Raw genomic sequence first — 112,951 nt, 5'->3', positions numbered from 1 at the left:
GGGTGGCCGGGTCGCCGGAGTCGTCGAGCGCCGGGACCACGAGGTGGGCGGTCATGATCGCGTCGATGCCGGCGTCGATGGCCGCGCGGAAGGGCGGGGCGTCCAGCTCCGCCCACTGCTCGCGGCTGTGCGTGATCACCGGGAGGCCGGTGTGGCTGTCGGTGGCGGTGTCGCCGTGCCCGGGGAAGTGCTTGGCGCACGCGGCGACACCGGACCGCTGATACCCCGTCACCTCGGCGGCCACCAGCTCCGCCACCGCCTGCGGATCGGCGCCGAAGGACCGTACGCCGATCACGGGGTTGGCGGGGTTGACGTTCACGTCGGCGACGGGGGAGTAGTCCTGGCGGATGCCCATCGCGTGCAGTTCGGCGCCCGCGATCCGCCCGAGGGTGCGGGCGTCGGAGCGTGATCCGCCCGCCCCGACGGCCATCGCGCCCGGGAAGAGGGTCGCCGGCTCGCCCACGCGGGCCACTATCCCGTACTCCTGGTCGGTGGAGACGAGCACCGGAAGGCCGCGCGGCAGTTCGAGCGACGCCTTCTGGATGCCGTTGGACAGGTCGGCGATCTGGTGCGGGTCGCGGGTGTTGTGCGCCCAGGCGAAGTAGATGACGCCGCCGACCCGGTACTTGGCGACCAGTTCGGCCGCGGTGCGGACGCCGATCTCCTTGAGGTTGGCGTCGATGTCGGCCTGGTCGGGGTCCGTGGCGGAGTGGCCGTAGACCCGCATGACGAAGAGCTGGCCGACCTTCTCCTCCAGCGTCATGCGGGAGATGAGGGCCCGGAGCTTGTCGTCGTCGGGCCTGCGGGCATCGGCGTACGCGGTGCCGCCGCCGGCCGCCAGGGTCGCGGTGACGACCGCGGTGGCGGAGAGGACGGTACGTCTGGAGGGGTGTGCGGTGCTTCCCGTGCCGGCCGTGCTGCTGTGGTGCACGTGCGCTCCTTCCGGAGTGATCCGCTGGGGAATCGCTGGAGAGGTGCTGAAGGAAACTTCCAAGGAGTCACCAATATCCGGGAAGTTTCTGCCAGTCAAGGGAGCGCACAGGAGTCACCCGAAGCCGCGGAGAGCGAGCCGGAGGGGGCCGCCGTCGGCGTCAGGGAGGGGCGCGCCGACGGCGGCGCGCTGCCGGCCGCGGTACGGCGGAGAGGGTGGTCAGCGATCGCAGCCAGCAGCGAGGCCGACACCGCACCGCGCAGACTCGTCCGGCAGCGTGCGGATTGGACGACGCGGGTCGGGGAGGGGTTCCCGGTCGGGCCGGTTTTCCCAAGTCGGTGCGCGCGGGGCCCGTGGGGCGGGAGGCGGGTCGAGCCGGGGCGAGGCGCGGAGAGCACCGATGGACGACGAACGCCCACGCCCGAGCCACCCGGCGGAACCACCGACCCGCACGGACGCCCCGACACCGCGCCTCCGCCTCCGGCCCCGGCCCCGACACCGCCTACGGCACTGGCGCCGCCTCCGGCCCCGACACCGCCTCCGGCCCGGTCTCGGCCTCCGGCACCGGCATTGGCGCCGTCTCCGCCCCGGTCTCCGGCACCGTCTCGGCCTCCGGCACCGGCACCGGCACTGGCGCCGCCTCGGCCACCGCCTCCGCCTGGACCTCCGCATCGGTCGCCGTCTCCGCCTCCGGCTCCGGCCCCGACACCGCCTCTGGCACTGGCGCCGCCTCCGTCCCGGTCTCGGCCTCCGGCACTGGCACGGGCGCCGTCTCCGCCCCGGTCTCCGGCCCCGGCCCCGGTGCCGACACCGGCGCTGGCGCCGTCTCCGCCCCGGTCTCCGGCACCGTCTCGGCCTCCGGCACCGGCACCGGCACCGGCACTGGCGCCGCCTCCGCCTCCGTCTCCGCCTGGGCCTCCGCCTCGGTCGCCGTCTCCGCCTCCGGCCCCGGCCCCGGCCCCGACACCGCCTCTGGCACGGGCGCCTCTCCGCCCCGGTCTCCGGCACCGTCTCGGCCTCCGGCACCGTCTCGGCCTCCGGCACCGGCACCGGCACTGGCGCCGCCTCCGCCTCCGTCTCCGCCTGGGCCTCCGCCTCCGGCACCGGCGCCTCCTCCGCCTCCCGTCAGTCGGCTCGTGCGGGCGAGACGGTGTGGGTCGAGGCGTCCGGCCAGTGGGCGCGTAGCGTGCGTACCGTCTCCGCGATCGCCGGACGGCGAGCCGCGCCCGCGCGCCACAGTGCGTACAACCGCCGTACGGGCGTCGGGACGAGCGGCACCTCCACCACCCCGGCGGGCAGCGGGCCGCGCCCCAGGCGGGGGATCAGGGCGATGCCCAGCCCGGCCGCGACCAGCGCGACGAGTGTCGGGTTCTCGTCGGCCTGGTGGACGATGTCCGGCTCGTGCCCCGCGCCCCGCAGGGTCCGCAGCAGCCAGTCGTGGCAGACCCGACCGGGCGGCTGGCAGATCCACCGCTCCCCACCCAGCTCCTCCCGCCGCACACCGGCCCGCCCCGCGAACCGGTGCCCCTCGGGCACGAGCAGATCGCACAGGTCCTCCCCGACGGACGCCTGCTCCACCCCGGCCGGGGCGGGCAGCGGCGCGATGTCCCAGTCGTGCGCCACGACCAGGTCGACGGCGCCCTTCGCCACCAGGTCCACGGACAGATGCGGGTCCACCTCGGTGAGCCGGGCGTCGAGAGCGGGATGCCGTGCCGCCAGGTCGGCCAGCACGGACGGCATCAGACCGCGCGCCGCCGACGCGAACGCGGCCACGGTCAGCCGCCCCGCCGGCACCCCGCGCCGCTCCTCCAGCCGGGTCTCCGCCCGCTCCACGACGGCCAGCAACTCGACCGCGGTGGCGGCCAGTTGCCAGGCCTCGTCGGTGAGCCGCACCCCGCGCCCCTCCCGCTCCAGGAGCACGGTCCTGGTCTCCCGCTCCAGCTTGGCGATCTGCTGGGACACGGCGGACGGTGTGAAGCCGAGCGCGGCGGCGGCCGCGCCGACGGTGCCGTGCACGGACACGGCGTGCAGGGCACGCAGACGCTGAAGATCGAGCACGAGGCAGCTCCCTGATGCGAGTCCCTGATGTCCCTGATGCGAACAGTTAGCAGTGCTTCATCCAACCATGCAGAAATCATCGCTGGTGCTTCATGGTCGATGGACGTGATCCTCGACGCATGCGACCTTCCCACCTGCTCCTCGCCGTGCTCGTCGCCGCCGTCTGGGGCGTGAACTTCACGGTCATCGAGATCGGCCTCGACCACTTCCCGCCGCTGCTCTTCTCCGCCCTGCGCTTCCTCGTGGCGGCGCTGCCCGCCGTCTTCTTCGTGGGCCGGCCGAAGGTGGCCTGGAAGTGGATCGTGGCCGTGGGACTGGTGCTGGGAGTCGCGAAGTTCGGGCTGGTCTTCGTGGGCATGGACACGGGCATGCCGGCCGGCCTGTCCTCCCTCGTCCTGCAGATCCAGGCGGTGTTCACGGCGGTGATCGCGGCGGCGGTACTGGGCGAACGCCCCACCGGCACAAGGGTGCTGGGCATGGTGGTGGCGCTGGCCGGCATAGGCGTGGCGGCCCTCGACGAGGGCGCCTCCGGACCGCTGGGCGCTTTCGTGCTGGTCGTCGGGGCGGCGGCCGCGTGGGGCCTGTCCAACGTCCTGACCCGCAAGGCCTCCCCGCCCGACGCGCTGAACTTCATGGTGTGGGTGTCCACCGTCCCGGTGCTCCCGCTGCTGGCCCTCTCCCTCGTGACGGAGGGCCCGTCCCAGGACCTCGCGGCCCTGCGGGGGCTCGACCGGCAGGGCGCCGGCACGATCCTCTTCGTCGCCTGGATCTCGACCGTCTTCGGCTTCGGTGCCTGGGGCTGGCTCCTGCACCGTCACCCCGCCTCCACGGTCGCGCCGTTCTCCCTCCTGGTCCCCGTCTTCGGCATGTCGTCGGCGGCGCTCTTCCTCGGCGAGTCGGTGACCCCGCTGCGGTGGTGCGCGGCGGCGCTGCTGGTGGGCGGGGTGGCACTGACGACGCTCACGCCCGCCCGGCGCGGCCGGGGCCCGCTGCCGGACGCGGCCGCGGCCCGCCCGAAACGCGTTGGACGGCCGACCGCGCGGGCGGAAGAATCCGTCCGGTGACATTCACCCTGAAGGGCCCGGCCCTCGAAGGCACGCTGGTACGACTGGAACCGCTGGGCCCGCACCACGCGGCAGACCTGGCCGTGGCCGCCGAGGAGGACCGCGGCACCTACGCGTTCACGTGGGTGCCCAGGGCCGACGAGGTCGGCGCCTACATCGACGCCCAGTTGGCCCGGGCGGCCACGGGGCGGCTGGCGCCCTACGCGCAGGTCTCCCTCGCCACCGGCCGGGCGGTCGGCGCCACTTCCTACTGGGAACCCCGCTCCTGGCTGACGGACGACGCCCTCGACGCGATCGAGGTCGGTTTCACCTGGCTGGCCCGGTCGGCACAGGGAACGGGCGTCAACGCCGAGGCCAAGCTGCTGCTGTTCCGCCACGCCTTCGAGGTCTGGCGGGTCTCCCGGGTCGACCTGAAGACCGACGCCCGCAACGCTCGGTCCCGCGCCGCGATCGAGTCGGCCGGCGCCCGCTTCGAGGGCGTGCTGCGCAACTGGTCCCGCTCCTGGGCGCCGGGTGAGGAGGGCCGGTTGCGCGACTCCGCGATCTACTCGATCACGGCGGCTCAGTGGCCGGAGTGCCGCGAGCGGCTGGAGCGCCGGGTGCGGCCCGCGGAGCCCACGCTCACGCCGCGTCGCTGAGCAGCCGGGCGAGGTGTTCACGCCCTGCGACCAGCAGCTCCGGCAACGGTGCGGCCGACTCGTACCACCGCTTCTCGTACTCCCAGCACAGCCAGCCGTCCCAGCCGTGGCGGGAGAGGACGTCCACCACCTCGGTGAGCGGCAGCACGCCGGCGCCGAGCGGCAGCGGGGTGGTGTCCTCGGCGGACGCGATGTCCTTGACCTGGACGTAGCCGAGGTGCGGGGCGAGGGCCAGGTAGCTCTCCGAGGGCTGCTCGCCGCCCAGCCAGGTGTGCATCACGTCCCACAGGGCACCGACCTGGCGGTGCCCGACCAGACCGAGGACGCGCATCGCGTCGGTGCCGGTGCGGTGCGAGTCGTGGGTCTCCAGGAGGATGCGTACGTCCAGTTCGGCGGCGTACTCGGCGGCCGTGCCCAGCCGCCGGGCCGCCGTCGCGTCGGCCTCCTCGGGGCTCTGGTCGGCGCCGCCGGGGAAGACCCGGATGTACGGGGCGCCCAGGTCGCGGGCCAGGTCGAGCAGGGCGCGGATCTCGGCGATCACGGCGGCGTCGTCACCCGGTGCGGCGACCCGCGGGTACCCCGCGAGGCTCAGCAGCTCCACGCCCGACTCCTTGAACCCGGCCGCCACCGCGGCCCGTTCGCCGGGGGCCAGGCCGGGGTGCACCGGTTCCTCCGGGTGGGCGCGCAACTCGACACCGTGGTAGCCGTGCGCGGTCGCGAGCCCCAGCACGTCGGTCAGGGGCAGGCCGGGGACACCGAGGGTGGAGAACGCCAGCTTCATGACCACGGAGCGTACCCGCACCTGCCGTCCGTACTCCTCCCCGTCAGTTGGGTGTCGCCGCCCGGTAGACGCACAGCTGCACGCCCTTGGGCGAGGTGGTCGTGGACACCGGCTCGAAGGCGTGCCGCGCACCGTCCGTGGGGAAGACCGACTTGCCGCCGCCCAGGATCACCGGCATCACCATGAGCCGCAGTTCGTCGACCAGCCCCTCGTGCACCAGCGTGCGGGCGAGCGAGGGGCTGCCCATGACCAGCAGCCCGCGGCCACTTCGCTCGCGCAGCTCGCGGATGCGGGCGACGGCCTCGTCCCCGGGGACGAGGGTGGTGTTGTTCCAGGTCAGGTCGGACTCGCCGAGGGTGCGGGAGACCACGTACTTCGGGAGGGCGTTGATCCGGTCCGCGAAGGGGTCCCCCGCCCGCTCGGGCCAGGCCCCCGCCATCGCCTGCCACGTACGCCGTCCGAACAGCAGCGCGTCATTGTCGGCGATGGCCGCGTCGAACGCCCCGCCGACCACCTCGTCGTCGAAGTACGCCTGCGTCCACCCACCGTGCGCGAAACCGCCGTCGGTGTCCTCCTGGGGACCGCCGGGGGCCTGCACGACGCCGTCGAGGCTGATGAACTCTGTGATGACGATACGCATGGGAGGCGCTCTCCTGGTTTCGTTACGGCACGACGCCGATACAGACCGATGCCGACCCGAAAACTAATCGCCGTGCCGCCATACCGGCGCGGGGCGCCGGGAGACCAACGGCACGCTCACTTCCGCGGCCCTCCGGAGGATCCCCGCACCATCAATTCCCCCCGCACCGTGGCGATCCCCCCGGGCGGCGCCTCCTCCCGCCCCATCGCGATGCGTCCCGCCCGCGCCCCCGCCTCCGCGAGCGGCAGCCGGACCGTCGTCAGCGCGGGTACCGCGTCGATGCTGAAGGGCAGGTCGTCGAAGCCGGCCACGGACACGTCGTCCGGGATGCGCAGCCCCGAGTCGCGCAGCGCCGCGCACGCGCCCAGCGCGACGGAGTCGTTCGCGGCGACGACGGCCGTCAGAGAGGGGTCCCTGCGCAGGAGTTCGAGCGTGGCCTCGTAGCCGGACTGCCGGTCGTAGCTGCCGTGGATGGCCCAGCGGGGGTCCTCCTCGATGCCGTGCGCGGCGAGCGCGGCGCGGTGGCCCTCCAGCCGGTGCCGGGTCGTGGTGCGCTCCTCCGGGCCCGCGATGTAGCCGAGCCGCCGGTGCCCGAGCCCGATCAGGTGGTCGGTCAGCTCCCGGCCGCCCCCGCGGTTGTCGAAGGTCAGTGCGATCGCCCCGGTGTCCGGCGCCGGCGGCCGCCCGCACAGCACCACCCGCGTGCCGGCCTCCGCCAGCTTGCGCAGCTTCGCCGCCACGGCCGCCTGGTGCGCCGCGTCCTCCATCGCCCCGCCGGTCAGCACGACGGCCGCCGCCCGCTGCCGCTGCAGCAGGGTGAGGTAGGTCAGTTCGCGCTCCGGGGAGCCGCCGGTGTTGCAGACCACGGCGAGTCTCTCGCCGCCCGCTCTGCCGCCCGGCCCGCCGATCTCGGACTGGATCGCGCCGGCCATGATGCCGAAGAAGGGGTCGGCGATGTCGTTGACCAGGATGCCCACCAGGTCGGACGTCGCCGCCGCCAGCGCGCTCGCGGGGCCGTTGAGCACGTAGTCCAGGTCGTCGACCGCCTTCAGCACCCGTTCCCGGGTGGAGGCGGCCACGGGATAGTTCCCGTTCAGCACGCGCGACACCGTCGCGGGGGAGACCTGGGCGCGGGCCGCCACGTCCGCCAGTGTCACCGTCATGTCCTCGTCCTCCGCATCGCGCGTGTGCCGAACGCCGTCGTCCCGTCCCAGGTGACCTTACGGCCACGGCCCGCCGCTGTTCGTCCCCTCGAACAACTCGCCCGTGCCCCGGTCTTGTCCAGACCACCGTCCACAGGCTAGCTTCGTATGGCATAGAAAGCGCTTGCTGTACCGCACTACCTCCACCTCACCGCCCGTACGAAGGGAACGACGTGACACGCAAGACGGTGCGAATCGCCATGAACGGTGTGACCGGGCGCATGGGCTACCGCCAGCACCTCGTCCGCTCCATCCTGGCCCTCCGCGAACAGGGCGGCCTCGACCTCGGCGACGGCACCGTGCTGTGGCCGGAACCGATCCTGGTCGGCCGCCGTGAGCACGCGCTGCGGACGCTCGCCGAACGGCACGGCCTGGAGCACGTCTCGACGGACGTGGACGCGGTCCTCGCCGACCCGTCCGTGGACATCTACTTCGACGCGCAGGTCACCTCCGCCCGCGAGGAGGCGATCAGGAAGGCGATCGCCGCGGGCAAGCACGTCTACACCGAGAAGCCCACCGCCACCGGCCTCGACGGCGCCCTGGAGCTGGCCCGCCTGGCGAACGCCGCCGGCATCAAGCACGGCGTCGTGCAGGACAAGCTCTTCCTCCCCGGCCTGCTCAAGCTCAAGCGCCTCATCGACGGCGGCTTCTTCGGCCGCGTCCTGTCCGTGCGCGGCGAGTTCGGCTACTGGGTCTTCGAGGGTGACTGGCAGGACGCCCAGCGGCCCTCCTGGAACTACCGCGCCGAGGACGGCGGCGGCATCGTCGTCGACATGTTCCCGCACTGGGAGTACGTCCTGCACGAGCTGTTCGGCCGCGTGAAGTCCGTCCAGGCCCTGGCCACCACCCACATCCCGCAGCGCTGGGACGAGAACGGCAAGCCCTACGACGCCACCGCCGACGACGCCGCCTACGGCGTCTTCGAACTCGACGGCGGCACGATCGCCCAGATCAACTCCTCCTGGGCGGTGCGCGTCAACCGCGACGAACTCGTCGAGTTCCAGGTCGACGGCACCGAGGGCTCCGCGGTCGCCGGACTGCGGAACTGCCGGGTCCAGCACCGCTCCGCCACCCCCAAGCCGGTCTGGAACCCGGACATCCCCGCCACCGAGGCCTTCCGCGACCAGTGGCAGGAGGTCCCGGACAACGGCGACTTCGACAACGGCTTCAAGGCCCAGTGGGAACTGTTCCTGCGCCACGTCTACGCCGACGCCCCCTACCACTGGGACCTGCTGGCCGGTGCCCGCGGCGTCCAGCTCGCCGAGCTGGGCCTGAAGTCCTCGGCCGAGGGCCGCCGCCTGGACGTACCGGAGATCGCGCTGTGACCCTCCACCTGCCGGGCGCGGACGGCACCCTGCGCGCCCACGAGCCGCGCACCGAGCCCCTGACGCTCTCCCCGGGAAGCGCTTTCTCCTCCCGTACGGTCTTCTCCGCCGCCCACGTCGTCGCCGACCCGTACGCCGACACCACCCCCGACTCGCCCGCCGCCGTCGACTGGGACGCCACCCTCGCCTTCCGCCGCCATCTGTGGTCCCACGGACTCGGCGTCGCCGAGGCCATGGACACCGCCCAGCGCGGCATGGGCCTGGACTGGGCCGGCGCCGCCGAGCTGATCCGCCGCTCCGCCGCCGAGGCGAAGGCGTGCGGCGGACGGATCGCCTGCGGCGTCGGCACCGACCAGATCACCGGCGGCACTCTCGCCGAGGTCCGGGCGGCCTACGAGGAACAGCTCGCCGTCGTCGAGGAGTCGGGCGCCCAGGCCATCCTGATGGCCTCCCGCGCCCTGGCCGCGTCGGCGCGGAGCCCCGAGGACTACCTGGAGGTCTACGGCCACCTGCTCCGACAGGCCGCCGAACCGGTGATCCTGCACTGGCTCGGGCCGATGTTCGACCCGGCCCTGGAGGGCTACTGGGGGTCGGAGGACCTCGACGCGGCCACCGACACCTTCCTGGACGTCATCGCCGCCCACCCCGACAAGGTCGACGGCATCAAGGTCTCCCTGCTGGACGCCCAGCGCGAGGTCGACCTGCGCCGCCGCCTCCCGCAGGGCGTTCGCTGCTACACCGGCGACGACTTCAACTACCCCGAACTGATCGCCGGCGACGACCAGGGCTTCAGCCACGCCCTGCTCGGCATCTTCGACCCGCTGGGCCCGCTGGCCGCCGAGGCGGTCCGCGTCCTCGACACCGGGAACACGGAAGGCTTCCGCGCCCTCCTCGACCCCACCGTCGAACTCTCCCGCCACCTCTTCCGGGCCCCCACCCGCTACTACAAGACGGGCGTGGTGTTCCTGGCCTGGCTGGCCGGCCACCAGAGCCACTTCACCATGGTGGGCGGCCTCCAGTCGGCCCGCTCCCTGCCCCACCTCGCGCGCGCCTACGAACTCGCCGACGGCCTCGGCCTGTTCCCGGACCCGAAACTGGCCGAGGAGCGCATGCGGAACCTGCTGAGCCTGTACGGAGTGAACCAGTGAGCGACACCGATCCCGGTCCCGGCCTGAGCCGCTTCAGCATCAACCAGATGACGGTCAAGCAGCTCTCCCTGCCCGAACTGACCGCCGCCTGCCGAGAACTGGGCGTCGCAAACGTCGGCCTGTGGCGCGAACCGGTCCAGGCGTACGGCGTCGAGGCGGCGGCCAAGCTGGTCCGCGACGCGGGCCTGACCGTCAGCACCCTGTGCCGCGGCGGCTTCCTCACGGCGACCGACGCGGACGAAGGCGCGAAGGCCCTGGCCGACAACCGCCGTGCCGTCGACGAGGCCGCCACCCTCGGCACCGACACCCTCGTCCTGGTCTCGGGTGGTCTCCCGGCCGGCGACAAGGACCTGCGCGCCGCCCGGGAACGCATCGCCGACGCCCTGGCGGAGCTGGCCCCGTACGCCGAGCGGCACGGCGTACGGCTCGCCATCGAGCCCCTGCACCCCATGTACGCCTCCGACCGCTGCGTGGTCTCCACCCTCACCCAGGCCCTGGACCTCGCCGAACGCTTCCCGGCCCACCAGGTCGGCGTCACCGTCGACACGTACCACATCTGGTGGGACGACCGGGCGCCCGAGCAGATCGCCCGGGCCGGGGCGGGCGGACGCATCCACACCTTCCAGCTCGCCGACTGGACCACTCCGCTGCCCGAGGGCGTCCTCAACGGCCGTGGGCAGATCGGGGACGGCGCGATCGACATGCGGGAGTGGAAGGGGTACGTGGAGGCGGCCGGGTACACCGGTGCCATCGAGGTCGAGCTGTTCAACGAGGAGCTGTGGGCGCGGGACGGGCGGGAGGTGCTCGCCGAGACGGCGGCGCGGTTCGCCGCGCACGCGGGGGCCGAAAAATAAACTCCGGCGGCCCGTGCAACCGTTTCGTCGCTCAGCGGGTCGTACTTGGCATCAGAACCCCAGTGGGGGGACCCGGGGGGGATCACGGGGTTCTGAAGGGGAGGGAAACCCGAGGGGGCCCGGTCGACCGGGCCCCCTCGAAGCCCTTCGTTCTTCGCCCCTCGACCGTCAGAAGAAGACCCCGCACCGCAACAGCACGTTCGCGTAGGGGCGGGCCTCCCCGGTCCGCACCACCAGCCGTGCCCCCGCCGAGAGTTCCTTCAACCGCTCGTGCGGGACGAGGACGAGGGCGGGGAAGTGCCCGTCGAGCAGCGCGGCGGCCTCCGCATTGGCCTTCCGTACCTCCGTCGCCGCCGTGGCGCCCTCGACCACCAGCTCGTCGAGCAGTCCGTCCACCACTTCCGCGAAGGACGGCACTCCGGCGCGGAAGGCCAGGTCGACGACGCGTGGACCGGCCGGGATCGGCATGCCGACGTCGCACACCAGGACGCCGTCGCCGTGGCCGAGTTCGGCGAGGGCGCCCGCGAGGTGGCGATTGAGTATGCCGGCCCGCTTCACAATGCCTCCGCCTCCGCCGCCGTCGGGTACGACGCCTGCGCGCCCGCCTTCGTGACGGCCGCCGCGCCGACCCGGGCCGCGTACGCCGCCGCCTCGGCGAGCGACTCGCCCGTGCCGAGCCGCCAGGCCAGCGCCGCGGTGAACGCGTCGCCCGCGCCCGTCGTGTCCACGGCGTCCACCTTCACCGACGGGACACGGGAGACGCCCGCGCCCGAGGCCACCAGCGCGCCCTCGGCACCCAGGGTCACGACCACCGAACGCGGCCCCTTGGCCAGCAGGATGCGGGCCCAGTCCTCGGGGCGCTCGCTCACGCGGGCGTCGCCGAGGATCACCTTCGCCTCGTGCTCGTTGACGATCAGCGGGTCGCAGGCCGCCAGCACCTCCTGCGGGAGCGGGCGCGGCGGCGACGGGTTCAGCACGAAGCGGCTGTCCGGCGCCAGACTCCGGACCACCTCGACGACCGTCTCCAGCGGGATCTCCAACTGCGCGGAGACGACCCGGGACGCGTGGAAGAGGCTCGCGGCGGCCCGGACGTCCCCCGGGGCCAGACGGCCGTTCGCGCCCGGCGACACCACGATGCTGTTGTCCCCGGACGGGTCGACGGTGATCAGTGCGACGCCGGTCGGCGCCCCGCCCACCAGCACGCCGACCGTGTCGACGCCGGCCGCCCGCTGCGAGTCCAGCAGCAGCCGGCCGTAGTCGTCGTCGCCGACCCGGGCCAGCAGCGCCGTACGGGCGCCGAGCCGGGCGGCGGCGACCGCCTGGTTCGCGCCCTTGCCGCCCGGGTGGACGGCCAGGTCGGTGCCGAGCACCGTCTCGCCGGCACCCGGCCGCCGCTCGACGCCGATCACGAGGTCGGCGTTGGCCGACCCCACGACCAGGAGGTCGTAGTCGTACATGAATCGCTCCCCGAGCCGAATGAATCCGAAATGAATCCGAGTGAATGCGAGTGAGTTCGAGTGAGGCGGGCGGACGGTCCTCATGACCGCCCGCCCGTGCGCTGCCGTGCGCCCTGTCAGCCCTCGAAGCCGGCCACGTTCTCCTTGGTGACCACCTTCACCGGGACCTTCACCATCTTCTCCACCTTCTTGCCGTCGGCGGCGCGCAACGCGTTCTCGACCGCGATCCTGCCCAGTTCCTTCGGCTGCTGCGCGACGGACGCGAACAACGTGCCCTCCCGCACCGCCTTCAGCCCGTCCGGGGTGCCGTCGAAGCCGACGACCTGGACCGACTTGCCGGCCTTGGAACCCAGCGCCTTGATCGCGCCGAGCGCCATCTCGTCGTTCTCCGCGAAGACGCCGTCGATGTCGGGGTGCGCCTGGAGCAGGTTGGTCATCACGTCCAGGCCCTTGGTGCGGTCGAAGTCCGCGGGCTGCTTGGCGACGACCTTGATGCCCGGGTACTCCTTGAGACCGGCCGCGAAGCCCGCCCCGCGCTCCCGGCTGGCGGAGGTGCCGGCCTGGCCCTGGAGGATGACGATCGTGCCCTTGCCGCCGAGCTTCTCGGCGAGCGCCCTGGCGCCCAGCTCACCGCCCTCGACGTTGTCGGAGGCGACCAGTGCGGCCGTCTTCGCGTCGTTGACGCCGCGGTCCACGGCGATGACGGGGATGTCGTCCTTGTTCGCCGAGCGCACCGAGGGGCTCGCGGCGTCGGAGTCCACCGGGTTGACGATGATCGAGGACAGGCCCTCGCTGGTGAAGTTCTGCAACTGGTTGGCCTGCTGGGAGGCGTCGTTCTGCGCGTCCGTGACCGTCAGGTCCACGCCCAGCTTCTTCGCCTGTTCCTCCGCTCCGTCCCTGATCTGCACGAAGAACGGGTTGTTGAGCGTGGACAGCGACAGACCGACCTTGCGCGTCTTGCCGGCCGAGGAGTCGTTGTGCAGCAGCGAGGTCGCACCCACGACGGCCACGGCCACGACCGCCGCGATCACGTAGGTCAGTGCCTGCTTGCCCTTGCCGCCCCCGCCGGCCCCGGCCGCCGGCGTGGTCGCCCCGGCCTTGCGCCGCAGGGTGTCCAGCAGCACCGCCAGTGCGATGACGACACCGATGACGACCTGCTGCCAGAACGCGGAGACGGACAGCAGGTTGAGGCCGTTGCGCAGCACCGCGAGGATCAGCGCGCCGATCAGCGTGCCCGACGCCTTGCCGGTGCCGCCCGCGAGCGAGGCACCGCCGATGACGACGGCCGCGATGGCGTCCAGCTCGTAGCCCTGCGCGGCCTGCGGCTGCGCGGAGGAGAGCCGGGAGGCGAGCACGATGCCCGCGGCGGCGGCGAACAGACCGGAGAAGGCGTAGACGGCGAGCTTCTGCCGCTTCACCCGCAGGCCGGACAGCCGCGCGGCCTCCTCGTTGCCGCCGATGGCGTACATGGAGCGGCCGATGTAGGTCCGCCCGAGGACGAACGCCGTGACGAGCCCCATCACGATCATCACGAGCACCGGCACCGGCAGCCACCCGCCGAGCGTGTCGCCGAGGTGGGAGACGGAGTCGGGGAAGGCGATCGGCGAGCCCTGCGAGATGACGAGCGACAGACCGCGCCCCACCGACAGCATGGCGAGCGTCGCGATGAACGGCGGCAGCTTCCCGTACGAGATGAGGAAGCCGTTCACCAGGCCGCAGGCGATGCCCGTCGCGACGGACAGCAGCACCGCGAGCACGACCGGTATCCCGGCCTCGGTGGCGCTCCAGGCCAGCACGGTGGCCGACAGCGCGGCGACCGAGCCGACCGACAGGTCGATGCCGGCGGAGACGATGACGAAGGTGACGCCGAAGGCGAGGATCGCGGTGACGGCGGCCTGGACGCCGACGTTCAGCAGGTTGTCGGCGGTCAGGAAGTCCCCGGACAGTGCCGACATGGCGACGACGAGGACGATCAGCGCGGTCAGCGCGCCGTTGTCGAGCAGCAGGCGGCGCAGACCGCCCGAGGCGCCCTGCGCGCCCGGCCTGCCCTTGAGCGTGTCAGTGGCCACGGGAGGCCTCCGTTCCGTTGCTGTGGGGGGTGTCGCTGTGGGGGGTGCTGACGGCGAGTGCCATCACGGCGTCCTGGGTGGCCTGGCCGGCGGGGAGTTCACCCGCGATCCGGCCCTGCGCCATCACCAGCACCCGGTCGCTCATGCCGAGCACTTCGGGCAGGTCGCTGGAGATCATCAGCACGGCGGCACCGGCGGCGGTGAGTTCGTTGACCAACTGGTAGATCTCGACCTTGGCGCCGACGTCGATGCCGCGCGTCGGCTCGTCGAGGATCAGCACCTTGGTGTTCGCCAGCAGCCACTTGCCGATGACGACCTTCTGCTGGTTGCCGCCGGAGAGCGTGCGCACGTGCTGACCGAGACCGGCCATCCGCACACCGAGCTGCCCGGCGATCCGCTCGGCCGCCGCGTGCTGCCCCTTGAGGTCGACGAGCCCGGCGCGGGAGGTGGAACGGAGGGTGACCAGCCCCAGGTTCTCCTCGACGGAGGCGTCCAGGACGAGCCCCTGACCCTTCCGGTCCTCGGGCACGAGCCCGATCCCGGCCGCCATGGCGGCGTTCACGTCGTGGCGGGGGAGCCGGGCGCCCGCGACGTGCACGGTCCCCGCGTCGTACGGATCGGCGCCGAACACGGCCCGGACGACCTCGGTCCGCCCGGCGCCGACGAGACCCGCGATGCCGACGACCTCACCGGCGCGCACCTCGAAGCCGACGTCGTGGAAGACGCCGTCCCGCGTCAGTCCCTCCACCTTGAGCAACGCCTCACCGGCGGCGGCGCGTTCGCGCGGGTACTGCTGCTCGATCGACCGCCCGACCATGAGGCGTACCAGCTCGTCCTCGGGCGTGGCGGCGGGCACCTGCCCGACACTGCGTCCGTCCCGGATGACGGTGACCCGGTCGCCGAGGGCGGCGATCTCCTCCAGGTGGTGGGTGATGAAGACGATCCCGACGCCGTCCTCGCGCAGCCGCCGCACGATGGCGAACAGCTTGTCGACCTCCTCGGAGGTCAGCACGGCGGTCGGCTCGTCCATGATGAGCACGCGCGCGTTCAGGCTGAGCGCCTTGGCGATCTCGACCATCTGGAGCCGGGCGATGCCGAGTTCACGCACACGCGCGCGCGGCGACACGCTCAGACCGACCCGCTCCAGCAGCACTTCCGCGTCCGCGTCCATCTTCTTCCGGTCGATCATCCCCAGGCGGCGCGGCTGGCGTCCCAGGAAGATGTTCTCGGCGACCGTCAGATCGGGGACGAGGTTGAACTCCTGGTAGATGGTGGCGATCCCGAGGCGCTCGGAGTCCTGCGCACCGTGGATGCGCACCTCCTCGCCACCGGCCAGGATCCGCCCGGCGTCGGGCGTGTAGGCGCCGGAGAGCATCTTGATGAGGGTGCTCTTGCCCGCGCCGTTCTCACCGAGGAGCACGTGCACCTCGCCCCGGCGCAGGTCGAAGTCGACGCTGTCGAGCGCGACCACGCCGGGGAAGGTCTTGCGGATGCCCTCGATGCGCAGCAACTCGTCCGGACTGCGGCTGCTCACGGCGTACTCCTTCGTACGGGGGACGGGGACGGGGTTTCTCGGAGGGCCGGTTCACCGCACGACCGGCGCACGACGAGCCGCGCCGGGAGGGTGACGGACTCGCCGGGCCGCCCCTCGATCCGGTCGACCAGCGCGCGCACGGCGGCCCGCCCGAGGTCGCCCGTGGGCTGGGCGATCGCGGTGACGGGCGGATCGGTGTGCACGAACCAGCGGATGTCGTCGAACGCGGCGAGCGCGATGTCCTCGGGGACCCGCAGCCCGCGCGCGCGTACGGCGTCCAGGGCGCCGAGCGCCATCAGGTTGTCGGCGGCGAAGACGACCTCGGGCGGTTCGGGCAGGTCGAGGAAGCCCTCGGTGACCCGGCGTCCGCTGTCGGCCTGGAAGTCGCCCTGGCCGATGTAGGCGACGGGCAGGGGGAGCCCGTACGCGCCGAGCGCCTCGCGGAAGGCGTCGACGCGCTCGCGTCCGGTCGTGGTGGCGGCGGGCCCGGCGATGATGGCGAGCCGCCGGTGCCCGAGGCCGTACAGATGCGCCACGAGGTCCCGTACGGCGGCCCGCCCGTCCGACCGGACGACGGGCACGTCGACACCCGGAATCCACCGGTCGACGAAGACCATCGGCGTCCCGGCCCGCGCGGCGTCCAGCATCCGCGGGGAGCCGCCGTCGGTCGGGGAGACGAGCAGCCCGTCGATACGCCGGTCCAGCAGCGTCGTGACGTGGTGGTCCTGGAGGTCCGGCCGCTCGTCGGCGTTGCCGATGATGACGCTGTAGCCGAGCGCGCGGGCCTCCTCCTCGACGGACCGGGCCAGTTCGGTGAAGTACGGGTTCATGACGTCGCTGATGACCAGGCCGAGGGTGCGGGTCTGGTCGGTGCGCAACGACCGGGCGACGGCGTTCGGGCGGTAGCCCAGCGTCTCGACGGCGGCCAGCACACGCTCGCGTGCGGCGGGACTGACCGACGGGTGGCCGTTGAGCGCGCGCGAGACCGTCGCGACGGACACGCCGGCTTCAGCGGCGACGTCCTTGATGCCGATACTCGCCATCGCCGTTCCACCTCCTCGTGGAATCGATTACACGGAGGATTGGAAACGATTACACGGGCGGCTGGCAAGAGGGTGAGAGGGTGCCGAGACCCAATCGTGACCCGGCGGGTTTCGCGCGTCCGCCGGACATGCGGCGGCCCGGCCCCGGAACGAAGGTCCCCGGGCCGGGCCGGACGCGACGGCCGGTCGGCTCAGTCGCCGAGCGCGGCGGCGAACATGCCCGCCTCGTACGAGCCGCCCCGCTGGTGCGTGATCACGGCGAGCCGGTTGGCCGCGTTGATGAGGGCGACCAGGGAGACCAGCGCGGCGGTCTGGTCGTCGTCGTAGTGCCCCCGCACCTGGGCCCAGGTCTCGTCGGACACGCCCTGGTGGGCGTCGGCGAGCCGGGTGCCCTCCTCGGCGAGTGCCAGCGCGGCCCGCTCGGCCTCGGTGAACACGGTCGACTCGCGCCAGGCGGCGACCAGGTGGAGCCGGACCGCGCTCTCACCGGCGGCCGCGGCCTCCTTGACGTGCATGTCGATGCAGTGGCCGCAGCCGTTGATCTGGCTGGCGCGCAGCGACACCAGCTCCTGCGTGGACTTCGGCAGCGACGACTGGTGAACCACCATGCCGGTGCCCGCGAACCGCTTGGCGAACTTGCCGCCGATCTCGTTCTCGAACAGGTTGAATCGGGTGTCCATGACCTCGTCCTCACTCTCGGTGCCGCGTTGACGAACACAAGACGCCGGCGACCCGATCCCTGTGACGGGGCGCCGATGTGACGTGAGCCACCGCGTACGGGTGTCACAAAGCGGCGGCGACCGGCGTCCTGTGCGCATGACACCGTCCGAGGCGAACAAGCGGGAGCAGCTGGTGGCGAGCGAGAACAGTGGACGCGAGCCGGACGACACGACCGGGCGGACCGCCGGCGGCGGCGGGCGCGCGGACCCCGCCACCGAGGCCTTCGTCGCCCACCGCAACCTGCTCTTCACCGTCGCGTACGAGATGCTCGGCTCGGCCGCCGACGCCGAGGACGTCCTCCAGGAGACCTGGCTGCGGTGGGCGGGAGTCGATCTCGCGACGGTGCGCGACCGGCGCTCTTACCTGGTCCGGATCACCACCCGCCAGGCACTGGGCCGGCTGCGCACGCTCGGCCGCCGCAAGGAGTCCTACGTCGGCTCCTGGCTGCCCGAGCCGCTGCTCACCACGCCCGACGTGGCCGAGGACGTCGAGCTGGCCGACAGCGTCTCGATGGCGATGATGCTGGTCCTGGAGACGCTCACGCCGACCGAACGGGCGGTGTTCGTACTGCGCGAGGTGTTCGACCTCGGCTACGACGAGATCGCCGAGGCCGTCGACAAGAGCCCGGCCGCCGTCCGCCAGACCGCGCACCGGGCACGCGCGCACGTCGCGGCGCGCCGGCCGCGCGGGGCCGTTTCCCCCGACGAGAGCCGGGACGCGCTCGCCGCGTTCCAGCGGGCGGTCGAGACGGGCGACTTGCAGGGCCTGCTCGACATCCTCGCGCCGGACGTCGTCCTGCTGGGCGACGGCGGCGGCATCAAGCGGGCCGTCCTGCGGCCCGTCATGGGGGCCCTCAAGGTGGCCCGCCTCATGGTCGGGGGGCTGCTCAAGCAGGCCACCGCGGTCTCGTTCGCACCGGCTGAGGTGAACGGCTACCCGGCCCTGATCCTCCGGCTCGACGGCGCGCTCGACACCGTGATGACGCTGCGTTTCGACGACGGCCTGATCACCGGGCTCTACGCCGTGCGCAACCCCGAGAAGCTGTCGCGCATGCGACGGGAGACCGCCCTGCGCCGCTGAGCGAGCGGCCCCGCCGTCGCCTACGCGGGGTCCGGAAGGGCGTCGCCGGTCTCCAGCAGTGTCTTGAGGCTGGAGACGAGGGCCGGCCAGCCGTGCTGGATCATCTCGCGGGCGGTGCTGCCGGGCTCGAAGCCGTCGTGGACGATGGTCAGTTTCACCGAACCGCCGAGGTCCTCGATCTCGAAGGTGACCTTCGACCGCTGTTCGGCGGCGAGCTCGGCGAGCGTCTCGTCGTCGATCCCGTTGGCCTTCGCCCACCCAGGCGTGAAGGTGTGCCAGGTGTACGACAGGCGCCGGAACGGGTCGGCTTCGAGTACGACCTGTCCGGGGTCGGCGGTCTCGGCGTCCCGCTCCCGCCAGACCATGGGTGATCCGACCCTCCAGTCGGTGGCGAACTCCACGCCCCAGTAGCGCCGGGTGAAGGCGGGATCGGTCAGGCCCTGCCACAGCTTCTCCGGCGTGGTCTTGATGTAGGTCGTGTAGACGAACGCGTTGCTGTCCATGGCGGTGTTCTCCAGCGCGTGCTTGAGGTCGGCGAGTGCGCGCACCCGCTCGCGGTCGTAGCGGCTGATCCAGCGTTCGGCGATGGCGTTGACCGGTTCGGCGTTGAGGTAGTGCAGCTTCTCGCGGCCCCGCCGGACGGTGGTGACCAGGTTGGCCGCCTCCAGCAGTGCCAGGTGTTTGCTGACCGACTGCCGGGCCATGTCCAGCCCGGAACACAGCTCGCGCAGGCTCTGCCCGTTGCGTTCGTTCAGGCTGTCCAGCAGCCGCCGTCGGCTGCTGTCGGCCAGCGCCTTGAAGACCTCGTCCATCTCCGCCCCTCTGACATGCAGCCCATTGGCTGCCTTTCACGTTAGGCAGCCACAAGGGTGCATGTCAATCGGAGGTGTGGGGCGGCGTCGCCGACGAGCCGGCCGGGCTCTGCCGAAAACCACTACCGGCGCGGCCGCCCAGGGCGGAGACTCGTGCCATGGCGGACATGGGGGCGTTCCGGGTTTCGGTCACCGCGTGGGCGGCCGGTGGCCCCGGCGGCCCCGCGCGCGAGTTGGCGACGCGACTGTCAGTACGTACCGCTGTCCTCCTGGAGGGGCCGAGCGACTCGGCGGCGGTCGACGCGCTGGCCGCGCGTCACGGCCGCGACCTCGCGGCGGAGGGGGTCTGCGTCCTCCCGATGGGCGGCGCGATGAGCGTGGGCCGCTTCGCCGACCTCCTCGGACCGTCCGGCCTGGACCTCCGCCTCACGGGACTGTGCGACGAGCGGGAGCGGGGCTACTACGTCCGTGCCCTGGCGCGGGCGAACGCGGCGCCCGACGGTCTCTTCGTCTGCGCGGCCGACCTGGAGGACGAGCTGATCCGCGCGCTGGGTGTGACGCGGGTGAAGGAACTGGTCGAGGCGGAGGGTGACCTGCGCCCCCTCCGGACCTTCCTTCGCCAGCCCGCCCAGCAGGACCGCACCGCGCAGCAGCAGCTCCGCCGGTTCTTCGGCACCAAGAAGGGCCGGAAGATCCACTACGGCCGTGTCCTCGTCGAGGCCCTGGACCTCGCGCGCACCCCGGCCCCCCTCGCGGGGCTGTTCGCGGGTCTCTGAGGGTGCCCGGCGTCGGCTCTGTCGCTCAACCGTGAGCAGTTGGGCTGATGTTGTACTTGGGGCGCTCGGATGAGCACTTGGCCAACAGGTGGCCGGTGAGTGTCCTCGTGTTGCCGGGGTGCTGGTTGCTGCGGGTGCGGTCAGGCGGCGGTCAGCTCGCACCACACGTACTTGCCCCGGTCGCCGTGCCTGGCCAGCGGATGCCACCCCCACACGTCGGCGCAGGCCCGCACCAGCGCCAGCCCCCGCCCTTCCTCCAGCTCCTCCACCCGCCCGAACGGCGCGGGCGGTTCCGGAGGTTCCGGGTCCGCATCCCACGCCCCGATCCGCAGGATCCCGGGCGGCGCCCAGCGCACACGCAGGGCGGCCGGACCCTTGGTGTGCCGCACGGCATTGGAGACCAGCTCCGTCGCGAGCAACTCGGCGACGTCCACGAGTCGGATCAGCCCGTGCATGGTGAGGATCAGGCGAAGGGTGCGACGGCTGACGGTGACGGCTCGGAGGTCGTTGGGGATGTACAGGGAGTACTCCCACGGTTCGTTCTCAGGCATGCGGACTCCGTTTCGGAGGAGCAGAGGGGAATGCGGGGCCGGTGTCATCGCCGCAACCATCCCGACAGGGCGGAGCGGTGCGCTTCCGGCGCGCACTGTGTGCGTCACGTCACTGACAGTAGGGCTAACATGTCATACGGAGCAAGTGGATCGCCTAATGTGACCCCGAACGGGTCGTGCCGATAAGCGCGTTGAACCGAGGAGCCGTCCATGGTCTTGAGGCGCGAACCGAGCGCGCGGCAATTGCGGTTGGCGACCGAACTCCGCAGACTTCGCGACGCTGCGGGGCTCACCGCGGCCGAGGCGGCGGCGCTGCTCGGGACGAGCCGAGTGCAGATCAGCCACATCGAGTCCGGGATCGCAGGCGTGAGCGAGGAGCGGCTGCGTCGTCTCGCGGCTCACTATTCGTGCACGGACGAGGCGTTCGTCGATGCCCTAGTCGTCATGGCGGCCGACCGTTCGCGTGGCTGGTGGGAGGAGTATCGAGGGCGGCTGCCCACGGCGTTCCTCGATCTCGCAGAGCTGGAGCACCACTCCACGTACCGATGTGACGTGGAGTTCCTGTTCGTCCCCGGCCTGCTTCAGACGGCGGACTACGCTCACGCCGCCTTCTCGTCAAGGATCCCCGAACTTCCGCGCGAGGAGCTGGAGCTGCGCGTCGGCCACCGGATGCAGCGCAAGGCGATCTTCGAACGGCCCACCCCCGTACCGTACGAGGCCGTTGTTCACGAAGCGGCGTTGCGCATCCGGGTCGGCAATCGCACCACCGCGCGAGCCCAACTCGCCCGTGCCCTGGAGCTCTCCGAAGCGGACCACATCACCCTGCGTGTCATCCCCTTCGACCTGGACGGCTTCGGTGGGGCTTGGAGCCCCATGATGCTGGCGGGTGGGGCCGTGCCCCAGCTGGACACGGCTGTCCGCGACGCACCTCACGGCACCGGTTTCATCGACTCTGAGGCCCAACTCGGCGTCTTTCGAACAGTCTTCCGTAAGGTAGAGGGCGTGTCACTCGACCCGAGCCGGTCGCGTGACTTCATCCAGCGACTGGCCAAGGAACTGTGAGGCTCCGTGACCACCCTTGCCCACTGGCGCAAGTCCTCGTACTCCGGCGGCGGCGATGGCAACAACTGCGTGGAGATCGCGAACTCACCCACGCACGTAGCCGTCCGCGACACCAAGGCCCCCGCCCGAGCCACCCTCACCTTCCCGCCGGAGGCCTTCGCCCCCTTCCTCGAAGCCCTCAAGACCCGGTCGCCCCGTCCTTAACCCTCCCGGCCGTACCGGCGGAACTCCGACGTCTCGACCGTCCATGGCCCGAACGCCACCGAGTCGCCGAAGATGTACGGCTCCTTGCTGCTGTAGCGGCCCTTGCACGGCTCGGAGTGCACCTGGATCGTGCCGCTGCGCGGGTCCACGATCATGCAGTACGGGATGTCCATGGCCGGATACTCGGTCAGCTTCTCGTCGTAGTCGTTGCTCGGGTTGGAAGGCGGGACGATCTCGACGACAGCCACCACCTGCGTCGCGTCGACGGCGAGGCCTTCTTCGTCGAGGGTGGCTTCGGGGATCACGACGGCATCGGGGCGGCGCATGCGGCCGATCGCCGGATGCTCGATCTCGGGGCCGTTCGCGCAGATGTGGCCTGGGTGGGTGTCGGGCAGTTGCGCGTCCAACTGCTTGCAGATGCGGCGGACAGTCCCCTCGTGGCGTTTCGACGGGCACATCATCGCCAGTATTGGACCGGACGGCCCGATCTCGACGCTCCACGACCCCTCAAGCCGCTCCGAGTAGGCCCCGAGCTCCGCGGCGATGGCGCGCATCCTGGCGTAGTCCATGTCCCCAGAGTATTGAGAAGCCCTCTCCCGGGCCGCCCGTGTCAGTCCCCACCGGTACCGTCGGATCATGCCGAACCAGTCCGATGCCGCTCCCGGTGAACGGCGACTCGCCACCCTCGAAGGCGTCCTGGAACGCATCACGTACGCCAATGAGGAGAACGGCTACACGGTCGCCCGCGTCGACACCGGCAGAGGCGCCGGCGACCTCCTCACGGTCGTCGGCGCGCTGCTCGGCGCGCAGGCCGGGGAGTCGCTGCGGATGGAGGGCCGCTGGGGCTCGCACCCCCAGTACGGCAAGCAGTTCCACGTGGAGAACTACACGACCGTGCTCCCGGCCACGGTCCAGGGCATCCGGCGCTACCTCGGATCCGGCCTCGTCAAGGGCATCGGCCCGGTCTTCGCCGACCGCATCACGCAACACTTCGGCGTGGACACCCTCCAGATCATCGAGGAGGAGCCCAAGCGGCTCATCGAGGTGCCCGGCCTCGGCCCCAAGCGGACCAAGAAGATCGCCGACGCGTGGGACGAGCAGAAGGCGATCAAGGAGGTCATGCTCTTCCTCCAGACCGTCGAGGTGTCGACGTCGATCGCGGTGCGGATCTACAAGAAGTACGGCGACGCGTCGATCTCCGTCGTGAAGAACCAGCCCTACCGGCTGGCGTCCGATGTCTGGGGCATCGGCTTCCTCACCGCCGACAGGATCGCCCAGTCCGTCGGCATCCCGCACGACAGCCCGGACCGGGTGAAGGCGGGCCTGCAGTACGCCCTGTCGCAGGCCACCGACCAGGGGCACTGCTATCTCCCCGAGGAGAAGCTGATCGCCGACGCGGTGAAGCTGCTCCAGGTGGACACCGGCCTGGTCATCGAGTGCCTGGCCGAGCTGGCCGCCGACCCCGAGGACGGCGAGGACCCCGGCGTCGTACGCGAGAAGGTCCCCGACCCGGAGGGCGGCGACCCCGTCACCGCCGTCTACCTCGTCCCCTTCCACCGTGCCGAGCTGGCCCTCTCCGCCCAGCTGCTGCGCCTGCTGCGCACCGGTGAGGACCGGATGCCGGGGTTCGGGGACGTCGCCTGGGACAAGGCCCTCACCTGGCTCAAGAGCCGCACCGGCGCCGACCTGGCCCCCGAGCAGGAGGCCGCCGTGAAACTCGCCCTCACCGAGAAGGTCGCCGTCCTCACCGGCGGGCCGGGCTGCGGCAAGTCCTTCACCGTCCGCTCCATCGTGGAGCTGGCCCGCGCGAAGAAGGCCAAGGTGGTCCTCGCCGCGCCCACCGGCCGTGCCGCCAAGCGCCTCGCCGAGCTGACCGGCGCCGAGGCGTCCACCGTGCACCGCCTGCTGGAGCTGAAGCCCGGCGGCGACGCCGCCTACGACCGGGACCGGCCGCTGGACGCCGACCTGGTGGTGGTCGACGAGGCCTCCATGCTCGACCTCCTCCTCGCCAACAAGCTGGTCAAGGCCGTGCCCCCGGGCGCCCACCTGCTCTTCGTCGGGGACGTCGACCAGCTGCCCAGCGTGGGCGCGGGGGAAGTGCTCCAGGATCTGCTCGCCCCCGGCAGCCCCGTCCCCGCCGTCCGCCTCACCCGCGTCTTCCGCCAGGCCCAGCAGTCGGGAGTCGTGACGAACGCGCACCGGATCAACGCCGGGCAGCACCCGCTCACCGACGGGATGAAGGACTTCTTCCTCTTCGTCGAGGACGACACGGAGGAGGCCGGGCGGCTCACCGTGGACGTCGCCGCGCGCCGCATCCCCGCCAAGTTCGGGCTCGACCCGCGCCGGGACGTGCAGGTGCTCGCCCCCATGCACCGGGGGCCCGCCGGCGCGGGCGCGCTCAACGGACTGCTCCAGCAGGCCGTCACCCCGGGGCGCCCGGACGTGCCGGAGAAGCGGCTCGGCGGCCGTGTCTTCCGGGTCGGCGACAAGGTCACCCAGATTCGCAACAATTACGAGAAGGGTGAGAACGGCGTCTTCAACGGCACCGTCGGCGTGGTCACCTCGCTCGACCCGGTGGACCAGCGCCTCACCGTGCTGACGGACGAGGACGAGGAGGTTCCGTACGAGTTCGACGAACTGGACGAGCTGGCCCACGCCTACGCGGTGACCATCCACCGGTCCCAGGGGAGTGAGTACCCGGCGGTCGTGATCCCCGTGACGACCGGCGCGTGGATGATGCTCCAACGGAACCTGCTGTACACGGCGGTCACCCGGGCCAAGAAGCTGGTCGTCCTCGTCGGCTCCCGCAAGGCGATCGGACAGGCGGTCCGCACGGTGTCGGCCGGCCGGCGCTGCACGGCGCTCGACTTCCGGCTGGCGGGCTCCTGACCCTGAACACCCTCCGGCAAACCTCTCGACCCGTGTGAAAAAAATGATCGATCAAACGAGTCGCAAAGGTCACAGAGCACTTCCGGAAGGGAAAGAGAGGGGGCAGGATGAACAAGTTGGCGGCACTGAGTGCCGCCAATAGGCCCGATGGTCGACCCCGAGTGCACTCTCCTGAGCCAAGTGGGGGATGGTAGAGACAGTCAGGGCACCTCGAAGATGAGGCACTACGTCGGTGAGGGAAGACGTGAGCGACAACTCTGTAGTACTGCGGTACGGCGATGGCGAGTACACCTACCCGGTGATCGACAGCACCGTCGGCGACAAGGGCTTCGACATCGGGAAGCTCCGCGCCCAGACCGGTCTGGTGACGCTGGACAGCGGTTACGGCAACACCGCCGCCTACAAATCCGCCATTACCTATCTGGACGGCGAAGCCGGCATCCTCCGGTACCGCGGCTACCCGATCGAGCAGCTGGCCGAGCGCTCCTCCTTCGTGGAGGTCGCCTACCTGCTGATCAACGGCGAGCTGCCGACCGTCGACGAGCTCACCGCGTTCAAGAACGAGATCACGCAGCACACCCTGCTGCACGAGGACGTCAAGAACTTCTACAAGGGCTTCCCGCGCGACGCCCACCCGATGGCCATGCTGTCGTCGGTCGTCTCGGCGCTGTCGACGTTCTACCAGGACAGCCACAACCCGTTCGACGAGCGCCAGCGCAACCTCTCCACGATCCGGCTGCTCGCGAAGCTTCCGACGATCGCGGCCTACGCGTACAAGAAGTCGATCGGCCACCCGTTCGTCTACCCGCGCAACGACCTCGGCTACGTCGAGAACTTCCTGCGCATGACGTTCTCGGTGCCGGCGCAGGAGTACGAGCTGGACCCGACGGTCGTCGCCGCGCTGGACAAGCTGCTGATCCTGCACGCGGACCACGAGCAGAACTGCTCGACCTCCACGGTCCGCCTGGTCGGCTCCTCGCAGGCGAACATGTTCGCCTCGATCTCCGCCGGCATCAACGCGCTCTGGGGCCCGCTGCACGGCGGCGCCAACCAGTCGGTGCTGGAGATGCTGGAGGGCATCCGCGACTCCGGCGGCGACGTCGACACCTTCATCCGCAAGGTGAAGAACAAGGAGGACGGCGTCCGCCTGATGGGCTTCGGCCACCGGGTCTACAAGAACTTCGACCCGCGCGCCAAGATCATCAAGGCCGCCGCGCACGACGTGCTCTCCGCCCTCGGCAAGTCCGACGAGCTGCTGGACATCGCCCTGAAGCTGGAGGAGCACGCGCTCTCCGACGACTACTTCGTCTCGCGCAGCCTCTACCCGAACGTCGACTTCTACACCGGTCTGATCTACCGGGCCATGGGCTTCCCGACCGAGATGTTCACGGTCCTGTTCGCCCTCGGCCGGCTGCCGGGCTGGATCGCCCAGTGGCACGAGATGATCAAGGAGCCGGGCTCCCGCATCGGCCGCCCGCGCCAGATCTACACCGGCGTCGTCGAGCGCGACTTCGTGCCCGTCGAGGAGCGCTGAGCCGCCAGGCACCCCCGCAGCGCGTACAGAGAGTCCCGTGCCGCCCCGAGCGGTACGGGATTTTTCTGTGGGCGGCGGCGTCCCGGACAGCAGAAGGCGCCCTGGCGCCGGTCCCCCCACGGGCCGACGAACCAGGGCGCCTTCCCATGTCCCGGTGCGGATTCCCCCCACGGGATCCGGCCGGGCGTATGTGAGGACAGCGCCTGAATCGCTGTTCTGAGCGCAACGAGCAAAACCCGTCGCGCCTGTTGTGCTTGGTCGTACCTGTTGTGCGGTCGTGCTCGTCGTGCGGTCGTGCTCGTGCGGTCTGCCGGGACAGCGCACGCCCGGGAGGGCCGCTCAAAGCTTCCCGGTGTACGTGTCCCGGCAACGCAGCTCTGGGAAAGTCCCCCAAGACATCCCCAGATGCCAGGTGGCGCCCCCCAAGACGCTGCCTGACATCGCCAACTTAGACCTTCGAACCCCTTCGATGGTTACGTTCGCATCACTGTGATCTGCGTCTCTTGCATATGTCCGTTAGGTACGCAAGAGCCCCGTACGTCGAACGGGACCCAAGCGTAAGGAAGATGCGCGAGCCTTGTGAAGAGCTTATGTGAGGCGAGTGCCGGACTCCAGAGGCGCTGCCCCTTGACCTGCGGGAAATGCGCGCTCAGTGAAAGGCCCGGAGCCGGAGGCTGTTGGTGACCACGAACACCGAGGAGAAGGCCATCGCCGCCCCCGCGATCATCGGGTTCAGCATCCCGGCGGCGGCCAGTGGCAGGGCGGCCACGTTGTAGCCGAAGGCCCACACGAGGTTGCCCTTGATCGTGGAGAGGGTGCGCCGGGACAGCCGGATCGCGTCCGCGGCCACCCGCAGGTCCCCGCGCACCAGCGTCAGGTCGCCCGCCTCGATCGCCGCGTCCGTCCCCGTGCCCATCGCCAGACCCAGATCGGCGACGGCGAGCGCGGCCGCGTCGTTGACGCCGTCCCCGACCATGGCGACCGTACGGCCCTCGGCCCGCAGCCGTTCCACCACGGCGACCTTGTCCTCGGGCAGCACCTCGGCGATCACCTCGTCGATGCCGACCGCTACGGCGACCGCCTCGGCGACGCGCCTGTTGTCGCCGGTCAGCAACACGGGGGCGAGGCCCAGCCGGCGCAGCTCGGCCACCGCCTCGGCGCTGGTCTCCTTGACCGCGTCCGCCACGGAGACGACCCCGCGCGCCGCGCCGTCCCAGCCGACCACGACGGCCGTACGACCGTCCCTCTCGGCCTCTTCCCTGGCACGGGCGACCCCGGGTGGGAGAGCGTCGTAGAGGCGCCCCACGGCCACCTCGCGGCCCTCCACGCGTGCGCGTACGCCGCGCCCGGGGATGTTCTCGAAGTTCTCGGCGTTCGGCAGCGCGCCGACCCGCTCCTCGGCACCGGCCGCGATCGCGCGGGCCACGGGGTGCTCGGAGGCGTGCTCGACGGCGCCCGCGAGCCGCAGCACCTCCGCCTCGTCGGTGCCCTCGGCGGCGTAGACCTCGTGCAGGGTCATGCGGCCGGTGGTGACGGTGCCGGTCTTGTCCAGGACGACCGTGTCGACGCGCCGCGTGGACTCCAGCACCTCGGGTCCCTTGATGAGGATGCCGAGCTGGGCGCCGCGGCCCGTGCCGACCATCAGCGCGGTCGGTGTGGCCAGGCCCAGCGCGCACGGGCAGGCGATGATCAGTACGGCCACGGCGGCCGTGAACGCGGTGACCGTGTCTCCGGTGGCGCCCAGCCACCCGCCGAAGGTGGCGACCGCGATCAGCAGCACGACGGGCACGAAGACGCCGGAGATCCGGTCGGCGAGCCGCTGCACCTCGGCCTTGCCGCTCTGCGCGTCCTCGACCAGCTTCGCCATCCGCGCCAGCTGGGTGTCCGCGCCGACCCGGGTGGCCTCGACGACCAGCCGGCCGCCGGCGTTGACCGTGGCGCCGGTGACGGCGTCACCGGCCGTCACGTCCACCGGCACCGACTCGCCGGTCAGCATCGAGGCGTCCACGGCGGAGGCCCCCTCGGTCACCGTCCCGTCGGTGGCGATCTTCTCGCCGGGCCGTACGGCGAACCGGTCGCCGACCGCCAGCCGGGCCACCGGAATCCGCACCTCGCGCCCGTCCCGCAGAACGGCGACGTCCTTGGCGCCCAGCTCCATCAGCGCCCGCAGCGCGGCGCCGGCGCGGCGCTTGGAGCGGGCCTCCAGCCAGCGGCCGAGGAGGAGGAAGGCGGTGACCCCGGCGGCGGCCTCCAGGTAGATCGCGGAGGCGCCGTCGGTGCGGGAGACGGTGAGGTCGAAGCCGTGCCGCATGCCCGGCATGCCCGCGTCCCCGAAGAAAAGCGCCCACAGCGACCAGCCGAACGCCGCGAGGGTGCCGAGCGAGACCAGCGTGTCCATGGTGGCCGCGCCGTGCCGGACGTTCGTCCAGGCGGCGCGGTGGAAGGGCAGACCGCCCCAGACGACGACGGGCGCGGCCAGGGTGAGCGAGAGCCACTGCCAGTTGTCGAACTGGAGCGCCGGGACCATCGCGAGCAGCACGACGGGGGCGGCGAGGAGGACGGAGACGACGAGGCGCTCGCGGAGGGCGGTCAGCTCGGGGTCGGCGCCGGTGCCTTCCGGGGGCTCCGCCTCGTCGGTGGGCTCCGGCGGCGGCGCGGGCTCCTCGGCGGTGTACCCGGTCCTGACGACGGTGGCGATCAGGTCGGCGACCCCGGTGGCCGCCGGGTAGGAGATCCGGGCCTTCTCCGTCGCGTAGTTCACCGTGGCGGTGACGCCGTCCATGCGGTTGAGCTTCTTCTCCACGCGGGCCGCGCAGGAGGCGCAGGTCATCCCGCCGATGAGCAGCTCGACCTCGGCGAGGTCCGGCTCGGCGGCCGGGGCGGTCTCCGGGGTGGTGGTGGAGGCCGTGGTGCTGGACGCGGTGGTGCTGGTCATGGTCCGGACTCCAGACGGCCGGCCGGACCGCGCGGCCCGGCCGGAGGGGCTGTGGGTGCTGCTGGGAGCGCTGGGAGCGCTGGGAGCGCTGGGACGGTAGCGGTGGGCGCTTGTGGCGCCGTGGCTCAGACCCGGCCGACGAGCTCGAAGCCCGCCTCGTCCACGGCGGCGCGCACGGCCGCGTCGTCCAGGGGCGCCTCGGAGACGACGGTGACCTCGCCGGTCGAGGCGACGGCCTGCACCGAGCCGACGCCGGCGATCTCGGAGATCTCGCCGGAGACGGCGCCCTCGCAGTGTCCGCAGCTCATTCCGCTCACCTTGTAGACGGTGGTGACGGAGCCCTGGGTGTCGGTCTGGGCGGTCATGTCGTTACTCCTCGTCGGGGCGTTCATGGGCGGGTACCCGTGATCCAGCGTGGACCACTCGCCTCCCACTGTACCCCTAGGGGGTATGAGCACCGCACGGTCTGCCGTGAGATGGGGGACCGGAAGCGGGAACGCCGGTACGGAAGTGAGGGTGACGGATGCGCGCGGTCGTGTTCGAGCGGTTCGGGGAGCCTGCCGGGGTACGGGAGGTGCCCGACCCGGCGCCCGCGCCGCACGGCGTCGTGGTCCGCGTCGAGGCGACCGGGCTGTGCCGCAGCGACTGGCACGGGTGGCAGGGCCACGACCCGGACATCGAGCTGCCGCACGTGCCCGGTCACGAACTCGCCGGTGTCGTGGAGGCGGTCGGCGACCGGGTGGCCGGGTGGCGGCCCGGCGACCGGGTCACCGTGCCCTTCGTCTGCGCCTGCGGGAGCTGCGGGGCGTGTGCGGCGGGCGACCAGCAGGTGTGCGAACGGCAGACCCAGCCCGGCTTCACCCACTGGGGCTCCTTCGCCGAGTACGTGGCCCTCGACCACGCGGACGTCAACCTCGTCGCCGTACCCGAGGGCATGTCGTACGCGACGGCCGCCTCCCTCGGCTGCCGGTTCGCCACGGCGTTCCGGGCCGTGGTGCGGCAGGGGCGCCTCGCGGCGGGGGAGTGGGTCGCGGTGCACGGCTGCGGCGGCGTCGGCCTGTCGGCCGTGATGATCGCGGCGGCCGCGGGCGCGCGGGTCGTCGCCGTGGACGTGTCGCCCCGGGCGCTGGAGCTGGCGCGTGCGTTCGGCGCGGCGGAGTGCGTGGACGCGGCCCGGACGCCGGACCCGGCGGCGGCGGTCCGCGACCTCACCGGCGGCGGCGCCCACCTCTCCCTCGACGCCCTCGGCTCGCCCGTCACCTGCGCCGCGTCCGTGAACGGCCTGCGCCGCCGCGGCCGGCACGTCCAGGTCGGGCTGCTGCCCTCGCCGGACGGCACCGCGCCGGTGCCGATGGCCCGAGCCGTCGCCCTGGAGCTCGAACTCCTCGGCAGCCACGGGATGGCCGCGCACACCTACCCGCCGATGCTGGAGCTGGTCCGCACGGGAGCACTCCGGCCCGACCTGCTGGTGACGTCCACCATCGGGCTGGACGAGGCCCCGGCCGCACTGGCCGCGATGGGGACGGCGCCCGGCGCGGGGGTGACGGTCATCGAGCCGTGACGCCGGCCCCGGGGCGTGAGCTGTCGGTCCGGGGGTGCCCGCGGTGGGCGGCCCACTCGTGGTCGAGGACGGCCATCAGCACCTCGTCCGCCCACGCGCCGTCGCGCCACTCCACCTCGCGCCGGACCCCCTCCACCACGAACCCGGCCTTCTCGTAGACCCGCAGGGCCCGGTGGTTGTAGGCGTAGGCGTCCAACTGGATCCGGTGCAGACCGAGTTCCTCGAAGCCGTACCCGACGATCAGCCGGGTCGCCTCGGTGCCGACGCCCCGGCCGCGGCCCCGCGGGCCGATCAGTGTGCGGAAGGTGCAGGTACGGCTCGCGGGCTCCCATTCGTGGAGTACGACCTCGCCGAGGAGTCCGCCGTCGGCGGGATCGGTGACCGCCAGGTCGAGCCGGTCGGGCCGCGCGCCGCGGGAGCCGTACCAGGCGCGTAGCAGCTCCGGGGTGAGCTGGTGTCCCGGTGAGCCGGTGAAGCGTTCGACCTCGGGGTCGTTGATGATCTCCCACATCTGCTCGGCGTCGGCCTCGGTGAACGGTCGCAGTACGGTCCTGTCGCCGGTCAGGACGGGTTTCACGGAGAAGTCCATGCACGGCACTGTGCCCCACGAGACCGTGGGGCACAGAACGGATTTCCGGTCCGCCGGCTTCTTCGAGCGGCTTCGTCCGCCGGCTTCGTCTACCGGTTCCGGTTGCGGGGGCGGGACGCCACCCACGCCCGGACCGTGTCCGCGTACCAGTACGGCTTCCCGCCCTCCACGTGGTCGGGCGGGGGCAGCAGCCCGTGCTTGCGGTAAGACCGCACGGTGTCCGGTTGGACCCGGATGTGGGCCGCGATGTCCTTGTAGGACCAGAGCCTTCGGTCGGTCACTAGTCGCACCTCCCTGCGCGCACCGCGGCGGCGACCGGGGACGGCCGCCGGGGGGAGCCGGGCGCTGCGCTGACGATCACCAAGCCTGTGCGGGGTGAACGACGTGGAGCGGGGGACGGTCAGGGGCCGTTCCCGGGTGTGACGGAAGGCCCGCCTGCGCGTGACATGTGTGACACGAAGGGCGTCTTTGTGACAGGAGTGCCGCAAACGGATACGCCGGATCCCGGGCGCGGCACGTTGACTTCGAGGGTCTGGGGAGTCCGGTGCGCGCGGGCGGGCCGCCACTCGGACCATGCCGTCCGCCATGTCGTCCGAATGTCCGGACAAAACATTGACAGGCCGCACGCGCGGGGCTAGAAACCGGGGGGAGACGCAACGGCGGGCAGGCAACGACGGGCACGAAGGGGAACGCGATGGCGCACGACCCGATCGCCGGAGGCCCAAGTCCCGTCCCGCCGTCGCCGGTTCTCCCACCCAACGCCTCCGGCGCGGGAAGGCCGCTTCGCCCTGGCAGGAGCGAAGTCCGAGCGCCGACTCCCCGCTCGCACCGGCCCCGCGCCGGAGGTTTCCGCGTCCCGTCGCCGAGCGGGCCGTCGACACTGCCCCACGTGTCTACGCGGACACCCAAACCGCATACAGAGTGTCGGGCGCGCCCGGAGCGCCCGGCTGCTGGGATGGACCCATGGCCGTAACCGCGACCCGATCGTCGCCGGTCACGGCCCGTGAGCTGGACCAACGGCACGTCTCGACCCGTCGCCGCCATCTGTGAAGGAGTTCTCGGTCATGACGAACATCGTCAACCACTGGATCGGCGGCAAGACCGCCGAAGGCGCCTCGGGCACGTACGGGCCGGTGACCAACCCGGCGACCGGCGCGGTCACCACGAAGGTCGCCTTCGCCTCCGTCGACGAGGTGGACGCCGCGGTCGCCGCCGCCAAGGACGCGTACCTGGCCTGGGGGCAGTCCTCGCTGGCGCAGCGCACCTCGATCCTCTTCAAGTTCCGGGCGCTGCTGGACGCGCACCGCGACGAGATCGCCGAGCTGATCACCGCCGAGCACGGCAAGGTGCACTCCGACGCGCTCGGCGAGGTCGCGCGCGGCCTGGAGATCGTCGACCTGGCCTGCGGCATCACCGTGCAGCTCAAGGGCGAGCTGTCGACGCAGGTCGCCACCCGCGTCGACGTGTCCTCGATCCGGCAGCCGCTCGGCGTGGTCGCCGGCATCACGCCGTTCAACTTCCCGGCGATGGTGCCGATGTGGATGTTCCCCATCGCCATCGCCTGCGGCAACACCTTCGTGCTCAAGCCGAGCGAGAAGGACCCGTCGGCCGCGATGAAGATCGCCGAGCTGCTCTCCGAGGCCGGTCTGCCGGACGGCGTCTTCAACGTCGTGCACGGTGACAAGGTGGCCGTGGACCGCCTGCTGGAGCACCCGGACGTCAAGGCGGTCTCGTTCGTCGGCTCGACCCCGATCGCCCGCTACATCCACACCACCGCCTCCGCGAACGGCAAGCGCGTGCAGGCGCTCGGCGGCGCCAAGAACCACATGCTGGTGCTGCCGGACGCCGACCTCGACGCGGCGGCCGACGCGGCGGTGAGCGCGGCCTACGGCTCGGCCGGCGAGCGCTGCATGGCGATCTCCGCGGTCGTCGCGGTCGGCGCCGTCGGCGACGAGTTGGTCGAGAAGATCCGCGAGCGTGCCGAGAAGATCAAGATCGGTCCGGGCGACGACCCGGCGTCGGAGATGGGCCCCCTCATCACCGCGGCGCACCGCGACAAGGTGGCGTCCTACGTCGAGGGCGCGGCGGCCGAGGGCTGCGAGGTCGTCCTGGACGGCACCGGACACACGGTCGGCGGCCACGAGGACGGTCACTGGATCGGCATCTCCCTGCTGGACCGGGTGCCGACCACGGCGAAGGCCTACCAGGACGAGATCTTCGGCCCGGTCCTGTGCGTGCTGCGCGCCGAGACCTACGAGGAGGGCGTGGCGCTCATCAACGCCTCCCCCTTCGGCAACGGCACCGCGATCTTCACCCGGGACGGCGGCGCGGCCCGCCGCTTCCAGCTGGAGGTCGAGGCCGGCATGGTCGGCGTGAACGTGCCGATCCCGGTCCCCGTGGGCTACCACTCCTTCGGTGGCTGGAAGGACTCGCTCTTCGGCGACCACCACATCTACGGCAACGACGGCACGCACTTCTACACCCGCGGCAAGGTCGTCACCACCCGCTGGCCGGACCCGGCCGACGGCCCGGCGGGCGTGGACCTGGGCTTCCCGCGCAACCACTGAGACGCGGCCGTCCGAGACGCACGGTGCCTCCGTCCCACCCGGTGGGACGGAGGCACCGGAACGCGTCTCAGCCCTGCTGCGCTCCGGAGTTCTTCACTTCCTCCGTGAGGTCGCCGGTCTGCTCGGCGGGCGGGGCCACGATCTCCTTGGTGGCGCCGAACTTGTCGAAGTCCATGGTGACCTCCATGGCGCCGAACTCCTGCTTCAGGCGCACCGGCAGGTCCTTGTCGCCCACCCATATGTCCATGGTGATCGAGTCGGAGCCGGTGGAGTTGAGCATGCTGTCGGCGCCGCTGAAGGCCTCCTTGAACTTGCCCATGTCCTCCTGGTCGAGCACGGCCCGGTAGTGGGTCGTGGACTTGCCGTTGACGGTCTCCTTGCCGAGGTCCTCGACGTCGCTCGCGTACTTGAGGCCCTTCATGGAGTCCGCCGGGCTGGCACCGCCGCCGCCCCCGCTCATCGCGGCGGCACCCGACTCGCCGAACACGGCCGACCCGTCGATCTTCATCCACTCCTTGCCCGCGAGCGGGCCGGCGGGCTGGGGGTCGATGTCGTAGTAGTAGGCGCCGTCCACGAACAGGGTGCGCACGGTCGGGGAGTCCGTGAGTTCCTGCATCTGCGCGGCCTCGGTGTCCATCTCGACGTCGAGCGCGTAGCCGTCGCCCCAGGAGTACGTGCCGTCCATGGCGATCGGCTCGCCGGTGCCCAGGTCGGTCGTCGTCCTGACCTCGGCGGAGCCCAGCTCCTCGGTCCGGTCGGTGGCCCGGGAGAGCGCGGCCATGATCGTGTCGGCCTTGCTCACGGCCTTGTCGGCCGCCTGGTCGGCGGTCTCGGCGGCCGTCTTGGCGCCCTCCGAGCCGCACGCGGTCGCCGCGACCATCGCCGCCGCCGTCAGTCCCACCCAGGCGGCGGTGTATGTCAGCTTCATGAGTCCCCACCCGTTGCTGTGTCCCTGTGATTCACCTGTGCCCAGGACTCTACCGGCCCCCACCGACAGCGTCCGGATACCGGACGGCGGAACGTTTTTTTGCCCCGTTCCCTACGGTTCCCGTACGCCTCAAGGGGCCCTGGCGGGAAGGGGGCTGATGCTGTTTTCAAGCGTACCGGCGACCTCGGTCAACGAATTCCGTAGATAAACAGCCATTGACGCACCGGTTTTCGTCGGGATTCCATCTGGCGTCGGGAGCGGCCGAGAAACGACGTACGACCCAGCCTCCGGAGGCGATAGCGCTCCCGCCCGAATCACGTCGCACGAGTCGATCGGAACCGCTCCATGACCGACACGCTCCGCCCCGTCGAGACCGCCGCCGCGGCGCCCCCGGACCTCCCGGCCCCGCCGGAGCCCGGGACGCTCAAGCGCTCCATCGGGGTCGTCGGCGGCACGCTGCTGACCCTCTCGTGCGTGACCCCCGCCTCCACGCTCTTCGTGGTCGTCCCCGACCTGTTCGGCTCGCTCGGCACCGCCACCGCCCTGACCATCGCCATCGGCTCCCTGATCTGCGTCGCCGTGGCGTTCTGCTACTCGGAGCTGGGCACCCTCATCCCCAGCGCGGGCGGCGAGTACGCCATGGTCTCGACGATGGCCGGGCGACTGGCGGGGTGGCTGGTCTTCGTGCTCTCGCTTCTCGTTGTCATGATCGTGCCGCCGGTGATCGCCATGGGCACGGCCGACTACCTCGAACCGGTCGTGCACCTCGACCCCTCCCTGGCGGGCGCCGGGGTCATGGTGCTCGCCACCCTCGCAGGCCTGCTCGACCTGCGCGCCAACGCCTGGATCACCGGTGTCTTCCTGGTCCTGGAGGTCATCGCCGCGGCCGTCGTCGCGGTGCTGGGCTTCGCCCACGGCGAGCGGGGACTGGGCAGCCTCACCTCCATGGAGGTGGCCGGCGCGGACAGCGGCACGGACCCCGTGACCGCCATGTTGGTCGTCTCCGGCCTTGCCATCGCCCTGTTCGTCACCCAGGGCTTCTCCACCGCCGTCTACCTCTCCGAGGAACTGGAGAACCCGCGCCGCAACGTCGCCCGCACGGTGCTCGCCACCCTCGGCATCTCCGCCGTGATCATCCTGGTCCCGGTCGTCGCCATCACCCTCGGCGCCTCCGACCTCGCGGAGCTGACCGGCGGCGACATCGGCGCCATGGTCACCGCCTGGTCCAACTCCGCCGTCGGCACCTTCGTCAGCCTCTGCGTGGCCCTCGCCATCATCAACGCCGGCATCGTGATGGTCATCCAGAACTCGCGCGTCCTGTTCGCCTCGGCCCGCGACAAGGCCTGGCCCGCGCCGGTGAACACCCTCTTCGCCAAGCTCGGCCGGTTCGGCTCCCCATGGGTCGCCACCCTCGTCGTCGGCGTGCCCGGCGCCGTGCTGTGCTTCGTCGACCTGGACACCCTGTACGGCGTCACGGGCGTCTCCGTCACCGGCATGTACCTGCTCGTCGCGGTCGCCGCCCTGCTCGCCCGCCGGGGTTCCCACCGGCACGCCCACGCGTGGCGCATGCCGCTGTGGCCCGTGCTGCCGGTCCTGCTGATCGCGGTCCTCGCCTACGTCCTGACCCAGCAGGAGACGAGCCACCTGCTGTGGACCGGCGGCATCACCGCCGCCGCCACCCTGTACTGGGCCCTGTACCTGCGCCCGCGCCGTGACACGCGCTGGCTGGTGACCGTCCCGGAGGACGTCCGGGAGGACGTCCGGGAGCCCGCCCGGCCGTGACCGGCGGTCCGGGGCCCGCCCGGCGGTGACCGGCCGTCCGGGAGCCCGCCCGCGTGCCCGTGACCGGCGTCCCGGAAGCCCGTTCGGCGCGCGGCCCGCCCTACCGCGCCCGTGGTACGCGGCACCGGCGCCGTACTTCCGTGGGAGGGGCGGCGGTTCGGCCCCCGGACTGCCCCCGTTGTCGGCGGCGGCCCGTACCGTTGACGCATGGATCTTCGACTGCCCCGCGTGCGAGGGCTGCTACGGGGGCCGCGGCGGATGCTCGCCGCCGCGGCCGCCGTCGTCGTACTCGCCGGCGCCGGGACATGGACGGCCGTCGCCGGCGACGACGCGCCGCCGGTGCGACGCGCCGACCGGGTCATGGCCGTGGGCGACGGGGTGCGCCTGGACACCTCCTACTTCACCGCGGGCTCCGGCGGTGACCGCCCGGCCGTTCTGCTCGCGCACGGCTTCGGCGGCAGCAAGGCCGACGTGCGGAAGCAGGCGGAGAGCCTCGCGCAGGACGGGTACGCGGTCCTGACCTGGTCGGCGCGCGGCTTCGGGAAGTCCACGGGGAAGATCGGGCTGAACTCCCCGGACGGCGAGGTCGCCGACGTGTCCCGGCTGATCGACTGGCTGGCGAAGCAGCCGCAGGTCCGGCTGGACGAGAAGGGCGACCCGCGGGTGGGCGTCGCCGGCGGCTCCTACGGCGGCGCGGTCGCGCTGCTGGCCGCCGGCCACGACAAGCGGGTCGACGCGATCGCCCCCGCCATAACGTACTGGAACCTCTCGGACGCCCTCTTCCCGAACGGCGTCTTCAAGAAGCTGTGGGCCGGCCTCTTCGTCAACCTGGGCGGCGGCTGCGACCGGTTCGAGGACCAGCTCTGCCGCATGTACCAGCGGGTCGCCGAGTCCGGGCAGCCGGACCCGGAGGCCGTGGAACTCCTCGGCGAGCGCAGCCCGCAGGCCGTCGGCGACCGCATCGACGTACCCACGCTGCTGATGCAGGGCCAGGCCGACTCCCTCTTCCCGCTCGGCCAGGCCGACCGGGCCGCGCAGGCGATCCGTGCCAACGGCGCCCCGGTGGCCGTCGACTGGATCTCGGGCGGCCACGACGGCGGCGACCTGGAGACGGACCGGGTCCAGGCCCGGGTCGGCGCGTGGTTCGACCGCTATCTGAAGGGCGACGAGTCGGCCGGCACCGGCCCCGCCTTCCGCGTCAGCCGCACCCTCGGCTCCGGCAGCGGCGACGGCGAACCCCGCCTGGAGGGCGTGAGCGCCGACTCCTACCCCGGCCTGGGCAGTGAGTTCCGCCCGGTCGAACTGCGCGGGCGCGAGCAGAGCTTCGACAACCCGGCCGGCGCCAGCCCGCCCGCCGTCTCCGCCCTGCCCGGAATCGGCGGCTCCGGCGGACTCTCCCAGCTCTCCTCGCTCGGACTCGGCGTCTCCCTGGACTTCCCCGGCCAGTTCGCCGCCTTCGAGTCGGCGCCCGTCCGGGAGGACCTTCAGATCACCGGCTCCCCGACCGCGACCGTCCATGTGAAGTCCACCCGCGACGAGGCCGTGCTCTTCGCCAAGGTGTACGACGTCGCCCCCGGCGGCGCCCAGCAGGTGCTCCCCTCCCAACTGGTCACACCCATCAGGGTGGCGGACGCCGGGGCCGGCCGGGACGTGAAGATCACCCTGCCGGCCGTCGACCACGAGATCGAGAGCGGCCACCGGCTGCGCCTGGTCCTGTCCTCCACCGACCTCGGCTACGCCTCCCCGGCCGCCCCCGCCACGTACACCGTCTCCCTGAAGGGCGACCTGATGGTGCCGACGGCGCTCGGCGGGACCGGACAGGTGGCCGGGCTGCCCGCCTGGGTCTGGTGGGCGCCCCTCGCGGGAGCCGCGGTCGCCGCGGCCCTGCTGCTGACCGCCCGCCGCCGCACCACGGCCCCGCCGCCCGACCCCGCGCTGGCCGGCGTACCGCTCCAGATCACGGACCTGAGCAAGCGGTACGCCAAGTCCACCGACCGGTACGCCGTCCGGGACCTGTCGTTCCGGGTGGAGAAGGGCCAGGTGCTGGGCCTGCTCGGGCCCAACGGCGCGGGCAAGACGACGACCCTGCGCATGCTGATGGGCCTGATCGCCCCGGACGGCGGCGAGGTCCGCGTCTTCGGCCACGCCATCGCGCCCGGCGCCCCCGTGCTCTCCCGCGTCGGCGCCTTCGTGGAGGGCGCGGGCTTCCTGCCGCACCTGTCCGGCCGCGAGAACCTGGAGCTGTACTGGCGGGCCACCGGCCGCCCGCCCGAGGACGCCCACCTCGACGAGGCCCTGGAGATCGCCGGCCTCGGCGACGCGCTCGCCCGCGCGGTGCGCACCTACTCCCAGGGCATGCGCCAGCGCCTCGCCATCGCCCAGGCCATGCTGGGCCTGCCCGACCTGCTCATCCTGGACGAGCCGACCAACGGCCTGGACCCGCCGCAGATCCGCGAGATGCGCGAGGTGATGATCCGCTACGCGGCCGCCGGGCGCACGGTGATCGTCTCCAGCCACCTGCTGGCCGAGGTCGAGCAGACCTGCACCCACCTGGTGGTCATGGACCACGGCAGGCTCGTCCAGGCCGGCCCGGTCGGCGAGATCGTCGGCTCCGGCGACACGCTGCTCGTGGGCACCTCCGCGCGCGTGGACACGCCGCTCGTCGAGAAGGTCGCCGCCCTGCCGGGCGTGGCCTCGGCGGCCGCCACCGACGGCGGCCTCCTGGTCCGGCTCGACACCGGGGGCACGGCCAGGGGCCTGATCGCCGAACTCGTACGCCTGGACGTGCCCGTGGAGTCGGTGGGCCCCCACCGGCGCCTCGAGGACGCCTTCCTCACCCTGATCGGAGACCCGGCATGAGCACGCTCGCCGAAGGCGCCGCGCCCGCCGGCCCCCAGGAGGTCGCCGAGGGCTACCGCGCGGGCCGTACGCTGCCCGTGCGGGTCGAGCTGGTCCGGCAGCTGAAGCGGCGCCGCACGCTGGTCATGGGCGGCATCCTGTTCGCCCTGCCGTTCGTCCTGCTCGTCGCCTTCCGGATCGGCGGCGAGCCGGGCGGCGCGAACAACCAGATCAGCCTGATGGACTCGGCCACCGCGTCCGGAGCCAACTTCGCCGCGGTGAACCTCTTCGCCTCCGCGGGCTTCCTCCTCGTCGTGCCCGTCGCCCTGTTCTTCGGGGACACGGTCGCCTCGGAGGCCGGCTGGTCGTCCCTGCGCTATCTGCTCGCGGCACCGGTGCCCCGAGCCCGCCTGCTCTGGTCCAAGCTGGTCGTCGCCCTCACGCTCAGCCTCGCCGCGATCGTCCTGCTGCCGCTGGTCGCGCTCGCCGTCGGCTCGGTCGCCTACGGCTGGGGGCCGCTGGAGCTGCCCACCGGCGGCAGCCTGCCCACCGGCACCGCGGCCGAGCGGCTGGCCATCACGGTGGCGTACGTCTTCGTCTCGCAACTGGTCACCGCCGCCCTGGCGTTCTGGCTCTCCACCAAGACGGACGCGCCGCTCGGCGCGGTCGGCGGCGCGGTCGGCCTGACCATCATCGGCAACGTCCTGGACGAGGTGACCGCCCTCGGCGACTGGCGCGACTTCCTGCCCGCGCACTGGCAGTACGCCTGGCTCGACACGGTCCGGCCCGAGCTGGACTGGACCCGCCTGATCCAGGGCACGTCGCTGTCGGTGACGTACGCGCTCGTGCTGTTCGCCCTGGCCTTCCGGGGGTTCGCCCGCAAGGACATCGTGTCCTAGGCCTGCCCGGCGGATCATGCCGCAGACGCGGTGGCCGGCACGCCCCCGCTCACCTGCGCTGACGAGGCGCCGTCGCTTTCCTGCGACCTGATCCCCCGGACAGGCCCTGGGAAGCGAGGTCCGGGCAGGTCGTCGAGGGGACCGGTGCCCGGCCCCCTCGGCCCTCCCATCGGTCCCGTCCCGTCGCGGAGACTTCGCCCGGGTCACCGGAGGATCACCCACCGGTCTCGACGGCCCGCCGCCGTGCCCACTTCGAGACGCACCCGTAACGCCCCGTGCCGCACGTTCCGCCCCGCCGCGCCGTCACAGTCACGTACACCGGCGTCAACGGAACCAGGGGGCACGGAAGATGAAGCGGTACCGGACACGAAGGCCGATCGGCGCGCTGCTCGCGCTCACGGCGGCGGGCGGCCTGCTGCTCACCGGCTGCGGGGGCGGGGGCGACGCGGAACACGGGACGAAGGAGTCCGCGACCGACTCCCGGGGCGGCTCGGCCCCGATGCCCGCGCCCGACCGCCCCAGGGGCGAGGGCGAACAGCGCTACGACGGCGGCACGGCGACCGGGGAAGCCGGGGAGACCGAGGACTCCCGCGAGATCGCCCCGGATCCCGACTACCTCTCCACCTTCGCCCTCGACGTCGACACCGCCTCCTACGGCTACGCCCGCCGCACCCTCTCCGAGGGCCGGCTGCCCGACCCGTCGACGGTCCGGCCCGAGGAATTCGTCAACAGCTTCCGCCAGGACTACGACCGCCCCGACGGCGACGGTTTCACGGTCACCGTGGACGGCGCCCGCACCGACGAGGAGGACTGGTCGCTGGTCCGCGTCGGCCTGGCCACGCGGGGCGCCGAGCAGGAGGGCGAACGCCCGCCCGCCGCCCTGACGTTCGTCATCGACATCTCCGGCTCCATGGCCGAGCCCGGCCGGCTCGACCTCGCCAAGGAGTCCCTCGGCACGATGACCGACCGCCTGCGCGACGACGACTCGGTCGCGCTCGTCACCTTCAGCGACGAGGCCGAGACCGTCCTGCCGATGACCCGGCTCGGCGACCGCCGCGGCCGGGTCCACGACGCCATCGACAGCCTGGAGCCGACCGACTCCACCAACCTCGGCGCGGGCGTCGAGACCGGCTACGACACCGCCGTCGAAGGCCGCCGCGAAGACGCCACCAACCGCGTCGTCCTCGTCTCCGACGCCCTCGCCAACACCGGAGACACCGACGCGGACGCCATCCTCGAACGCATCGCGGACGCCCGCCGCGAGCACGGCATCACCCTCTTCGGCGTCGGTGTCGGCAGCGACTACGGCGACGCCCTGATGGAACGCCTCGCCGACAAGGGCGACGGCCACACCGCGTACGTGTCGGACACCGAGGACGCCCGCGAGGTCTTCTGCGAGCAACTCCCGCGCCACATCGAGCTGACCGCCCGCGACGCCAAGGCCCAGGTCGCCTTCGACCCCGAGACGGTCGCCGAGTTCCGTCTCGTCGGCTACGACAACCGCCAGGTCGCCGACGACGACTTCCGCGACGACCGCGTCGACGGCGGCGAGGTCGGCCCCGGCCACACGGTCACCGCCCTGTACGCCGTCCGCACCCGGCCCGGCGCCGACGGCCACCTCGCCACGGCCACCGTCCGCTGGCTCGACCCCCGCACCCGCGCCCCGCACGAGGAGACCGGCGACGTGGAGACCGGCGCCCTCGCCGACTCGGTCTGGGGCGCGGACCGCGGCCTGCGGGTCACGGCGACGGCCGCCTACCTCGCCGACGCGCTGCGCGCCCCGTACGACGGCGACGGCGCCCTGCCCGGCGCACCGCGCCTCGGCGAACTCGCCGAACGTGCCGACGCGCTGGCCGACCGCACGGAGGACCCGGCCGTCGGGCAGCTCGCCGCGGCGGTCCGGCAGGCCGACCGGCTGACCTGAGCCGCACCCCGTTGACCCTTTACGCGCCAGTAAGTTTACTCTCAAGTAAGTAACGGGAAGAGGCAGCGCAACACCACTCCGATCCGCGACCGGGAGCCGACATGGGCGTACGCAGGGACCTGAAACGGGCGAAACAGCGCGGCGACCTGGCGTCCCGCACCCGGACCGAGACCGTCCGGGACGCGGACGGCACCGTCCGCGAGGCCCGCACCGCGCCCCTCGCGCCCCGCCCCACCACCGGCAGCACCGCCGACATCCCGTTCACCAACGCGGCCGAGGCCCCCGACGCGGTGGTCCTGCGCCGCGAGGTGAACGGCGTCTGGCGGCCCGTCACGGCGGCGGAGTTCGCCCGCGAGGTGACCGCCGTGGCCAAGGGCCTGATCGCCGCCGGCCTGGAACCCGGCGGCCGGGTCGCCGTCATGTCCCGCACCCGCTACGAGTGGACGGTCCTGGACTTCGCGATCTGGGCGGCCGGCGGCCAGACCGTCCCCGTCTACGCCACCTCCTCCGCCGACCAGGTCGAATGGATCGTCCGCGACTCCGGCGCCCGGCACGTGGTCACCGAGACCGCCGCGAACACCGCCACCGTCGTCTCCGGCACCGCCGGCCACCCCGAGGGCCCGCGCGCCTGGGAACTCGACGCCGGCGCGCTCGCCGACCTCACCGCCCTCGGCAGGGGCGTGAGCGACGAGGAGGTCACCAAGCGCCGCACCGCTCTGACCCCGGACACGGTGGCGACGGTCTGCTACACCTCCGGCACCACCGGACGCCCCAAGGGCTGCGTCCTCACCCACGCCAACCTGCACGCCGAGGCCGCCAACACGGTCGAGCTGCTGCACCCGATCTTCAAGGAGGTCACCGGCCAGACCGCCTCGACCCTCCTCTTCCTGCCCCTCGCCCACATCCTCGGCCGCACCATCCAGATCGCCTGCCTGCTGGCCCGCATCGAGATCGGCCACTTCCCGAGCATCAAGCCCGACGAGCTGCGCCCCGCGCTGAAGACGTTCCGCCCGACCTTCCTGGTCGGTGTCCCGTACCTCTTCGAGAAGATCCACGACACGGGCCGCGCGACCGCCGAGAAGATCGGCCGCGGCGCCTCCTTCGACCGCGCCCACCACCTCGCCGTCCGCTTCGGCGCCGCCCACCTGGGGCGTTTCCTCGGCCGTGGCAAGGGCCCCGGGCCCGCCCTGTGGGCCGGCTGGGCCCTGTACGACCTGCTGGTCTACCGCAGGGTCCGGGCGGAACTGGGCGGCCGGATGCGCTACGCCATCAGCGGCGGCTCTCCGCTCGACCACGACCTCAACCTGTTCTTCTACGCCGCCGGAATCATGGTCTACGAGGGCTACGGCCTGACCGAGACCACCGCCGCCGCCGCCATCGTCCCGCCCCTGGGACCCCGCCCCGGCACCGTCGGCCCCCCGGTCCCCGGCACGGCCGTGCGCATCGCCGACGACGGCGAGGTGCTCATCAAGGGCGGGATCGTCTTCGGGGCCTACCGGAACAACCCGGAGGCCACCGACGCCGTCCTCACCGACGGCTGGTTCGCCACCGGCGACCTCGGCTCCCTGGACGCCGACGGCTACCTCACCATCACCGGCCGCAAGAAGGACCTCCTGGTCACCTCCGGCGGCAAGAACGTCTCCCCGGCCGTCCTGGAGGACCGCCTGCGCAGCCGCCCGCCCGTCGCCCAGTGCCTCGTCGTCGGCGACAACCGCCCCTTCGTCGCCGCCCTGGTCACCCTCGACCCGGACGCCGTCGCCCACTGGCTGTCGGTCCGGGGGCTGCCCGCCGACACCCCGATGTCCGAGGTCGTACGGGACGAGCGGATCCGCGCCGACGTCCAGAAGGCGGTCGACCACGCCAACGCGGCCGTCTCCCGGGCCGAGTCCATCCGCGCCTTCCGGCTCGTCGAGGGCGAGTTCACCGAGGAGAACGGGCTGCTGACCCCGTCGCTGAAGGTGAAACGGCACGCGGCGGTGGCGGCGTACGCGGACGAGATCGAGGCGCTGTACGCGGCCGGGCGCTGACGGCGCGGCGGCACAGCAAAAGGGGCGGTCCGCCGATGCGCTCGGGCGGACCGCCCCTTCGCCGTCGTCAGCCCTCGCCGTTGGCCGACAGGATCGACACGTCCTCCAGGAGGTGTGCCAGCGCGCCGTCGCGCTTGGCCTGGGTCGAGTTCTCCGCACACTGCTGGGTCAGGTCGTCCGACAGGATCGGCACGTCCTGGATGGCGAGCAGGCCGATCGGAATGTCATCCACCGCGATGCAGGGCTTGTTGAACGAGCCCTGGATGAGCGCCATCTGAGGACTCATGCTGCCGTGGGTCGCAGAGTTGCCGAAGTACTGCGACGCGCCGTTTCCGTTCGCGGAGACGGGCCCGCTGTCGTCGCCGATCGCCATCGCCTGGGGGGCCGCGGCAGCGGAGGCGCCCATGACGGAGGCGGCGATCGCCGCGTAGGCAACTACCTTCTTGATCACTGGCAAGTCCTTTCTGAGGAAACCCCGTCCACCGGAGCGGTCTGGTCAACTCTGCGGGCGCAGTCTGGTTTCTCCCGTTCACCCGGTCGGCCCACGACGGGAAATGTGTGCGGGTCCGCGGCACCGGACGATTTCCCGTGGATTCTCCTGGGCTTTTGAGTTCCCTTGCGGGCCAACCGGGTGAACGCCCGCAACCAATCATGTCGTACCGGGTTGATGAGGCCGTAGGACAGTGCGTCGCTACGACGAAAGGAACGCGAAGTGCTCAAGAAGGCAATGGTCGCCGCGGCGGCTGCCGCTTCTGTGATCGGCATGTCGGCTGCCGCCGCTCCCCAGGCGCTTGCCATCGGGGACGACAACGGGCCGGCCGTGGCCAACGGCAACGGCGCCTCGTCGTCGTTCGGCAACTCGGCGACCGACGGCGACATGAGCCCGCAGCTGTCGCTGGTCCAGGGCACGCTGAACAAGCCGTGCCTCGGTTTGGAGGACATCAACATCGGTGTCATCGCCATCCAGGACGTGCCGATCCTCTCGGACGACCTGGCTCAGCAGTGCGCGGACAACTCCACGCAGGCCAAGCGGGACGGTGCGATCTCGCACGTCCTGGAGGACCTGGCGGTGCTGTCGGCGAACGGCGAGGGCTGAGCCCCATCCCGCCCAGCCCGGGCGGCCCGCTGACTTCCCCGTGGGCCGCCCGGTCACATCCGGTCCGGGTTTTTCGCCGGGCGAGCGGAATGACGTCGTCGCTCTCCTGGAGGTACGGCCGTACCAGATCGTGAGGCATACGAGTGAATTTCTCGGGCTCCCACGTTCGGGAGTTTCCCCGGCCGTCAATTCCTCGTTTGCAGGCTGCAGGTCATGGTGCGAGCCGTCAAGGCTGTGCTCGCGCGGTTTCGGCCGTCATTCAGGCATGACCGCAGAGAAGGGAAACTTCATGAAGAAGAGCGCTGCTGTCGTCGCGGGCGCCATCCTGGCCCTCGGCATGGCCACCCCGGCTTTCGCCGACGCGGACGCCAAGGGTGCCGCCGTCGGCTCCCCGGGGGTCCTGTCGGGGAACGTCACCCAGGTTCCCGTGCACGTTCCTATCAACGTGTGCGGCAACACCGTGAACGTCGTTGGTCTGCTGAACCCGGCGTTCGGCAACGTGTGCGTGAACGACTGACGTCGTTCCGCACCAGCCGTCCGGCTGCGTCACCGGCCGGCCTTGGCCAACTCGTTTGGTTCAGGGCCGGCTTTTCCCCTTTCCGCAGCCGTTCTCCAGCCATCTCTACCAGCAGGAAGACAACCAGAGTGCGACAGACCTTGAGCAGGGGGATGGTCGCGGCAGCCGCCGCGTCGGGCATCCTTTCCCTGTGCGGCAGCCCCGCCCTTGCCGATTCGCATGCGGACGGAGCCGCCAAGAACTCGCCGGGCGTCGCGTCCGGCAACGCCGTCCAGGTGCCGGTCGACGTGCCGGTGAACGCCTGCGGCAACACCGTCGACGTGGTCGCCGCGCTGAACCCCGCCTTCGGCAACGAGTGCGAGAACAGCTCCGACGAGCAGACCGGCGGCTCCGTGAAGCACGGCGCGCCCCACGGCGACGCCGGTACGGACCAGGACGGCGGGTACGGCGGAGAGTACGGCGAGGACGTCCGCGTCCCGTCCGGTGCCTCCGCGGACGGCGCGGCCGTGGGCTCGCCCGGTGTCGGCTCCGGCAACGACGCGCAGGTGCCGATCGACGTGCCGGTGAACCTCTGCGGCAACACCGTCGACGTGATCGCCGCGCTCAACCCGGTCTTCGGCAACTCCTGCGACAACCAGGCGGAGGAGCCCCCGGGCTACGGCGAGGAGGAGCCGCCGCCGCCCACGACGCCGCCGACCGACGAGGAGGAGCCGCCGCCCGGCGAGGAAGAGGAGCCCCCGCCGTCCGGCGAGGAGGAGACCCCGCCGCCCGCCGGCGAGAAGGAGACCCCGCCGACCCCGCACGTGGAGCAGCCTCCAGTCCTCGCGGAGACGGGCAGCGAGGCCACGTCCGCCGCCGTCGCGGCCGCCGGTGCCGCGCTGATCGCCGGCGGCGCGATCCTGTACCGCCGAGGCCGCGCCGCCTCCCGCCGCTGACCCCGGCCCCCGCCCGCCCCCGACGCCCCCGGTCGACCCCGCACGGTCGCCGGGGGCGTTGTGTTGCCCGGCGCCCGGGACGGTCGCTGCGCCAGGCGGAGGCGCCGGGCCTCGGGCGAGTGGCCCGCGGAGGCGTCGCGCCTCGGTGGGAGCGGCACATGGAGGCGTCGCGCCTCGGCCGAGTGGCCCGCGGAGGCGCCGGGCCTCGGCACGAGCGGCCCACCGAGGCGCCGAGCCCCGGTACGCGTTTCCCGCCGAGGCGTCGCGCTCTCCGCCGGGGCCGGGCGTGCTGCCGCTGCCGCCCCGAGCGGCCTGCGCGCCGATGTTCCGGCGCCCCGTCGGCCATCGCCCCGCGGGGTGCCGCCCTCCCGGCACCCCGCGCAGGCGCCGGGAGGGCGGCGCGTCAGTGGCTGCCCGCCCTGTCGTCGTCCGGGCGGTCGGAGCGGTCGGGGGAGGGGGCGGTCGCCTGGCGTACCACGCGGGCGCGGGCCGGTGCCCCGGCGCGCGGGCGGCCGTCCTTCCGGCGCAGGCGGTCCAGCAGCCGTGCGGTCACGTGGCGCCCCCACAGCGTCCACAGGGCCCGGCCGGGCGCCCGGTCGTCCGGGGCGTGCCAGGCCAGCTCGCGTCCGCCGGGCGCCGGACGCAGGGCGCTCAGCGGCGCGTAGTTCTCCACCACGAACGCCCGCCCCGGCTGCGGCGCCCCGTCCGGCAGCGTGCGGTGGGTCAGGTCCAGGTGCAGGGCGCGTACGACGTCCAGCCCGGCGGTGTCGGTGAACAGCCGGAACTGGGCGCCGGGACGCGGGTTGAAGTCGAGCAGGTGATAGCGGCCCGTCGTACCGCAGCGACGGAAGTCGAGGTCGAGGATGCCCCGGTAGCCCAGCTCGCCGGTGATCCGCTCGGCCAGGGCCTGCACCTGCGGGTTCGGCGTCCAGCGGCCGACCGCCGTCAGACCGGCGCCGCGCGGCCTGGCGCGCGTCTTGCGGCCGGGACCGCCCGCCCGCACCGCGCCCGAGCGGTCGGCGTACCCGTGGAAGAACCAGTCGCGGTCCGGTCCCGGCGGCAGGAACGCCTGGAGCAGCAGCCGGCTGCCCGCCTCCTCGGCCCGCCGGTACAGCTCACCGGCCTCCCGCGCCGAGCGCACCAGCACGGTGCTGCGCAGTCCGCCGCCCGGCGGCACCAGCCAGGGCCGGCTCCACTTCGCCACCACCGGCAGTCCCAGCCGCCAGGCGGCACGGGCGGCCTCGGCCGGGCCGTCCGGGACCAGGGTCTCGGGGTGCGGGACGCCCAGGGACGCGCACACGCCGGCCAGCTCCGCCTTGTCCGCCACGCGTTCGGGCAGCGCGCCCGGCAGGTCGGGCAGCAGGTACGCGGGCGCCAGTTCCGCCCGCATCCGCCCCACCGCGACGGCACACGCGTCGTCCATCGGGATCAGTACGGCGGGACGCGCGATCCGCGCGGCGACACGGCGCAGGACCACCGCGATGTCGGCGGGCGACGCCCCGGGCGGCGGCGGCGTGTGCAGCCGGCTCACGTAACGGGAGGCGCGGACCGGGCTCTGCGCGCAGTCGGCGACCACGTGTACGTCCACGCCCGCGCGGCCGAGCGAACGCACGGCACCCAGCGTTCCGTGGTGAAAGGGATTCCGGTCGGTCCGCAGCAGAACGGCGGGGACGCGGGTGTCGAACAGCGACACGGGAAACTTCCTTCGTATTCGATTCGGGTCACCGGTGCGGGCGATCGGCGCACTCGAAAGCCGTAGCGGCGGTGGCGTGATGGCATTTCATATGACTGAGTGTCAGTAAGCAGTAAAAAATTCAGGGCTAGGAAAGGAGCCGGTAATGGCCGTACGGCAGTCACGGGCCCGGTCCAGGCGGCCGGCTTGCGGCATCGCGGCGGTGGTCGCGGCGGCGGCGCTGCTGGCCGCGGGCCCCCAGGTCGCCGCCGGCGAACCGGTCCCGCCCGCACCGGCACCGCCCGCGCCGGCCTCCGCGGTCCCCGACCGGAAGCCCGGCGCCGCCCCCGCGTTCGGCGCGTACCTGGACTACGGCCCGCGCGGCGTGGCCCGGATGGCGCAGCTCAGCCACTGGCTGGGCGGCGCCGAACTGCGCGTCGGCCACACCTACCTGCCCGGCGACCTCTGGAGCAACATCGAGGGCGCCCCCGGCTTCCTCGACGTGTGGGCCGACTGGCGCACCCGCGAGGCCGACCGGATGTTCGTCCTCAACGTGCCCATGATGGAGCGCAACGAGGAGGGCGTCGACGACGACGAGGTCCGGAAACTGCTGCGCCAGGGCGCCGCCGGACGCTTCGACCACCACTACCGGGCCCTCGCCGAACGGCTGGTCGAACTGAACGTCCCGGACACGGTCCTCGTGCTCGGCTGGGAGATGAACGGCACCACGTACACCCATCGGTGCGGACCGGACCCGGAGGCCTGGAAGACGTACTGGAACAGGATCGTCACCACCATGCGCTCGGTGCCGGGCCAGAAGTTCCGGTTCGACTTCACCCCGAGCCGCGGCCGGGACGCGATTCCCTGGACCCAGTGCTATCCGGGGGACGCCACGGTCGACATCATCGGCATGGATTCGTACGACCAGCCACGCGGAATGGCGTTCGACGAACAGGTGAAGGAGCCGTACGGACTTCAGGCGCACGTGGATTTCGCCAAGGCCCACGGAAAGCCCATCTCCTATCCCGAATGGGGGCTCTTCCGCAACGGCGACAACGCCGAGTACATGCGGCGCATGCTCGCGTGGATGGACGAGCACGAACCCGTGTACAACACGCTCACCGACTACTGCCCGCACGGGGTGTGGCAGTGCGACGACAACCCCCGGTCCACCGCGGTCTACCGGTCCGTGCTCTTCGGCCGCACCGACGAGCCGGACCCCACGGTCCCGGAGCCGGCCACACCCACCGCGCCCACCGCACCGCCCGTGCCCGCGGTGCCGCCCACCGCGCCCCAGCCGTCGGCCGACTGCTCGCCGCTGGAGCTCGGCGACTGGGTCGAGTACTGGCTCGGCGGGAAGCTCTGCATGCGCCTCGACTGGTACTCGCGCGACAAGTAGCCGTCGGCGGGGGCGATGACGGAGGTGTCGGGGGTGACGGAGGTGGCGGCGGGGGCGGTCAGGTCCTGCCGCCACCGTCGCGCTCCTTCCGCTCCTTGCGCACTTGCCGGTGGTGCAGCAGTTCCTTGCCCCGCCGGCGTGCGGCGACGCCGCACAGGGTCGCCGACAGCAGCGGGGCCGTGTGCCGGCGGGCCAGCAGCAGCCGCTGGTTCGGCACCGGTTCCGGGCGCCAGTGGTGTTTGTACGCCTCGTCGCCCCGCAGCAGGCTCAGCGTGCCGCGCCCCGGGGCGCGGGCGTGCTCGGCGCACGCGTCCAGCAGCATCACCGCCACGTCCGCCTTCCGCTCCCGCAGCCGGGGGTGGGCGCCGTACAGATAGCCGCCCGCCAGCCGCCGCGACAGCAGCGTCACGTCCACGGCCACCACCTCGTCGTCCATCCGGAACTCGGTGACCACCGCGTCCCCGGAACGCACCATCGGGCCCACCGCCCGCACCAGGTGGTCGCGGAACCGCGTCCGCAGATGCTCGCCGGTCACCTTCCGCCCCTGCCACTGGAGCCGGTGCAGCTCCAGCAGCCGCCGCAGCGCGGCGTCCACCTCGTCCGGGAGGACGGTCCGGCTCTTGACGCCGAGCGCGTCCAGCCTGCGCAGCTGGGCGCGCACCCGCTGGCGGCCCTTGGCCGAGGGCAGCCGGGCGGCCAGTCCGTCCATGGGGAGGGCGGGCAGCTCCAGGCAGAGCGAGTCGGCCACCCGGCGCCGGGGGCCGCGCCAGCGGTCGTAGACCCGTTCGGCGGCGGCGCCCGGCCGTACCTCGCGCAGGTCGATCAGCGCGGTACGGGCCACCGCGGACAGGCCCTCGGTGAGCGCGGCGACCGCGTCCTCCCCGCGCTCGTCGTCCAGCAGGACGTCCCCGTAGTCGGAGATCGCCCCGCCCAGCGGCACCAGCGACGGCACCGGACGCCGTACGAGCGTCAGCGGCGCGGCGGCGACCAGTTCGCGGCCGTCGCGGGCCAGCAGCAGCCGCAGCCGGCCGCGCCCGCCGTACGACCGCCACCACGAGTGCAGCCAGGCGTGGCTCTGGAACGGGGTCGCGGCGGCGCACCGGCCGTACAGCCGCCCCCAGTCCGTGGTCAGCTCCGCGAAGGCGCGCTCGTCGGTGACCAGTTCGATCGTGTACGACGTCGGGTACGTCACAGCTGACCGCGGACGTCCGCCGCCGAGGCCGGTCCGGGCACGGCCGCCGTCGTGCGGCCGGGCTCCCGCGCGGCCAGGCGCGGACGGACCAGCAGCGCGAGACCGCCGAGCAGGCCGCCCGCGCTCGCGCCCACCAGCCCCGTCACGGCGGCCGAGGCCGAGGACGCCTCGGTGGGCTCGGTGGCGCGCGCGAACCGCCGCAGCTCTACGTGGGTGTCGTCGGCGGCGGCGTCCGCGTGCTGGGTGAGCGCGCGGGCGACCGCGTTGGCCATGTCGGCGGCCTGGTCCGGGTGCGCGGAGGTGGCCGTCACCGAGACCATCGGCGCGTCCGGCGAGGTCGCCGTGCGGACGCTCTCCTCCAGCGTCGCCACCGGCACGCCCGCCAGCATCTGCGCGTCCCCGAGTACCGCGAGCTGGGTGGCGACCCGGCCGTAGGCCTGCGCGAAGCCCAGCGCGGACGCCGGGTCGGACTTGTCGGCGGGGACGGCGACGACGTAACTGGTGGCCGTGTACTGCGGGGTGGCGACCAGGCCGTAGCCGGCGCCGAGCAGTCCGCCGGCGAGAACGCCGGCCGCGAGCGGGGACCAGGGCGGCAGGGAGCGGAGACGGCGCGGGACGCGGCGCAGGGCGTCGAGCGCGCGGCGGGGGCGGGCGGGCTGCTCGGTCTCGTTCGGCGCCGCGGGCTCGGCCGGGGACTGGGTGAGGGGCTCGGTCATGCGGAACTGACTCCCTGGGGTGCCGGGGGCAACGGGTGCGTGAGGGTGGTCGCGTACACGTCCATCAGCTGGGCGGCGCTGCGGGTGACGCAGTAGTGGCGGGCGGCCTCGGGGGCGATGCGCGGGCCGGGGCCCGGGCCCGCGGACGCGCGGACCTCGGCGAGGGCGCGGGCGAATTCCTCCTCGCCACCGGTGACCTGCCGGGCGGTGAGCGCGGCGGCCGGGGGCAGGTCCTCGATCGCCGGGCAGGAGGCGTAGAGCACCGGCAGCCCGGACGCGAGGCCCTCCACCACCGCCAGGCCGAAGGCCTCCTCCGGCGACGGCGAGGCGAGCACGTCCATCGCGGAGGCCAGGGACGGCAGGTCGGGACCGGGGGAACCGTCGGTCACGTAGGGGCGTTCGCCGGTGAGCAGGACGCGGTCGGCGACCCCGGCCTCGTGGGCGGTGCGGCGCAGGACGTGCACCTCGGGGCCGCCGCCGACCAGCAGCAGCCAGCAGTCCTCCGGGAGCCGGGCCAGGGCGCGGACCAGGACGTCGAACCGCTTGGCCGTGGTCAGCCGGCCCACGCCGCCGACGACGTACGCGCCCTGGGGCAGGCCGAGACGGCGGCGGGTGCGCAGTCGCGCGACGGGGTCGAAGCGGAAGCGGGCCAGGTCGACGCCGTTGGGGACGACCTCGATGCGGGGCGCGGGCACGCCCCAGCGCCGCAGCCGGTCGGCGACGGTGGGGGAGACGGCGACCGTGGCGCTGCCCAGCCGCTCCCCGGCGAGGTAGAGGGCGCGGACGCCGGGGGTGAGCGGGCGGCCCTCCATCTGGGAGTCGCCGAGGGAGTGTTCGGTGGCGACGACGGCGCGGACGCCGGCCAGGCGGGCGGCGATGCGGCCGTAGAGGCAGGCGCGGTAGAGGTGGGTGTGCACGAGGTCGTAGCCGCCGGTGCGGATGAGGCGGGTCAGGCGGGGCAGGGCGGCCAGGTCGCGGTTGCCGGTCATGCCGAGGTGGACGACGTTCACGCCGTCGGCCAGCAGTCCGTCGGCGACCGCGCCCGGGTTGGTGAGCGTCACGACGTCGCAGTCGACGGGGAGGTGGCGCAGGAGCAGCCGCAGTTGCTGTTCGGCGCCGCCGACGCCGAGGCCGGTGATGATGTGCAGGGCCTTCATGTCCTTCGTGCCCTTCCTGTCAGACCCCCGCCGCGGCACGGCGGCGCAGGCGGTGCAGCCGGGTCTTCAGCAGCAGGCGTACGGCCGTGTCCCGCTGCCCGACGTGCACGCGGGGCAGGGCGTGCGGGCCGGTCAGCGGGCCGGGGTCGATGGCGCAGGCGTAGCTGTAACCGGCGGCGCGTACTGCGTCGGCGGCGCGGGCGTCGACCGTGCCGTACGGGTAGCAGAACCCGGTCACCGGAGCACTGATCAACTCCGAGAGCAGTGCTCTGCTTTCGGCGGTCTCGGCCTTCAGCGCGACGTCGTCGGCCTTGGTCAGGTCAACGTGGGTGAGACCGTGCGAGCCGATCTCGACGCCCTCGGCGGCGGCGTGCCGGATGCCGTCGGCCGTGAGCAGCGGCTTGCGCGGGCCCAGCGGGTCCCACGCGTTGTCGCCGCCGAGCCGACCCGGCAGCACGAAGAGGGTGGCCCCGCAGTCCCAGCGGCGCAGGCACGGCAGCGCGTGCTCCACGAAGTCGGCGTACCCGTCGTCGAACGTCAGCCCCACCAGGTCGCGGCCAGCGCCCCGGGCCCGGGCGGCCAGCAGCTCGGCGACCGGCACACCGCGCAGCCCGCGCCGCCGCAGCCAGCCGAGCTGCGCGTCCAGCCGGTCGGGCGTGACCGTGATGCGGTACGGGTCGTCCGAGCGGTCGCCGACGGAGTGGTACATCGCCACCCAGGGGACGGTGCCGGGGCGCGTGCGGACGCCGGGGTGCGTGCGGACGTCAACGGGGTCTACGGGGCCTACGGGGTCGGGGTCCACGGAAGGGGAAACGGTCACGGAAGCGGATGCGGGAACGGAAGCCGAAGCGGCCATGCGGGAGCCTTCGTGTGACGGAGCGGACGAAATCGAGGGCCGGCGCGACGCCTTGGACGCGCAGGACCCGGCCGAGCAGGACGAAGACGCCGACGACGGTCACCACGCCGGCGGCGAGGGACACGGCCGGCACGGTGAACCGGGCCGCGACCGGCGCGCCCGCGACGGTCGCCCCGGCCGCCGCCAGCACCGGCCTGCCCAGGTCGCCCAGGACGCGCCGGACGCGGACCGGGACGCTGCGCGGACCCATCCCGGCGAGCAGCAGGGCGGCGGTGACGGTGATGCCGGCCGCGTTGGCGGCCGCGATGCCGGTCACTCCCCACGGGCCGACCGCCCACGCGCCGATACCGGCCGTGGCGGCGATGCCGACGGCCATCGCGGCGAGCGGGTACCAGCTGGCGCGGCCCGCCGAGAAGTAGGAGCGGGCCAGCGCGCCCACCACGGTCTGGCCGAGCAGTCCGAGCGCGTACACGCGCATGACGTCCGCGGTCGCCGCCGTGTCGGCCGCCGTGAAAGCGCCGCGCTGGAAGAGGAGTTCGATCATCCGCGGCGCACAGGCGACGACCGTGGCCGCGCCCAACAGCACCACACAGGCCGCCAGCGCCACGTCCCGCTCGACCCGGTCGCGGGCCCGTTCGATGTCGCCGTCGGCCATCGCCCGGGCCATCACCGGGAAGGTGACCGTGCACAGCATCAGCGACAGCGTCATCGGGATCTGGGCCACCTTCTGCGCGTAGTTCAGGTGCGAGATGGCGCCGGAGGGGAGCCCGGAGGCGAGGAACCGTTCGATGAGGACCTGCGACTGACGGCACAGGGCGAAGAGCAGCACGGTGCCGAACAGGGCGAGGGCCAGCGGACGCGCCTGGTCCCCGGTGCCCGCCGGCCGCTCGCCGCCGTCCCGGCGCCGCAACTGCCGCAGCAGCGAGGGCAGCTGCGCCGCCACCATCAGGAAGCCGCCCGCCGCGACCCCGACCGCCGCCGAGCGCACCCCCCAGCGCCCGCCGAGCACGAACATCGCGGTGATGATGCCGGTGTTGTAGGCGACGTAGATCGCCGCCGGCGCCAGGAACCGGCGGTGCGCCCGCAGGGCGGCGCTGCAGTACCCGGCGAGTCCGAAGCTGACGACGCAGGTGGCGGTGAGCCGGGTGCAGTCCACGGCGAGGGCGTGGTCGGCCAGCCCCGGCGCCAGGGCCCGGACCAACTGCGGGGCGCATACGACGACGAGCGCGCCGACCGCGACGAAGGCCGGCGCCAGCCGGGGCAGGGTCGAGGCGACCAGTGCCCGGACCGGGTCGCCGGGGGCGCCCTGCGCGCGGCGGGCCAGGGCCAGGCTGAACATCGGGACCAGCGCGAAGGCCAGCCCGTCCTCGATCAGCAGCGTCGCCGCGAACTCCGGCACGGTCCACGCCACCAGGAAGGCGTCCGTCTCGCTGCCGGCCCCGAACAGCCGGGCGAGCGCCTGGTCCCGGGCCAGCCCGAGCACCGACCCGGCCACCGACAGCACGGCCGTGAGCAGCGCGGCCCGGGCGAGGAAGCCCCCGGAGGACCGGCCCTCGGCCGCCGCCCGGGTGTCCGCGTCCGGCGCGGCGGTCCGGGCCGACGGGACGGACGGGGACACCCGGGCGGCCCGGAAGGGCGTCACCTTCATCGCACCGGCACCTCCTCCGCACCGGGCCCGGGTCTGGGACCCGCCCCGTTCCCTGCCCCGGTGCCGTTCCCTGCCCCGGACCCGGACCCGGACCCGGACCCGGACCAGGCACCAGGCCCGGACCCGAGCCCGGACCCGGACCCGGACCAGGCACCAGGCCCGGACCCGAGCCCGGACCCAGGCCGGGACCAGGACCCAGACCTGGCCCCGCCCCCGCCCCCGCCCCGGTCCCCGCCCCCGAGCGCCCACCAGGCCGCCAGCCCGAAGCACACCGCCGTCAGCACGGTCGAGGGCCCGCCGATGTCGGCGTACGCGAAGTCGGTCAGCTGCCACACCAGCAGCCCGCAGGCGACCAGCGCGCAGTCCGTCCCGGACGCCGCACCGGAGCGCCGTACCGCCCGGAGCCTGCGCAGCCCCAGGACGAGCAGCGCCAGCCAGCTCCCCGCCAGCGCGATCAGCCCGATCAGCCCCTGCTCGGCCAGGATCAGCAGGTACATGTTGTGCGGGGACAGCAGCGGCTGCTTGCGGTACCCCGCGCCCGCGCCGTCGGTCTCGCTGCCCGACGACAGGGCCAGCGAGGCGTGCCCGTCCCGGTGTTCGGGAAAGCCCTTCAGGCCCACGCCGGTCAGCGGCCGCTCGCGCCACATGCCGGCCGCCGCCGCCCACATCGTGTAACGGTCGGTCACCGACTGGTCGGGCGAGCCGGTGACCCGCGTGATGCTGCCCACCCGCTCCTGGAGCATCGCCGTACCGGCCCCGAACCCGCCGACCAGCACCACGCCCGCCGCGACCACGGCCGCCCCCACCGTCAGCGCCCTGCGCGCCCCGGCGAGCAGCAGCTGGGCCGCGCACGTCACCGCCGTGGCGATCCACGCGCCACGGCTGAACGACAGGGCGAGCGGCAGCAGCAGGGCGATCGCGCACCCGGCCGCGAGAGCGCGCTGCCGGGCAGGGGCATGGCCCAGCGCCAGCCCGACCGCGCAGACCAGTCCGAGGGAGACGACGGTCGCCATCCCCATCACGTCCTGCGGCCCGAAGGTGCCCACGGCCCGGATCTGCTCGCCCTGGTAGGAGGCACCGGTCCCGGTGACGTACTGGTGCACGCCGACCGCCCCCTGCCACACCGCCAGCCCCGCCATCGACCAGGTGAGCAGCCGTACGTCGTCCCGGCCGCGGATCAGCAGCAGCACGGCGGCGGGGACGAGGACGAAGACCTGGAGGTAGCGGCCGAGCCCGGTGAGCCCGGCCCCCGGCGAGACCGCGCCCATGGCGGCGACGGCCAGTGGGAGCACGGGCAGGCCCAGCACCACGGCCGCCGTACGGGTCAGGGGGCGCCGCCGGTCCCGCACCAGGCGCAGGGCGCAGTACAGCACCACCAGCGCGGAGGCCGCGTCCGCCGGATGCGCCCCGCCCTCGCCGTCCCCCGCGGCCGGCAGGGCGAGCAGCGCGACGACCGCGACCACGGCCAGCACGGGCGGCAGGCGCCGTACGCGCGCGGTGGACCACAGGGGCGGGGTCTGGGCCACCTCGCTCAGCTCCCGGTGGGGCGCACGAGCGCGACGGCCGTGCGCAGCAGGATGCAGACGTCCTGCCACAGCGACCAGTCGTCGATGTAGGCGTTGTCGAAGCGGGCCCGGTCCTCGATGGAGGTGTCGCCGCGCAGCCCGTTGATCTGGGCCAGGCCGGTGATGCCGGCCGGCACCCGGTGGCGGGCGGCGTAACCGGGGTAGGTCTGGCTGAACCGCGCCACGAAGTAAGGGCGTTCGGGGCGCGGCCCGACCAGGCTCATGTCGCCCCGGAAGACGTTCCACAGCTGGAGCAGCTCGTCGAGCGACGTACGGCGCAGGAAGCGGCAGAACCACGGCATCCGGCGCTCGTCCGCCACACTCCACCGGGTCGCCGACTCGTGCTCGTCGGCCGGGCGGTGGGTGCGGAACTTCAGCATCGTGAACGGCCTGCCGTCCTGGCCGACGCGCTCCTGCCGGAACAGCACGCCGGGCCCGCCGATGACCCGCAGCAGCGTCGCGCAGGTCAGCAGCAACGGGCTCAGCAGGAGCAGCAGCGCCCCGGACACCGTCACGTCCAGCACCCGCTTGCCGGCGCCGCCCGGCCGCCGTTCCCCCGCCTCCAGACGCCGGCAGGAGAACCCGGCGAGCCGGTCCCGGCCCGCGTACGCGGGGGCGTCCGCGTCGACCTCCCACACCGCGCAGCCGGACTCGGCCAGCGCCCGCAGCAGCGGCCCCTGCCGCGTCCGTACGGAAGGGTGCACGGCCAGTACGTCCCGTACGCCGTTCTGCACGACCGCCCGCTGCACCTCCTCGCCCGTGGTCAGCACGGGCAGGCCCGTGCCGCCGCCCGGCTCGTCGGCGACGATCCCGACCGGGCGCACCCCGCAGCGCGGGTGGCGCAGCACCGCCGAGGCCACGCGCTGCGCGGTCGCGGCGGGACCGACGACCAGGGCCGCGCGCGGGCGGTTCAGCAGCGCGGTGCGGCGCCACCGGTGCACGACGCCCCGGCCGACGCAGCCCGTCGCCGTGTGCAGCAGGAAGCCGAGGAGCAGCGTGCGGGCGGACAGGGCGTGCGCCGGGGCGTACGCCGCGACGAGCGCCGCCAGCGCCAGCCAGACCACCGCGATCCGGCCGCACAGGGCGGGCAACTCGTCCAGCACGGCCGGCAGCCGCCGGGGAGCGCGCGGGCGCAGCAGCAGCGAGGCGGCGACCAGCAGCGCCGCGAGCAGCGGTTGGTGCGGGGTGCCGGTGAGGACCAGCGACCCCGGCACCGCCGCCGCCGTGCCGTCCGCGACGAGCAGCGGCAGCGGGGACTCCCGCCGCGGTGCGGGACGCCCGGCGGGGAACCGGAAACCCGCGGCGCCGGCCCGCTGCGGCAGCACCGAGACGGGTGCGGAGGAGCCGAGGTCGCGGGGCTGGCCGGCGGGGGTGGGGACGGTGCTTTCCGCGGTCACGGGTGCGTGGACTCCCTGTACTCGATGGGCACGACGGCCGACCGCCCCACGAGCGCGGGCCTGCCGCCGGGGACCGTGTGCGTCCCGGTCGTCCGCCCGTCGCCGAGGAGGTCGTCGTACACCGCAGTGATCGCCGCGGCCGTGTGCCGTACGTCGTGCGTGGACAGGACGTGCGCGCGCCCTCGGCGGCCGAGCGACGCACGCAGCGGAGCGTCGAGCAGCAGCCCGGTGACCGCGTCGGCCAGCGCCTCCGGGTCCATGGGCGGCACCAGGCAGTGCGGCACGAGAGCGGGCGGCAGGCCCTCGCGGGCGCCGTCCACGTCGGTCACCACCACGGCCCGCCCGCAGGCCATCGCCTCCAGCGGGGCCAGCGCCATGCCCTCCCACCGGGACGGCAGGACGACCAGGTCGGCGGCCCGGTACCAGGGCCTGGCGTCGGCGACGGCGCCCGCGAACAGCACCGACGCGGGGCCGCGTTCGCCGGGACGGGCCGGGGCCGGTACGCCGTCGGCCGAACCGGCTACCGCGGCGTACCCGGTGAGCCCGGTGAGCCCGGCCCGGGCCGGCCCGTATGCCGGGTGGTGGCCTCCGGGCCGGCCCGGGTTCGTCGCGTGGGCGCGGGGTTGGGCCGGGCCGTCGCAGGCGGGCTCGGATGCCGGGTGGTGGCCTCCGGGGCGGGCCGGGTTCGTCGCGTGGCCGTGGGGCCGGGCCGGGTCCGTCGCGTGGCCACCCGCTTCGGGGGCCGGGTGGTGGCCACCGGGCCGAGTCCGGGCCGGGCCGTCGCCGAGGAATCCGTACGCCGAGGCGCGATCGGCGAGCCGCGCGTGGTCCGGGCCGTCGCCGACCAGCACCAGCCGGGCCCCCGGGACCCGCGCGAGGACCGACTGCCACGCGGTCAGCAGGACGTCCTGCCCCTTCTGCCGGCACAGCCGCCCCACACAGACCACCAGCGGGCCGTGCACGCCGGCGCCGAGCCGGAGCCGTACGTCGTCGACGGCCTCCACGCCGCCCACGCCACCGCCGCCGACGCCGCCCACGCCGCCCACACCCTCCACGGCATCCGCGTCGAAGCGGTCCAGGTCGATGCCGTTCGGGATCACCGTCCACCGCCCGCGGACTCGGCTCCGCACCCCCCGCAGCCGCTCCGCCTCGCTCACGCACACCGTCCGAGCCGCCCACCGAGCCGCCCACCGCTCCCAGCCGAGGGCGAGGACCGCGGCGGCCCCGCCGACCGCCTCGAACGACCAGGCGTGCGGCTGGAAAACGGTCGGGACACGCCCGCGCACGGCGAGCCGGGCCGCGAGACCGGCCTTCGCGCTGTGCGCGTGCACCAGGTCGGGCCGTACCTCCTCGATCACGCGGGCGAGCCGCCGTACCTCCGACACCAGCGCCGGACCCGGCGACCGCGTCGCCGGCCAGTGCCGCACATCGGCGCCCAGCGCCCGGAGTCCGGCCGTGAGACCCCCGTCGGGGCAGGCGACCGCGACGCGCAGCCCGGCGGCGAGCTGAGCCCGCGTCAGGTCCGACACGACACGGGCGACCCCGCCGTCCACCGGCTGGGTGACGTGCAGAACCCGTGGCCGGGAGTCGGTCGGTGGCAGGTGCATACGCGTTTCCTCGCTCACGGAAAATGCTCGGGACGGGCGTGAACGCGTCTCACCGCAGGGCGTCGGCCGCGACGCGGCGTACGCCGGCGCACGCCGCGTCCTGCTGGGAAACGAGCCGGGAGGCCGGCTGGTCACCGCCACGTTCGGAGCTCTCGGAGAGTGCCCTCGGCCGATGTCCCGCAGTCGTGCAACGGGGATGCGTCGGATGGTGTGGGACTCTAGCCGCTATCCGTACTAATACGGTGAAACCGGGTAAGTGTGTTGGATTCGTGAACGCCGCTCTCCGGGGAGATCACTCCTTTGGCGGCACAACTCACGTGTGCGCCACGCGTTGACACTGCGCCGGGCACCCGCCCGGATGTTTGTGTCAACCCCAAGGAGCACTTCTCCATGTCGCGTATCGCGAAGGGCCTGGCCCTGACCTCCGTCGCCGCCGCCGCGGTGGCGGGCACCGCCGGTGTCGCCGCTGCCGACGCCGGCGCGCAGGCCGCCGCCGCTCACTCCCCGGGTGTCCTGTCCGGCAACGTGCTGCAGGTTCCGGTCCACATCCCGGTCAACGTCTGCGGCAACACCATCGACATCATCGGCCTGCTGAACCCGGCGTTCGGCAATGAGTGCGAGAACGACTGATCGTCGGCTCGAAACCCTTGCGCCGGCCGTCCGTACCGCGGTTCCTCCGCGAGCGGGCGGCCGGTTCGCGTTGCCGCTCGGACGGCGGTGTGCTGCCCCGAATGGGGGGTGCGGGCGCCGACACGACCGGAAGACCTTGACAGGGCGTCTCACCAGGCAGGACGCCGGGACGGGGAAAGACGGCCGAGTGCGTACGGTCGCCGATCGGTTGCAGAGTGCCACGGGCGCTTCCACGGTGGGCACAAGATCCGACGCACCACCGAAAGGAACCCCTCATGCGTCTGCCCGCACGGCGAATCGCCACCACCGCTCTCACCGCAGGCCTCCTGATCGGTCTCTCCGGGCCGGCGGTGATGGCGGCCGATGGCGAATCGGTCCGGGAACGCACCCACGCGGCGTCCCACGCACCCCTCCCCGACGTGGCCGAACTGCAGAGCCAGGTCGGCAGCCTGGCCGGCCTGGGCGGAGTGCTCACGCCGGTCACCGACCTGCTCAACGCCGTCCTCAAGGCCGACAACGGCCAGCTCTCCGCCACGGACGCGGACCAGCTCGCCGCCGCCGTCAAGGACGCCCTCGCCAAGGCCGACGCGGCGGACGCCGACACCGACGACGTGGCGACCACCCCGGGCACGACCACGCCCGGTACCACCACCCCCGGCACGAGCACCCCGGCCCAGCCGCCGGTCGTGACCGCGCCGGAGGCCGAGACGCCGGTCACGCTGCCGGCACCCGTCGTGGCACCGGGCAGCGACGAGACCGCGGCGGCGGCCGACCTGACCGCCCAGTCGTACGCCGCTCTGCAGAAGCAGATCGACGCCCTGGTCAAGGCCACCACCTCCGGCACCGCCGAACAGGTGAGCCCGGCCGTCGAGGACGTGGTGACCGGCGTGGTCAACGTCGTCGCCGCCACCCTGGTCGGCAGCGGGCTGCCCGCCGCCGACCTGGCCGGCCTGCCCGCACTGCCGGCCGCGCCGGAGGCCACCACGCCGGAAGTCGCCGCTCCGGAAGCCGCGGTACCGGCGAACCCGCTGCCGGCCAACCCCTCCTGACGCCCACGGCGTTCCGGGCCGTCGCGCCATCCCTCACGGGGTGACGCGACGGCCCTTCGCCATTCTCCATTCCCTTTCCTTTCCATTCGGCCCTCCGGAGATCTCATATGTCTTCCGGACGCGGGGTTTCCGTGCCCGGTGCAGGTCGTTAGGCACGGCGTCAGCATTTCGTCCGGTGACACGAGTTGCCGAAGAAAGGAACACGATGAAGTCCCTCAAGGCCGCCGCTGTCGTCGCCGGGTCCCTGGTCGCCGCCGGCTCCGCCGCGCCCGCGTTCGCCTACGACGCCGCCGACATCACGCCCACCAGCCTCAACGGCGCCGTGAACGCGCTCACCGCGGAGCCCATCGACGTGATGCCGCTCAAGCACCAGTCGGAAGCGCTCGACACCGAGAACAAGGACTCCGTGCTGCACACCGTGAAGGGCGCGACCACCGACCTGAACTCCGAGGGCGGGCTGCTCGGCGGCCTTCCGCTGGGTGGCTGAGCCGCCCCGCCCCGCCTTTTCACCGTTCTTCTCGCATTCTCGAAAGGGACCGTGCCTGAAATGAAGTCGACCACCAGACGAACCCTGGCCGCCGTCGTCACCGGTGTGGCGGCCGCCGTGGGCGTAGCCGCGACCCCCGCCGCCGCGGCCGGCGCGATCCCCGTGCCGGTGCCGTTGGACGGCGCGGAGACGGCCCTCGGCATGGAACTGCCCGAGGTGGCCGGCGAACTGCCCGTGCCGACGGCCGGCGCTCCCGAGGGCCCGCGGTACGTCGAGGGCCGGCTGCTGCCGGAGCGGACGCTTCCGCAGTTGCCGGTGCGCGGCGGGCTGCCCGGCGTCGACCTGCGCCAGCCGCTGCCGCGCGTTCTCGGTGACGACTTCGACCACGCCGCCGTCGACGCCCCCGCCGCCGGGTTGCGGACCCTGGCGCCGGGCCTGTCCCTGGACGCCCCGCTCACCGCGCCGAACCCCGAAGCCCTCGGCCTGCCGACGGCCAAGCTCCCGCAGGCCGGGCTGCTGGCCCCGGCCGTCCAGACGGTTCCCGTGGCCGACCTGGGCGTCGGGCCGGGTCTCTAGGACCTGTCCCGCCTCGCGGCTCGGGTGCGGCCCGTGCTCCGACTGGCCCTGCGAGCGGTGACCGCGGAGCCCGCCGACCGGTTAGCGGTGCGGACCACCGGAACCGGACGAGGAGCGAGCCATGGTCGTCAACGCGGGCGGAGCAGCGAGCGACGCGGAGCAGGAGCGGGATCACCAGCGGGAACACCAGGGGGAGGGCCCGGCGAGAGTCGGGCCGGCATTCGGCACCCGGCGGCAGATGATGAGGGGGCTGCTCGCCCCGGCCCTCGCCGTGACGCTGGCCCCCCTGGTCGCCGCCTCCCGGCCCTCCCAGGCCGCCACCGGGCACGGGGCGGGGCCCGCGCCCGCCACCGGGCACGGGGCGGAGCCCGCGCGTCCCGAGCCGCGCGACGTCGAGCCGGACGGGAGCGCCTCGTTCGACGAGACCTACCGAGGCCGCCGTATCCGCGGCATCCGGTCCGCCGCGGGCCGGGCCGTCGGTGCCGGCACCTGGCACGTCACCGTGGACGGCCGCCCGCTGCACCTGATGCGCCGGGCCGACGGCAGCTGGCTGAGCATGATCGACCACTACCGGTCGTACCCCACCCCCCTCGCCGCGGCCCGCGGTGCCGTCGACGAACTCGGCCCCGGCGAGCACCTGCGCGACACGCCGGCCGCCGCCGGCGGCCAGAACCACCCCGGGGGGAGCCATGGCGTACACGCGTAAGGACGTCAGCACGCTGACCCGCACCGAGAAGCGACGGTTCGTCAAGGCGCTGCTGGAGGTCAAACGGCGCGGCGAGTACGACGAGTTCGTGCGCACTCACATCGAGTACTACGTCTCCGACGGCGAGGACGGACTGCGTACGGCGCACATGGCGCCGTCCTTCCTGCCCTGGCACCGCAGGTTCCTGCTGGACCTGGAGGAGGCGCTGCGCCGGGTCGACTCGTCGGTCACCGTGCCGTACTGGGACTGGACGAAGGACCGCACCACCACCTCCGCGCCCTGGACCGCCGACCTCCTGGGCGGCACCGGGCGGCGCTCCGACCACCGGGTCACCACCGGGCCGTTCGCCCACGCCGAGGGCAACTGGACCCTCAAGGAGAACGTCACCGACACCGAGTACCTCACCCGGGACCTCGGCCGCGCCCAGGACCCCATCGCGCTGCCCACCAAGAGCGACCTGGAGTGGGCGCTCGACGACCCGGCGTACGACACCGCGCCCTGGGACTCCACGGTCCGCAAGGGTTTCCGGAACAAGCTGGAGGGGTGGGGGACCGGCCGGGGCAGCGTCTCCTGGCGCAACCACAACCGCGTGCACCGCTGGGTCGGCGGGGCCATGGTCGGCGGCGCGTCCGTCAACGACCCGGTGTTCTGGCTGCACCACGCCTTCGTCGACCTCCAGTGGTCCCGCTGGCAGGCCCGGCACCGCGGCGCCCGCTACCAGCCGGCCGAGCCGCCGGGCCGGGGCAGCGCACAGCGCGGACGGATCGTCGCACGGCACGAGAGGCTGCCGCCGTGGGACGTGACTCCGGACGAGCTGGAGGACCACAGCCGGATCTACCGGTACGGCTGAGCGACCGGCCCCGAGCGGTCGGCGCGGACATGGGGAGAGCCCCGGCCGGGTAGGCCGGGGCTCTCCTGGTGTTCACGGGACTCAGCCGCCGTAGCCGCCGTTCTTGCCGTCCTCGCCGTGCTTGTCGCTCTCGTCCTTCTTGTCGTCGTCGCCGTTCACGCAGGCGTTGCCGAAGGCCGGGTTGAGCAGGCCGATCACATTGATGGTGTTGCCGCACAGGTTGATCGGCACGTGGATCGGGACCTGGACGACGTTGCCGGACAGGACGCCGGGCGAGCCGATGGCCGCGCCCTCGGCGTTCGCGTCCGCCATGGCCAGGCCGGTGCCGCTGAGGACTACGGCACCGGCGCCGAGCGCGACACCGGCGGCCTTCGCGATGCGAGACATCACGTTCTCCTTCTGACTCGGGGAGCACGGCAGCAGGACGCGCCACCGCACTGCCGGTCCAACGCGGCAGGTCTCGAAGGGGTCACGGGAGGAATGTGAGGATCACCCTTTTTGAACAGAAGGGTGGAGCGGGGCCGTCCGGGGGCGGAAAAAGGCTCCGCTCCGCGCCGGGGTGTCCACTAGCCTCCGGGCATGGTTAACGACCGACCCGACCGGTCCATGGAAACGCCGGAGCCGTCCGCGCCGTCCGCGCAGTCGACGCGGTCCGCGCTGTCCGCACTGCCCGGCCTGTTCGCCGAGGAGAGCCGGGTGCGGGCCTTCGCGGCCGTGGCCCTGGGGGCGGGCAGTCCCGCACAGGTGGCGGAGACGGCCGGCCTGTCCTCCAAGGACACGGCCGCCGCGCTGCGCCGGCTGCGGGAGCAGGGCGTGGTGACGTACGGGGACGGCGGTGAACTCGTCGTCGCCCATGACCGCTTCAGGGACCTGGCCCGTGCGGGCCGGCCGGCGGCGGAGGCCGCCGGGAATCCCGGGGCGGGCGACGACGACCGGGCGGCCGGCATGATCGTGCGGACCTTCGTCAAGGACGGGCGGCTGGTCCGCCTCCCCGCGCGCTGGACACGCAAGAAGGTGGTGCTGCGGCACATCGCCGAGCAGACCTTCGAGCCCGGCGTGGAGTACCCGGAGCGCGCCGTCGACGAGAAGCTCCGGCCGTGGTGTGAGGACGGCGACGTCGACCATGTGACGCTCCGGCGCCATCTGGTGGACCTCGACCACCTGCGCCGGAGCGGCGGAATCTACTGGCGTCCGGCGGAGTCCGCCCGGGCGGGGATCGCCTGAGCGTCCGACGCCGGGGCCGGGGCCGGGGCCGGAGCAGGAGCCGGCTCCGGGGGCACGGGTAGACGGCGTACGGGCGAGCCCGCGAGATACGCCTGGACCGCCTCGACCGCCTGCCCGTAGTACGTGGCGTAGTTGGCGCGTGAGACGTAGCCGAGGTGCGGCGTCGCGAGCAGGCGCGGGGCGGTGCGCATCGGGTGGCCTGCGGGCAGCGGTTCGGTGTCGAAGACGTCCACGCCCGCACCCGCGATCCGGCCCTCGTGCAGCGCGGCGAGCAGGGCGTCCTGGTCGACGATCGCCGCGCGCGAGGTGTTGACCAGGTAGGCGGTCGGCTTGAGCAGGGCCAGTTCGGCGGGGCCGAGCAGGCCGCGGGTGCGGTCGCCGAGGGCCAGGTGGACGGAGACGAAGTCGGCCGTCGCGAGCAGCTCCTCCTTGGAGGGGGCGAGTTCGACGCCGACCTCGTCGGCGCGCTCGGCGGTGAGGTTCCGGCTCCACGCGCTCACCCGCATGCCGAAGGCGAGGCCGACCCGCGCCACCCGGCCGCCGATCTTGCCCAGGCCCAGCAGTCCGAGCCGGCGGCCGTGCAGGTCGGCGCCCACCGTCTGTTGCCAGGGGCCGCCCTCGCGCAGCGCGTTGCCCTCCTGGACGATGCCGCGGGCCAGGCCCAGCAGCAGGGCCCAGGTCAGTTCGACGGGCGGGGTCGAGGAGGAGGCCGTACCGCACACGGTGACGCCGTGGGCGTCGGCGGCGGCGTAGTCGATCACGCTGTTGCGCATGCCCGAGGCGACGATCAGTTTCAGCCGGGGCAGCCGGGCGATCAGTGACTCGGGGAAGGAGACGCGCTCCCGCAGCGTGACCACGATGTCCACGTCGGCGAGCGCCTCGGCGAGGGCGTCCTCGTCGCCGAAATGAGTGTCGAAGGTCACGACGTCCACGTCGTCCGCGACCGGGGACCAGTCGGCGATCTCGGTCGCCACCTGCTGGAAGTCGTCGAGCACCGCGCAGCGCAGTCGCACGTCGTCCGGTCCCTCCCGCCAAACGGGCAGTGGCGCCCCCGGCAGGACTCGAACCTGCGGCCAAGCGCTTAGAAGGCGCCTGCTCTATCCACTGAGCTACGGGGGCCTGGTGTGGTGGCCTCGGTCGTGGTGCCCGGGTGTGGGCTGATCCGTGACGGTGCCGGGGACAAGGATAGGGCTCCCGGCTCCATGTCCCTGATGCTTCGCCTCCGTGGCTCGATGTGGAGGTTCGGTGAAGCGGTCCTGATAATCGCAGGCAGGTACGAATCGTGCATCGCTTTTGGCGTCTCGCGCATCGGGTGTTGTGCACTCGTTATGCCTGGACTGCCCTCGCGTCCCAGTAGTCCCTTCCGTCCGGAGTGTCTGGTCGGCGCGCAGACATACTCATATGCTTCAGAATTCCCCTAAAATTGGGCATTCTTCACATGTGGTGACCTTGGACGTACGGCCTCAGTTGCTCGACGCACTCTCCGCCCTGCGCGACCGTGTCGCGGCCGCACGCTTCCCGCTGCCCCTGGCGGGGGCCCCACGCGCGCGTGCCAACCGCGACGAACTGCTCGCACAGCTCGACGACTACTTGGTGCCCCGGCTGAAGGAGCCCGAAGCGCCCCTGCTGGCCGTCGTGGGCGGATCCACCGGCGCCGGGAAGTCCACGCTGGTGAACTCCCTCGTGGGGCGCCGGGTCAGCGAGGCGGGGGTGCTGCGGCCCACGACCCGGACGCCGGTGCTGGTGTGCCATCCGGAGGATCACCACTGGTTCAGCGGCATGCGGGTGCTGCCCGACCTCACGCGCGTGTGGGTGCCCCACCGGGAACCGGACGACGACCTGCTCCTGCCGGGCGAGAACCCCGCGCGCGTACTGCGCGTCGAGACCGCCGACACCCTGCCGCCCGGCATCGCCCTCCTGGACGCGCCCGACATCGACTCCCTCGTCGCCGACAACCGCGTACTGGCCGCCGAGCTGATCTGCGCCGCCGACATCTGGGTGATGGTCACCACGGCCGCCCGGTACGCCGACGCCGTCCCCTGGCATCTGCTGCGCACCGCCAAGGAGTACGACGCCACCCTGGTCACCGTGCTCGACCGGGTGCCCCACCAGGTGGTGTCCGAGGTGTCGCGGCAGTACGGGGCGCTGCTCACCAAGGCCGGGCTCGGCGAGGTGCCCCGCTTCACCGTGCCCGAGCTGCCCGAGTCCGCCTGGGGCGGCGGGCTGCTGCCGGCCAGCGCGGTGGCGCCGCTGCGGGCCTGGCTCGTCCACCGGGCACAGGACCTCGGGGCCCGGCACCACGCCATGGCCCGTACGGCGCACGGCATCCTGGACTCCCTCAAGTCCCGGATGCCCGAACTGGCCGGCGCCGCCGCCGCCCAGTACGCCGCCGCGCTGCGGCTCACCGCCGCCGTCGACGGCGCGTACGACGGCGAGCACGCGCGCGTACGGGGGCGGTTGCAGGCGGGGGCCGTGCTCGCCGGGGACGCGCTGAAGCGGTGGCGGGCCTTCCCCCTCGACTGCTCCCCCGAGGAACTCCTCGACTCGCTGGTGGAGAGCCTGAGCGCCCTGCTGCTGTGCGCCGTCACCGCCGCCGACGAACGCGTCGACGAGGCCTGGCAGCGCGAACCGGCGGCCGCCGCTCCGGAACTCGCGGACCGCGACCCGGCGCCGGAGAGCGCCGAGCACCGCATCGGGATGGCCGTACGGCGGTGGCGGCGGGAGCTGGAGGAGTACGCCGAGGAGGAGGTGGGCCAGCTCGACCGGAGCATGGCACCGGACCCAGGGGTCGTCGCCGCCCTGGTCGCCACCGTGCTGCTGGGCGGGCGGCGGGCGCGCATCGCCGGGGAGCGGCTCGCCGAGCGGATCGGCGCCCACGGCGCGCTGCGGCTGCGCGACCGGGGCGGGCGGCTGCTCGACGAGTACGTGGACCGGGTCGTGCACGTCGAGCGCGAACGCCGGCTGGCGCCGCTCGACGGGCTGGAGGTGCATCCCGAGCCGCAGGCCGAACTCATCGCCGCGCTGTCCGTACTGCAGAAGGAGAGGTGACCGGTGACCGCCGTCACTGACCAGGACCCCACCGAGCACACCGACCACACGACGGAGGAGGCAGGCCAGAAGGGCCAGGCAGACCGAACGGGCCGGACGGGCCGGACGGGCTCCGGGGACGGCCGGGGCCCCGAGCGGGGAGCCGACAAGGACGAGAGCGAACGCGCACGCGGCTCCCACGCGCGCGTGCGGGACGGCGGGGCGTTCCGCCGTACGGACCGGGACCGGGACCGTGGGGACGAGCGCGCGGAGCGTACGGGAGGCGGTGAGCGTACGGAGGACGTGGCCGGCGGTCCGTCCGGGTCCGGGTCCGGAGGCGGGGGCGGTGCGGAGGGCGCCTGGGGTGACGGGCTGATCGCGCGGCGGGTGGACGAGAACAGCGGGGCGGAGCAGTTCACCGTCGTGCCGAGCCGGCCCGCCAGTTCCTCGGCCCTGATGCCGCTGGCGTACGACGGGCAGCTCAGGTCGCGGCTGGACGCGCTGCGCGAGCTGGTGGGGCTCTCCCGCACCCGGCTCGACAGCGGGACGCTGGCCGAGGCGGGCCGGGTCCTCGACGAGGCCGCCGCGCGGCGCAGGCTCTCCGGGCAGCACACCGTGGTGGCCATCGCGGGCGCGACCGGCAGCGGCAAGTCGCAGCTGTTCAACACGCTCGCCGGTGTCACGATCTCCGAGACGGGCGTCCGCCGGCCGACCACCGCGGCGCCCATCGCGTGCAGTTGGAGCGACGGCGCGGCCAGCCTCCTGGACCGGCTCGGCATCCCCGGCCGGCTGCGCCGCCGCCCGATCCAGCACCCGGACGCCGAATCGCCGCTGCGCGGGCTGGTCCTGATCGACCTGCCCGACCACGACTCGGCGGCCGTGCAGCACCGCGAGCAGGTGGACCGCATCCTGGCGCTCGTCGACGCCGTCATCTGGGTCGTGGACCCGGAGAAGTACGCCGACGCCGTGCTCCACGAGCGCTATCTGCGGCCGATGGCGGGCCACGCGGAGGTCACCCTCGTCGTCCTCAACCAGGTCGACCGGCTGCCCGGGGAGGCGGCCGAACAGGTCCTCGACGACCTGCGGCGGCTGCTCGACGAGGACGGCATCGCGCTGGGGGAGTACGGCGAACCCGGCGCCATCGTGCTCGCCCTGTCCGCCCTCACCGGGGACGGCATCGGCGAACTGCGCGAAGTGCTCGGCCAGTTCGTCGCCGAGCGGCAGGCCCCGGCGCGCCGCATCGCGGCCGACGTGGACGCCGCCGCCTGGCGCCTGCGTCCGGTGTACGTCACCGGGCGGCGGACCGGGCTCAGCGAGGAGGCGCGGGAGGAGTTCGCGGACCGGCTCGCGGACGCGGTGGGCGCCACCGCGGCGGGCGAGGCGGCCGAGCGCTCCTGGCTGCGCAACGCCAACCGCGCGTGCGGCACGCCCTGGCTGCGGCTGTGGCGCTGGTACCACGACCGGCGCGAACCCCCCACGGGACGGCTCTCACTGCGCGCCCAGGCGGACGAGGAGGCCACGGCCCGTCAGCGCGTCGAGCAGGCGGTGCGCACGGTGTCGGAGCGGGCGTCGGCCGGGCTGCCGACGCCGTGGGCGCAGGCGGTGCGCGAGGCGGCCGTCCGCGGCGCCCAGGGGCTGCCCGAGGCCCTCGACGAGCTGGCGGTGCGCACGGGGCTGCCGCCGGGGCGTCCGCCGCGGCCGGGCTGGTGGCCGGTGGCCGTGCTGGCCCAGGCGTCCATGACCCTGCTGCAGGTGGTGGGCGGCCTGTGGCTGCTGGCCCAGATCATCGGTTTCGTGCCGCCCAACCTGGGCGTGCCGGTGCTGTTGATGCTGTCCGGGATCATCGGCGGCCCCCTCATCGAATGGAGCTGCCGCATCGCGGCACGCGGACCGGCACGGCGCTACGGTCACGAGGCAGAACGCCTGTTGCGGGAGGCGGCCGCGGGGTGCGGCCGGGCCAGGGTGCTGGATCCGCTGGCGGCGGAGCTGCTGCGGTACCGGGAGGTGCGGGAGCAGTACGGGCGGGTCACGGGGGCGGGCGCCGCGGCGAGGTAGGCGAGGTGGACGGGTGGGGGCCGGGGGGTCACGGCTCGGGCTGTGGACGTCGTTGCCGTTGCCGTTGCCGTTGCCGTTGCCGTTGCCGTTGCCGTGGCGGTAGCGGTTGCGGTTGCCGCCCGTGGCTCGCACTCGCTGGGGTGACGGAGTTCTCCACAGGCGCCGGGACGGTCCACAGGCCGCAGCGGGCCGGTCCGGACGGAGGCAGTCTGGCCTCGCGGCGATCGTGACGGACGCGGTCGTCGCGGCAGCGGCGGCGTACGGGAACGCGACGCCGGCCGCGCCGGACACAGCCGTACGGGACGCGCCCGTACGGGAGGGAGGACTCGCGATGAACGAGACGATGATCTGCGCCGTGGGCAACGTGGCCACGCAGCCGGTGTTCCGGAACCTGGCGAACGGACCGTCGGCGCGGTTCCGGCTGGCGGTCACCGCGCGCTACTGGGACCGGGAGAAGAGCGCGTGGACCGACGGCCACACCAACTTCTTCACGGTGTGGGCCAACCGGCAGCTCGCCGCCAACGCTTCGGCGTCCTTGGCGGTGGGCGAACCCGTCATCGTGCAGGGCCGGTTGAAGGTGCGCACGGACGTGCGCGAGGGGCAGAACTGGACCTCTGCCGACATCGACGCGGTGGCGATCGGTCACGACCTGGCGCGCGGCACGGCGGCGTTCCGGCGCACCGGGAGGGCGGAGACGGCGGCCTCTCCGCCGCAGCCGGAGCCCAACTGGGAGACGCCGGCAGGGGAGTCGGGCGACGCGGACCCCACCGGACAGCGGCCGGAGCCCGCCGCCGCGGTGGCATGACTCCGACGGCCCGCCGGAACTGACCGAAGTGCGGCTTATCGGCGAATGCGCCCCGCGCGCCGCAGGGTGGATTTGTCGATAAGCCCTGCTCACCTGCCCTGTCGGCGATAACGATTCCGAGTCGGATCACCGCGGGGACGAACATCACCGGCAAGCACGGTGTGTCAGGTACTTAGGATGCCGAACGAGCCCTGTGGGGCTGGTGATTCTGCTGGTAGGACCGTGCCCCCCACGCCAACGGGTCCTGCTCGAAGGGGAAATTGGTGTTTTCTTCGCTCACCGCGCTGTCCCTGCCCGGCCGAGGGGCGGCGCGCCGCGCCACCGCGGCACTGGTGTCCGCGCTCGCCGTCGCGGGCGTGGTGACCGGTGTCGGCCCGGCAGCCGCCGCCCAGGACGCGGCGGCGCAGGGGCAGGGCGGGGCGACGGCCACCATAGGCGGCCTCAAGACGCACGGCACCGCGGTCATCCACGGGGAGGGCGGCGACCAGGAGGTGCCGGCCGGCCTGTTCGAGATGTCCGTCGAGGGCGGCGGCATGCTGCAGACGTACTGCGTCGACATCCAGAACCCGACGCAGAAGGACGCCAAGTACCACGAGACCCCGTGGAGCGGCACGTCACTGGGCACCAACAAGGACGCCGGCCGCATCCGCTGGATCCTGCGGAACTCCTACCCCCAGGTCAACGACCTCGCCGCGCTCGCGAAGAAGGCGGGAGTCCGCGGCGGGCTCACCGAGCAGGACGCGGCGGCCGGCACGCAGGTGGCCATCTGGCGCTACTCGGACGACACCGACGTCGATGCCGTCGACCCCCAGGCCGAGCGGCTCGCCGACTACCTGGAGAAGAACGCCCGCGATCTCGCGGAGCCCGCGGCATCGCTCACCCTGGACCCGCCCGCGGTCTCGGGCCGCCCCGGTGAGCGGCTCGGCCCGGTGACGGTGCGCACCAACGCCGGCGGGGCGACGGTGACACCCCCGGTGGACGCCACCGCTGGCGGGGTGCGGATCGTGGACGAGAAGGGTGAGCCGGTCACCTCCGTCACCAGCGGCGCCCAGATCTTCTTCGACGTGCCCAAGGACGCGGCGGCGGGCACCGCCGAGCTGGCGGTCCAGGCCTCGACCACCGTGCCGGTCGGTCGCGCCTTCGCCTCCGAGAGCCGCAGCCAGACCCAGATCCTGGCCGGCTCCAGCGAGTCCACGGTCGCGGCGACGGCCACCGCCACCTGGGCCGACCAGGGCGCGATACCCGCCCTGTCCGCGACGAAGAACTGCGCCGAGGGCGCGCTGGACATCACCGCGCTCAACAAGGGCGACGAACCCTTCACCTTCGAACTCCTGGACACCGAGTACACCGTCGCGCCCGGCGAGACCCGCACGATGACGGTCCCGCTGCCGGAGGACCGCGCCTACGACTTCACCGTCCGCGGCCCGGCCGGCTTCGAGCAGCGCTTCACGGGCGTACTCGACTGCCGCACCCGAAGCGCCGCACTGGCCGACACCACCCGCCCCCTCGGCGAACCGGCCCCCACCAGGGTCGTCACCCCCACCCCGAATACCAACCTCGCCGACACCGGCAGCTCCGGAGTGACGCCCCTGATCGGCGGCGCGGCCATCGGCCTGGTCTTGATCGGCGGCGCGGTCCTGCTGTTCCTCCGCCGAAGGAACGAACGGTGACGACGGGCCCCCGCCCCAAGGAGCCGTCGTCGCCGGTCCCGGCCGACAGCGCGTAAGAGAACCTCATGTACCGGGGTGGCTGGCGTCGACCCAGAGGCGGTCCATGGCGCTGAACTCCGCTGGGCCGTCCCTGGGCGTGCGAGGGTGCCCGAGGCTGACCGGTGGCGGCCGACAGTGACGGGTGAGGATCGGGCGGCGCCCGGGAAGGCCAGGTCAGAGCCCCCGCAGGGAACGCGTTTCCTCCCAGGGGTGGCGGTGCGGCAAGATGGGGTGTTACTTACCGCGAGAGGGCATGAAAAGGCCCCTCACCAGCGGTTTCCTCGCCGATGAGGGGCCGTCTCAGGCAGCCTGGGCCGTCTCTGGGCCGTCGTGAGCGTGACCGGCGGCCCGGTACATCGCGGAGATGGCTTTCCGGGTCCGCGTCTCACTGGACGGCATCAGGTGCGTGTAGACCCGGAGGGTGAACCCCGGGTCGCTGTGGCCGAGGTAGAGGCTCAGGGCCTTGATGCTCTCCCCGGCGTCCAGGAGGACCGAGGCGTAGAAGTGCCGGAGCGCGTGCATGCCGTGCTCGCGAGCGGCGGCATAGCGCTCCCCCTTCCGGGGGGTCGGGATGATGCCGGCGGACGCGAGCGCGGGCTTCCAGGACTGGTCGTTGAACGCCTGGCTCCAGATGGCTGAGCCGATACCGCTGGTGAACAGGAGCCGGTGAGTGACCTTGGGACCGGTCGGGGTCAGCCAGGGCAAGGTGACGTCCACGGGCGGGAAAGCCGCCATGTGCTCGCGGAGCGCAGTCGACACCTCCGGGTCGAGGGGGACGTCACGGAGCTTGCCTCGCTTCGGCGGGGCGAAGACGAGTGTGCCGCGTACCTTCTTGACCTGCTGGTGGACGTAGAGCCAGCCGAGGTCGCCGATGTTGTCGACCGCTAGACCAAAGATCTCCCCCTGTCGGAGTCCGCATCCGGCGCCCAGGTCAACCATGGCCCGGTATCGCTCGGGGAGGCCGGCCCGTACGCCGAAGACCTGCTCAGCGGACCAGGGATGGACGCGTGACGGCACGGGACGAGGTGCCTTGACCGATCGGGCCCGGCAGGGGTTCGAGGCCAGGAGACGGTCATCCACGGCCGCATTGAGCACGGAGGACACCGCGTCGAAGATGAGCCGCCGGTACTGGGCAGACGCCACGGCGTCTTCAAGCTGGCGGTTCCAGTCGCGGATGTGCTCGGGCTGGAACGATCCGATCGGGCGTGTGCCGAGATACGGCAGGGCATGGAGGCGCAGCCTGCCTTCGACGGCGGCCCGGCTCGTGAGGTCGGTTGTAAGCGCGGCGAGCCAGCGGTCCGCGTACTCGCGGAAAGTGACACGGGCCGCCCGCGGGTCGATGTACTGCCCGCGCGCCATGTCGGCTTCGATGTTGGTCAGCCAGGCGTCAGCCAAGCGCTTCTGCTTGTCCGGGAAGCTCTTGGACTTCTCGGTGCCGTCGGGTCCGATGTAGCGGGCCCGGTAGCGCATGCCCGATCCGTGGCGGTCGGTCTTGACCCTGCGAGTCTTGCCGTCTGCGCCTACCTCAGTCCGATACCAGCGGTCCTGGATGTGGCCGGCCATCAGGCAGCCTCCCCAAGCTGCGAGTCGACCCAGCACCGCACGTCGTTCGGGTCGAAGCGGAGGTGCCGACCGACGCGGAAGCCGCGGGGACCGGTGCGCTTGCGTCGCCACTGGTAGACCGTCTCGACGCTGGGCAGCTCGAACATCTCGACCAGGTCCTCAGGGGTCAGGAACCGGGGCGGCAGCTCTGAGGGCATGGTCAGCACTTCCCTTCGTTGGCGAGTTGGTCGCGCAGGGCTTCGCGTGCGGTTTCTCGGTTGAGCTGTAGGTCCCGGGCGATGGTGGCGGCGAGGGCGGATTCACCCGGGCTGTGGCCGTGTCCGGCGTACTGCCAGTCGGTGAGGACGAGGACAGTGTCCGGCTCGCGGTCGTCCAGGGCGAGGGCGGCGTGGTCCTGGGCGGCGCGGTAGTCGGCGCGTGTCTGGCGGAGGGCGCCGAGGGTGGTGGAGTAGCGGCGGGATTTGGAGGAGAAGTGGCCGCGGAAGCCGAGCATGTGAGCCCAGGCCCACAGCCGCCGGTCCGGGTAGAGGCGGTCCAGGTCGCGGCAGGCGGTGATGAGTCGGCGGGTGTGGTCGGGGACGTGGTGGCGGTCGAGTTCGGAGAGTTCGCCGATACGGCGGTCGAGGGTGCCGGTGTTCTCGGCAGCTTTGGTGGAGTACTTGGCGACGTAGGAGGCGACGGCCTGTTCGGTGATGTCGGAGCCGTCGCCGAACGCCTTTACCGGCCGGACGTCGAGCTGTGTGCCCCAGCGGAAGGACCGGGCCGGTTGGTCCCCGGCGGCCGGGACGGAGACGGAGGTGTAGGAGTGCGCTGCGGCGGCATGGATGGCGTCGGCGAGGAGGCCGACCGTTGCCCAGGCAGGCGGGGGCGTTCCGGGTCCGTCCGGTCCGTCGAGCCGGATCACTGCGTGGAAGTGCAGGGCGCCGCGCTTCTGGAATTCGGCGACCTTGCCGTAGGAGACGCGGAGGCGGTCGGCGAGTTCTCGGCGGGTGAGGCCGGCGCGGGCGGCGAGTTCGCGGCGCAGGCGGGTGGTGAAGCGCTGCCAGAGCTGTCCGGCGTGGTTGTTGAACAGGACGGCGCCCGCGTAGTCGTACGTAGCGGGGGCGAGGGCGGTGCCCAGTTCTGAGGCGTCCGGGGCGTGTTGGGTGCCGCAGCGGCAGGTGCCGTGGTCGGGTCGGTTGTGGACCGGGCCGAAGGAGGGAGCGGTGAGCGTGGCGAACGCGCGCGGGTGGTCCCGGACCGTGGCGGGGACGTCTCGGCGGTCGTCTCCGGCCAGGCCAGCGCGGATGAGGTGGTAGGTGTCGCCCGCGTAGGTCCAGGCGCAGGAGGGGCAGCGGGAGGCGCGGCGGTTGCCGCAGGCGAGGCGGAGGCGTCCGCCGGGCTCAACGGCGGTCGTGTAGTGGTGCAGGGTCTCGCCGGTGGTCTTGTCCTTGTGGAGGGCCCAGCCGGTGAGGTGGATGGGGTCGGAGCAGCCGCCGGTGCGGCGAATCTGGTCTTCCCATCGGGTGTAGTCGGGGGCCGAGGCGACGCGGAGGAGGTCGCCGAGGGTGGTCGGGTCGAGCAGCGGGGCATGCGCGGTCGGGGCGCGGTGCGCCATGCTGGGTGCTTCCTTCCGGTTGTGAGATCGGTTGGGGACGGCGCCCGGGCGGCGGATGCTTGGCGGTATCGAGGCCGCCCGGGGGCCGGTCAGCGTCGCTTGGCGTCGGCGTGGACGAGGGAGCGGATCACCAGGGCGCAGACGGCGACCGAGGCGCCGGTGATGGCGGCGGCCAGGAGCATGGAGACGAGAACGGCGCCGACGACCAGGACGACGGCCGTTCCGCCGCCGACGAGGGCGAGGGCGGTGCCGGGGGTGAGCTGCACCGTGGGCCGGGACGGCGTGGCAGCGACCGGAGCAGGGGGCGGGACCTGCGCACTCGGTACGACGGCGGTCGGCTCCACGACTACGGGCGGCGTGATGTGGCCGGTGGGCTTGGGGTTGGTCGGGATCTTCGGGCGGAGCATCGGTGTTCTCCCTTCGGGTCGTGCTACTTGACGAAGCCGTTGACGACGGGGGCGAGCACGCTGTCGGCGAGGAGGTAGCCGCCGAGGAGGAGTACGGCGATGAGCCACCAGGGCGGGCGGATGAGCTTGACGCCGAGGTAGCCGACGGCGAGGAGCGCGAGCCAGAGCGGGACGTCCATCGGGTGGCCTCCTAGCTGACGCGGCAGCGGTGGGTGCGGGCGGCGAGCTGTGCGGCGGACTGGCTGGAGTAGTCGGCGGACCAGCCGCAGCGGTCGTTGGTGCACACGGCGGCGTGTTTGGTCTGGCCCCGGCGGTCGCGGTGAGTGCCGATCTGCACGGGGCCGATCCGCATGACGGAGTGGAAGAAGTCGCGGGCGGGCATGTCAGCCGGTCTCCTCTCGGGTGGCGGTCGGGTCGGGGTAGGTGGCGCGGATACCGGCGGCAGTGGCGGAGTCGGTGGTGCGCTGGGCGGCTTCCTCGGCGAGCAGGTGAGCGAGGTAGGGCCGGTTCGCGGCGGCCATCTCGCGGGCCCCGTCGAGGTAGTCGGCGCTCGTGAGGTCGGCCGGGTCACGGATCACGGCGGGTCTCCTTTTCGGGTCAGGTGAGTTGGGCGGCGATGGCATCGGCGAGATGCGGTGGGACGCCGAGGCGGGCGCGGAGGGTGTCGGCGTCGATCGGGGCGCCGGTACGGGCGTGGTGGTCGTCGGCGACTTTGCGGGCGTGGTCCACGAGCGCGGCCGGGACCGGCACGGCTGTGGGCAGAGCGGGGGCGCCCTCGATCTGCGGGGTGATGGGGGGTTCAGGCGCCGGGCCCGGCTCAGCGGCGGCCGTTTCGGGCACGGAGTCCGGAGCCGGGACGGAGGGTGCCGGCGGAGCCGGGGCGGGGTCCGCGGGCGAGTGGGCGAGGAGGGTGCCGCCCATGAAGGCCAGGGCGGGCCAGGCCGCGACGAGGATGCGTAGCCAAGGCGGGACGTCGCCCAGGTCGAGGAGCCCGGCGGTGGCGACGTTGGCACCGAGCGAGGCCACCAGGGCGATGAGGAACCAGCACCAGGCCAGCCGGGACGGCCCATCGGCCCGCAGCCGTCGCCAGGCGGCGACCAGGAGCAGATCGACCGAGACGGGATAGGCCCAGGCCTTCCAGCCGGTCTGTCCGGCAGCGGCGGCGAGGTCGTGCAAGTGGGCGAAAGACAGCGCCCCGGCAATGACGGCCTGAACGAGTACGGCGTCGATACGGAGAGCGGGGCGGGCCATCACGGCTCCTTCCTGTGATCAGGCATGGCGGGGGTAAGGACCCGGCGCGGGACGGTCGCGCCGACCATGAAAGGGAGTGGGGTCAGGCGGTGGCGGGGGCTGTCTTGGACAGCGGCACGCGGGCCGAGGGCAGCGGAGCGACCGCGGGCCGGAAGGGCGCCAGGGCGGGCAGCACGGGGGTGCGGTCAGCGTGCTTGTTGCAGACCTTCACGGCCTGGCGCAGCGTGGTGTGCGGGGCGCGGATGCGGTGCCAGCCGCCGGTGGAGTCCCCGGCGATGGCGATGCCGCGTGTCTCGGCGGGGATCTGGATGGCGGCGAGGACGGCGTCCGGGGCGATGTCGCCGAAGGCCATGTTCGCGGACGTCTCGTCGTTGACGCGGTGGGCGGTGCGGCCGGTGAGCTGGGCGCGGAGCATGGTGATGCCCTTGCCGAGTTCGGAGCCGAAGCGCTGCCCGCAGATCTCCAGGTAGACGCCGGCCGCGCGGCCGAGCTGAGCGAGGCGGACCAAGGCGGTGATGATCCGGTCCCGGCGCTTCTCTTCCTCCTTGCTGGCGAAGAGCGCGAGTTCGGCGACCTCGTCGACCAGGACGACGACCGGCACCGGCCGCAGGTCCTCGGGCAGGTCCCAGATATCGGCGGCGATCTCCGCATCCGGCACAGCGACGCTGATCCGCTGCTCGGCTCGGATGAGCTGGTAGACGTCCTGCATGTGGGACACCAGCGCCTCCAGCAGCTCCAGCGCGGTGTCCGGGTTGTCGGCAAGCGCGGAGAACCGACGGGCCAGCGGGAACAGCTCGACCCCTTGCTTGCAGTCGATGCCGACCAGCGCAACGTGGTGCGGGGCGAGCCCGGCGACGAGGTTGCGCTGATAGACGGACTTGCCGGACTCCGTAGCGCCGAGGGTCAGACCGTGCGGGACGGCGCGGTAGTCGCGGTAGTGCACCGAGCCGTCCTCCCGCAACGCGACCGGAACACGCATCGGCCGGGTGTCGGTCTTGGCCGGCATCTGCACCCGCTTGAGCACGTCGTAGCCGGTCATCCGGATCTCGACCACACCGGAGCGCAGCTCACGGGAGGTGACGCCGTACATCCCGAAGGAGTGGCGCAGCCGGTCAGAGGCGGCGGCGACGTCGAAGGCGTCCTGTCCCGGGCGGAGTTTGAGCCGGAGGACCAGGCCGGTGTGGGTGGGCCGCAGCCGCAGGATGCGCGGCGCGCGGGACTCCGGCGCCGGGCGGTTGGCCATCCGGGCCAGCATGAGGCGCCAGCGCGAGGGCGGGACCGTCAGCCCGCAGGCCTCCATGACGGAGGCGTAGCGGACCAGGACGCGCACGGCAGCGAGGGTGACCCCGAAGGTCATCCAGTACCAGGCGGGACGCCGCCACCGCAGGAGACCCGCAGCGGCGACGACCACCAGCAGTAAGACCGTCGGCCACGTCATGGCTCAGGCCGCCTTCGAGCCCGTGTCCGTGGTGGCCAGCGAGGTGACGGCGACCGCGCGGAAGGCGATGCCGTGACGCTTCTGGCCGTTGAACTCGTTCTCCCACGGCCGGGCGACCAGCCCCGTGAGCGCGGCCGGGGTGCCCATGGTCAGGTCACCGGAGATGCCGGTCTCCGGGACGGTGACGGACAGGATCTCGACTTCGTCGTTGGCCGCGAACATCACGTCCACGGTCATCAGCTTCGCGCCGGTCTCGGCGTCGGTGGCGATCTCGCCGGTACGGCGGTCACGCACCTTGGGCTGCGGGGTCTTAGCAACCATCACGGTCGCGGCGGAGGTGTCAACGGGGATCTGACGCACAGCAGAACACTCCTCTACAGATGCTGAACTCCGTCACTCATGTACATGAGTGACGTGAAGAAGAGTGCACCACTCCTGTACATGAGTCAACCCGCCGCGACATCGAAGTCACGACGGGTTGCGAGAAGTTGAGCGAGCGTCAGTCGGCGGCAGGGATCCGATACTCAAAAACGAACTGGTCAGCAGCCATGAGCGTGTCGCAGACCTCCACCACGACCCCGGCCGTCGTACGAGCCTCCCGGACCAGGTGAACCACCGGCGCACCCGGACTCAACGCCAGCTCGGAAGCTTCCGCCTTGGAGGCCGGCCGCGCTTGCAGCGTCTCGACGAACTCGGCGAACTCGTGTCCGTGGTCTTCGAGTCGGGCGTAGATGCCACCACCGCCGGGATTCTCGGCGAACAGCTCGGGGATGTCCTTGACGACGTCCCACGGGAGGTACGAGGAGGCCGTCTCGACCGGGGTGCCGTTGCGGAAGTAGAGACGCCGCCGGGCAAGCACCTGAGTACCGACGGGGACGCCGAGCCGCTGAGCGGCATTCGCGGGGGCTTCCATGGGCCCGATGTAGAGGACGCTCACCTTGGCGGTGGCGCCGGACTGAGCGGACTCCGCGAGGTAGGCGGCCTTGCCGCCCTGGCGGAGCGAGCGACGGAAGCGGTCGGAGGAACGGTGCCGCACCGGCGGCCGGTCCTTCACGATCGAACCCTTGCCGTGCCGGGTCTCGACGAGCCCGCTCGCCCGCACCTCGACCATGGCCTTACGGATCGTGCCGCCAGACACGCCGTAGCGGTCCACCAGCTCCGATTCACTCGGCACCATGTCACCGGGCTTGAGCACACCCGCCCGGATCTGCCGCACGATCTCGTCCGCGATCTGCACGTACCGAGGCCCGGACCTGCCCCCCTCTACCGCAGTTCCCATAGTCCTTCTCTGCCTCCTATGCTCCTGTACATGAGTCAACCACAGGAAGCAACGTCGACGCCCCTCCACTCCGTATCCGTAGCCGGAGTCGTCGTGCGCGAAGACGGCCGCCTCCTGGCCATCCGCCGAGCCGACAACGGCACCTGGGAACTCCCCGGCGGCGTACTCGAACTCAACGAGACCCCAGAGGCCGGCGTAGCCCGCGAAGTCTGGGAAGAGACCGGCATCCACGTCGAGGTCGACGAACTCACCGGCGTCTACAAGAACACAACCCGAGGCATCGTCGCCCTGGTCTTCCGCTGCAAGCCCTCCGGCGGCACCGAACGCACCTCAAGCGAGTCCACAGCCGTCTCCTGGCTCACACCCGACGAGGTCAGCGACCGCATGGCCGAGGTCTACGCGATCAGACTCCTGGACGCCCTAGACGGGGCTGGCCCCCACGTACGAAGCCACGACGGCAAGCACCTCATCCCAGCGGGATAAGACTTTCCCTACTTCATCAAGGCCCGCGCACGGCGCGGGCGCGCGCCGCCTCTACGGCGCGGCCCGCCTCCTGTCTTCGCCCCGGCTGGCCGCGCCCGGCGGCGCGCTCGGCGGCTGCGGGCATGAAGTGGGGAGACACCCTCTGTGGCTGGGGCGGTCGGCTCCACGGCTTTAGGCAGCCACTTTGGGGCGAGCCTCTAAGATCTTGGCCCCAACGTCGTGCTTTAACGGGCAGGTCCACAGACTGCCCGACTCGCCATCAGCTTACGGGGCCAAGATCACTCGCCCCAAAGCAGCTCCAGCCCAAAGCCGCTCCACCGCCCTTAGTTCTCCCCCTCACCCTCCTCTTCCAAATGAGGCCCAAATGAACTAACGGTTTCGTAGCTCGGGCCCGGAAAATAGAACCTCGGCGCGTGACGGCGAGGGATGATCTTCTGGGGAAGGATCGGCTTAGGGTCAGGCCATACGGTAGCAGCCGTTACGAGGATAATTACGAGCGGAATGAACAAAGCAGCCAAAGGAAGCAGAAGCACCCAAGAATCTTCCCATGCCCCTGTAACCCATCGATAGACCAACGATGTACTAGAGAGAGAACCAAGGAGAAGCAGCAAGGACAGGGTGGCCCCCACTTTCCCGAGAATTCCAGAGCGGGACAGTTCCGTCATGGGGGAGACTCCGGTCGGCATTCCCACGACATCTCCTGTAGCCTCCAGGGAACTGAGCGGAGCTGTAGAGATGATGCGAATCAATCCACCATCCTGGAAATCCAGATAATCGAAGGAGATGTCCGCAGTTACATCACCCTCACTGCTATCACTAGGCGCAGACACCTTAAAATGGATGACATCACGCGTGACACTTTCCAGAGAAAGCGCCAGAATGCGCCCACCTGACATCTTAATCCGCAGAGGGTTTCCCGGGGCAATGTCTTCACGTCGGATCGGCTCGTGCCCCAAATTCACGAGCGAAAGATAGTGAATATACAGTCTACCTACCGATTCACGCCCGCTCGGCGACTCGTGATAAATAGAAACCCCATACTTTTCGAGGCCTTTCTGCGAAATGACGGGGTGACGCGATATTGCAGAATAATATCGAAGGTCTTTTACCTTCTTGGCAGAATCGCGCGCATACTTGACCGCAAGCACTAGGCCGATTAGTGACGCTACGCCGCTGACGATGCCAAACGCCTCAAGGAAACTCACGCAGGCACCCTAGCTCAAGATGCGGACATCGGCTCTGAGTTGGCGTACCTCCTTCGTAGACACGAGCGCCCTCCCGGGCCGTCCTAGGGCCGTGGAAGGGCGCTCAGCGTTGACCAACGTCGACAGCTACCGACAGCTAAGCAGCAGGTCAGGGCGTTGATTAATTAGGCGGCCGCAGGTCACGGCCGTCGGTGATCAGTTGTGGCTGTCCAGATGCCGCTGCAGAGGCATGATCGCTCCATGGACGAGAACGTATGGCCACCGATCACCGAGGTGCTGGCAGAGCTGCGGTCCCTCAGTTGGGCATCGACCACCTACGCCCTGCCTTTGGGAGCTTCCGTCAGAGGCGTAGTCATCGGGCGCCAGCCCTTCGGGGCCTTCGTCCGTGTCGATGGCGTTCCAGACGCCATGGCACTGGTCGAAATCACGACGATGCCGCAAGGCATGGAACTACCCGCGCTCGGGGCCCGCGTCGTTGGTGAAGTCATCGGGCACGCCGAGCACAACCACCAGGTGAGGTTGCGACTTCACGATGGCGAGAGGCGTGCCGAGTGACGAGCCTTGGGCCGTCACTGGGCCGTCCAAGGTCAGCCGACGTCGACCGACATCGACAGAAGCCCACGGCGTCTGAACTGGTCAGAGCCGTGGGCTTCTTCAGGGCCGCTGGTCAGCGGAACCGGTGATCAGTAGACGGGCTACTCCACGATCTCCAGCATGTTGCCCACCCGCGGGCGAGTAGCAGGCTCATGCGACAAACCTCCGACACACTGCGTGTCTCCATACACTTTCATGATCGATCCGAGGAGGGCGAGGGCGTCCCTCGGGAAACCGCTGCCGAAACCTCAACTTCTCCTCTGGCAGCGGCTGTTTACCATTGCATCTGACCAAAGCAGGCCAAGCTACCACCATGAAGCAAAAGTCGAAGAGGATCGCGCTCGCCGTCCTGCTCGCCTTGGCAGCCACCAGCTACGCACTGTTGCTGTGGCGAGGCCCCTGGTGGTTCGACGGCAACCACCTCCGCACTAAAGACCTCCAGCCGGCGGACGGCGTGGTCATCACTGGCTTCCGAACCACTCTTGTGGCCGTCGGTGCCGGAGTTGTGGCCGCACTCGGCTTGTACTACACACACAAGGGCCATAAACAAACCGAGTCATTGTTCCTGCATACCCGGGACAAAGATCGCGAGCTGTATTTTCTTTGGAACGCATCATGCGGGATTTCGAAAAAGATCATGCTTTGGTGGTCCAAGTCCTTGCCGGATTCATTCGGCAGCACGCAAGCGAACCGCTACCGAGCCCCGTAGAGCTTCCAGCCCGGTTTCAGCGCGGCCCGCTAGGCGAGGATGTTCAAGCCGCTCTCACGGTTCTTGGTAGGCGACCGGCAGGGAGGGAAGAATTTGATATCGACCTGCGCCGCGTACACCTCGCAAACGCACACCTATTCCGAGCCAACTTCGCAAAGTTTGACCTACGAGGGGCCGATCTATCTGGTGCGTACTTGCTGGAATCTAATTTGGAGGGAGCCGAATTGGAAGACGCGCAACTCAGTGGTGCATACCTTGTGGGTGCTCAAATGAATGACACTCTACTAGCAAGGGCGGATTTGAGCGAGGCTGACCTCTCCGAAGCTAATTTGTCACGTGCGGTGATGTATGGGGCTACCTTCGTTAGAACTATTCTACAGCGAGCTAATCTTTCCTCCGCAGATCTCGCCCGCTCGGATATGACTGGAGCAACTCTGCACGGTGCAAAGTTGGCGGGTACTTACTTCGTTGAGACGAAGCTCGATCGGACCCACCTTGGTGAGGCCCAAGACTGTACGGCCCGGACATTCCTAAACGCTGACCTGCGTTCTACAACGACTTTGCCTGCTCGACTTGCCGAAGAGCCCGATTTGAAACAGCGCATTCAACACTGCGAGAGTCGCAAGCTGTCGGAAAGTTAGAACTCGGAGTCAAAGAACAATGGCCAAGACGCGAGACGTTCGAACGACGGCCTTGAAAATTCTTTGGGGGCCGCCAAGCAAGTTGCTGAGGTGAGATTGGTTCGTGGTGACGCCGAGAGTTGTCCCGGGACGTTGTCTGGCCTTTTAAGGTCACCCGACACTAACGACTACGGCAGAAGCCCACGGCATCCGAGCTGGTCAGAGCCGTGGGCTTCGTCATTCTCGCCGGTTAGCGGAGCCGGTGATCAAGTAGATGGACCTCGCGGCTCATTCACCGCCAAGAGGTGACCGCGGCTGGTCGCGACGCGGAGGACATCTCGCAGAGCACCGACAAGGTCCTTCGCCAGGTGCCGGAGCTCCTCGGCGGCCACCTCCTGCTCGTTGATGGTTTCGAAGGCTTCCTCCAGGAGTTCGGCTGCCGTGCCGAGTTGGACGGCCTCGACGTTGTCCGCCAGGCGGGACATGTAGCCGCCTCGTTCATCGGTGCTCAGGTAGCAGGGCTTGCCTTCCGGGCCCGACCACGGAAGGAGTCGCAGTTCGGTCGGTGCCGTCATCCCTTGCTCTGCCTTTCGTCGATTACGTGGTGGGTGGTGAACACGGCGTCGACTCGATCCCCCGGGAAGGCCAGAAGCGTGGCTTCGACGACGCGGCCCGTGGAGTCGGTGGCGATGCGAGTGATGGAGAGGACGACTGACGCGATGCCGATCCGGAGGGCCGAGGCTTCGTCCGGCGTCGGGAATCGAGCGCTCACCGTCTCTCGGGCAGCAGTCGGGGGTGGAGCGAGGAAGGCGAACCTTCTGGCTGCCTCTCTGGATGTGGAGGCGTCGTCGAGTGCTTCGGGCGGGACCAGGTCGTGCGGCATGTAGACGCGCGCCAGGCCGTGTGGTGACACACCTTCGCGGCTGAGGCAGGTGAACTCCACGACGGGGCTGCCCGTGGGCACCTTCAACAAGGTCGCCAAGTGCGCTTGTGCCTGAACTGCGGTGCTGCGGATGGTGACGCACAAGTCCGGTTCGGCGGCGGTCCACGGGTCCAGGGTGCCCCAGCCGCCGACGTACATAATCTTGCGGTGAGGGCGGCGGACGAAGTTGCCTTTGCCGTGGATCTTCTCGACGAGGCCTTCCCTCTGGAGCACGGCGAGTGCTCTTCGCAGCGTCACCGTGCTGATCCCGTAGCGGTCGGCGAGGGCAGCCTCGGATGGAAGGCGTTCACTCGGCAGGATGCGGCCGACTGTGATCTGCTGCCGGAGGTCGTCCGCGATGTCGTGGTGGCGTGAGCGCATGGAGCCGGTCACCGCCTTCTCAGCATTCGCACGGCGACGAGCCGGGTACGCGCATGTATGGTCAGCAGCTCGCCCGACTCGAAGACCAGTTGCTTCGCTCCCTGAGGGAGCTGGAAAAGGTCTCTCACCCGGACGACACGGCCGCCGAGTTGGATGATGTCGCCGCGCTGCACGGTGGTCGCGGTGACCTCGATGTTGGAGACCAGCGCGCCGCCGGGGGTATACGCCGTCACCGCGTCACCCCCAAGGACGCGGACGGGTCAACGCCCGAGTGGCACGGGCAGTCGCACGCCTCGCAGATCACCGGGATGTCGGACGGGGCCGGCGTCGGGGAAGCGTCGGCGCAGACGTGGTGCGTGCCGATCCGGCATGCAGTCGAGCGGTAGGGGGCGGACGCTGCGTCTGCGATGTGCGGCTGTTGACGATGTGGCATCAGTAAGCCCCTGTCAGCGCTGACCAGGCGTCCGCCGAGAGGTGAGGGGCGATGACCATCGCGCGTGTCCGGACGCGTCCTTCCATCGCCAGGACGTACGGGCGGACCAGGGCCACGTCCTCTCCTCTGAGCAGGTTTCGGTGAGATGCCGCGTCGTCGGCTGTACGGCCCGAGACGGGGGTCGACGTGGCATCGGGCCTACGAGAGACGGGAAGAGGCGGAGGAGGAAAGGCGGGCACTAACGGCCGGCGGCGCCTGCCCCTTGGAGAGTTGCGCACCCTAGTGAGAGAGAAGGCGCGGCGGATACGGTTGAGCACGCTGTTCAGCTCCTATCGCTGATGGCTCGGTCCCCCGACATCGCCCGTCGTGGGGGCCGCTTTGTGTACGACCGCCCATAAGGTGCGGCCGTTCAAGCTGGTGGCGAGGAGCCCGAATTGGTCGGCCTCAGCCACCACGTCTAGGACCTCCCGCCATGACTCGGCGGAGAGCGTGTCCGGCACCTCCGCTTCCACCGATGTGTGCTGGTGCTGTTCCTCCACCCGCGTGGAAAGCCCGAGGGCGGACAGCCGGGCGGCGATGGCCGCCGCTCTAACTCCCGAAGCGGGCACAGGGCAGCCTCCGTCATCCAGCGATCACTTTAAGTAAAGCTGGTTAACTAGATTAGAGCTAGTGGACTAGATTTTCCATATGCCTGAGCAGCCGCCCTATCTCCGCGTCGCCGACGAACTCCGGCGGCGGATCGCGGAGCACCTGTGGGAGCCGGGAGACCGTCTGCCCTCTCGCACGCAGATCGGCCAGGAGTGCGGCGTCGGCGAGAATGTGGTCCGTCGGGCGCAAGAGCTGCTGATTTCCCAAGGCGTGCTGGAGGGGCGCGCCGGGTCGGGTACCTACGTCGCCGAGCCCCGGCAGCGAGTGCGCGTGGTGCGGTCCTCGGCGCGCGAGCAGCCGAGCGGATCGCCATTCCGGGCCGACATGAAGGCCGTGGGTAGGCAAGGGGACTGGGAGAGTCGGACGGACGCCAAGGTGCCGGCCCCCGCAGACATCGCGGCGCGACTCGGGATCGACGAGGGTGAACTGTGTGTGCGGACCGCGTACGAGTTCCTGGCGGACGGCAGGCCGGTGCAGCTGTCGACGAGTTGGGAGCCGTACGAACTCACCGCCGGCACTCTCGTCGTTCTTCCCGAGGGCGGGCCGCATGCTGGAGCGGGCGTCGTGAACCGTATGGCCGCGATCGGCATCACCGTCAGCCATGCCGTGGAGCAGCCAGAGCCGAGGCAGGCGACTGCTGAGGAGGCGTCGCTACTCGGCATCCAGAAAGCTGCCCTTGTCACGCACATTCGGCGGACGTACTACAGCGACGACGGTAGGTGCGTGGAGACAGCGGACATCGTGGTCCCTGCGGCTCACTGCGAGATCGTCTATGAGATCCCGATCAACCGATAGCCGTGCCTAGGGTTCGCCATATGGCCGACGATGCTCCGCCCTGTCCCGAGTGCAGGCAGCCCTTGAAGTCGGGCGGCCTTGTGCTGGCCAAGAGAGACGACGACGGCCGGAGGGTTTGCCGATCTCTATGGCGGTGCGCTGATCGGCATACTTGGTGGCGGTGGGCGGACCGGCCGGAGGAGCCACTGGAGGTCTGCCCAGTTCCGCAGGTGTTCCGTTGACATCCGGCCCTAGCGTCAGCGGACCCGGACCTCGAAGCCCTGAGATGTGCTCAACTCGGCGCGACGGCATCGAGCCATCTGGCGAGCGCGGAGAAGTCGGCGCCATTGAGGCCCTTGTTCGGCTCGACCTGGTGCAGGAGCGAAGGCCCGGGGTGGCTGGCGTCGACCCAGAGGCGGTCCATCGCGTTGATCTCGTCGTCGACCCATATGAAGGGTCGGCCGGCGGCCCACTCGACCATGGGGCGAGTCTTCCAGTGGAGTCCCCGCGGCGTTCCTCCTGCGTCGGCGTCCGGCCACTCCAGCACCGGCAGCCTCGGCAGGCCGATGCGCGGGGCGACTACTTCGTTCGCCTCTTCCATCCAAGTCGTTGCCCATACGAGCTGGCAGCCCAAGGCAATGAGGCGTGCCCCGATCCCGGGGTCGAGTCGGGCCAGCAGCGGGTTCCCCTGATCGACGGTCGTCGAGGAGGCGGCAGCGACGTCCTTCTGGCTGGCCGAAGACCCGAACGGGATCAGTGGGCCGTCCACGTCCAGGAAGAGGAGAGGGCGCTCCGATGAGCTGGTCACGGCAGCACCGTAGCCCCGCGCGGCGGGGGAGCGGCACCCTCGGGCTGGGCCGTCCCTGGGCCGTGCGAGGGTCCCCGAGGCCGACCGGCGACGACCGACAGTGACAGGTGGAGCCAAGACGCCATCCAGGAAACCCCAGGTCAGAGCCCCCGCAGGGAACGCGTTTCCTCCCAGGGGTGGCGGTGCGGCAAGATGGGGTGTATCTGCCCACTGCCTGATCAAGCTGCCGGACGGTTTCTCTTGGCTGAGTACATTTACACCATGCGCAAGGCGCGCAAGGCGCACGGCGACAAGGTGATCCTCGATGACGTCACCCTGAGCTTCCTGCCCGGCGCGAAGATCGGTGTGGTCGGACCGAACGGCGCCGGTAAGTCGACCGTTCTGAAGATCATGGCGGGGCTGGAGCAGCCGTCGAACGGCGACGCGTTCCTGTCACCGGGCTACACGGTCGGCATCCTGCTCCAGGAGCCCCCGCTGAACGAGGAGAAGACCGTCCTGGAGAACGTCCAGGAGGGCGTCTCCGAGGTCAAGGGCAAGCTCGACCGGTTCAACGAGATCGCCGAGCAGATGGCGACCGACTACTCGGACGCCCTGCTGGAGGAGATGGGCAAGCTCCAGGAGGAGCTGGACCACGCCAACGCCTGGGATCTGGATGCCCAGCTGGAGCAGGCCATGGACGCGCTGGGCTGCCCGCCCGGTGACTGGCCCGTCGTGAACCTCTCCGGTGGTGAGAAGCGGCGTGTGGCGCTGTGCAAGCTGCTGCTGGAGGCGCCCGACCTGCTGCTGCTCGACGAGCCCACCAACCACCTCGACGCCGAGTCGGTGAACTGGCTGGAGCAGCACCTCGCCAAGTACGAGGGCACCGTCGTGGCCGTGACCCACGACCGGTACTTCCTGGACAACGTCGCCGGGTGGATCTGCGAGGTCGACCGCGGCCGGCTGCACGGCTACGAGGGCAACTACTCCAAGTACCTGGAGACCAAGCAGACCCGCCTCAAGGTCGAGGGCCAGAAGGACGCCAAGCGGGCGAAGCGGCTCAAGGACGAGCTGGAGTGGGTGCGGTCGAACGCCAAGGGGCGGCAGGCCAAGTCCAAGGCGCGTCTCGCTCGGTACGAGGAGATGGCGGCCGAGGCCGACAAGATGCGGAAGCTGGACTTCGAGGAGATCCAGATCCCGCCGGGCCCGCGCCTGGGCAACGTCGTCGTCGAGGTCAACAACCTCACCAAGGGCTTCGGGGACAAGGTCCTCATCGACGACCTGAGCTTCACGCTGCCGCGCAACGGCATCGTCGGTGTCATCGGCCCCAACGGCGCCGGCAAGACCACCCTCTTCAAGATGATCCAGGGCTTCGAGGAGCCGGACTCCGGTTCCATCAAGGTCGGCGACACGGTCAAGATCTCGTACGTCGACCAGAGCCGCGAGAACATCGACCCGAAGAAGACGCTCTGGGCGGTCGTCTCCGACGAGATGGACTACATCAACGTCGGCCAGGTCGAGATGCCCTCGCGGGCGTACGTGTCCGCCTTCGGCTTCAAGGGACCGGACCAGCAGAAGCCGGCCGGCGTGCTCTCCGGCGGTGAGCGCAACCGGCTCAACCTCGCGCTCACCCTCAAGCAGGGCGGCAACCTGCTCCTCCTCGACGAGCCGACCAACGACCTCGACGTCGAGACCCTCGGCAGCCTCGAGAACGCCCTGCTGGAGTTCCCCGGGTGCGCCGTGGTCGTCTCCCACGACCGGTGGTTCCTGGACCGCGTCGCCACCCACATCCTCGCCTACGAGGGTGACTCCAAGTGGTTCTGGTTCGAGGGCAACTTCGACTCGTACGAGAAGAACAAGGTCGAGCGGCTCGGCGCCGACGCCGCGCGTCCGCACCGCGCCACCTACAAGAAGCTGACCCGGGGCTGATCTTGCGGCACATCTACCGCTGCCCACTGCGCTGGGCGGACATGGACGCGTACGGCCACGTCAACAACGTGGTCTTCCTCCGCTACCTGGAGGAGGCCCGTATCGACTTCCTGTTCCGCCCGGAGAAGGACTTCAAGCAGGGGTCCGTGGTGGCACGCCATGAGATCGACTACAAGCGGCAGCTCGTCCACCGGCACCACCCGGTCGACATCGAGCTGTGGGTCACGGAGATAAGGGCCGCCTCCTTCACGCTCACCTACGAGGTCAAGGACGGCGACCAGGTCTATGTCCGCGCCTCGACGGTGATCGTGCCGTTCGACTTCGAGACGCAGATGCCGCGCCGGATCACCGCGGAGGAACGGGAGTTCCTCCAGGAGTACACGGACGACAAGGAGGAGGCCGTCGCCGCATGACGGTCCTTCATCTGGCCGACGAGGGGGAGGCCGCGGATCTCGCCGCCTTCCTCTCCCGCCTGCTCCACTACGACCGTTCGGCGGCGGTGCGCCTGCAGGCGGCCGGCACCGCCCTCGCCGTCTTCGGCCGGCCGCCCTCCTTCGAGGTCCTGGCCGTGCGCGCGGTGCGGCTGGCCAAGCCGTACGAGAACGGGCTCGACTTCACGCTGGACGTGACCGTGTCCGCCGGTGAGCTGCTGGAGACGGTGGACGAGCCGGCGGCCACCGCCGGTGTGCCGGGAGCGGTGACCGGGCCTCCGTGGGCCGGGGTGCTGCCCCCGCGCGGCGGCTGGCGGCCCGAGTCGGGGCTGCCCGCCCCGGACGCCCTGCGCGCGCTGGTCGCCGCGGCGGTGGCGGAGTTCCGCTCCCGCACGGGCGAGTTGCCGCCCGAGGGCCGTACGCGGGCCGAGCTGGACCGGATCGGGCGGGAGATATGGTCCCGGACGGTCGGAGACACCGGGCTGCCGGTCCGGGCCGTGCACGCGGCCCAGTCACTGGGGTTCCTGCGGCCCCCGGGGGCGTCCGGTGAGGACGCGCCGCAGCTGTTCTCCTCGGGCGCGTGGCTGCGGCTGCGCACGCCCTTCGGGTCGGTCGCCCTGCGCCGGGCGGGGACCGGGGCGCTGGGCATCAGCGTGCGCTGACCCCGTCGCCGCTCGTCCGTCGTCGCTCATCCGTCGCCGCTCGTCCGTCGTCGCTCCGGCCCGCTCAGTCCGAGCAGGGCGGCGGCGAGCAGCAGGCGGTGCGCCCGCGCGCGCAGCAGCACGAACCCCGCGAGTCCCCGAACACCGCCACCCGGCTCCCGGCACCGTTGTCCAGACCCTCGGGTGATGCTGTCAGAGGCCGTGGGACGGAAGTAAGCGCGCGCCCGGGAACCGGACTGACCGGATCGTGACCGGATTCCGGCGCCGGACGACCGGATTCCGACGCCGATTCACGGGGTCAGTCAGCAGTGTTGATCATCGAGGCCGCCGCGTACGTCAGGTACTTCCACAGCGTCTGCTCGTGCTCCTCGGAGAGCCCCAGCTCGTCGACGGCGACTCGCATGTGCTTCAGCCAGGCGTCGTGCGCCGCCCGGTCGACGGCGAAGGGGGCGTGACGCATCCGCAGCCGCGGGTGGCCGCGGTTGTCGCTGTACGTCGTCGGGCCGCCCCAGTACTGCATCAGGAAGAGCGCGAAACGCTCCTCGGCCGGGCCCAGGTCCTCCTCCGGGTACATGGGCCGCAGGATCGGGTCCTCGGCGACCCCCTGGTAGAAACGGTGGACGAGCCGGCGGAAGGTCTCCTCCCCGCCGACCTGCTCGTAGAAGGTCTGCTCCTGAAGCGTGCCGCGCCGAATCTCATTCACGTCGTCCATGGTCTCAGACGCGGGGACATAGGACTCGAGGCTTAGGACCCCCGTACTGTGGAGGCATGGGCGGGCACCGGGATCTGGACGGCCTCGCCGCCTCCGCGCGGGCGGAGCTGGTGCGGGAGATCGAGCTGAGCGGCGCCTGGGCGGCCGAGCCGGTGTGGCGGGAGGTCTTCGCCGCGGTCCCGCGCCACCTCTTCGTCCCGTACTACTACGTCGGCGTCCTGGGCGGTTACGAACGCCGGTGGGGCGAGCACCCCGACCGGCACGCCCGCGAGCGCTGGGTGCACGGCGCCTACGCCGACACCCCGCTGGCCACCCGGCTGCGCGACGGCGAACTGCTCTCCTCCAGCAGCCAGCCGTCGCTGATGGCGTTGATGCTGGTGGAGCTGGGCGTGAGAGACGGCGACCGGGTCCTGGAGATCGGCGCGGGCACCGGTTACAACGCCGCCCTGCTCGCCCACCGGCTCGGCGACGACGACCTGGTCACCACCGTCGACCTGGACGCCGACATCACCGAGTCGGCCCGTCGGCACCTGGCCGCCGCCGGGTACCACCCGGCCGTCGTCACCGGCGACGGCGCCCGCGGGGTGCCCGAACGCGCCCCCTACGACCGGATCCTCGCCACCTGCGCGCTGCCCTCGATCCCGCGCGCCTGGCTCGCCCAGTGCCGCCCCGGCGGCCGGATCCTGACCCCGCTCGCCACCGGCCTGGTCGTTCTCACGGTCCGCGACGCCGGGCACGCCGAGGGGCGCTTCCTGCACACGCCCGCGTACTTCGTGCCGCTGCGCGGCGCGGACCGGTCGGAGCCGGAGACGCCGGGCCTCGGCGGGGTGCCGCGCCGGGCCCGGGAGGACGACCTGTTCCGCTTCCTGCTGGCGCTCGGCCGGGGCAGCCTCGACCCGCAGGAGGCGTACGCCCTGTGGGACCGCGAGGACGCGCCGCAGCGCGAGCGCTACGGGATCACCGTCAGCGGCGAACGGGCCTGGGCGTGGCTGGACGACCCGGAGGGCCCGTACGCCTGGCCCTTCACCTGACGGGTACGGCGGGGCCCTGTCCCGTCAGCCCCGGCGGATCGTGATCGTCGTCCAGGCGCCGACGTGCACCCGGTCGCCGTCCTGGAGCGGCACCGGCACGAAGGGCTGGATCGGCTCGTCGCCGCCGTTGACCGTCGTGCCGTTCGTCGAGTTCTGGTCGACGACCGCCCAGCTGCCGTCCGGCTGCTGCACCAGCACCGCGTGCTGGTGCGAGACGCCGGGGTCCTCCGGCGGCACCGCCAGGTCGATGTCCGGGGTGTCGCCGGTGGAGTGCCGGCGACGGCCGATGGTGAACTGGTTGCCGGTGAGCGTGCGCTGCTGTTCGGGCGAGTACGCGGGCAGGTTCAGGCCCGCGGCCTCGGGGCCGGAACGCTGCATCATCGCCATGAAGTAATCGCGGTCCGGCCCGATGGTCGCCGTCCAGGTCGTCGGCTGCTGGGGCTGCTGCGGCCGCTGGGGCTGCTGCGGGAACCCGTAGCCGCCGCCCGGCGGGGGCGGCGGGGCCTGGGTGGCGCCGGGCTGCGGGTAGCCGTAGCCGCCGCCCTGGGCCGGGCTCGGGCCTCCCGGTCCGCCCGGTCCTCCCTGTCCGGTGGACGACGGCGGGGAGAGCACCCAGTCGTCGTCACCGCCGCCGAAGGACGGGCTGCCCTGCTGCGGGCGGTTGGTCTCCTGCGGGAAGGCGGGCGGGGCCGGCGGACCGGACTGCTGGTAGGACTGCGGGGCGCCCCCGGGCCCACCGGGGCCGGGCGGCGGCGGAACCGGCCGCGACGGGTCGGCGCCGAAACCGGGCGGGGGCGGCGGACCGCCGGGGCCGCCCGGGCCGCCGGGACGATGCGGGCCGCCGGGGCCACCAGGGCCACCGGGGTTGAAGGGGCCGGAGGGGCCGTTCGGACCACCGGGGCCACTACCCGGACCGCCTGGACCGCCGGGGCCACCGCCTGGACCGCCGGGGCCACTGCCCGGACCGCCGGGGCCGCTGCCCGGTCCGCCCGGTCCGCCGGGGCCGCTGCCCGGACCACCGGGGCCACCGCCCGGACCACCCGGCCCCGACGGGTCGCCGCCGAAGGGCGGCCCCGGCGGGATGGGCTCGGCGGGGCGGTTCATCTGGGACGGGCGGGAGCCCTGGTAGTCGTACGAGTCACCGCCGCCGTACGACGGCCCCGCCGGCGGCTGCTGGAAGTGCGGCGCCGGACCACCGGGCGCCGGCGGGCGCGGCGCGGCCGGGGTGTACGAGGTGGCGGTGTTGGTGAGGAAGTTCCACCGGCACTCCTCGCAGAACGGTGCCCCGCCCTCACGCGGCGTGCGGCACTGCGGGCACAGTTGCGGCTCGGCGCCGGGGCCACCGGGGCCACCGGGACCGCCGCCACCGGGCGGTGGGAAGCCGTAGCCGCCGCCCGGGGGCGGAGGCGGGGGAGGGGGCGGCACGGCACCGGCCATGCGGTGACCGCAGACCTCGCACCAGTCGTCGGAACCCGACTGGTGTCCGTTCGGGCAGGTCGGCATGTCGGAGCTTCCCCCTCTTGCGGGCTTGTGGAGTGTGTTGTCCTGCGTCACTTCTTTACACGAACAGTCTTTGTCGACCGAGTCTCGAGAGTCATCTCGTCGGCCTCCTCGACCTTCGCTTTCAGTCGCACAGTACCTTCCGCCGCGTCGACGACGTCCACCACCTTCGCGAGCAGTTTCGCGGTATCCGCGTTTCCGGAGGCTCCGGCGAGCTGAACCGCACGGCCCAGTTTGGCCGTTGCTCCGTCGAAGTCTCCCGCTTTGCGCAGATCGAGCCCCTGTTGGATGACCTGTGCCAGTTCGGCCTGCCCGGTGTAGTGGGCCACTTGCGGGTTGATCGACGTGGAGGCGGCCATGTCGTCCGTCCACACGGCCCGCACGAGACCCTGCGCGCCGAGGTTCTGGACGCTGCCGTCGGGCTCCGGGATGACCAGGCAGACGCGGGCGGCCAGCATCTCCTGGCCGAGGTTCGCGGCCGGTACCTCCACGCAGACGTGGTAGTCACGGGACTCGTCGCCCCAGGAACCGGTGGGGTAGTCCCCGGCGCGCGGGCCCGCCTCGGTGCGGCGGCCGGTCAGCTCCTCGACCGTGGGGGCGACCTGCTTGACGAACTTCACCGTGGTGCCGACCGGGGTCCACAGACGCAGGGCGACGTCCGCGACCTCCTTGCCCATGGCCGTCTCCATCATCCGCGTGAAGTCGGCGGCGAGGCCGGTCGGGTCGGCGACGATGTCGGCGGTGCCGAGCATGGCCGAGGCGATGCCTGTGACTTCTTTCACTTCCCAGTCGGTGCCCACGCCGCGGGCGTCACAGGTGAAGCGCCCGGCGCAGGCGTCGAGCGCCGCCTTGAGCTCCTCCGGCGACTCGTGCTCGTTGCGGCCGTCGGTGAGCAGGATGCCGTGCCGGATGGCGACGTCCGCCGACGACAGCAGCCGGTCGGCCAGCCGGAGCCAGGTGCCGATGGCGGTGCCGCCGCCCGCGCTCAGTTTGCGCAGCGCCTGCTTGGCCTGCTCCCGGGTGGCGGCGCCGGCGACCGCGAGCCGGCCGCCGCCCGGGTAGACCTCCTTGGCGACGTGCGTGCCGCCGACCACGGCGAAGTGCACGCCGTCGCGCAGGGTGTCGATCGCGGCGGCCGTCGCGTCGCGGGCGTTGCGCATCTTGGTGGGCGGGTAGTCCATCGAGCCCGAGCAGTCGACCAGCACCGCCACGGCCGCGGACGGACCCTGGCCCGGCGAGTACAGGTGGGGCGCGGCGACCGCGCTCCCGATCGTGCCGCCGCCGGTCGCGGTGACCGTCACGATGGCGTTGACCTCACGGCCGCCCTCCGGCAGGTACTCGTTCTGGTAGACGTCCACCGAGAACTGCGGCACGTTCGACTTCGAGAAATTGGCCATGCCGGATCGCATCCCCCTCTACGTCCCCACGGTGGTGGGGTGTTTGGCTGCCGGCGCGGGCCGCCCCCTGCGGCCCGCGAGACCACCCCGCGCCCGTACCCGTACCTGTACCGCGCGGCGGGTCTCAGGCCGATCCTGCCCCCTGCGGCGGGGCCGGGAACGGCAGGAGGGCCACTGTTACGTTGTCGTGGCCCCCGCCGTCCAGGGCGTGACCGACCAGGACGCGGGCGCTGTGCAGCGGGCGCGCGGCGGCGTCGAGGGGCATGGCCTCGGCCATCTCCTCGGCGGACTCGGCGTAGTTCCACAGGCCGTCCGTGCAGACCACGACCACGCCCGGGCGGTCCGGCTTGAAGGACGCGGTGTGCGGCTCCAGTTCGTACGCGTCGGCGCCGAGCCAGCCGGTGATCGCGTGGGCGCGCTCGTCGGCGTACGCCTCGGCCTCGCTCATCAGGCCGGCCGCGACCATCTGCGCGGCCCACGAGTCGTCCTCGGTGAGCCGGGCGGGCGGGGTGCTCCGGTCGACCGGCACCCAGTAGACGCGGCTGTCGCCGACCCAGCCGACGACCAGCAGGCCCGAGGCCACCACGGCGCCGACCAGGGTGCAGGCGGGCGCGTTCTGGTGCGGGGCCTGCTCGCGGGCGGTGGCGGGTTCGTCCGCCAGCGCGTTGACGGCGTGCGAGGCGGCGAGGATGGCGTCGTGCATGGCCTGCTGCGGATGCGTGCCCCGCGGCAGGGCGGTGAGCAGCGACTCGCCGGCCGCCCGGGACGCGGCGAGCGAGGCGTCGTCGGGACGGGTCGCGGAGGACACGCCGTCGCAGACGATCGCCACGGTCGCGGGCGCGCCGTCGGGCAGCGCGGTGCAGCCGACGGAGAACGCGTCCTCGTTGCGGTGATGGCGCAGACCGCGGTCGCTGACCGCGGCGACGGGGCCCGACTCCTGCTCCATGTGGTCGCGTTCGCGGGGCTGGGCGTGTCCGCAGTTCTCGCAGTAGCCGTCGTCGTCGACCCGGCCCGCGCGGCAGGCCACGCACGCCTTGTCGCCGGCGGCCGGTGCCGGTGCCGCCGGTCCGGCGGGGGCCTGCGGCTCGGTCGCCAGTCGCGGGTCGGGCGCCTGAAGCGGGTACTCCTCGGGCTCCCGCGGCCGGTCGGGACGGTCGAACCGCACGCCGGGCGCGGGTGACTCCGGCGGCGCCGGCGGCATCGGCGGTGCGGCGGGTGGGCTCGGCGGTGCGGTCGGTGCGGCCGGTGGCAGCGGGGAGCCGCCCGAGTCGGTGCCCGGCACCTCGGCCGCCGCGTGCACCGGGGCGGGCCGGCCGGAGCCGTCCGAGTCCCGGGCCACGGGCCAGTCCACGCCGTCCGGCGGCGAGGACGGTGCGGGCACCGAGCCGTTCATGGCGATCGTCGGGCTGTCGTCGGGCCGCGCGGGCACTGCGGACAGGTCGTATCCGCACGCACCGCAGAAGCGGTCGCCCGACTCGAGGGGTTCCTCGCAGCTCGGGCACTTCGACACAGCGGCCTGCTGGGGCATCTGCGACATCAACTACACCCACGTCCGGGGGCGGTAACGATTGGCACGTTCCACCAGGTCGATCCTCTCCTCGCCGCCCCGCGCCAGCCGAGCCAGCGTGCGGTACGAACGCTCCAGGCCGAAGCGCAGGCCGCGTTCGTCCAGGCCGCTGCCGAGCAGCGTCCGTCCCCCGGCGGCGGGTGGGACGGAACCCCGTCCTCCGGAGAGTACCCAGTCCAGCGCGCAGCCGAGGACCTCGGCCGACAGTTGCTCGCGCCGCGCCGGATCCAGACCGTACACGTCCAGGGCCTCGACCTGCCGCGCGGCGGCGACCAGATCGTCCAGGAAGGCCACGTCGCCCGCGCCCGCCGTGCGCTGCCGCAGCCGTGCCCGCACGGCCGCGACGCGCGCGGCCGTGCAGTGTATGGACGACTCCGGCACCGACTCCAGCGTCCGTACGGCACCGGCCCGTTCGCCGCCGGCGAGCTGCACCCGGGCCAGCCCGAACGCCGCGCTCACATGGCTCGGGTCGGACGACCACACCAGGCGGTAGTACTCGGCGGCGTTGTCGAGCTGCCCCAGCACCTCCGCGCACAGGCCGAGCGCCAGCTTGGGCGCGATCTCGCCCGGGAAGGCGTCATAGATCGCGTCGAAGGCCAGCGCGGCGACCTCGTGGTCCCCGGTCACCAGCGCGGCCAGTCCCCGGTACCAGACCACCCGCCAGTCGTCGGGCCGCTCGGCCTCCAGGGTCTCCAGCGCCGCCAGCGCGCCGGGCGCGTCGCCGCTCTCCAGCCGCGCCCGGATCTGCCGCAGCCGGGTCTCGGTCGACGGCGCCGGCGCGGCGGCCAGCGCGGTCAGCAGCTCACCCGGTGCGGACGCCATGAGGCCCGCCAGGAAACCCGCGTTGGGGTCGCCCGCGTCGACCCGGGGCACCGGTAGGGCGAGGGCGGCGGCGGGCGCGTCGGCCGACCTGACCAGGTCCGAGGCACCGGCGTCGAGCCCGCCGACCACGCTCACGGCGCCCGGCAGCGCGGCGCTCGCGCCCGCTCCGACGGCCGGTCCGACACTCGTGCCCGTCCCGCCGGCCGCCCCGCCCGGCGCTCCGACCGCCGTGCCCGTCCCGCCCGGCGCCCCGACCGCCGCGCTCGTCCCGCCCGGCAGCGCGGGGCCGTTGCCCGTGGCGCCCGGCCGCAGCGCCGGTGCCGAGGCGGGGCCGCGCCTTCTCGTGCCGGTCGCCCGGGCCCCCAGGCGGGACACGTCGCCGTCCAGCCGCGGGAACAACTCCGTGTCCGTCACCCTGACTTCCGGCCCGAACAGCGTGGACACGGCGGGCCGGGCGCGGCCCGTCTGGAGCGAGACCACCTCGCGCAGCACGCCCGTCAGCTGCTCCGCCATCTCCTGCGCGGAGGCGAACCGGCGGGCCGGATCGGGGTCGGTGGCGCGCACCAGCAGCCGGTAGAACGACTCGTACCGCCTGAAGACGTCGATGGTGTCCGGGTCCGGCAGGGAGTCGGCGTAGACGTTGGTGTAGCCCTGGAAGTCGAACGTCAGCACGGCGAGGGTGCGGCCGACGGTGTACAGGTCGGACGCCACCGACGGGCCGACGTCGGCGACCTCCGGCGCCTGGTAGCCCACCGTGCCGTAGATCGCCGACTCCTCGTCGTCCGTCCGGCGCACCGCGCCCATGTCGATCAGCTTGAGCTGGTCCTCGGTCTGGATGGCGTTGTCGACCTTGAAGTCGCAGTAGAGCAGGTTGCGGCTGTGCAGATGGCCCAGCGCCTCCAGCGCCTCGATGCCGTACGCGCAGGCCTGCTCGACCGGCAGTGGGTCGCGTCTGCCCTCGGGGGAGCGCCGCGCGTTGGCGATCTCCTTCAGTGACTTGCCGCCGACGTACTCCATGACGATGTAGCCGTCCAGCGAACCCGTCCGCTGGTCGAGGTGCTCGACGAAGTTGTAGATCCGCACGATGTTGGCGTGCTCGATCTCGGCGAGGAACCGGCGCTCGGAGATGGCCGCCGCCATCGCGTCCTGGTCGCCGGTGTCCAGCAGGCCCTTGAGGACCACCCAGCGGTCGGAGACCGCCTTGTCCACGGCGAGGTAGATCCAGCCGAGCCCGCCGTGCGCGAGGCAGCCCACCACCTCGTACTGGCCGTGCACGACGTCGCCGGCCTTCAGCTTGGGCACGAACGAGTACGGGTGGCCGCACTTGGTGCAGAAGCCCTCCGTGCGCCCGGGCCGCTCCCCGCGCGCCCGCCCGACCTGCGCCCCGCAGTCCGAGCGCGAGCAGAATCGCTTCCGCTCGGGGACCTCCGGGTTGTCCAGGACCATCGCGCGCGGGTCGGGCCGCGGGATCGCCGGGACCTCGACCAGGCCGGCGCCGAGGCGTCCGCGCGCGGAGGAACCGGCGGGGGAACCCGAGCTGCGCACCGACACCGACCGGCCCGTGGACCGTCCCGACACCGACCGCGAGAGCCGTCCCGACACAGAGCGCCGAGACCTCGACGAGCGCGACGACTGCGACGACGTGCGCGAACTGCGGCTGCCGGACCGCGAACTGCCGCTGCCCGCCGAGCCGCGTGATCCGCGCGAGCCCCGGCCGCCGCCACCGGTGACCCCGGTCGGCGTCGAGCCCACCATGCCGTTGGAGGCGACGACCGGCGCGAGACCGCACGTGTCGCAGTACAGCTCGCCGCCGCCCATGTCCTCGTAGGTCCCGCCGCAGCCGGGACGCTGGCACGTCCGCCCTGCCTCACTCATGACGCTGCCTCCCCCTGGGTAGTGTCGTTCGGATCTTGCCGGGGTCGCGGGGTCTGGTACGCGCGTCTGCGGCGTTGTCGTCGGTTGCAGGGCCCCGTTGCCTGGAGCCGGCCTGATCCGAACGACACCCCCTGTCGCTCACGCGCCGGGCCCCGTCCGGTCCACCGGCCCGCCCTGACCGGGCACGCGCGGGGCGGAGCCGAGCAGGTCGGCCGCCGCGTGCTGGTAGCGCAGCACGGCCTGCTCGGCGACGCGCAGGTCGCAGGGCGCGCTCCACAGCATGCGGCGCGCCTTCTCGTACTTCTCGGCCAGCTCGGGATCCTCGGCGAACCCGAGCCGGGCCACCTTCGCCTTGTACGCGTCGAGCCGGCCGCGCAGCTCCGCGCGGACCGCCAACGGCGCGGTGACCGCCGTCAGCGACTCGCGGGCGCGCAGCAGTTCGTCCTCCGCCTTCTCCTCCAGGGACTCCAGGAGCGGGGACAGGCGGTGCCACTGCGCGTGTCTGCGGTACTCGGCGGCCGCCGCCAGCTGCTCCTGCAGCACCGTCGGCGGCCCGCTGACGACCGGCACCTCCGTCGCGGCGATCTTCGCCAGCACCTCGCCGCGCGCGGTGCGGGCCTCGGCGAGTGTGCGGTCCGCGCGGGAGAGCACGTCCCGCAGGGCCATGATCCGGTGCTCCGCGTCCTGGCGCACCGTCAGCACGGCGTCGATCTCGCGGCGCACGTCCTCCAGGGCGCGCGCCTCGCGGTCGTACACCGTGGTGTCCGGCCGGCCGCCGCCCGGCGCCGAACTGCCCTCGGCGGGCAGCCAGAAGGCGAGCGGGTCGGACACCACCTGCTCGCGCAGCTTCGTCAGGGTGCGGGTGATCCGCTCCAGGTCGTCACCGGCCGGGTGCTCGCCGGGGCGGACGCCCACGGAGTGCGCGAGGCGGCGGGTGCGCTGGAGTTCGGCGGCGAGTAGATCGATCCGCGCGGGCAGCGCCGACCACACCGCGTCGGCGGCGACCACCATGTCGAGGGAGGTCGCGTACAGCTGGTTCATACGGTCGACCAGTGTCGCCAGCGAGTAGCGCTCGCTGAGCCGGCCCGGGCCGCCGTTCAGGGCGGGCGCGGTGGCGGTGGCGGTGGCGCCGCCGGCCACCGTGACGGCCTCGCCGCGCAGCAGTTCGGTCAGCTCGGCCAGGTCCTCGCGGCTGGACCAGCGGCGCCGGGAGCGGATCTCCCGTGCGGTGCGCAGCGCGCCCGTGTACGCGTCGAAGTAGGTCCACAGCAGCGTGATCGACGCCTCCGCGGCGGCCCAGCGTTCGCCGGTCACCCCGGTGAGCTCGGCGCCTTCGAGGAGTCTGCGGCCCGCGTGGTCCTGGAGGGAGAGGAGCGAGGTCTCGACCGCCTCGTGCTCCGCCCCGAGCCGCGCCAGCGCACGGTCCACCTCGTCCCGGTCCATCACCGGCCCGGTGGGTCCCGTGTCGCCCATCGATCACCTCTCGCTGTCGCGGACTTGTACGTGCTCTTTTCCTGCGCTGCGGTGGTCGTTCAGTTCTCGCGCAGATACTGCGGTGGCGGTGGCTCCGATTTCCTCGAGTCGTCACCCATGGTCTCCGACAGCCAGTCGTCGTACGAGTGCTGCCAGCCCTCGGCCTTGTCCGCGCGCCACTCCACCAGGATCTGGTTGACCCGGCGTACCAGATCGTCGGCGTCCTTCTTCATCGCCACGCCGTAGTACTCGGTGGTGAAGGCGTCACCCTGCAGCTCGACCGTCGGGTCCTGCGCGGCCTGGCTCGCGGCGAGCGCGCCGTCGGTGACCACCGCGTCGACCTCGCCGAGCTGGAGCCGCACCAGGCAGTCCAGTTGGTTGGGCACCGTGGTGCTCAGGTCGGCGTCGGCCGCCAGTTCGCCGTCCAGCTGGTCCTGCTCCAGCGTGCTGAACGCCGTCGAACCCGCCGCCGCGCAGATCCTCTTGCCAGCGAGCGTGTCGTTGTACCCGGTGATGGTGGAGGACTTGGGCGCCAGCACCTGCTGGCCGGTCTCGAAGTAGGGCGCGGAGAAGGCGACGTCCTCCAGGCGGTCGCAGTTGATGGTCATCGTGCGGACCACCATGTCGACCCGGCCGTCCTGGATCGCGGGTATGCGCTGGTCGGTGGGGATCGCCTTGAACTGCACGGCGTCCGGGTCGCCGAGGATGTCCTCCGCGATGCGGTGCACCAGGTCGATGTCGAAGCCCTCCAGCTCGGCGTCCCCGCCGCTGTTCGGGTCGCGGTAGCCCCAGCGGTAGCTGTTCTGGTCGACGCCGACGATCAGCTTGCGCTTCTCGCCCTCGCGGCTCTGGATCTCGTCGATGGTGGGGCCGTCGGCGTCGTCCGGGGACAGCGTCTGCTTCTCCGGGTCCGTGCACTCCTCGGCGGCGCGGGCCTGGCTGCCGTGGGCGACCTCGTGGCCGGCGGTGCCGGCGCCCGCGCCGCCGTCCTCGCCGTGCGAGCGGACCACCGGCAGGAGCAGGGCGAAGAGCACGGCGAGGGCGCAGGCGAAGGCCATCGCTCCCACACCGCCCCAACCTCTCAGTCCGGCCCGCAGTCGTCGTGCACGCATCCTCGCGCCTCCTTCCACAGGTATCCTTTCCCGCCCGTCCGCCGGGCGCGCGCCCCGCTTCACCGGTACTCCGAGAGCCTGCGGCCGATGCCCAGCAGCGCGCCGGCCGCGCCGAGCCCGGCCAGGACGCCGGCGCCCTGCGGCAGGTAGCCCATCGCGTCCAGCCCGTCCCCCGCCGCCTGCTCGAACTCCCGCTCCTCGTGGTCGATGGCGGCGGCCAGCGAGGTGTCGACGCCGTCGAAGCACTCGACCGTGGCGCCCTTGCCGCCGATGACCAGGTCCAGCGCCTGCTGGTAGTTGCCGCTCTCGTCCTGCTCACGGGCCGAGGCGTGGCGCTTCTTCCACTCCGCCATGTTGCTGTTCGCCGCCGAGACCGGCCGCTCGCCCGCCTCGTCGTCGGCGAGCCGCTTCGCCTCGGCCAGGCCCTTGCCGAGGGTGTCCATGTTCTTCCCGAAGTCGAAGTCGTAGGCGTCGAACGTCTCGTCGCCCACCTTCTTCGTCTCCGCGCCGCGTGCCACCAGGGTGAGGTTCTCGTTGCCCCGGGCCTTGAGGGAGGCGATGCGGGCGTCGTGCAGCACGTCCAGGGAGCGTACGCCGTGGTCGTAGGAGTCGCCGAGGTTCGACCGCGCGACGCTGTGGCCGACGACCAGCCAGAGCATGACGATCGTGGCGGTGGCCGTGGCGGCGACCAGGCCGTGGTTCAGGACCCGGTTGGTGCGCCGGTAGTTGCGGTGCTGCGCCCAGGCCAGGGCGGCGAGCGCGAGGACGCCGAGGGCCAGCGCGGCCCAGGGGTAGGGCCTGGCGTCCGCGTAGTCGGCGCGCAGCCGCTGGTTCTCCTTCTTGTAGAGGTCCTCCGCCGCCGGGAGCATGTCCTTCTGCATCTTCTCGTTGGCGTAGCGCAGATAGGCGCCGCCGACCGGGAAGCCCTGGCGGTTGTAGGTGCGGGCGCGCTCGATGAGGCCTTTGTACTCGGGCAGGAGGCGGTTGAGCTTGGTGATGGTCGCCGCGGAGGGGGAGTCGGCGTCGGAGTTGGCAGCGGCCGTCACGAGCCCTTCGGCGGCCGTGCGGATGCCCTTCTCGTACCGTTCCCGGGACGCCTTGGTCTCCTGACCGCCGGCCAGGAACCCGCTGGAGGCGGCGGTGTTGGCGTCGGCGAGGGAGCGGTAGATGTCGGCCGCGTCGGAGGTGAGGGGCTGGCTGCGGGTGAGCACGTCGTCGGCGGCCTGGGACCGCTGGTTCATCTGCCAGGCGGTGACGGCGCCGAAGGCGACGACGAGCGCGGCGAGCAGCGCGCCGATGATCCGCAGCCGCCCCGGCTCGGTGACGGCCGCGGCGCGCAGCCGGTCCACGCCCTCGGCGAACGCGGTGCGGCGGGGCTCCGTGGGCGGGGGCCCGGCGGGGGCGCCGCCCGACCGCTGCGGGGGCAGTGGCCGGGGCTGCGGCTGCGGCTGCGGCGGGACGGCGGGCAGGGTGGGCGCGCCGGTGCCCGGCGGTGGCGCCGCGCCGCCCTTCGGCGGTTGAGTCACTGCTGACCTCCCCCATGGTCATCCGTCGCCGCAAGTATCCCTGCCCGCACCGACATTCGCACCGACCTTCACCCGATCTTGCTGCGATCCAGGTGTAACGCCCCACCCCTGCCCATGAATACGTCACCGGAACCGGTTCGGTTCCCCGATCCGGGCTCCGCGCGGGGCCAGTGCGGGGTCCGGGTCCGGAACCGGACCCGGACTTGGGCCGGACCGGACGCGAGCCGGGCTCGGGGCCGGGCCCCGGCCCGGACCCAGGTCCCGGCCCGGGCGGGCCCAGCGTTGGGTCCGGGAACGGATCCGGGCTGGACTCGGGCCCGGAACCGGTCTCGGAACGGACTCGGGTCAGACCCGGGCCCGGAGCTGGGCTCAGTCTTGGGCCGGACTGGACGCGCGCCGGACTCGGATCCGGGGCCGGACGGGGCCAGCGCAGGGTCCGGAATCGGCCTCGGGCTGGACTCGGATCTGGGCTGGACTCGGGTCCGGGACCGGTCTCGGAGTCGGACTCGGGTCAGACCTGGGCCCGGACTTGGTCTTGGGCCGGACTGGATGCGGGCTGGGCTGGACTCGGGTTCGGGACCGGTCTCGGAGTCGGACTCGGGTCAGACCTGGGCCCGGACTTGGTATTGGGCCGGACTGGATGCGGGCCGGGCTGGACTCGGGTCCGGGACCGGCCTCGGAGTCCGACTCGGGTGAGACCCGGACCCCGAGCCCGGACCCCGACCCGGACCCCGAGCCCGGACCCGGACCCGGACTCGGACTCGGACCCGGACTCGGACCCGGACCCCGGACTCGGACCCCGGCCCGGCCCCGGACTCGGTCTTGGGCGGGACCGGATGCGGGCCGGACTGGACACGGGCTGGACCGGACGCGGGCCGGGGTTAAGACCTGGGCCTGAGCCCGGAGTCGGGACCCGGGCCTGAGCCCGGAATCGGGGCCCGCGCCCGAGCCCGGAGTCGGGACCCGCGCCCGAGCCCCGAGTCAGGACCCGGGCCGGGCCCCGGAGCCGGCTTCGGGGGGGGAGGCCTCAGACAGTGAAGTGTGCCCGGGCTCGCGTGTGGGCACCGGGTGCCGCCCCAGTCCGGTCGAGTCCCAGGAGGACCGCGCCCAGGACGGGGCGCGCCGTCACCACCCGCGGTACGGCCTTGGGGGCGCGGGACGTCAGCAGTTGTCGTATCCGGTCGTCGAGTTGCGGGTGCCGTGCCGCCAGCACGCTGCCGCCCAGGAGGACCGGAGTCTCCTCCGCGAGCAGGTCCAGCCGGGTCAGCGCGACCGTGGCCATGGCCACCACCTCGTCGGCCTGCCGGTCGACGACCGCCCGGGCGAGCGGGTCGCCGTCCGCCGCCGTGGCGAACAGGACGGGAGTCAGTTCGTGGCGCCGGACGGGCTCGATGTGCCGTAGGTGCAGGGCCTCGATGAGGGCGTACATCGAGCCGAGCCCGAAGTGGGCCGGCAGGGTGCAGGCCAGTTCCGTGGGCTCTCCGCGGCCGTCCTCCGCCCGCGCCGCGTGCCACAGCGCCTCCTCGGCCAGCCCCCAGCCGCCGCCCCAGTCGCCGGACAGGCGCCCGATGGCCGGGAAGCGGGCGGTGCGGCCGTCGGGGCGCATGCCGACGCAGTTGACGCCGGCCCCGCACACGACGGCGACGCCGAGAGGCTCGTCGATGCCCGCCCGCAGGAGGGCGAACGTGTCGTTGCGTACGTCCACGCTCGTGCCCCACGCGCGCGCGTCCAACGCGGCGGCCAGCTGCTCCTCCTCCACGGGCAGGTCGGCGTTGGCCAGGCACGCCGAGACGTGCTCGACGGAGGTGACGCCGGCCGCGGTGAAGGCCCGCGTCACCGCCTCCGCCAGAGCGTCCACGGCCCGCTCGACGCCCACGGCGGGCGGCCGGAAGGCGCCGCCGCGGGCCGTGGCGAGGACGTCCCCGTCGGCCGTCACCACGGCCACGTCGGTCTTGCTGTTGCCCGCGTCGACGGCGAGCAGGCTTGCGGTCAGGCCCACGCCAGGTGCTCCCGGTTGTGTGCGATCAGCCGGTCGGTGAGCTGCTCGGCGTACGTGTACTGGCCGACGAGGGGGTGGGCGAGCAGCGCCCGGAACACCCGGTCCCGGCCGCCGCGCAGGGCCGCGTCCAGGGCCAGGTCCTCGTACGCCGTCACGTTCGCCATCAGGCCCGCGTACAGCGGGTCCACGGCCGGCACCGGCAGGGGAGCGGCGCCCTTGCCGCCCACCGCGGCCGGCACCTCGATCACCGCGTCGTCGGGGAGGAAGGGCAGCGTGCCCCGGTTGTACGTGTTCACCACCTGGTACGGGGAGCCGGCGCCGCCGAGCAGGGCCGCGGCCAGGTCCACGGCCGCCTCCGAGTAGTAGGCGCCGCCCCGCTTCGCCAGCAGGGCGGGCTTCTCGTCCAGGGCCGGATCGCCGTACATCTCCAGCAGTTGCCGCTCCATCGCCGCCACCTCGGCGGCCCGCGACGGCTTGGTGCGCAGTTCGTCGACGACCTCGTCGTGCGCGTAGTAGTAGCGCAGGTAGTAGGAGGGGACGACGCCCAGGCGGTCCAGGAGGGGCCGGGGCAGGCGGAGGTCGGCGGCGACCGCGTCCCCGTGCTCGGCCAGCAGACGGGGCAGGACGTCCTCGCCCTCGGGGCCGCCGAGGCGGACGCCGGTCTCCCAGGTGAGGTGGTTGAGGCCCACGTGGTCCAGGTGGACGTCGGCGGGCGCCACCCCGAGGAGCGCGGCGAACTTGCGCTGCAGCCCGATCGCCACGTTGCACAGGCCGACCGTCCGGTGCCCGGCCTGGAGCAGTGCCCGGGTCACGATGCCGACCGGGTTGGTGAAGTCGATGATCCAGGCGTCCGGGTTGGCCCGGCGGACCCGCTCGGCGATGTCCAGCACCACCGGCACGGTGCGCAGCGCCTTGGCCAGTCCGCCCGCGCCGGTCGTCTCCTGGCCGACGCAGCCGCACTCCAGGGGCCAGGTCTCGTCCTGCTCACGGGCTGCCTGGCCGCCGACGCGGAGCTGGAGCAGTACGGCGTCGGCGCCGTCCACGGCCGCGTCCAGGTCGGAGGTGGTGACGATGCGGCCGTCGTGTCCCTGCCTGGCGAAGATGCGGCGGGCGAGGCCCCCCACCAACTCCAGCCGGTCCGGCGCGGGATCGACCAGGACCAGCTCCTCCACCGGCAGGGTGTCCCGCAACCGGGCGAAGCCGTCGACGAGTTCGGGTGTGTAGGTCGAACCGCCGCCGACCACGGTGAGTTTCATGCGGTCATCAGTCCGTTGCTCATGGAGAACGCGTTTTCTGGATGTTCCGGGCATGACGGATCTCCCTGGGGCAGGGGCGGGAGGGACAGGAGGGAAGGGCGCGAGCGCGAGCGTGAGCGGGGTGCTTCAGCGCGAGGTGTCGAAGACCTCGTCGCGGGTGGTCGCCAGCGCGCTCTCCAGTGCGCCGCGCAGGACGGGATGCTCGGTCACGTCACCGACGACGAGCCGGGGCCTGGACGCGGCCAGCTCCTCCAGCTCGTCCTGGACCAGGGCGCGCAGCGCCTCACCGCCCGCGGCGAGCGAGGTGCCGCTCAGGACCACCAGTTCGGGGTCCAGGACGGAGACGAGGGAGGCTAGACCGGTGGCCAGGCGGGTGGCGTACGTCCGGAGCAGGCGGCGGTGCGGGTCGTTGTCGTCGGTGTCGTCGGCGGCCTGCGCCGCCCGGGCGACGAGGGCGGCGGCGACCTCGCAGTACGACCCGGAGGGCAGGGAAGTGACGCCGAGCTCCCGGGCCAGTCCCGCCAGGGCCTGGGAACCGGCCAGCTCCTGGAAGCCGCCGCTGCCCGTACGGCTGACCTTGCGGACCAGCGGGGCGCCCGGCACCGGCAGGAACCCGACCTCGCCCGCGCCGCCGGTCCAGCCGCGGTGCAGCCGACCGCCGAGCACCAGGGCGGCGCCTAGGCCCTCCTGGTTCCACAGCAGGACGAAGTCCTCGTGGCCCCGGGCCGCGCCGATGCGCTGCTCGGCCACGGCGGCGAGGTTCACGTCGTTCTCGTACTCGATCGGCATCGGCAGGGCGGCGGCGAGTTCGTCGAGCAGGGTGGGGGAGTGCCAGCCCGGCAGGTGGGAGGCGTAGCGCAGCCGCCCGGTGCCCGGGTCGAAGGCGCCCGGGGTGCCGATGACGAGGCGGCGGACGTCGTCCCGGGCGAGTCCGGCGGCCTTCACCGCGCCGTCGAGTGCGTCGGTGACCTGTTGGACGACGGGGGTGGCGGCGCGCCGTCCCGGGGTGGGCAGCTCGTGCCGGCCGACCGTGCGCCCCGTGACGTCGGCGACCGCGGCGAGGATGCGGTCCGGGGTGACGTCGAGCCCGGCGGCGTACGCGGCGGCCGGGTTGACCTCGTAGAGCTGGGCGCCGGGGCCGGGGCGTCCCTCGGTCGTTCCGCCGGCCAGCACGAGCCCCGCCGCCTCCAGGCGGGCCAGCAGCTGGGAGGCGGTCGGCTTCGACAGGCCGGTGAGCTTGCCGATCCGGGTGCGGGACAGCGGGCCGTGCTCCAGCAGGAGGTCCAGGGCGGCCCGGTCGTTCATGGCGCGCAGGACGCGCGGGGTGCCCGGCGTGCCGGCGGTTCCTGCCATGCGTGTCCACACCTGCCTCTCGACCGCTCAGTTTTTCAGTGTGCGGTGGGGGAAGTCCACCGACCGTCCAGCGACCGCCCTCCGCCCAGGAGGGGGCCTGTTAGGAAAGTTTCCTGTTGGTTAAGAAACGTAGGTCCGCTGGAGAGGGGCGTCAAGAGACCGCCCCCGAGGCAACGCGGGCGTTGCCTCGGGGGCGGGTGGGCGCCGGGCCCGCTACTTGGTGGTGCTCGTCGGGGGAATCGGGGACGCCGCGACGGACTGCGGCGACACCGTGCTCGCGTACGCCGACGGCGCCGCGACGCCGGCCGTCGGGTCGGCGGCCGCGGCCGGCTGCCCCGGGATCTCGGGACCGCCGACGATCTGGATGTCGGCCGCGTCGAAGGCCCGCTTGATGCGCCAGCGCAGCTCGCGCTCGACGGTGAGGGACTTGCCGGGCATGGTCTTCGCGGAGACCCGCACCACCATCGAGTCGAGCAGGACGGAGTCCAGGCCGAGCACCTCGATCGGGCCCCAGAGCATCTCGTTCCAGGGCTCTTCCTTGCTCATCCGCTCGCCGACGGCGGCGATGGTCTCCTTCACCTTGTCCAGCTCCTCGCCGGAGCGGACGGTGACGTCCACGCCGGCCGTCGACCAGCCCTGGGAGAGGTTGCCGATCCGCTTGACCTCGCCATTGCGGACGTACCAGATCTCGCCGCTGTCGCCGCGCAGCTTGGTCACCCGCAGCCCGACCTCGATGACCTCGCCGGAGGCCACGCCCGCGTCGATGCTGTCGCCGACCCCGTACTGGTCCTCCAGGATCATGAAGACGCCGGAGAGGAAGTCGGTGACCAGATTGCGGGCGCCGAAGCCGATCGCCACGCCGGCGACACCGGCGGACGCGAGCAGCGGCGCGAGGTTGATCTGGAAGGTGCCGAGGACCATCAGCGCCGCGGTGCCGAGGATGAGGAAGCTGGCCACCGAGCGCAGTACGGAGCCGATGGCCTCCGAGCGCTGACGGCGCCGCTCGGCGTTGACCAGCAGGCTGCTCAGCGCGGTGCTGGCGCCTGTCCCGGCCCTGCGGTTCATCCGCTCTATCAGCTTGGTGATCGCCCGCCGCACCACCACCCTGAGCACCGCCGCTATCACCACGATCAGCAGCACGCGCAGCCCGATCGCGAGCCACGTCGACCAGTTCTCCTCGACCCAGCCGGCGGCGTTCGTCGCGCTCTCCTGGGCGTCCTGGAGCGAGGGCACCGCCGGGGCCGTCGGGGACGGGGACGGCGACGAACCGGCGGCCAGTAGGACGGCGGACAGGGACACGGCGGATACCTCCAGGTATGGCGGCCCGTCCTCACAGGTCCGGTCCAGGGTCCGGTCCAAAGGCCGACCCGAGGTCCGCTCCAAGGTCACGGAAAGGTCACCGGACGGGCAGAAGCACCACACTAACGGGGCACCGGGCGCGGATCGGCCCGAAATGGGCGAGAGAGACGGTGCTCACCCGCGCTTGAACTGGTCACGGTCGTGGGGATGCATTCCGTGTGGTCGAAAACACTCCCAGCCCGTTACCGGGACATGGTGGCGCTTCCACCAGCCATGAGGGGAAACTGACTACGGATCGTCCCGGCGCGAGCCACGCGCCGCCGGCGTACAAGGAGGCATCCGTGCCGCATGTCCTGGTTCTCAACGCGTCGTACGAGCCACTCGGCGTCGTACCGCTCCGCCGCGCGCTCGTCCTCGTCCTCGAGAACAAGGCCGTATGCCTTGAGGAGTCCGGCGCCTATCTGCACAGCGCGACCGTCACCGTGCCCGCACCCAGCGTGGTCCGGCTCAAGCGATTCGTGCGGGTTCCCTACCGGGGGCCCGTCCCGCTCACCAGGCGGGCGCTCTTCGCGCGCGACGGGGGCCGCTGCATGTACTGCGGCGCCGTCGCCACCAGCGTCGACCACGTCATCCCGCGCAGTCGCGGTGGCCTGCACGCGTGGGACAACGTCGTGGCGTCCTGCCGCCGCTGCAACCACGTCAAGGCCGACCGGCACCTCGGCGAGATCGGCTGGCGCCTGCGCCACAAACCCGCCCCGCCCACCGGCCTGGCCTGGCGCATCATCGGCACGGGCCATAGGGACCCGCGCTGGCTGCCGTACTTGCAGCCGTACGGCGCGGAGGACGCGATGGCCCGGATCGACGGCATCTCCGCCTGACGGTCCGGGCCTTCGCGTACGCCGGGTCGGGCTCGCTCAGCGCACCCAGTTCTTCAGCGACTCGGTGTCCAGGGTGATCCCGACCGGCTCGGGAAGCGCGACCTCCTTGCCGAAGGGCAGCGTCTGCACGGTCTCGTACCGTCCCCCGTCCGGCCGACTGTGCACCTTCACCTCGCAGGCGTCCCGGTCGATCAGGAGGTACACCGGGATGCCCGTCTCGGCGTAGGCCCTGGGCTTCTCGACGCGGTCGCGCCGGTCGGTGTCGGAGTCGTACGAGGTGACCTCGACGACCATGAGGACGGGGGTGGCGTCGGCCCATTCGCCCTGGCCGACGAAGGCCTCCGCCGGGGCCAGTGAGCCGTCCGGTCGGGCGCGACCGCCACGGTATGCCTCGATCACCAGTCCCTGTGTCGGATCCAGCCACAGGTCGGGTCGATGTTGCATGCAAATGCGCGTCAGCCACTGGATGACCCGTCCGTGGTCGCCGTCGGGCACGGCCTTCCCCCCAAGATGTCCGTTGATGAACTCGAGCCGCGCGCCTTCTATGCTCCGGTCGGCGTGGCGGGCGAGTTCCTCGAACTCGGTGACGAGCATCTGCGGCCTGTCAGCGGTCACGGTCACAAGGCTCCTCCGGATCTGCGGGGGTCCACACGCTCAGCGTAGGGGAGATCCGGCCTGCCGGGCGGGGCATCCCACTCGGCGTACACCGTCTTGCCGACGGTCCGCGGCTCCCATCCCCATCGGTCGGCCAGCGCCCCGACCAGCTGAAGTCCCCGCCCGAACTGCTCGTCGGCTGCCCCGACCGGGCGCGGGCGGGGCAGCCGCTCGCCCCGAGGATCGCTCACCTCCACCCGGAGGATCCGGTGGTCGAGTGTGAGGTGCACGCGGACGAGTCGTCCCCGGAGGCTGCCGTGCAGCAGGGCGTTGGTCATCAACTCCGAGACGACGAGGGCCACGTCCCCGGCGAGGTCCGGCCGTCCCCACTCGGCCACGAGCCGCGCGACCCGGCGCCGGGCGAGGGGGACGCTGCGCTGGGTGGGGGTGTAGTCGAGGCGGTCCTCGTGGAGGAGCGGTAGGGGCAAGGGCACGGGTTCTGTCATGGAGAGGTGCCTTCTGGTGTTGGGGGCGGTGGCTCTGCCGTGCCTCCGTGTCGGCAGGACGGTGCACTTCCGCCGGGCGAAGCCGCTGAGTGAGCGACCGGGTGCTCAACGTAGTGGTCTTTGTGTCGCGGGTGCAACTAGTTCGGAGACATTTGTCTCCGTAACGTCTCCACTGGATTGTGTCCGGCAACATGTGGGGGTGACTCGAACCACGCAACTCGGGAACCGGACGTCAACTGTGCTCGGGCGCAGGCTCGGTGGTGAACTCCTGCGTCTGCGGGACGCTGCGGCCAAGACGCAGCAGCAGGCAGCCGAGGTCATCAGTGCGACCAACTCGAAGATCGTCAAGATGGAGCGCGGCTGGGTGCCGATGCGTGATCCGGATATCCGTGCGCTGTGCGAGTTCTATGGCCTGGCGGACCGGAAAGCCGTGGCCCAGCTACTGGAATTGGCCGGGCTGGACCGTGAGAGGCGCAAGGCGAAGGGGTGGTGGCAGGACTCACCCCACCCCGGCGCGCTGACCGAGTACATCGCCATGGAAGACGCTGCCAGTCGCGTACGTACCTGGCAGCTCTCGCTTGTGCCAGGTCTTTTCCAGACCCCTGAATACGCGCGGTCGCTGGCGGTCAGTGAAGGTGTCGGCT

General features: G+C 72.3%; 106 protein-coding genes, 1 tRNA gene and 1 pseudogene (1 of these 108 running past the window's edge). 44 read left to right on the top strand and 64 right to left on the bottom strand.

The features are described from left to right. The 3 genes from ACFW48_RS02740 to ACFW48_RS02730 all read right to left on the bottom strand — a co-directional run. Positions 1–931, bottom strand: the 5' portion of a protein-coding gene (locus tag ACFW48_RS02740; protein WP_386309769.1) for a glycoside hydrolase family 3 protein. The gene continues 917 nt to the left of window position 1, outside the view; only the first 931 of its 1,848 coding nucleotides appear in the window; it begins with the start codon at positions 929–931; its stop codon lies beyond the left edge, outside the window. A gap of 502 nt (positions 932–1,433) precedes the next feature. Further along, the gene (locus tag ACFW48_RS02735) at positions 1,434–1,910 is read right to left on the bottom strand and encodes a hypothetical protein (RefSeq protein ID WP_386309766.1); all 477 of its coding nucleotides are present in this window, start codon (positions 1,908–1,910) and stop codon (positions 1,434–1,436) included. Positions 1,911–2,056: 146 nt separating this feature from the next. Next, entirely contained in the window at positions 2,057–2,989 is a 933-nt protein-coding gene (locus tag ACFW48_RS02730; RefSeq protein ID WP_386309763.1) for a LysR family transcriptional regulator, read from the bottom strand. A gap of 119 nt (positions 2,990–3,108) precedes the next feature. Between ACFW48_RS02730 and ACFW48_RS02725 the strand changes: the two genes are divergently transcribed. After that, positions 3,109–4,053 carry an EamA family transporter gene (locus tag ACFW48_RS02725; protein WP_386309760.1) on the top strand — a complete coding sequence of 315 codons (945 nt, stop codon included), beginning with the start codon at positions 3,109–3,111 and terminating at the stop codon, positions 4,051–4,053. After that, positions 4,050–4,691, top strand: a complete 642-nt coding sequence (locus ACFW48_RS02720; RefSeq protein WP_386309756.1) for a GNAT family N-acetyltransferase — start codon at positions 4,050–4,052, stop codon at positions 4,689–4,691. The genes ACFW48_RS02725 and ACFW48_RS02720 overlap by 4 nt, the downstream gene beginning before the upstream one ends. Here the strand turns inward: ACFW48_RS02720 and ACFW48_RS02715 are convergent. The 3 genes from ACFW48_RS02715 to ACFW48_RS02705 form a co-directional block, all read right to left on the bottom strand. Then, positions 4,675–5,472: a sugar phosphate isomerase/epimerase family protein gene (locus ACFW48_RS02715; RefSeq protein ID WP_386309753.1), complete on the bottom strand. Its 798-nt coding sequence runs from the start codon at positions 5,470–5,472 to the stop codon at positions 4,675–4,677. The genes ACFW48_RS02720 and ACFW48_RS02715 overlap by 17 nt on opposite strands. A gap of 43 nt (positions 5,473–5,515) precedes the next feature. Beyond that, positions 5,516–6,112 carry a dihydrofolate reductase family protein gene (locus tag ACFW48_RS02710; protein WP_386309750.1) on the bottom strand — a complete coding sequence of 199 codons (597 nt, stop codon included), beginning with the start codon at positions 6,110–6,112 and terminating at the stop codon, positions 5,516–5,518. Between the two features lie 116 nt (positions 6,113–6,228). Then, a complete protein-coding gene (locus ACFW48_RS02705; protein ID WP_386309747.1) occupies positions 6,229–7,275 on the bottom strand; it encodes a LacI family DNA-binding transcriptional regulator in 1,047 nt (348 codons plus the stop codon). Positions 7,276–7,487: 212 nt separating this feature from the next. Here ACFW48_RS02705 and ACFW48_RS02700 point away from each other — a divergent pair, with 212 nt between their 5' ends. The 3 genes from ACFW48_RS02700 to ACFW48_RS02690 are packed head-to-tail and all read left to right on the top strand — an operon-like array spanning position 7,488 to position 10,641. Next, positions 7,488–8,639, top strand: coding sequence for a Gfo/Idh/MocA family protein (locus tag ACFW48_RS02700; protein ID WP_386309744.1), 1,152 nt, complete (start codon positions 7,488–7,490; stop codon positions 8,637–8,639). Then, the gene (locus ACFW48_RS02695) at positions 8,636–9,787 is read left to right on the top strand and encodes a dihydrodipicolinate synthase family protein (RefSeq protein WP_386309741.1); all 1,152 of its coding nucleotides are present in this window, start codon (positions 8,636–8,638) and stop codon (positions 9,785–9,787) included. The genes ACFW48_RS02700 and ACFW48_RS02695 overlap by 4 nt, the downstream gene beginning before the upstream one ends. A gap of 47 nt (positions 9,788–9,834) precedes the next feature. Continuing rightward, positions 9,835–10,641 (top strand): sugar phosphate isomerase/epimerase family protein, encoded by an 807-nt coding sequence (locus tag ACFW48_RS02690; RefSeq protein ID WP_386310248.1) that lies wholly within the window; start codon positions 9,835–9,837, stop codon positions 10,639–10,641. 168 nt (positions 10,642–10,809) lie between these two features. On the opposite strand, the gene rbsD is transcribed toward ACFW48_RS02690, so the two are convergent. The 6 genes from rbsD to ACFW48_RS02660 all read right to left on the bottom strand — a co-directional run bounded on the left by rbsD (position 10,810) and on the right by ACFW48_RS02660 (position 17,424). After that, positions 10,810–11,199: a D-ribose pyranase gene (gene rbsD, locus ACFW48_RS02685; RefSeq protein ID WP_386309738.1), complete on the bottom strand. Its 390-nt coding sequence runs from the start codon at positions 11,197–11,199 to the stop codon at positions 10,810–10,812. Continuing rightward, entirely contained in the window at positions 11,196–12,098 is a 903-nt protein-coding gene (locus tag ACFW48_RS02680) for a ribokinase (protein ID WP_386309735.1), read from the bottom strand. Before ACFW48_RS02680 ends, rbsD begins: the two co-directional genes overlap by 4 nt. Before the next feature lie 116 nt (positions 12,099–12,214). Next, complete coding sequence (locus ACFW48_RS02675; RefSeq protein ID WP_386309733.1) at positions 12,215–14,167, bottom strand: substrate-binding domain-containing protein; 1,953 nt, start codon at positions 14,165–14,167, stop codon at positions 12,215–12,217. Then, positions 14,157–15,701, bottom strand: a complete 1,545-nt coding sequence (locus ACFW48_RS02670) for a sugar ABC transporter ATP-binding protein (protein WP_386309732.1) — start codon at positions 15,699–15,701, stop codon at positions 14,157–14,159. The genes ACFW48_RS02675 and ACFW48_RS02670 overlap by 11 nt, the downstream gene beginning before the upstream one ends. Then, on the bottom strand, positions 15,698–16,744 hold the full coding sequence (locus tag ACFW48_RS02665) for a LacI family DNA-binding transcriptional regulator (protein WP_386309730.1): 1,047 nt from the start codon (positions 16,742–16,744) through the stop codon (positions 15,698–15,700). Before ACFW48_RS02665 ends, ACFW48_RS02670 begins: the two co-directional genes overlap by 4 nt. A 191-nt stretch (positions 16,745–16,935) precedes the next feature. Then, on the bottom strand, positions 16,936–17,424 hold the full coding sequence (locus tag ACFW48_RS02660) for a carboxymuconolactone decarboxylase family protein (protein WP_386309728.1): 489 nt from the start codon (positions 17,422–17,424) through the stop codon (positions 16,936–16,938). Between the two features lie 130 nt (positions 17,425–17,554). Here ACFW48_RS02660 and ACFW48_RS02655 point away from each other — a divergent pair, with 130 nt between their 5' ends. Next, positions 17,555–18,544, top strand: coding sequence for an RNA polymerase sigma-70 factor (locus ACFW48_RS02655; protein WP_386309727.1), 990 nt, complete (start codon positions 17,555–17,557; stop codon positions 18,542–18,544). Positions 18,545–18,564: 20 nt separating this feature from the next. On the opposite strand, the gene ACFW48_RS02650 is transcribed toward ACFW48_RS02655, so the two are convergent. Further along, entirely contained in the window at positions 18,565–19,356 is a 792-nt protein-coding gene (locus tag ACFW48_RS02650; protein ID WP_386309725.1) for an ArsR/SmtB family transcription factor, read from the bottom strand. 158 nt (positions 19,357–19,514) lie between these two features. On the opposite strand from ACFW48_RS02650, the gene ACFW48_RS02645 reads away from it, so the two are divergent. Continuing rightward, on the top strand, positions 19,515–20,132 hold the full coding sequence (locus tag ACFW48_RS02645; protein ID WP_386309724.1) for a TOPRIM nucleotidyl transferase/hydrolase domain-containing protein: 618 nt from the start codon (positions 19,515–19,517) through the stop codon (positions 20,130–20,132). Positions 20,133–20,272: 140 nt separating this feature from the next. Here ACFW48_RS02645 and ACFW48_RS02640 read toward each other — a convergent pair whose 3' ends face one another. Further along, positions 20,273–20,683 carry an ATP-binding protein gene (locus ACFW48_RS02640; RefSeq protein WP_386309723.1) on the bottom strand — a complete coding sequence of 137 codons (411 nt, stop codon included), beginning with the start codon at positions 20,681–20,683 and terminating at the stop codon, positions 20,273–20,275. 210 nt (positions 20,684–20,893) lie between these two features. On the opposite strand from ACFW48_RS02640, the gene ACFW48_RS02635 reads away from it, so the two are divergent. Both ACFW48_RS02635 and ACFW48_RS02630 read left to right on the top strand, forming a co-directional pair. Continuing rightward, complete coding sequence (locus ACFW48_RS02635) at positions 20,894–21,745, top strand: DUF5753 domain-containing protein (RefSeq protein ID WP_386309721.1); 852 nt, start codon at positions 20,894–20,896, stop codon at positions 21,743–21,745. Between the two features lie 6 nt (positions 21,746–21,751). Next, positions 21,752–21,949: a DUF397 domain-containing protein gene (locus tag ACFW48_RS02630; RefSeq protein WP_386309719.1), complete on the top strand. Its 198-nt coding sequence runs from the start codon at positions 21,752–21,754 to the stop codon at positions 21,947–21,949. Here ACFW48_RS02630 and ACFW48_RS02625 read toward each other — a convergent pair. Continuing rightward, a complete protein-coding gene (locus tag ACFW48_RS02625; RefSeq protein WP_386309718.1) occupies positions 21,946–22,518 on the bottom strand; it encodes a Uma2 family endonuclease in 573 nt (190 codons plus the stop codon). The genes ACFW48_RS02630 and ACFW48_RS02625 overlap by 4 nt on opposite strands. Positions 22,519–22,585: 67 nt before the next feature. On the opposite strand from ACFW48_RS02625, the gene ACFW48_RS02620 reads away from it, so the two are divergent. After that, positions 22,586–24,838, top strand: a complete 2,253-nt coding sequence (locus tag ACFW48_RS02620; RefSeq protein ID WP_386309716.1) for an ATP-dependent RecD-like DNA helicase — start codon at positions 22,586–22,588, stop codon at positions 24,836–24,838. 244 nt (positions 24,839–25,082) lie between these two features. Further along, entirely contained in the window at positions 25,083–26,372 is a 1,290-nt protein-coding gene (locus tag ACFW48_RS02615; RefSeq protein ID WP_375916983.1) for a citrate synthase, read from the top strand. Positions 26,373–27,021: 649 nt separating this feature from the next. Here the strand turns inward: ACFW48_RS02615 and ACFW48_RS02610 are convergent. Both ACFW48_RS02610 and ACFW48_RS02605 read right to left on the bottom strand, forming a co-directional pair. After that, positions 27,022–29,307, bottom strand: a complete 2,286-nt coding sequence (locus tag ACFW48_RS02610; protein WP_386309713.1) for a heavy metal translocating P-type ATPase — start codon at positions 29,305–29,307, stop codon at positions 27,022–27,024. Positions 29,308–29,432: 125 nt separating this feature from the next. Further along, the gene (locus tag ACFW48_RS02605; RefSeq protein ID WP_386309711.1) at positions 29,433–29,672 is read right to left on the bottom strand and encodes a heavy-metal-associated domain-containing protein; all 240 of its coding nucleotides are present in this window, start codon (positions 29,670–29,672) and stop codon (positions 29,433–29,435) included. A 158-nt stretch (positions 29,673–29,830) separates the two neighbouring features. On the opposite strand from ACFW48_RS02605, the gene ACFW48_RS02600 reads away from it, so the two are divergent. Beyond that, on the top strand, positions 29,831–30,868 hold the full coding sequence (locus tag ACFW48_RS02600; RefSeq protein ID WP_386309710.1) for a zinc-dependent alcohol dehydrogenase family protein: 1,038 nt from the start codon (positions 29,831–29,833) through the stop codon (positions 30,866–30,868). On the opposite strand, the gene ACFW48_RS02595 is transcribed toward ACFW48_RS02600, so the two are convergent. Then, positions 30,855–31,457, bottom strand: coding sequence for a GNAT family N-acetyltransferase (locus ACFW48_RS02595; RefSeq protein WP_386309708.1), 603 nt, complete (start codon positions 31,455–31,457; stop codon positions 30,855–30,857). The genes ACFW48_RS02600 and ACFW48_RS02595 overlap by 14 nt on opposite strands. 89 nt (positions 31,458–31,546) lie before the next feature. Further along, complete coding sequence (locus ACFW48_RS02590) at positions 31,547–31,738, bottom strand: helix-turn-helix transcriptional regulator (protein WP_386309706.1); 192 nt, start codon at positions 31,736–31,738, stop codon at positions 31,547–31,549. Positions 31,739–32,521: 783 nt separating this feature from the next. Between ACFW48_RS02590 and mmsA the strand changes: the two genes are divergently transcribed. After that, positions 32,522–34,024, top strand: coding sequence for a CoA-acylating methylmalonate-semialdehyde dehydrogenase (gene mmsA / locus ACFW48_RS02585; RefSeq protein WP_386309703.1), 1,503 nt, complete (start codon positions 32,522–32,524; stop codon positions 34,022–34,024). Between the two features lie 67 nt (positions 34,025–34,091). On the opposite strand, the gene ACFW48_RS02580 is transcribed toward mmsA, so the two are convergent. Beyond that, entirely contained in the window at positions 34,092–34,952 is an 861-nt protein-coding gene (locus ACFW48_RS02580; RefSeq protein WP_386309700.1) for a hypothetical protein, read from the bottom strand. A 345-nt stretch (positions 34,953–35,297) separates the two neighbouring features. Between ACFW48_RS02580 and ACFW48_RS02575 the strand changes: the two genes are divergently transcribed. The 5 genes from ACFW48_RS02575 to ACFW48_RS02555 all read left to right on the top strand — a co-directional run bounded on the left by ACFW48_RS02575 (position 35,298) and on the right by ACFW48_RS02555 (position 44,422). Then, a complete protein-coding gene (locus ACFW48_RS02575) occupies positions 35,298–36,734 on the top strand; it encodes an APC family permease (protein WP_386309698.1) in 1,437 nt (478 codons plus the stop codon). Positions 36,735–36,941: 207 nt separating this feature from the next. Beyond that, the gene (locus ACFW48_RS02570; protein ID WP_386309695.1) at positions 36,942–39,593 is read left to right on the top strand and encodes a CocE/NonD family hydrolase; all 2,652 of its coding nucleotides are present in this window, start codon (positions 36,942–36,944) and stop codon (positions 39,591–39,593) included. After that, entirely contained in the window at positions 39,590–40,471 is an 882-nt protein-coding gene (locus tag ACFW48_RS02565) for an ABC transporter permease (protein WP_375917006.1), read from the top strand. Before ACFW48_RS02570 ends, ACFW48_RS02565 begins: the two co-directional genes overlap by 4 nt. Positions 40,472–40,820: 349 nt before the next feature. Beyond that, a complete protein-coding gene (locus tag ACFW48_RS02560) occupies positions 40,821–42,395 on the top strand; it encodes a von Willebrand factor type A domain-containing protein (RefSeq protein ID WP_386309694.1) in 1,575 nt (524 codons plus the stop codon). A 101-nt stretch (positions 42,396–42,496) separates the two neighbouring features. Further along, positions 42,497–44,422, top strand: a complete 1,926-nt coding sequence (locus ACFW48_RS02555) for an AMP-dependent synthetase/ligase (protein WP_386309692.1) — start codon at positions 42,497–42,499, stop codon at positions 44,420–44,422. Between the two features lie 67 nt (positions 44,423–44,489). Here ACFW48_RS02555 and rdlB read toward each other — a convergent pair whose 3' ends face one another. After that, positions 44,490–44,873, bottom strand: coding sequence for a rodlin RdlB (rdlB, locus tag ACFW48_RS02550; RefSeq protein WP_386309690.1), 384 nt, complete (start codon positions 44,871–44,873; stop codon positions 44,490–44,492). 261 nt (positions 44,874–45,134) lie between these two features. On the opposite strand from rdlB, the gene rdlA reads away from it, so the two are divergent. The 3 genes from rdlA to ACFW48_RS02535 all read left to right on the top strand — a co-directional run bounded on the left by rdlA (position 45,135) and on the right by ACFW48_RS02535 (position 46,970). Continuing rightward, the gene (gene rdlA / locus ACFW48_RS02545; protein ID WP_386309689.1) at positions 45,135–45,518 is read left to right on the top strand and encodes a rodlin RdlA; all 384 of its coding nucleotides are present in this window, start codon (positions 45,135–45,137) and stop codon (positions 45,516–45,518) included. A 289-nt stretch (positions 45,519–45,807) separates the two neighbouring features. Beyond that, a complete protein-coding gene (chpD, locus tag ACFW48_RS02540) occupies positions 45,808–46,035 on the top strand; it encodes a chaplin ChpD (protein ID WP_386310247.1) in 228 nt (75 codons plus the stop codon). Positions 46,036–46,187: 152 nt separating this feature from the next. Beyond that, entirely contained in the window at positions 46,188–46,970 is a 783-nt protein-coding gene (locus ACFW48_RS02535) for a chaplin (protein WP_386310246.1), read from the top strand. Positions 46,971–47,373: 403 nt separating this feature from the next. Here ACFW48_RS02535 and ACFW48_RS02530 read toward each other — a convergent pair whose 3' ends face one another. Beyond that, positions 47,374–48,663 (bottom strand): ATP-grasp domain-containing protein, encoded by a 1,290-nt coding sequence (locus ACFW48_RS02530; protein WP_386309688.1) that lies wholly within the window; start codon positions 48,661–48,663, stop codon positions 47,374–47,376. Between the two features lie 145 nt (positions 48,664–48,808). Between ACFW48_RS02530 and ACFW48_RS02525 the strand changes: the two genes are divergently transcribed. Continuing rightward, positions 48,809–50,041, top strand: coding sequence for a glycoside hydrolase family 26 protein (locus ACFW48_RS02525; RefSeq protein WP_386309686.1), 1,233 nt, complete (start codon positions 48,809–48,811; stop codon positions 50,039–50,041). Between the two features lie 58 nt (positions 50,042–50,099). Here ACFW48_RS02525 and ACFW48_RS02520 read toward each other — a convergent pair whose 3' ends face one another. From ACFW48_RS02520 to ACFW48_RS02485, 8 genes are read right to left on the bottom strand one after another with little or no spacing between them, the layout of a single operon-like run. Then, a complete protein-coding gene (locus tag ACFW48_RS02520; protein ID WP_386309685.1) occupies positions 50,100–51,233 on the bottom strand; it encodes a GNAT family N-acetyltransferase in 1,134 nt (377 codons plus the stop codon). Then, the gene (locus ACFW48_RS02515; protein ID WP_386309683.1) at positions 51,230–51,949 is read right to left on the bottom strand and encodes a lipopolysaccharide biosynthesis protein; all 720 of its coding nucleotides are present in this window, start codon (positions 51,947–51,949) and stop codon (positions 51,230–51,232) included. The genes ACFW48_RS02520 and ACFW48_RS02515 overlap by 4 nt, the downstream gene beginning before the upstream one ends. Further along, positions 51,946–53,106 carry a glycosyltransferase gene (locus ACFW48_RS02510; protein ID WP_386309680.1) on the bottom strand — a complete coding sequence of 387 codons (1,161 nt, stop codon included), beginning with the start codon at positions 53,104–53,106 and terminating at the stop codon, positions 51,946–51,948. The genes ACFW48_RS02515 and ACFW48_RS02510 overlap by 4 nt, the downstream gene beginning before the upstream one ends. A 19-nt stretch (positions 53,107–53,125) precedes the next feature. Then, positions 53,126–53,815, bottom strand: a complete 690-nt coding sequence (locus tag ACFW48_RS02505) for a polysaccharide deacetylase family protein (RefSeq protein ID WP_386310244.1) — start codon at positions 53,813–53,815, stop codon at positions 53,126–53,128. 55 nt (positions 53,816–53,870) lie between these two features. Further along, on the bottom strand, positions 53,871–55,610 hold the full coding sequence (gene murJ / locus ACFW48_RS02500) for a murein biosynthesis integral membrane protein MurJ (RefSeq protein WP_386309677.1): 1,740 nt from the start codon (positions 55,608–55,610) through the stop codon (positions 53,871–53,873). Then, positions 55,607–57,136, bottom strand: coding sequence for an O-antigen ligase family protein (locus tag ACFW48_RS02495; protein WP_386309675.1), 1,530 nt, complete (start codon positions 57,134–57,136; stop codon positions 55,607–55,609). Before ACFW48_RS02495 ends, murJ begins: the two co-directional genes overlap by 4 nt. A 5-nt stretch (positions 57,137–57,141) precedes the next feature. Continuing rightward, entirely contained in the window at positions 57,142–58,572 is a 1,431-nt protein-coding gene (locus ACFW48_RS02490) for a sugar transferase (RefSeq protein WP_386309673.1), read from the bottom strand. Continuing rightward, positions 58,569–60,179, bottom strand: coding sequence for a glycosyltransferase (locus ACFW48_RS02485; protein WP_386309671.1), 1,611 nt, complete (start codon positions 60,177–60,179; stop codon positions 58,569–58,571). The genes ACFW48_RS02490 and ACFW48_RS02485 overlap by 4 nt, the downstream gene beginning before the upstream one ends. 390 nt (positions 60,180–60,569) lie before the next feature. On the opposite strand from ACFW48_RS02485, the gene chpG reads away from it, so the two are divergent. The 6 genes from chpG (at position 60,570) to ACFW48_RS02455 (ending at position 64,477) form a co-directional block, all read left to right on the top strand. Beyond that, positions 60,570–60,809: a chaplin ChpG gene (gene chpG / locus ACFW48_RS02480; protein WP_210964577.1), complete on the top strand. Its 240-nt coding sequence runs from the start codon at positions 60,570–60,572 to the stop codon at positions 60,807–60,809. A 275-nt stretch (positions 60,810–61,084) separates the two neighbouring features. Then, the gene (locus ACFW48_RS02475) at positions 61,085–61,858 is read left to right on the top strand and encodes a hypothetical protein (RefSeq protein ID WP_386309668.1); all 774 of its coding nucleotides are present in this window, start codon (positions 61,085–61,087) and stop codon (positions 61,856–61,858) included. Between the two features lie 205 nt (positions 61,859–62,063). After that, positions 62,064–62,345: a hypothetical protein gene (locus ACFW48_RS02470; protein WP_386309665.1), complete on the top strand. Its 282-nt coding sequence runs from the start codon at positions 62,064–62,066 to the stop codon at positions 62,343–62,345. Between the two features lie 60 nt (positions 62,346–62,405). Then, entirely contained in the window at positions 62,406–62,921 is a 516-nt protein-coding gene (locus tag ACFW48_RS02465; RefSeq protein ID WP_386309662.1) for a hypothetical protein, read from the top strand. A gap of 121 nt (positions 62,922–63,042) precedes the next feature. Beyond that, positions 63,043–63,627, top strand: a complete 585-nt coding sequence (locus ACFW48_RS02460; RefSeq protein WP_386309659.1) for a tyrosinase family oxidase copper chaperone — start codon at positions 63,043–63,045, stop codon at positions 63,625–63,627. After that, complete coding sequence (locus ACFW48_RS02455; protein WP_386309657.1) at positions 63,611–64,477, top strand: tyrosinase family protein; 867 nt, start codon at positions 63,611–63,613, stop codon at positions 64,475–64,477. The genes ACFW48_RS02460 and ACFW48_RS02455 overlap by 17 nt, the downstream gene beginning before the upstream one ends. An 81-nt stretch (positions 64,478–64,558) precedes the next feature. Here the strand turns inward: ACFW48_RS02455 and ACFW48_RS02450 are convergent, their stop codons facing one another. Next, positions 64,559–64,864 carry a chaplin gene (locus tag ACFW48_RS02450; RefSeq protein ID WP_386309654.1) on the bottom strand — a complete coding sequence of 102 codons (306 nt, stop codon included), beginning with the start codon at positions 64,862–64,864 and terminating at the stop codon, positions 64,559–64,561. A gap of 219 nt (positions 64,865–65,083) precedes the next feature. Here ACFW48_RS02450 and ACFW48_RS02445 point away from each other — a divergent pair, with 219 nt between their 5' ends. Next, complete coding sequence (locus ACFW48_RS02445; RefSeq protein ID WP_386310243.1) at positions 65,084–65,701, top strand: DUF2087 domain-containing protein; 618 nt, start codon at positions 65,084–65,086, stop codon at positions 65,699–65,701. A 56-nt stretch (positions 65,702–65,757) separates the two neighbouring features. On the opposite strand, the pseudogene ACFW48_RS02440 reads toward ACFW48_RS02445, so the two are convergent. After that, positions 65,758–66,714: pseudogene (locus ACFW48_RS02440) on the bottom strand (D-2-hydroxyacid dehydrogenase family protein); the annotation flags it as partial. Between the two features lie 30 nt (positions 66,715–66,744). Beyond that, positions 66,745–66,820, bottom strand: a tRNA-Arg gene (locus ACFW48_RS02435). Between the two features lie 321 nt (positions 66,821–67,141). Here ACFW48_RS02435 and ACFW48_RS02430 point away from each other — a divergent pair. From ACFW48_RS02430 to ACFW48_RS02415, 4 genes are all read left to right on the top strand, one after another. Further along, positions 67,142–68,749 (top strand): dynamin family protein, encoded by a 1,608-nt coding sequence (locus ACFW48_RS02430; protein WP_386309652.1) that lies wholly within the window; start codon positions 67,142–67,144, stop codon positions 68,747–68,749. Between the two features lie 3 nt (positions 68,750–68,752). After that, positions 68,753–70,783 carry a GTPase gene (locus tag ACFW48_RS02425; protein WP_386309650.1) on the top strand — a complete coding sequence of 677 codons (2,031 nt, stop codon included), beginning with the start codon at positions 68,753–68,755 and terminating at the stop codon, positions 70,781–70,783. Between the two features lie 331 nt (positions 70,784–71,114). Next, positions 71,115–71,588, top strand: coding sequence for a single-stranded DNA-binding protein (locus ACFW48_RS02420; protein WP_386310241.1), 474 nt, complete (start codon positions 71,115–71,117; stop codon positions 71,586–71,588). Between the two features lie 263 nt (positions 71,589–71,851). Beyond that, entirely contained in the window at positions 71,852–73,258 is a 1,407-nt protein-coding gene (locus ACFW48_RS02415; protein WP_386309648.1) for a Cys-Gln thioester bond-forming surface protein, read from the top strand. Positions 73,259–73,597: 339 nt separating this feature from the next. Here the strand turns inward: ACFW48_RS02415 and ACFW48_RS02410 are convergent, their stop codons facing one another. From ACFW48_RS02410 to ACFW48_RS02360, 11 genes are all read right to left on the bottom strand, one after another. Next, entirely contained in the window at positions 73,598–74,860 is a 1,263-nt protein-coding gene (locus tag ACFW48_RS02410; protein ID WP_386309646.1) for a tyrosine-type recombinase/integrase, read from the bottom strand. After that, positions 74,860–75,057, bottom strand: a complete 198-nt coding sequence (locus tag ACFW48_RS02405) for a helix-turn-helix domain-containing protein (protein ID WP_362095023.1) — start codon at positions 75,055–75,057, stop codon at positions 74,860–74,862. The genes ACFW48_RS02410 and ACFW48_RS02405 overlap by 1 nt, the downstream gene beginning before the upstream one ends. A 2-nt stretch (positions 75,058–75,059) precedes the next feature. Continuing rightward, on the bottom strand, positions 75,060–76,457 hold the full coding sequence (repSA, locus tag ACFW48_RS02400) for a replication initiator protein RepSA (RefSeq protein ID WP_386309643.1): 1,398 nt from the start codon (positions 76,455–76,457) through the stop codon (positions 75,060–75,062). Between the two features lie 89 nt (positions 76,458–76,546). Further along, positions 76,547–76,864, bottom strand: coding sequence for a SpdD-like protein (locus ACFW48_RS02395; protein WP_386309640.1), 318 nt, complete (start codon positions 76,862–76,864; stop codon positions 76,547–76,549). Positions 76,865–76,887: 23 nt separating this feature from the next. Continuing rightward, entirely contained in the window at positions 76,888–77,043 is a 156-nt protein-coding gene (locus ACFW48_RS02390) for a hypothetical protein (protein WP_386309638.1), read from the bottom strand. A gap of 11 nt (positions 77,044–77,054) precedes the next feature. Next, positions 77,055–77,246 (bottom strand): mobile element transfer protein, encoded by a 192-nt coding sequence (locus ACFW48_RS02385; RefSeq protein ID WP_007388789.1) that lies wholly within the window; start codon positions 77,244–77,246, stop codon positions 77,055–77,057. A gap of 1 nt (position 77,247) precedes the next feature. Continuing rightward, positions 77,248–77,442, bottom strand: a complete 195-nt coding sequence (locus ACFW48_RS02380; protein ID WP_386309636.1) for a hypothetical protein — start codon at positions 77,440–77,442, stop codon at positions 77,248–77,250. Positions 77,443–77,461: 19 nt separating this feature from the next. Continuing rightward, on the bottom strand, positions 77,462–78,115 hold the full coding sequence (locus tag ACFW48_RS02375; RefSeq protein WP_386309635.1) for a DUF2637 domain-containing protein: 654 nt from the start codon (positions 78,113–78,115) through the stop codon (positions 77,462–77,464). Positions 78,116–78,197: 82 nt separating this feature from the next. Next, positions 78,198–79,553, bottom strand: a complete 1,356-nt coding sequence (locus tag ACFW48_RS02370) for an FtsK/SpoIIIE domain-containing protein (RefSeq protein ID WP_386309633.1) — start codon at positions 79,551–79,553, stop codon at positions 78,198–78,200. 3 nt (positions 79,554–79,556) lie between these two features. Beyond that, positions 79,557–79,913, bottom strand: coding sequence for a hypothetical protein (locus tag ACFW48_RS02365; protein WP_011028865.1), 357 nt, complete (start codon positions 79,911–79,913; stop codon positions 79,557–79,559). Between the two features lie 139 nt (positions 79,914–80,052). After that, positions 80,053–80,832, bottom strand: coding sequence for a GntR family transcriptional regulator (locus ACFW48_RS02360; RefSeq protein ID WP_386309631.1), 780 nt, complete (start codon positions 80,830–80,832; stop codon positions 80,053–80,055). Between the two features lie 18 nt (positions 80,833–80,850). Here ACFW48_RS02360 and ACFW48_RS02355 point away from each other — a divergent pair, with 18 nt between their 5' ends. Then, positions 80,851–81,315, top strand: coding sequence for an NUDIX hydrolase (locus ACFW48_RS02355; RefSeq protein WP_031186072.1), 465 nt, complete (start codon positions 80,851–80,853; stop codon positions 81,313–81,315). A gap of 323 nt (positions 81,316–81,638) precedes the next feature. On the opposite strand, the gene ACFW48_RS02350 is transcribed toward ACFW48_RS02355, so the two are convergent. Continuing rightward, positions 81,639–82,520, bottom strand: coding sequence for a hypothetical protein (locus ACFW48_RS02350; RefSeq protein ID WP_386309629.1), 882 nt, complete (start codon positions 82,518–82,520; stop codon positions 81,639–81,641). A gap of 240 nt (positions 82,521–82,760) precedes the next feature. Here ACFW48_RS02350 and ACFW48_RS02345 point away from each other — a divergent pair, with 240 nt between their 5' ends. The 3 genes from ACFW48_RS02345 to ACFW48_RS02335 all read left to right on the top strand — a co-directional run bounded on the left by ACFW48_RS02345 (position 82,761) and on the right by ACFW48_RS02335 (position 84,464). Next, positions 82,761–83,075 (top strand): hypothetical protein, encoded by a 315-nt coding sequence (locus ACFW48_RS02345; RefSeq protein WP_386309627.1) that lies wholly within the window; start codon positions 82,761–82,763, stop codon positions 83,073–83,075. A gap of 352 nt (positions 83,076–83,427) precedes the next feature. Further along, positions 83,428–83,823 (top strand): hypothetical protein, encoded by a 396-nt coding sequence (locus tag ACFW48_RS02340; RefSeq protein WP_386309626.1) that lies wholly within the window; start codon positions 83,428–83,430, stop codon positions 83,821–83,823. Beyond that, entirely contained in the window at positions 83,730–84,464 is a 735-nt protein-coding gene (locus tag ACFW48_RS02335) for a pentapeptide repeat-containing protein (protein ID WP_386309625.1), read from the top strand. Before ACFW48_RS02340 ends, ACFW48_RS02335 begins: the two co-directional genes overlap by 94 nt. A 245-nt stretch (positions 84,465–84,709) precedes the next feature. Here the strand turns inward: ACFW48_RS02335 and ACFW48_RS02330 are convergent, their stop codons facing one another. The 4 genes from ACFW48_RS02330 to ACFW48_RS02315 all read right to left on the bottom strand — a co-directional run bounded on the left by ACFW48_RS02330 (position 84,710) and on the right by ACFW48_RS02315 (position 86,787). Beyond that, positions 84,710–85,018: a hypothetical protein gene (locus ACFW48_RS02330; protein WP_386309623.1), complete on the bottom strand. Its 309-nt coding sequence runs from the start codon at positions 85,016–85,018 to the stop codon at positions 84,710–84,712. Further along, the gene (locus tag ACFW48_RS02325; protein ID WP_386309621.1) at positions 85,015–85,746 is read right to left on the bottom strand and encodes a GntR family transcriptional regulator; all 732 of its coding nucleotides are present in this window, start codon (positions 85,744–85,746) and stop codon (positions 85,015–85,017) included. The genes ACFW48_RS02330 and ACFW48_RS02325 overlap by 4 nt, the downstream gene beginning before the upstream one ends. Positions 85,747–85,754: 8 nt before the next feature. After that, the gene (locus ACFW48_RS02320) at positions 85,755–85,979 is read right to left on the bottom strand and encodes a hypothetical protein (protein WP_386309618.1); all 225 of its coding nucleotides are present in this window, start codon (positions 85,977–85,979) and stop codon (positions 85,755–85,757) included. A gap of 529 nt (positions 85,980–86,508) precedes the next feature. Further along, the gene (locus ACFW48_RS02315; protein WP_386309616.1) at positions 86,509–86,787 is read right to left on the bottom strand and encodes a hypothetical protein; all 279 of its coding nucleotides are present in this window, start codon (positions 86,785–86,787) and stop codon (positions 86,509–86,511) included. Between the two features lie 79 nt (positions 86,788–86,866). On the opposite strand from ACFW48_RS02315, the gene ACFW48_RS02310 reads away from it, so the two are divergent. Continuing rightward, positions 86,867–87,622 carry a GntR family transcriptional regulator gene (locus ACFW48_RS02310; protein WP_386309614.1) on the top strand — a complete coding sequence of 252 codons (756 nt, stop codon included), beginning with the start codon at positions 86,867–86,869 and terminating at the stop codon, positions 87,620–87,622. 271 nt (positions 87,623–87,893) lie between these two features. Here ACFW48_RS02310 and ACFW48_RS02305 read toward each other — a convergent pair whose 3' ends face one another. After that, entirely contained in the window at positions 87,894–88,409 is a 516-nt protein-coding gene (locus ACFW48_RS02305; protein ID WP_386309611.1) for an HAD domain-containing protein, read from the bottom strand. A gap of 240 nt (positions 88,410–88,649) precedes the next feature. Here ACFW48_RS02305 and ettA point away from each other — a divergent pair, with 240 nt between their 5' ends. From ettA to ACFW48_RS02290, 3 genes are read left to right on the top strand one after another with little or no spacing between them, the layout of a single operon-like run. Then, a complete protein-coding gene (ettA, locus tag ACFW48_RS02300) occupies positions 88,650–90,314 on the top strand; it encodes an energy-dependent translational throttle protein EttA (RefSeq protein WP_386309608.1) in 1,665 nt (554 codons plus the stop codon). Positions 90,315–90,316: 2 nt separating this feature from the next. Continuing rightward, the gene (locus tag ACFW48_RS02295) at positions 90,317–90,727 is read left to right on the top strand and encodes an acyl-CoA thioesterase (protein ID WP_386309605.1); all 411 of its coding nucleotides are present in this window, start codon (positions 90,317–90,319) and stop codon (positions 90,725–90,727) included. Continuing rightward, entirely contained in the window at positions 90,724–91,407 is a 684-nt protein-coding gene (locus ACFW48_RS02290) for a hypothetical protein (RefSeq protein WP_386309603.1), read from the top strand. Before ACFW48_RS02295 ends, ACFW48_RS02290 begins: the two co-directional genes overlap by 4 nt. A gap of 298 nt (positions 91,408–91,705) precedes the next feature. Here the strand turns inward: ACFW48_RS02290 and ACFW48_RS02285 are convergent, their stop codons facing one another. Beyond that, positions 91,706–92,119: a globin gene (locus ACFW48_RS02285; protein ID WP_337303320.1), complete on the bottom strand. Its 414-nt coding sequence runs from the start codon at positions 92,117–92,119 to the stop codon at positions 91,706–91,708. A 56-nt stretch (positions 92,120–92,175) separates the two neighbouring features. Here ACFW48_RS02285 and ACFW48_RS02280 point away from each other — a divergent pair, with 56 nt between their 5' ends. Then, on the top strand, positions 92,176–93,150 hold the full coding sequence (locus tag ACFW48_RS02280) for a methyltransferase domain-containing protein (RefSeq protein ID WP_386309600.1): 975 nt from the start codon (positions 92,176–92,178) through the stop codon (positions 93,148–93,150). A 24-nt stretch (positions 93,151–93,174) separates the two neighbouring features. On the opposite strand, the gene ACFW48_RS02275 is transcribed toward ACFW48_RS02280, so the two are convergent. The 11 genes from ACFW48_RS02275 to ACFW48_RS02225 all read right to left on the bottom strand — a co-directional run bounded on the left by ACFW48_RS02275 (position 93,175) and on the right by ACFW48_RS02225 (position 110,329). After that, a complete protein-coding gene (locus ACFW48_RS02275; RefSeq protein WP_386309598.1) occupies positions 93,175–94,653 on the bottom strand; it encodes an FHA domain-containing protein in 1,479 nt (492 codons plus the stop codon). Positions 94,654–94,700: 47 nt separating this feature from the next. Continuing rightward, complete coding sequence (locus ACFW48_RS02270; protein WP_386309595.1) at positions 94,701–96,047, bottom strand: VWA domain-containing protein; 1,347 nt, start codon at positions 96,045–96,047, stop codon at positions 94,701–94,703. Positions 96,048–96,171: 124 nt separating this feature from the next. Next, complete coding sequence (locus ACFW48_RS02265) at positions 96,172–97,584, bottom strand: PP2C family serine/threonine-protein phosphatase (RefSeq protein WP_386309594.1); 1,413 nt, start codon at positions 97,582–97,584, stop codon at positions 96,172–96,174. A gap of 3 nt (positions 97,585–97,587) precedes the next feature. Then, positions 97,588–100,311 (bottom strand): tetratricopeptide repeat protein, encoded by a 2,724-nt coding sequence (locus ACFW48_RS02260; RefSeq protein ID WP_386309592.1) that lies wholly within the window; start codon positions 100,309–100,311, stop codon positions 97,588–97,590. Between the two features lie 138 nt (positions 100,312–100,449). Next, entirely contained in the window at positions 100,450–101,784 is a 1,335-nt protein-coding gene (locus ACFW48_RS02255) for a hypothetical protein (RefSeq protein ID WP_386309591.1), read from the bottom strand. 59 nt (positions 101,785–101,843) lie between these two features. Next, positions 101,844–102,896 carry a glutamate ABC transporter substrate-binding protein gene (locus tag ACFW48_RS02250; RefSeq protein WP_386309589.1) on the bottom strand — a complete coding sequence of 351 codons (1,053 nt, stop codon included), beginning with the start codon at positions 102,894–102,896 and terminating at the stop codon, positions 101,844–101,846. Positions 102,897–102,955: 59 nt separating this feature from the next. Beyond that, on the bottom strand, positions 102,956–104,422 hold the full coding sequence (locus tag ACFW48_RS02245) for a hypothetical protein (RefSeq protein ID WP_386309588.1): 1,467 nt from the start codon (positions 104,420–104,422) through the stop codon (positions 102,956–102,958). A gap of 1,027 nt (positions 104,423–105,449) precedes the next feature. Next, positions 105,450–106,421, bottom strand: coding sequence for an N-acetylglucosamine kinase (locus ACFW48_RS02240; RefSeq protein WP_386309586.1), 972 nt, complete (start codon positions 106,419–106,421; stop codon positions 105,450–105,452). Then, positions 106,412–107,677: a 6-phospho-beta-glucosidase gene (locus tag ACFW48_RS02235; RefSeq protein WP_386309584.1), complete on the bottom strand. Its 1,266-nt coding sequence runs from the start codon at positions 107,675–107,677 to the stop codon at positions 106,412–106,414. The genes ACFW48_RS02240 and ACFW48_RS02235 overlap by 10 nt, the downstream gene beginning before the upstream one ends. 126 nt (positions 107,678–107,803) lie before the next feature. Further along, positions 107,804–109,030, bottom strand: coding sequence for an ROK family protein (locus ACFW48_RS02230; RefSeq protein ID WP_386309582.1), 1,227 nt, complete (start codon positions 109,028–109,030; stop codon positions 107,804–107,806). A 213-nt stretch (positions 109,031–109,243) separates the two neighbouring features. Continuing rightward, positions 109,244–110,329, bottom strand: coding sequence for a mechanosensitive ion channel family protein (locus tag ACFW48_RS02225; RefSeq protein WP_386309581.1), 1,086 nt, complete (start codon positions 110,327–110,329; stop codon positions 109,244–109,246). Positions 110,330–110,670: 341 nt separating this feature from the next. On the opposite strand from ACFW48_RS02225, the gene ACFW48_RS02220 reads away from it, so the two are divergent. Then, entirely contained in the window at positions 110,671–111,207 is a 537-nt protein-coding gene (locus tag ACFW48_RS02220; RefSeq protein WP_019325428.1) for an HNH endonuclease, read from the top strand. Between the two features lie 36 nt (positions 111,208–111,243). Here ACFW48_RS02220 and ACFW48_RS02215 read toward each other — a convergent pair whose 3' ends face one another. Together ACFW48_RS02215 and ACFW48_RS02210 are read right to left on the bottom strand one after the other, a co-directional pair. Continuing rightward, positions 111,244–111,828: a Uma2 family endonuclease gene (locus ACFW48_RS02215; protein ID WP_386309578.1), complete on the bottom strand. Its 585-nt coding sequence runs from the start codon at positions 111,826–111,828 to the stop codon at positions 111,244–111,246. Then, complete coding sequence (locus ACFW48_RS02210; protein ID WP_386309576.1) at positions 111,825–112,307, bottom strand: ATP-binding protein; 483 nt, start codon at positions 112,305–112,307, stop codon at positions 111,825–111,827. Before ACFW48_RS02210 ends, ACFW48_RS02215 begins: the two co-directional genes overlap by 4 nt. Before the next feature lie 199 nt (positions 112,308–112,506). Here ACFW48_RS02210 and ACFW48_RS02205 point away from each other — a divergent pair. Then, a partial coding sequence (locus ACFW48_RS02205; RefSeq protein WP_386309574.1) for a Scr1 family TA system antitoxin-like transcriptional regulator occupies positions 112,507–112,951 on the top strand: 445 nt, incomplete at its 3' end.

This window comes from Streptomyces sp. NPDC058812 (assembly GCF_042744565.1).
Lineage (GTDB): Bacteria > Actinomycetota > Actinomycetes > Streptomycetales > Streptomycetaceae > Streptomyces > Streptomyces thinghirensis.
This window is presented reverse-complemented; position numbering and strand designations above follow the sequence as displayed.

Excerpts from the sequence above, each read along its gene's own strand:
- ACFW48_RS02725 (WP_386309760.1), top strand. The coding sequence starts at position 3,109 with ATGCGACCTTCCCACCTGCTCCTCGCCGTGCTCGTCGCCGCCGTCTGG.
- ACFW48_RS02715 (WP_386309753.1), bottom strand. The coding sequence starts at position 5,472 with ATGAAGCTGGCGTTCTCCACCCTCGGTGTCCCCGGCCTGCCCCTGACC.
- ACFW48_RS02710 (WP_386309750.1), bottom strand. The coding sequence starts at position 6,112 with ATGCGTATCGTCATCACAGAGTTCATCAGCCTCGACGGCGTCGTGCAG.
- ACFW48_RS02705 (WP_386309747.1), bottom strand. The coding sequence starts at position 7,275 with ATGACGGTGACACTGGCGGACGTGGCGGCCCGCGCCCAGGTCTCCCCC.
- ACFW48_RS02690 (WP_386310248.1), top strand. The coding sequence starts at position 9,835 with ATGACGGTCAAGCAGCTCTCCCTGCCCGAACTGACCGCCGCCTGCCGA.
- ACFW48_RS02680 (WP_386309735.1), bottom strand. The coding sequence starts at position 12,098 with ATGTACGACTACGACCTCCTGGTCGTGGGGTCGGCCAACGCCGACCTC.
- ACFW48_RS02665 (WP_386309730.1), bottom strand. The coding sequence starts at position 16,744 with ATGGCGAGTATCGGCATCAAGGACGTCGCCGCTGAAGCCGGCGTGTCC.
- ACFW48_RS02660 (WP_386309728.1), bottom strand. The coding sequence starts at position 17,424 with ATGGACACCCGATTCAACCTGTTCGAGAACGAGATCGGCGGCAAGTTC.
- ACFW48_RS02650 (WP_386309725.1), bottom strand. The coding sequence starts at position 19,356 with ATGGACGAGGTCTTCAAGGCGCTGGCCGACAGCAGCCGACGGCGGCTG.
- ACFW48_RS02645 (WP_386309724.1), top strand. The coding sequence starts at position 19,515 with ATGGCGGACATGGGGGCGTTCCGGGTTTCGGTCACCGCGTGGGCGGCC.
- ACFW48_RS02640 (WP_386309723.1), bottom strand. The coding sequence starts at position 20,683 with ATGCCTGAGAACGAACCGTGGGAGTACTCCCTGTACATCCCCAACGAC.
- ACFW48_RS02635 (WP_386309721.1), top strand. The coding sequence starts at position 20,894 with ATGGTCTTGAGGCGCGAACCGAGCGCGCGGCAATTGCGGTTGGCGACC.
- ACFW48_RS02625 (WP_386309718.1), bottom strand. The coding sequence starts at position 22,518 with ATGGACTACGCCAGGATGCGCGCCATCGCCGCGGAGCTCGGGGCCTAC.
- ACFW48_RS02620 (WP_386309716.1), top strand. The coding sequence starts at position 22,586 with ATGCCGAACCAGTCCGATGCCGCTCCCGGTGAACGGCGACTCGCCACC.
- ACFW48_RS02610 (WP_386309713.1), bottom strand. The coding sequence starts at position 29,307 with ATGACCAGCACCACCGCGTCCAGCACCACGGCCTCCACCACCACCCCG.
- ACFW48_RS02605 (WP_386309711.1), bottom strand. The coding sequence starts at position 29,672 with ATGACCGCCCAGACCGACACCCAGGGCTCCGTCACCACCGTCTACAAG.
- ACFW48_RS02600 (WP_386309710.1), top strand. The coding sequence starts at position 29,831 with ATGCGCGCGGTCGTGTTCGAGCGGTTCGGGGAGCCTGCCGGGGTACGG.
- ACFW48_RS02595 (WP_386309708.1), bottom strand. The coding sequence starts at position 31,457 with ATGGACTTCTCCGTGAAACCCGTCCTGACCGGCGACAGGACCGTACTG.
- mmsA (WP_386309703.1), top strand. The coding sequence starts at position 32,522 with ATGACGAACATCGTCAACCACTGGATCGGCGGCAAGACCGCCGAAGGC.
- ACFW48_RS02580 (WP_386309700.1), bottom strand. The coding sequence starts at position 34,952 with ATGAAGCTGACATACACCGCCGCCTGGGTGGGACTGACGGCGGCGGCG.
- ACFW48_RS02575 (WP_386309698.1), top strand. The coding sequence starts at position 35,298 with ATGACCGACACGCTCCGCCCCGTCGAGACCGCCGCCGCGGCGCCCCCG.
- ACFW48_RS02570 (WP_386309695.1), top strand. The coding sequence starts at position 36,942 with ATGGATCTTCGACTGCCCCGCGTGCGAGGGCTGCTACGGGGGCCGCGG.
- ACFW48_RS02565 (WP_375917006.1), top strand. The coding sequence starts at position 39,590 with ATGAGCACGCTCGCCGAAGGCGCCGCGCCCGCCGGCCCCCAGGAGGTC.
- ACFW48_RS02560 (WP_386309694.1), top strand. The coding sequence starts at position 40,821 with ATGAAGCGGTACCGGACACGAAGGCCGATCGGCGCGCTGCTCGCGCTC.
- ACFW48_RS02555 (WP_386309692.1), top strand. The coding sequence starts at position 42,497 with ATGGGCGTACGCAGGGACCTGAAACGGGCGAAACAGCGCGGCGACCTG.
- chpD (WP_386310247.1), top strand. The coding sequence starts at position 45,808 with ATGAAGAAGAGCGCTGCTGTCGTCGCGGGCGCCATCCTGGCCCTCGGC.
- ACFW48_RS02535 (WP_386310246.1), top strand. The coding sequence starts at position 46,188 with ATGGTCGCGGCAGCCGCCGCGTCGGGCATCCTTTCCCTGTGCGGCAGC.
- ACFW48_RS02525 (WP_386309686.1), top strand. The coding sequence starts at position 48,809 with ATGGCCGTACGGCAGTCACGGGCCCGGTCCAGGCGGCCGGCTTGCGGC.
- ACFW48_RS02515 (WP_386309683.1), bottom strand. The coding sequence starts at position 51,949 with ATGACCGAGCCCCTCACCCAGTCCCCGGCCGAGCCCGCGGCGCCGAAC.
- ACFW48_RS02510 (WP_386309680.1), bottom strand. The coding sequence starts at position 53,106 with ATGAAGGCCCTGCACATCATCACCGGCCTCGGCGTCGGCGGCGCCGAA.
- ACFW48_RS02505 (WP_386310244.1), bottom strand. The coding sequence starts at position 53,815 with ATGTACCACTCCGTCGGCGACCGCTCGGACGACCCGTACCGCATCACG.
- murJ (WP_386309677.1), bottom strand. The coding sequence starts at position 55,610 with ATGAAGGTGACGCCCTTCCGGGCCGCCCGGGTGTCCCCGTCCGTCCCG.
- ACFW48_RS02485 (WP_386309671.1), bottom strand. The coding sequence starts at position 60,179 with ATGCACCTGCCACCGACCGACTCCCGGCCACGGGTTCTGCACGTCACC.
- chpG (WP_210964577.1), top strand. The coding sequence starts at position 60,570 with ATGTCGCGTATCGCGAAGGGCCTGGCCCTGACCTCCGTCGCCGCCGCC.
- ACFW48_RS02475 (WP_386309668.1), top strand. The coding sequence starts at position 61,085 with ATGCGTCTGCCCGCACGGCGAATCGCCACCACCGCTCTCACCGCAGGC.
- ACFW48_RS02470 (WP_386309665.1), top strand. The coding sequence starts at position 62,064 with ATGAAGTCCCTCAAGGCCGCCGCTGTCGTCGCCGGGTCCCTGGTCGCC.
- ACFW48_RS02465 (WP_386309662.1), top strand. The coding sequence starts at position 62,406 with ATGAAGTCGACCACCAGACGAACCCTGGCCGCCGTCGTCACCGGTGTG.
- ACFW48_RS02460 (WP_386309659.1), top strand. The coding sequence starts at position 63,043 with ATGGTCGTCAACGCGGGCGGAGCAGCGAGCGACGCGGAGCAGGAGCGG.
- ACFW48_RS02455 (WP_386309657.1), top strand. The coding sequence starts at position 63,611 with ATGGCGTACACGCGTAAGGACGTCAGCACGCTGACCCGCACCGAGAAG.
- ACFW48_RS02450 (WP_386309654.1), bottom strand. The coding sequence starts at position 64,864 with ATGTCTCGCATCGCGAAGGCCGCCGGTGTCGCGCTCGGCGCCGGTGCC.
- ACFW48_RS02445 (WP_386310243.1), top strand. The coding sequence starts at position 65,084 with ATGGAAACGCCGGAGCCGTCCGCGCCGTCCGCGCAGTCGACGCGGTCC.
- ACFW48_RS02420 (WP_386310241.1), top strand. The coding sequence starts at position 71,115 with ATGAACGAGACGATGATCTGCGCCGTGGGCAACGTGGCCACGCAGCCG.
- ACFW48_RS02410 (WP_386309646.1), bottom strand. The coding sequence starts at position 74,860 with ATGGCCGGCCACATCCAGGACCGCTGGTATCGGACTGAGGTAGGCGCA.
- ACFW48_RS02405 (WP_362095023.1), bottom strand. The coding sequence starts at position 75,057 with ATGCCCTCAGAGCTGCCGCCCCGGTTCCTGACCCCTGAGGACCTGGTC.
- repSA (WP_386309643.1), bottom strand. The coding sequence starts at position 76,457 with ATGGCGCACCGCGCCCCGACCGCGCATGCCCCGCTGCTCGACCCGACC.
- ACFW48_RS02395 (WP_386309640.1), bottom strand. The coding sequence starts at position 76,864 with ATGCTCCGCCCGAAGATCCCGACCAACCCCAAGCCCACCGGCCACATC.
- ACFW48_RS02390 (WP_386309638.1), bottom strand. The coding sequence starts at position 77,043 with ATGGACGTCCCGCTCTGGCTCGCGCTCCTCGCCGTCGGCTACCTCGGC.
- ACFW48_RS02385 (WP_007388789.1), bottom strand. The coding sequence starts at position 77,246 with ATGCCCGCCCGCGACTTCTTCCACTCCGTCATGCGGATCGGCCCCGTG.
- ACFW48_RS02375 (WP_386309635.1), bottom strand. The coding sequence starts at position 78,115 with ATGGCCCGCCCCGCTCTCCGTATCGACGCCGTACTCGTTCAGGCCGTC.
- ACFW48_RS02370 (WP_386309633.1), bottom strand. The coding sequence starts at position 79,553 with ATGACGTGGCCGACGGTCTTACTGCTGGTGGTCGTCGCCGCTGCGGGT.
- ACFW48_RS02360 (WP_386309631.1), bottom strand. The coding sequence starts at position 80,832 with ATGGGAACTGCGGTAGAGGGGGGCAGGTCCGGGCCTCGGTACGTGCAG.
- ACFW48_RS02355 (WP_031186072.1), top strand. The coding sequence starts at position 80,851 with ATGCTCCTGTACATGAGTCAACCACAGGAAGCAACGTCGACGCCCCTC.
- ACFW48_RS02345 (WP_386309627.1), top strand. The coding sequence starts at position 82,761 with ATGGACGAGAACGTATGGCCACCGATCACCGAGGTGCTGGCAGAGCTG.
- ACFW48_RS02340 (WP_386309626.1), top strand. The coding sequence starts at position 83,428 with ATGAAGCAAAAGTCGAAGAGGATCGCGCTCGCCGTCCTGCTCGCCTTG.
- ACFW48_RS02335 (WP_386309625.1), top strand. The coding sequence starts at position 83,730 with ATGCGGGATTTCGAAAAAGATCATGCTTTGGTGGTCCAAGTCCTTGCC.
- ACFW48_RS02330 (WP_386309623.1), bottom strand. The coding sequence starts at position 85,018 with ATGACGGCACCGACCGAACTGCGACTCCTTCCGTGGTCGGGCCCGGAA.
- ACFW48_RS02325 (WP_386309621.1), bottom strand. The coding sequence starts at position 85,746 with ATGCGCTCACGCCACCACGACATCGCGGACGACCTCCGGCAGCAGATC.
- ACFW48_RS02310 (WP_386309614.1), top strand. The coding sequence starts at position 86,867 with ATGCCTGAGCAGCCGCCCTATCTCCGCGTCGCCGACGAACTCCGGCGG.
- ACFW48_RS02290 (WP_386309603.1), top strand. The coding sequence starts at position 90,724 with ATGACGGTCCTTCATCTGGCCGACGAGGGGGAGGCCGCGGATCTCGCC.
- ACFW48_RS02285 (WP_337303320.1), bottom strand. The coding sequence starts at position 92,119 with ATGGACGACGTGAATGAGATTCGGCGCGGCACGCTTCAGGAGCAGACC.
- ACFW48_RS02280 (WP_386309600.1), top strand. The coding sequence starts at position 92,176 with ATGGGCGGGCACCGGGATCTGGACGGCCTCGCCGCCTCCGCGCGGGCG.
- ACFW48_RS02275 (WP_386309598.1), bottom strand. The coding sequence starts at position 94,653 with ATGCCGACCTGCCCGAACGGACACCAGTCGGGTTCCGACGACTGGTGC.
- ACFW48_RS02270 (WP_386309595.1), bottom strand. The coding sequence starts at position 96,047 with ATGGCCAATTTCTCGAAGTCGAACGTGCCGCAGTTCTCGGTGGACGTC.
- ACFW48_RS02265 (WP_386309594.1), bottom strand. The coding sequence starts at position 97,584 with ATGTCGCAGATGCCCCAGCAGGCCGCTGTGTCGAAGTGCCCGAGCTGC.
- ACFW48_RS02260 (WP_386309592.1), bottom strand. The coding sequence starts at position 100,311 with ATGAGTGAGGCAGGGCGGACGTGCCAGCGTCCCGGCTGCGGCGGGACC.
- ACFW48_RS02255 (WP_386309591.1), bottom strand. The coding sequence starts at position 101,784 with ATGGGCGACACGGGACCCACCGGGCCGGTGATGGACCGGGACGAGGTG.
- ACFW48_RS02250 (WP_386309589.1), bottom strand. The coding sequence starts at position 102,896 with ATGCGTGCACGACGACTGCGGGCCGGACTGAGAGGTTGGGGCGGTGTG.
- ACFW48_RS02235 (WP_386309584.1), bottom strand. The coding sequence starts at position 107,677 with ATGAAACTCACCGTGGTCGGCGGCGGTTCGACCTACACACCCGAACTC.
- ACFW48_RS02230 (WP_386309582.1), bottom strand. The coding sequence starts at position 109,030 with ATGGCAGGAACCGCCGGCACGCCGGGCACCCCGCGCGTCCTGCGCGCC.
- ACFW48_RS02210 (WP_386309576.1), bottom strand. The coding sequence starts at position 112,307 with ATGACAGAACCCGTGCCCTTGCCCCTACCGCTCCTCCACGAGGACCGC.